Annotated in this window: 91 protein-coding genes, 7 pseudogenes and 4 CRISPR repeat arrays; of the genes and pseudogenes, 52 read left to right on the top strand and 46 right to left on the bottom strand. The window is 71.2% G+C overall.

Annotation, left to right across the window (positions count from 1 at the left end):
• The 5 genes and pseudogenes from ABD224_RS13175 to ABD224_RS13155 form a co-directional block, all read right to left on the bottom strand.
• A pseudogene (locus tag ABD224_RS13175) lies at positions 1 to 300 on the bottom strand (SWIM zinc finger family protein); the annotation flags it as partial.
• Positions 300 to 3,206 carry a DEAD/DEAH box helicase gene (locus ABD224_RS13170; RefSeq protein ID WP_344049677.1) on the bottom strand — a complete coding sequence of 969 codons (2,907 nt, stop codon included), beginning with the start codon at positions 3,204 to 3,206 and terminating at the stop codon, positions 300 to 302. The pseudogene ABD224_RS13175 and the gene ABD224_RS13170, both read right to left, overlap by 1 nt.
• 253 nt (positions 3,207 to 3,459) lie before the next feature.
• Positions 3,460 to 4,044, bottom strand: a complete 585-nt coding sequence (locus tag ABD224_RS13165) for a sugar kinase (protein ID WP_344049676.1) — start codon at positions 4,042 to 4,044, stop codon at positions 3,460 to 3,462.
• Positions 4,041 to 5,189 (bottom strand): ROK family glucokinase, encoded by a 1,149-nt coding sequence (locus tag ABD224_RS13160; RefSeq protein WP_344049675.1) that lies wholly within the window; start codon positions 5,187 to 5,189, stop codon positions 4,041 to 4,043. The genes ABD224_RS13165 and ABD224_RS13160 overlap by 4 nt, the downstream gene beginning before the upstream one ends.
• Before the next feature lie 662 nt (positions 5,190 to 5,851).
• A complete protein-coding gene (locus ABD224_RS13155; protein WP_344049681.1) occupies positions 5,852 to 6,601 on the bottom strand; it encodes a GntR family transcriptional regulator in 750 nt (249 codons plus the stop codon).
• 117 nt (positions 6,602 to 6,718) lie between these two features.
• Between ABD224_RS13155 and ABD224_RS13150 the strand changes: the two genes are divergently transcribed.
• The gene (locus ABD224_RS13150; RefSeq protein WP_344049674.1) at positions 6,719 to 7,750 is read left to right on the top strand and encodes a Gfo/Idh/MocA family protein; all 1,032 of its coding nucleotides are present in this window, start codon (positions 6,719 to 6,721) and stop codon (positions 7,748 to 7,750) included.
• Between the two features lie 297 nt (positions 7,751 to 8,047).
• Here the strand turns inward: ABD224_RS13150 and ABD224_RS13145 are convergent, their stop codons facing one another.
• Both ABD224_RS13145 and ABD224_RS13140 read right to left on the bottom strand, forming a co-directional pair.
• Positions 8,048 to 9,232 (bottom strand): cytochrome P450 family protein, encoded by a 1,185-nt coding sequence (locus tag ABD224_RS13145; protein ID WP_344049673.1) that lies wholly within the window; start codon positions 9,230 to 9,232, stop codon positions 8,048 to 8,050.
• A gap of 106 nt (positions 9,233 to 9,338) precedes the next feature.
• On the bottom strand, positions 9,339 to 10,010 hold the full coding sequence (locus ABD224_RS13140; RefSeq protein ID WP_344049672.1) for a response regulator transcription factor: 672 nt from the start codon (positions 10,008 to 10,010) through the stop codon (positions 9,339 to 9,341).
• A 240-nt stretch (positions 10,011 to 10,250) separates the two neighbouring features.
• On the opposite strand from ABD224_RS13140, the gene ABD224_RS13135 reads away from it, so the two are divergent.
• Positions 10,251 to 11,243 carry a hypothetical protein gene (locus ABD224_RS13135; RefSeq protein ID WP_344049671.1) on the top strand — a complete coding sequence of 331 codons (993 nt, stop codon included), beginning with the start codon at positions 10,251 to 10,253 and terminating at the stop codon, positions 11,241 to 11,243.
• A 216-nt stretch (positions 11,244 to 11,459) separates the two neighbouring features.
• The gene (locus tag ABD224_RS13130; protein WP_344049670.1) at positions 11,460 to 12,425 is read left to right on the top strand and encodes an NADPH:quinone reductase; all 966 of its coding nucleotides are present in this window, start codon (positions 11,460 to 11,462) and stop codon (positions 12,423 to 12,425) included.
• Positions 12,426 to 12,501: 76 nt separating this feature from the next.
• Here ABD224_RS13130 and ABD224_RS13125 read toward each other — a convergent pair whose 3' ends face one another.
• Positions 12,502 to 13,761 (bottom strand): sensor histidine kinase, encoded by a 1,260-nt coding sequence (locus ABD224_RS13125; RefSeq protein ID WP_344049669.1) that lies wholly within the window; start codon positions 13,759 to 13,761, stop codon positions 12,502 to 12,504.
• Positions 13,762 to 13,940: 179 nt separating this feature from the next.
• On the opposite strand from ABD224_RS13125, the gene ABD224_RS13120 reads away from it, so the two are divergent.
• A complete protein-coding gene (locus tag ABD224_RS13120; protein ID WP_067389164.1) occupies positions 13,941 to 14,141 on the top strand; it encodes a hypothetical protein in 201 nt (66 codons plus the stop codon).
• A 102-nt stretch (positions 14,142 to 14,243) separates the two neighbouring features.
• Here the strand turns inward: ABD224_RS13120 and ABD224_RS13115 are convergent, their stop codons facing one another.
• Positions 14,244 to 14,555, bottom strand: coding sequence for a DUF5955 family protein (locus ABD224_RS13115; RefSeq protein ID WP_344049668.1), 312 nt, complete (start codon positions 14,553 to 14,555; stop codon positions 14,244 to 14,246).
• Between the two features lie 172 nt (positions 14,556 to 14,727).
• Here ABD224_RS13115 and ABD224_RS13110 point away from each other — a divergent pair, with 172 nt between their 5' ends.
• Entirely contained in the window at positions 14,728 to 15,330 is a 603-nt protein-coding gene (locus ABD224_RS13110) for a nucleotidyltransferase family protein (RefSeq protein ID WP_344049667.1), read from the top strand.
• 170 nt (positions 15,331 to 15,500) lie between these two features.
• Complete coding sequence (gene aceB / locus ABD224_RS13105) at positions 15,501 to 17,126, top strand: malate synthase A (RefSeq protein ID WP_344049666.1); 1,626 nt, start codon at positions 15,501 to 15,503, stop codon at positions 17,124 to 17,126.
• 3 nt (positions 17,127 to 17,129) lie between these two features.
• Here the strand turns inward: aceB and ABD224_RS13100 are convergent, their stop codons facing one another.
• Positions 17,130 to 18,044: a HipA family kinase gene (locus ABD224_RS13100; protein WP_344049665.1), complete on the bottom strand. Its 915-nt coding sequence runs from the start codon at positions 18,042 to 18,044 to the stop codon at positions 17,130 to 17,132.
• A gap of 210 nt (positions 18,045 to 18,254) precedes the next feature.
• Positions 18,255 to 18,716 carry a GNAT family N-acetyltransferase gene (locus ABD224_RS13095; protein ID WP_344049663.1) on the bottom strand — a complete coding sequence of 154 codons (462 nt, stop codon included), beginning with the start codon at positions 18,714 to 18,716 and terminating at the stop codon, positions 18,255 to 18,257.
• Positions 18,717 to 19,239: 523 nt separating this feature from the next.
• Between ABD224_RS13095 and ABD224_RS13090 the strand changes: the two genes are divergently transcribed.
• The 3 genes from ABD224_RS13090 to ABD224_RS13080 all read left to right on the top strand — a co-directional run bounded on the left by ABD224_RS13090 (position 19,240) and on the right by ABD224_RS13080 (position 21,231).
• Positions 19,240 to 19,641: a DUF6153 family protein gene (locus ABD224_RS13090; protein WP_344049661.1), complete on the top strand. Its 402-nt coding sequence runs from the start codon at positions 19,240 to 19,242 to the stop codon at positions 19,639 to 19,641.
• Between the two features lie 141 nt (positions 19,642 to 19,782).
• A complete protein-coding gene (locus tag ABD224_RS13085) occupies positions 19,783 to 20,427 on the top strand; it encodes a DUF305 domain-containing protein (protein ID WP_344049660.1) in 645 nt (214 codons plus the stop codon).
• Between the two features lie 273 nt (positions 20,428 to 20,700).
• A complete protein-coding gene (locus ABD224_RS13080; RefSeq protein ID WP_344049659.1) occupies positions 20,701 to 21,231 on the top strand; it encodes a DUF4396 domain-containing protein in 531 nt (176 codons plus the stop codon).
• Between the two features lie 87 nt (positions 21,232 to 21,318).
• Here ABD224_RS13080 and ABD224_RS13075 read toward each other — a convergent pair whose 3' ends face one another.
• Entirely contained in the window at positions 21,319 to 21,831 is a 513-nt protein-coding gene (locus tag ABD224_RS13075; protein ID WP_344049657.1) for a hypothetical protein, read from the bottom strand.
• On the bottom strand, positions 21,828 to 21,992 hold the full coding sequence (locus ABD224_RS13070) for a hypothetical protein (RefSeq protein ID WP_344049656.1): 165 nt from the start codon (positions 21,990 to 21,992) through the stop codon (positions 21,828 to 21,830). Before ABD224_RS13070 ends, ABD224_RS13075 begins: the two co-directional genes overlap by 4 nt.
• A 111-nt stretch (positions 21,993 to 22,103) precedes the next feature.
• Here ABD224_RS13070 and ABD224_RS13065 point away from each other — a divergent pair, with 111 nt between their 5' ends.
• Positions 22,104 to 22,673 (top strand): TetR/AcrR family transcriptional regulator, encoded by a 570-nt coding sequence (locus ABD224_RS13065; RefSeq protein ID WP_344049655.1) that lies wholly within the window; start codon positions 22,104 to 22,106, stop codon positions 22,671 to 22,673.
• Positions 22,674 to 23,736: 1,063 nt separating this feature from the next.
• A pseudogene (locus ABD224_RS13060) lies at positions 23,737 to 24,453 on the top strand (phosphatase PAP2 family protein); the annotation flags it as partial.
• Here the strand turns inward: ABD224_RS13060 and ABD224_RS13055 are convergent.
• Both ABD224_RS13055 and ABD224_RS13050 read right to left on the bottom strand, forming a co-directional pair.
• A complete protein-coding gene (locus ABD224_RS13055) occupies positions 24,418 to 25,098 on the bottom strand; it encodes a response regulator (RefSeq protein WP_344049653.1) in 681 nt (226 codons plus the stop codon). The pseudogene ABD224_RS13060 and the gene ABD224_RS13055 overlap by 36 nt on opposite strands.
• A 7-nt stretch (positions 25,099 to 25,105) precedes the next feature.
• Positions 25,106 to 26,269, bottom strand: coding sequence for a sensor histidine kinase (locus ABD224_RS13050; RefSeq protein WP_425580969.1), 1,164 nt, complete (start codon positions 26,267 to 26,269; stop codon positions 25,106 to 25,108).
• 476 nt (positions 26,270 to 26,745) lie between these two features.
• On the opposite strand from ABD224_RS13050, the pseudogene ABD224_RS13045 reads away from it, so the two are divergent.
• Positions 26,746 to 26,871: pseudogene (locus tag ABD224_RS13045) on the top strand (IS5/IS1182 family transposase); the annotation flags it as partial.
• Positions 26,872 to 27,001: 130 nt separating this feature from the next.
• A CRISPR array of direct repeats spans positions 27,002 to 28,373; the repeat unit is 29 nt; unit sequence CGACTCACCTCCGCTCGCGCGGAGAAGAC.
• A gap of 18 nt (positions 28,374 to 28,391) precedes the next feature.
• On the opposite strand, the gene cas2e reads toward ABD224_RS13045, so the two are convergent.
• The 9 genes from cas2e to ABD224_RS13000 form a co-directional block, all read right to left on the bottom strand.
• Positions 28,392 to 28,703 (bottom strand): type I-E CRISPR-associated endoribonuclease Cas2e, encoded by a 312-nt coding sequence (gene cas2e / locus ABD224_RS13040; protein ID WP_344049652.1) that lies wholly within the window; start codon positions 28,701 to 28,703, stop codon positions 28,392 to 28,394.
• Between the two features lie 28 nt (positions 28,704 to 28,731).
• On the bottom strand, positions 28,732 to 29,706 hold the full coding sequence (gene cas1e / locus ABD224_RS13035) for a type I-E CRISPR-associated endonuclease Cas1e (protein ID WP_344049651.1): 975 nt from the start codon (positions 29,704 to 29,706) through the stop codon (positions 28,732 to 28,734).
• Positions 29,703 to 30,374, bottom strand: coding sequence for a type I-E CRISPR-associated protein Cas6/Cse3/CasE (gene cas6e, locus ABD224_RS13030; RefSeq protein WP_344049649.1), 672 nt, complete (start codon positions 30,372 to 30,374; stop codon positions 29,703 to 29,705). Before cas6e ends, cas1e begins: the two co-directional genes overlap by 4 nt.
• The gene (cas5e, locus tag ABD224_RS13025; RefSeq protein ID WP_344049680.1) at positions 30,371 to 31,213 is read right to left on the bottom strand and encodes a type I-E CRISPR-associated protein Cas5/CasD; all 843 of its coding nucleotides are present in this window, start codon (positions 31,211 to 31,213) and stop codon (positions 30,371 to 30,373) included. The genes cas6e and cas5e overlap by 4 nt, the downstream gene beginning before the upstream one ends.
• A gap of 59 nt (positions 31,214 to 31,272) precedes the next feature.
• Entirely contained in the window at positions 31,273 to 32,451 is a 1,179-nt protein-coding gene (gene cas7e / locus ABD224_RS13020) for a type I-E CRISPR-associated protein Cas7/Cse4/CasC (RefSeq protein WP_344049648.1), read from the bottom strand.
• Positions 32,452 to 32,543: 92 nt separating this feature from the next.
• A complete protein-coding gene (casB, locus tag ABD224_RS13015) occupies positions 32,544 to 33,308 on the bottom strand; it encodes a type I-E CRISPR-associated protein Cse2/CasB (RefSeq protein ID WP_344049647.1) in 765 nt (254 codons plus the stop codon).
• 28 nt (positions 33,309 to 33,336) lie between these two features.
• The gene (gene casA, locus ABD224_RS13010) at positions 33,337 to 34,926 is read right to left on the bottom strand and encodes a type I-E CRISPR-associated protein Cse1/CasA (protein WP_344049646.1); all 1,590 of its coding nucleotides are present in this window, start codon (positions 34,924 to 34,926) and stop codon (positions 33,337 to 33,339) included.
• A 199-nt stretch (positions 34,927 to 35,125) separates the two neighbouring features.
• Positions 35,126 to 38,020 (bottom strand): CRISPR-associated endonuclease Cas3'', encoded by a 2,895-nt coding sequence (locus tag ABD224_RS13005; RefSeq protein WP_344049645.1) that lies wholly within the window; start codon positions 38,018 to 38,020, stop codon positions 35,126 to 35,128.
• Positions 38,021 to 38,200: 180 nt separating this feature from the next.
• A CRISPR array of direct repeats spans positions 38,201 to 40,791; the repeat unit is 29 nt; unit sequence GTCCTCTCCGCGCGAGCGGAGGTGAGCCG.
• A gap of 154 nt (positions 40,792 to 40,945) precedes the next feature.
• Positions 40,946 to 41,683 (bottom strand): VOC family protein, encoded by a 738-nt coding sequence (locus ABD224_RS13000; RefSeq protein ID WP_344049644.1) that lies wholly within the window; start codon positions 41,681 to 41,683, stop codon positions 40,946 to 40,948.
• Positions 41,684 to 42,127: 444 nt separating this feature from the next.
• On the opposite strand from ABD224_RS13000, the gene ABD224_RS12995 reads away from it, so the two are divergent.
• A complete protein-coding gene (locus ABD224_RS12995; protein WP_344049643.1) occupies positions 42,128 to 43,537 on the top strand; it encodes a hypothetical protein in 1,410 nt (469 codons plus the stop codon).
• Positions 43,538 to 44,024: 487 nt separating this feature from the next.
• The gene (gene cutA / locus ABD224_RS12990) at positions 44,025 to 44,363 is read left to right on the top strand and encodes a divalent-cation tolerance protein CutA (protein WP_344049642.1); all 339 of its coding nucleotides are present in this window, start codon (positions 44,025 to 44,027) and stop codon (positions 44,361 to 44,363) included.
• A gap of 369 nt (positions 44,364 to 44,732) precedes the next feature.
• Here cutA and ABD224_RS12985 read toward each other — a convergent pair whose 3' ends face one another.
• Positions 44,733 to 45,851, bottom strand: coding sequence for a serine hydrolase domain-containing protein (locus ABD224_RS12985; RefSeq protein WP_344049641.1), 1,119 nt, complete (start codon positions 45,849 to 45,851; stop codon positions 44,733 to 44,735).
• A 182-nt stretch (positions 45,852 to 46,033) separates the two neighbouring features.
• Between ABD224_RS12985 and ABD224_RS12980 the strand changes: the two genes are divergently transcribed.
• Together ABD224_RS12980 and ABD224_RS12975 are read left to right on the top strand one after the other, a co-directional pair.
• Positions 46,034 to 46,756, top strand: coding sequence for a TetR/AcrR family transcriptional regulator (locus ABD224_RS12980; protein ID WP_344049640.1), 723 nt, complete (start codon positions 46,034 to 46,036; stop codon positions 46,754 to 46,756).
• An 83-nt stretch (positions 46,757 to 46,839) separates the two neighbouring features.
• Complete coding sequence (locus ABD224_RS12975; RefSeq protein ID WP_344049639.1) at positions 46,840 to 47,631, top strand: SMI1/KNR4 family protein; 792 nt, start codon at positions 46,840 to 46,842, stop codon at positions 47,629 to 47,631.
• Positions 47,632 to 47,989: 358 nt separating this feature from the next.
• Here the strand turns inward: ABD224_RS12975 and ABD224_RS12970 are convergent, their stop codons facing one another.
• Positions 47,990 to 48,664 (bottom strand): TetR/AcrR family transcriptional regulator, encoded by a 675-nt coding sequence (locus ABD224_RS12970; RefSeq protein WP_344049638.1) that lies wholly within the window; start codon positions 48,662 to 48,664, stop codon positions 47,990 to 47,992.
• Positions 48,665 to 48,726: 62 nt separating this feature from the next.
• On the opposite strand from ABD224_RS12970, the gene ABD224_RS12965 reads away from it, so the two are divergent.
• The 3 genes from ABD224_RS12965 to ABD224_RS12955 all read left to right on the top strand — a co-directional run bounded on the left by ABD224_RS12965 (position 48,727) and on the right by ABD224_RS12955 (position 51,404).
• Positions 48,727 to 49,701, top strand: coding sequence for a glycoside hydrolase 5 family protein (locus ABD224_RS12965; protein ID WP_344049637.1), 975 nt, complete (start codon positions 48,727 to 48,729; stop codon positions 49,699 to 49,701).
• Between the two features lie 226 nt (positions 49,702 to 49,927).
• Positions 49,928 to 50,638 (top strand): hypothetical protein, encoded by a 711-nt coding sequence (locus ABD224_RS12960; protein ID WP_344049636.1) that lies wholly within the window; start codon positions 49,928 to 49,930, stop codon positions 50,636 to 50,638.
• 430 nt (positions 50,639 to 51,068) lie between these two features.
• Positions 51,069 to 51,404 carry a hypothetical protein gene (locus ABD224_RS12955; RefSeq protein WP_344049635.1) on the top strand — a complete coding sequence of 112 codons (336 nt, stop codon included), beginning with the start codon at positions 51,069 to 51,071 and terminating at the stop codon, positions 51,402 to 51,404.
• On the opposite strand, the gene ABD224_RS12950 is transcribed toward ABD224_RS12955, so the two are convergent.
• Positions 51,384 to 52,094, bottom strand: a complete 711-nt coding sequence (locus tag ABD224_RS12950; protein ID WP_344049634.1) for a hypothetical protein — start codon at positions 52,092 to 52,094, stop codon at positions 51,384 to 51,386. The genes ABD224_RS12955 and ABD224_RS12950 overlap by 21 nt on opposite strands.
• Before the next feature lie 120 nt (positions 52,095 to 52,214).
• Here ABD224_RS12950 and ABD224_RS12945 point away from each other — a divergent pair.
• From ABD224_RS12945 to ABD224_RS12930, 4 genes and pseudogenes are all read left to right on the top strand, one after another.
• Positions 52,215 to 52,576 (top strand): annotated as a pseudogene (locus tag ABD224_RS12945) (transposase family protein); the annotation flags it as partial.
• Between the two features lie 318 nt (positions 52,577 to 52,894).
• Entirely contained in the window at positions 52,895 to 53,203 is a 309-nt protein-coding gene (locus tag ABD224_RS12940; RefSeq protein WP_067400320.1) for a hypothetical protein, read from the top strand.
• A 168-nt stretch (positions 53,204 to 53,371) separates the two neighbouring features.
• Complete coding sequence (locus ABD224_RS12935) at positions 53,372 to 53,635, top strand: hypothetical protein (protein WP_344049633.1); 264 nt, start codon at positions 53,372 to 53,374, stop codon at positions 53,633 to 53,635.
• Between the two features lie 308 nt (positions 53,636 to 53,943).
• On the top strand, positions 53,944 to 55,491 hold the full coding sequence (locus ABD224_RS12930) for an esterase (protein WP_344049632.1): 1,548 nt from the start codon (positions 53,944 to 53,946) through the stop codon (positions 55,489 to 55,491).
• 18 nt (positions 55,492 to 55,509) lie between these two features.
• Here ABD224_RS12930 and ABD224_RS12925 read toward each other — a convergent pair.
• From ABD224_RS12925 to ABD224_RS12875, 11 genes and pseudogenes are all read right to left on the bottom strand, one after another.
• Positions 55,510 to 56,356, bottom strand: a pseudogene (locus tag ABD224_RS12925) (IS5 family transposase); the annotation flags it as partial.
• A 200-nt stretch (positions 56,357 to 56,556) separates the two neighbouring features.
• Positions 56,557 to 57,385: a CRISPR direct-repeat array (repeat unit 30 nt; unit sequence GTTTCGATCCCTCCAGGGTTGATCAACGAC).
• An 89-nt stretch (positions 57,386 to 57,474) separates the two neighbouring features.
• A complete protein-coding gene (cas2, locus tag ABD224_RS12920; RefSeq protein WP_067400308.1) occupies positions 57,475 to 57,738 on the bottom strand; it encodes a CRISPR-associated endonuclease Cas2 in 264 nt (87 codons plus the stop codon).
• A 6-nt stretch (positions 57,739 to 57,744) separates the two neighbouring features.
• Positions 57,745 to 58,725: a type I-B CRISPR-associated endonuclease Cas1b gene (cas1b, locus tag ABD224_RS12915; protein WP_344049631.1), complete on the bottom strand. Its 981-nt coding sequence runs from the start codon at positions 58,723 to 58,725 to the stop codon at positions 57,745 to 57,747.
• On the bottom strand, positions 58,726 to 59,304 hold the full coding sequence (locus ABD224_RS12910; RefSeq protein WP_344049630.1) for a CRISPR-associated protein Cas4: 579 nt from the start codon (positions 59,302 to 59,304) through the stop codon (positions 58,726 to 58,728).
• A complete protein-coding gene (gene cas3, locus ABD224_RS12905; RefSeq protein WP_344049629.1) occupies positions 59,301 to 61,919 on the bottom strand; it encodes a CRISPR-associated helicase Cas3' in 2,619 nt (872 codons plus the stop codon). Before cas3 ends, ABD224_RS12910 begins: the two co-directional genes overlap by 4 nt.
• Complete coding sequence (gene cas5, locus ABD224_RS12900) at positions 61,901 to 62,545, bottom strand: CRISPR-associated protein Cas5 (RefSeq protein ID WP_344049679.1); 645 nt, start codon at positions 62,543 to 62,545, stop codon at positions 61,901 to 61,903. The genes cas3 and cas5 overlap by 19 nt, the downstream gene beginning before the upstream one ends.
• A gap of 53 nt (positions 62,546 to 62,598) precedes the next feature.
• Complete coding sequence (gene cas7i, locus ABD224_RS12895) at positions 62,599 to 63,675, bottom strand: type I-B CRISPR-associated protein Cas7/Cst2/DevR (protein WP_344049628.1); 1,077 nt, start codon at positions 63,673 to 63,675, stop codon at positions 62,599 to 62,601.
• Complete coding sequence (locus ABD224_RS12890) at positions 63,675 to 65,114, bottom strand: hypothetical protein (protein WP_344049627.1); 1,440 nt, start codon at positions 65,112 to 65,114, stop codon at positions 63,675 to 63,677. Before ABD224_RS12890 ends, cas7i begins: the two co-directional genes overlap by 1 nt.
• On the bottom strand, positions 65,111 to 65,599 hold the full coding sequence (gene cas6, locus ABD224_RS12885; RefSeq protein ID WP_344049626.1) for a CRISPR-associated endoribonuclease Cas6: 489 nt from the start codon (positions 65,597 to 65,599) through the stop codon (positions 65,111 to 65,113). Before cas6 ends, ABD224_RS12890 begins: the two co-directional genes overlap by 4 nt.
• A 466-nt stretch (positions 65,600 to 66,065) precedes the next feature.
• A CRISPR array of direct repeats spans positions 66,066 to 66,357; the repeat unit is 31 nt; unit sequence GTTTCGATCCCTCCAGGGTTGATCACCGACC.
• A 209-nt stretch (positions 66,358 to 66,566) separates the two neighbouring features.
• Positions 66,567 to 66,752, bottom strand: a complete 186-nt coding sequence (locus tag ABD224_RS12880) for a DUF397 domain-containing protein (RefSeq protein WP_344049625.1) — start codon at positions 66,750 to 66,752, stop codon at positions 66,567 to 66,569.
• Between the two features lie 5 nt (positions 66,753 to 66,757).
• Positions 66,758 to 67,600, bottom strand: coding sequence for a helix-turn-helix domain-containing protein (locus tag ABD224_RS12875; protein ID WP_344049624.1), 843 nt, complete (start codon positions 67,598 to 67,600; stop codon positions 66,758 to 66,760).
• 267 nt (positions 67,601 to 67,867) lie between these two features.
• Between ABD224_RS12875 and ABD224_RS12870 the strand changes: the two genes are divergently transcribed.
• Positions 67,868 to 68,170 (top strand): hypothetical protein, encoded by a 303-nt coding sequence (locus ABD224_RS12870; RefSeq protein WP_344049623.1) that lies wholly within the window; start codon positions 67,868 to 67,870, stop codon positions 68,168 to 68,170.
• A gap of 384 nt (positions 68,171 to 68,554) precedes the next feature.
• On the opposite strand, the gene ABD224_RS12865 is transcribed toward ABD224_RS12870, so the two are convergent.
• From ABD224_RS12865 to ABD224_RS12855, 3 genes are all read right to left on the bottom strand, one after another.
• Positions 68,555 to 69,511 (bottom strand): glutathione S-transferase C-terminal domain-containing protein, encoded by a 957-nt coding sequence (locus tag ABD224_RS12865; RefSeq protein ID WP_344049622.1) that lies wholly within the window; start codon positions 69,509 to 69,511, stop codon positions 68,555 to 68,557.
• A gap of 147 nt (positions 69,512 to 69,658) precedes the next feature.
• Positions 69,659 to 69,784, bottom strand: coding sequence for a putative leader peptide (locus tag ABD224_RS12860; RefSeq protein ID WP_344049621.1), 126 nt, complete (start codon positions 69,782 to 69,784; stop codon positions 69,659 to 69,661).
• 258 nt (positions 69,785 to 70,042) lie between these two features.
• On the bottom strand, positions 70,043 to 71,356 hold the full coding sequence (locus ABD224_RS12855; protein WP_344049620.1) for a sulfite oxidase: 1,314 nt from the start codon (positions 71,354 to 71,356) through the stop codon (positions 70,043 to 70,045).
• Positions 71,357 to 72,396: 1,040 nt separating this feature from the next.
• Between ABD224_RS12855 and ABD224_RS12850 the strand changes: the two genes are divergently transcribed.
• The 5 genes from ABD224_RS12850 (at position 72,397) to ABD224_RS12830 (ending at position 77,283) form a co-directional block, all read left to right on the top strand.
• The gene (locus ABD224_RS12850) at positions 72,397 to 73,626 is read left to right on the top strand and encodes an acyl-CoA dehydrogenase family protein (RefSeq protein ID WP_344049619.1); all 1,230 of its coding nucleotides are present in this window, start codon (positions 72,397 to 72,399) and stop codon (positions 73,624 to 73,626) included.
• A gap of 223 nt (positions 73,627 to 73,849) precedes the next feature.
• A complete protein-coding gene (locus ABD224_RS12845) occupies positions 73,850 to 74,308 on the top strand; it encodes an RrF2 family transcriptional regulator (protein ID WP_344049617.1) in 459 nt (152 codons plus the stop codon).
• 377 nt (positions 74,309 to 74,685) lie between these two features.
• Entirely contained in the window at positions 74,686 to 74,856 is a 171-nt protein-coding gene (locus tag ABD224_RS12840) for a thiazolylpeptide-type bacteriocin (protein ID WP_031128743.1), read from the top strand.
• Between the two features lie 397 nt (positions 74,857 to 75,253).
• On the top strand, positions 75,254 to 76,405 hold the full coding sequence (locus ABD224_RS12835; RefSeq protein ID WP_425580971.1) for an MFS transporter: 1,152 nt from the start codon (positions 75,254 to 75,256) through the stop codon (positions 76,403 to 76,405).
• 134 nt (positions 76,406 to 76,539) lie between these two features.
• Positions 76,540 to 77,283 (top strand): AraC family transcriptional regulator, encoded by a 744-nt coding sequence (locus ABD224_RS12830; protein WP_344049678.1) that lies wholly within the window; start codon positions 76,540 to 76,542, stop codon positions 77,281 to 77,283.
• Positions 77,284 to 77,491: 208 nt separating this feature from the next.
• On the opposite strand, the gene ABD224_RS12825 is transcribed toward ABD224_RS12830, so the two are convergent.
• Complete coding sequence (locus ABD224_RS12825) at positions 77,492 to 77,941, bottom strand: hypothetical protein (protein WP_344049615.1); 450 nt, start codon at positions 77,939 to 77,941, stop codon at positions 77,492 to 77,494.
• 951 nt (positions 77,942 to 78,892) lie between these two features.
• Here ABD224_RS12825 and ABD224_RS12820 point away from each other — a divergent pair.
• The 12 genes from ABD224_RS12820 to ABD224_RS12765 all read left to right on the top strand — a co-directional run bounded on the left by ABD224_RS12820 (position 78,893) and on the right by ABD224_RS12765 (position 98,561).
• A complete protein-coding gene (locus tag ABD224_RS12820) occupies positions 78,893 to 80,815 on the top strand; it encodes an AfsR/SARP family transcriptional regulator (protein WP_344049614.1) in 1,923 nt (640 codons plus the stop codon).
• 412 nt (positions 80,816 to 81,227) lie between these two features.
• A complete protein-coding gene (locus ABD224_RS12815; protein ID WP_344049613.1) occupies positions 81,228 to 83,540 on the top strand; it encodes a TOMM precursor leader peptide-binding protein in 2,313 nt (770 codons plus the stop codon).
• Positions 83,530 to 85,545: a TOMM precursor leader peptide-binding protein gene (locus ABD224_RS12810; protein ID WP_344049612.1), complete on the top strand. Its 2,016-nt coding sequence runs from the start codon at positions 83,530 to 83,532 to the stop codon at positions 85,543 to 85,545. Before ABD224_RS12815 ends, ABD224_RS12810 begins: the two co-directional genes overlap by 11 nt.
• A 212-nt stretch (positions 85,546 to 85,757) precedes the next feature.
• Positions 85,758 to 87,458, top strand: a complete 1,701-nt coding sequence (locus ABD224_RS12805) for a nitroreductase family protein (RefSeq protein WP_344049611.1) — start codon at positions 85,758 to 85,760, stop codon at positions 87,456 to 87,458.
• Between the two features lie 34 nt (positions 87,459 to 87,492).
• On the top strand, positions 87,493 to 90,405 hold the full coding sequence (locus ABD224_RS12800; protein ID WP_344049609.1) for a lantibiotic dehydratase: 2,913 nt from the start codon (positions 87,493 to 87,495) through the stop codon (positions 90,403 to 90,405).
• A complete protein-coding gene (locus tag ABD224_RS12795) occupies positions 90,393 to 91,526 on the top strand; it encodes a lantibiotic dehydratase C-terminal domain-containing protein (protein ID WP_344049608.1) in 1,134 nt (377 codons plus the stop codon). Before ABD224_RS12800 ends, ABD224_RS12795 begins: the two co-directional genes overlap by 13 nt.
• 284 nt (positions 91,527 to 91,810) lie before the next feature.
• Positions 91,811 to 92,860, top strand: a complete 1,050-nt coding sequence (locus ABD224_RS12790; protein ID WP_425580970.1) for a peptidase M50 — start codon at positions 91,811 to 91,813, stop codon at positions 92,858 to 92,860.
• 57 nt (positions 92,861 to 92,917) lie between these two features.
• Positions 92,918 to 93,931, top strand: a complete 1,014-nt coding sequence (locus tag ABD224_RS12785) for an ABC transporter ATP-binding protein (protein ID WP_344049606.1) — start codon at positions 92,918 to 92,920, stop codon at positions 93,929 to 93,931.
• Complete coding sequence (locus tag ABD224_RS12780; protein ID WP_344049605.1) at positions 93,928 to 94,683, top strand: ABC transporter permease; 756 nt, start codon at positions 93,928 to 93,930, stop codon at positions 94,681 to 94,683. Before ABD224_RS12785 ends, ABD224_RS12780 begins: the two co-directional genes overlap by 4 nt.
• Positions 94,680 to 96,644, top strand: a complete 1,965-nt coding sequence (locus ABD224_RS12775; protein WP_344049604.1) for a TOMM precursor leader peptide-binding protein — start codon at positions 94,680 to 94,682, stop codon at positions 96,642 to 96,644. Before ABD224_RS12780 ends, ABD224_RS12775 begins: the two co-directional genes overlap by 4 nt.
• A 76-nt stretch (positions 96,645 to 96,720) precedes the next feature.
• Positions 96,721 to 98,091 carry an amidohydrolase gene (locus ABD224_RS12770; protein ID WP_344049603.1) on the top strand — a complete coding sequence of 457 codons (1,371 nt, stop codon included), beginning with the start codon at positions 96,721 to 96,723 and terminating at the stop codon, positions 98,089 to 98,091.
• Between the two features lie 167 nt (positions 98,092 to 98,258).
• Positions 98,259 to 98,561 (top strand): DUF1540 domain-containing protein, encoded by a 303-nt coding sequence (locus ABD224_RS12765; RefSeq protein WP_344049602.1) that lies wholly within the window; start codon positions 98,259 to 98,261, stop codon positions 98,559 to 98,561.
• Between the two features lie 424 nt (positions 98,562 to 98,985).
• Here ABD224_RS12765 and ABD224_RS12760 read toward each other — a convergent pair whose 3' ends face one another.
• Positions 98,986 to 100,506: an IucA/IucC family protein gene (locus tag ABD224_RS12760; protein ID WP_344049601.1), complete on the bottom strand. Its 1,521-nt coding sequence runs from the start codon at positions 100,504 to 100,506 to the stop codon at positions 98,986 to 98,988.
• A gap of 93 nt (positions 100,507 to 100,599) precedes the next feature.
• Between ABD224_RS12760 and ABD224_RS12755 the strand changes: the two genes are divergently transcribed.
• The 5 genes and pseudogenes from ABD224_RS12755 to ABD224_RS12735 all read left to right on the top strand — a co-directional run bounded on the left by ABD224_RS12755 (position 100,600) and on the right by ABD224_RS12735 (position 107,156).
• Positions 100,600 to 102,138, top strand: coding sequence for an IucA/IucC family protein (locus ABD224_RS12755; protein ID WP_344049600.1), 1,539 nt, complete (start codon positions 100,600 to 100,602; stop codon positions 102,136 to 102,138).
• A gap of 9 nt (positions 102,139 to 102,147) precedes the next feature.
• Entirely contained in the window at positions 102,148 to 103,413 is a 1,266-nt protein-coding gene (locus ABD224_RS12750; RefSeq protein ID WP_344049599.1) for a VWA domain-containing protein, read from the top strand.
• Positions 103,413 to 104,249 (top strand): hypothetical protein, encoded by an 837-nt coding sequence (locus ABD224_RS12745; protein WP_344049598.1) that lies wholly within the window; start codon positions 103,413 to 103,415, stop codon positions 104,247 to 104,249. Before ABD224_RS12750 ends, ABD224_RS12745 begins: the two co-directional genes overlap by 1 nt.
• A gap of 294 nt (positions 104,250 to 104,543) precedes the next feature.
• Positions 104,544 to 105,975: pseudogene (locus tag ABD224_RS12740) on the top strand (hypothetical protein).
• Positions 105,972 to 107,156, top strand: a complete 1,185-nt coding sequence (locus tag ABD224_RS12735; RefSeq protein WP_344049597.1) for an ARPP-2 domain-containing protein — start codon at positions 105,972 to 105,974, stop codon at positions 107,154 to 107,156. Before ABD224_RS12740 ends, ABD224_RS12735 begins: the two are co-directional and overlap by 4 nt.
• Positions 107,157 to 107,251: 95 nt before the next feature.
• Here the strand turns inward: ABD224_RS12735 and ABD224_RS12730 are convergent, their stop codons facing one another.
• A complete protein-coding gene (locus ABD224_RS12730) occupies positions 107,252 to 107,746 on the bottom strand; it encodes an ATP-binding protein (protein ID WP_344049596.1) in 495 nt (164 codons plus the stop codon).
• Between the two features lie 202 nt (positions 107,747 to 107,948).
• Between ABD224_RS12730 and ABD224_RS12725 the strand changes: the two genes are divergently transcribed.
• From ABD224_RS12725 to ABD224_RS12700, 6 genes are all read left to right on the top strand, one after another.
• The gene (locus ABD224_RS12725; RefSeq protein WP_344049595.1) at positions 107,949 to 108,767 is read left to right on the top strand and encodes a helix-turn-helix domain-containing protein; all 819 of its coding nucleotides are present in this window, start codon (positions 107,949 to 107,951) and stop codon (positions 108,765 to 108,767) included.
• Positions 108,764 to 108,970, top strand: a complete 207-nt coding sequence (locus ABD224_RS12720) for a DUF397 domain-containing protein (RefSeq protein ID WP_344049594.1) — start codon at positions 108,764 to 108,766, stop codon at positions 108,968 to 108,970. The genes ABD224_RS12725 and ABD224_RS12720 overlap by 4 nt, the downstream gene beginning before the upstream one ends.
• Before the next feature lie 164 nt (positions 108,971 to 109,134).
• Positions 109,135 to 109,740, top strand: a complete 606-nt coding sequence (locus ABD224_RS12715; protein WP_344049593.1) for a histidine phosphatase family protein — start codon at positions 109,135 to 109,137, stop codon at positions 109,738 to 109,740.
• A 75-nt stretch (positions 109,741 to 109,815) separates the two neighbouring features.
• On the top strand, positions 109,816 to 110,472 hold the full coding sequence (locus tag ABD224_RS12710; RefSeq protein WP_344049592.1) for a hypothetical protein: 657 nt from the start codon (positions 109,816 to 109,818) through the stop codon (positions 110,470 to 110,472).
• 72 nt (positions 110,473 to 110,544) lie between these two features.
• Positions 110,545 to 110,967, top strand: a complete 423-nt coding sequence (locus ABD224_RS12705; RefSeq protein ID WP_344049591.1) for an acyl-CoA thioesterase — start codon at positions 110,545 to 110,547, stop codon at positions 110,965 to 110,967.
• Positions 110,968 to 111,094: 127 nt separating this feature from the next.
• A complete protein-coding gene (locus ABD224_RS12700; RefSeq protein WP_344049590.1) occupies positions 111,095 to 111,688 on the top strand; it encodes a 3'-5' exonuclease in 594 nt (197 codons plus the stop codon).
• A 231-nt stretch (positions 111,689 to 111,919) separates the two neighbouring features.
• Here the strand turns inward: ABD224_RS12700 and ABD224_RS12695 are convergent, their stop codons facing one another.
• A complete protein-coding gene (locus ABD224_RS12695; protein WP_344049589.1) occupies positions 111,920 to 112,993 on the bottom strand; it encodes an alkene reductase in 1,074 nt (357 codons plus the stop codon).
• A gap of 295 nt (positions 112,994 to 113,288) precedes the next feature.
• A pseudogene (locus tag ABD224_RS12690) lies at positions 113,289 to 113,406 on the bottom strand (shikimate kinase); the annotation flags it as partial.

Raw genomic sequence — 113,406 nt, 5'->3', positions numbered from 1 at the left:
GTCTGGAGGGTGCGGCGTCGAGGCGGCGGTGGCGACGGTGTCCGCCGGGGTCTCGGCCCTGGGCGGCACGCCCTCGGCCGCGCCGTCCGCGGTGCGGTCACCGTGCCGGGCGGACCGTGCGCGGCGCAGCGCGTCCCGTGCGGCGGCGCTCGGGCGGTTCGTCTCGTCCGGCCGGTCCGTCCCGCCCGGTGGTACGCGCTCGGGGCGGGTCGGCTTCCGGGAGCCTTCGGCCGCCGGGGGCTGCTGCCGGCGGGCGGCGCGCAGGGCTCGGCGGGCCGCGTCGGCGGGGCGTTCGTCCATCAGGTCTCCCTCCGCAGCGAGACCAGGTCGGACAGCTCGCGGTCGGTCAGTTCGGTGAGGGCCGGCTCGCCGGAGCCGAGGATCGCGTCGGCCAGGGCGCGCTTGGCGGCGAGCATCTCGGCGATGCGGTCCTCGACGGTGCCCTCGGTGATCAGGCGGTGGACCTGGACCGGCTGGGTCTGGCCGATGCGGTGGGCGCGGTCGGTGGCCTGTTCCTCCACCGCCGGGTTCCACCAGCGGTCGAAGTGGACGACATGGCCCGCGCGGGTGAGGTTCAGGCCGGTGCCGGCCGCCTTCAGGGAGAGGACGAGGACCGGGGTGGCGCCGCTCTGGAAGCGGTCCACCATGCGCTCGCGCTCCGGGACGGGCGTACCGCCGTGGAGGAGGTCGACGGGGATCGCGCGGGCGCCGAGGTGGGAGGTGATCAGGCGGGCCATGGCGACGTACTGGGTGAAGACCAGGGCCGAGCCGTCCTCGGCGAGCACGGTGTCCAGCAGCTCGTCCAGCAGGGCGAGTTTGCCGGAGCGGGCCGCCAGGCGGCCGTCGCCGCCCGGCGGGGGCTCCTCCTTGAGGTACAGGGCCGGGTGGTCGCAGATCTGCTTCAGCGAGGTCAGCAGTTTCAGGACCAGCCCGCGCCGGGCCATGCCCTCGGCCGCCCCGATGGCGTGCATCGACTCGCGCACCACCGCCTCGTACAGCGCGGCCTGTTCCCGGGTGAGCGGCACCGGGTGGTCGGTCTCGGTCCTGGGCGGGAGTTCGGGGACGATGCCGGGGTCGGACTTGCGGCGGCGCAGCAGGAAAGGGCGCACCAGCCGGGCCAGGCGCCGGGCGGCCTCGCCGTTCCCGGCGGCCGTGCCGTTCTCCACCGCGCGCGCGTGCCGGGCGCGGAAGGACTTCAGCGGGCCGAGGAGTCCGGGGGTGGTCCAGTCGAGGATGGCCCACAGCTCGGAGAGGTTGTTCTCCACGGGGGTGCCGGTGAGGGCCACGCGCGCGGGGGACGGGATCGTGCGCAGTGCCCTCGCGGTCGCCGAGCAGGGGTTCTTGATGTGCTGGGCCTCGTCGGCGACGACCATGCCCCAGGACTGCCCGGCCAGCAGGGGCGCCGTCGACCGCATGGTGCCGTACGTGGTGAGCACGAAGCCGCCGTCGAGACCGTCCAGGGTGCGGTCCGGTCCGTGGAAGCGGCGGACGGGGACACCGGGCGCGAACCGGTTGATCTCCCGCTGCCAGTTGCCCAGCAGGGAGGCGGGGCAGACCACCAGGGTCGGTTCGCCGCGCGCCCGCTTCAGGTGCAGGGCGATGACGGTGACCGTCTTGCCCAGGCCCATGTCGTCGGCGAGGCAGCCGCCGAGGCCGAGGGAGGTCATGAGGTCGAGCCAGGCCAGGCCGCGCAGCTGGTAGTCGCGCAGGGTGGCGGCGAGGCCCGGCGGCGGCTCGGCGGGCCGTACGCCGGCGGTGATCCGGTCCCGCAGGGCCGCCAGCGCGCCGACCGGCACCGCCTCCACCGTCTCGCCGTCGACCTCCGCGGTGCCGGTGAGAGCGACGGACAGCGCGTCGACCGGGTCGAGCAGCCCCAGGTCGCGTGCGCGGGCCTTGCGGACGAGGGCGGGGTCGACGAGCACCCAGCGGTCCCGTAGCCGCACCACCGGGCGGTGCGCCTCGGCGAGGGCGTCCATCTCGGCGTCGGTGAGCGGGTCGTCGCCGAGCGCCAGCTGCCACTGGAACCGCAGCAGGTTCTCGCTCGCGAGGAAGTCCGTGCCGTCGGCCGCGGAGCCGGGTGCGGGCCGCACCACCGCGGTCGCGGTGAGGTCCTGCGCCAGGTCGCGCGGCCAGTGCACGGCGACCCCGGCCGCGGCGAGCCGGGGCGCGGCCTCGCCGAGCAGTTCGCCCACCTCGTCCTCGGACAGGGCGAGTACGTCGGGCACGTCCTGTTCGCAGAGCCGGTTCAGCGGCGGCCAGACGCGGGCCGCGCGCCGCAGGGCCAGGGCGGCGTCCACGCGTGCGCGTGGGCCGAACGCCGCGTCGGCCTCCCCCGCCCACAGGGGTGCCGCGTCGGTCACGAGGGTGGGGTCGGCGAGGCTGTGCACCTGGAGGACCGCCGCTCCCGCCGCCCGCACCGCGCCGCCGTCGCCGTCACCGCCCTGGCCGCCCTGGCCGTCCCGGCTGTCGAAGAGGTCGTACGCCGACAGGTCCAGCCGCAGGGAGATCCGTACGCCCGCGTCCATGCCGGCGGCGACCTCGGCGGCCCAGTCGTGGGCGTGCGGCAGGTGCTGCGGCCGGCGGTCGGCAAAGGGTTTCCCGCAGGTGCGGGGTGCGGCCGGGGTGCGGGGCAGGGTGTCGGCGACCGCGTCGAGGAAGGCGCGCAGCAGTGCCTCCGGCTCGGGCAGCCGGAGAGGGCCCGGTCCGGGCAGCGGGACCGCGTGGCCCTCGTACGGCAGGGCGGCGGCGTTCGCGCGCAGGTGGGCGATGTCGTCCGGGTCGAGGGGGCCCGCCCGCCAGGCGTCGTGCGCGGTGGCGGTCAGGCCGAGCAGCAGCCGTCCGCCGGCGACGAGCCGCAGGGCGTGCAGGGCGGCGGCGCCCCAGCAGGCGGTGGCGGGATGGGCCGCCGGGTCGTGCCGGGCCCGCACGAGGTGGGGCAGCGCCTCCTCGACCGGCAGCGACAGCGCGGGGACGCTTCTGCGGCGCACGCCCGCCCCGTGGCGTCGTACGACGGTCAGCTCCGTGTGCGCGGGACGGCGGTGCCCGTGGTCCCCGGTGAGGCCGTCCGCCGGCCACACCTCGCCGTCCGGGTCCCAGAAGGCGAGGCGCCCCTCGCGCGGCAGGGGTGCGGGCAGGAAGACGGCGGCGAGCCGCACGGGCAGGCCGTCCGCCGTCCGGTCCGTCTCCGCCACGGCCGTGTCGCCCATCCGTCCTGTCACCTCCCGCCCATCGTCGCGTCCGTCGAGTCAGCCGTTCCCGACCATACGGGCGGGGTCCGACAACCGGTCCCGGCGACGGCCGGCCTTCCTCCTTCCTCCGTCCTCCGTCGGAGCACGGCCCGTCCGCCGGGGCGCGATCCGTCCGCCGGGACGCGGCCCGTCTGCCGGGACGCGGCCCGTCTGCCCAGGGCACGGCCCGTTGCTCCGAGCACGGTCCGTTGCCCCGAGCACGGTCCGTCCGTCAGGGCACGGTCTGGGAGACGACGTACACCATCGGCAGGTCCGGGTCGGACATGTTGACGACGACGTCCTGGGTGGGAGCGGGGTTCTCCTGTTTGTGCGTGAGCCCCCACCAGGGGCCCGGGCCGTTGAACGTCCAGCCGGTGATCCTCCGGTCACGGGCGTTGATGGTGATGTCGTCCTTCTCGAGGTCGCCCCGGTTGACCCCCATGGCCTCGAGGAAGGTGTCCAGGCCGGCCTGGGTGGTCCGGAACTGGACGTAGAGGCGGCTGGTCTTCCAGTTGTTCGTCTCGTACGAGGCGACCCGGTCGGCCGGGTGCGGTATCGGCACCTGGTAGAGGCGGCGCTGGACCTTGGCCGGATAGGTGGGGGTGAGGCCGGTCGCCGAGTACTTGGCCTCCTTGTCCTTGCCGCTGTCGCGGCTCTGGTTGGCCGAGATCACCAGGTAGCCGGCCGGGATGCCGATCAGCAGCACGATGATCAGCAGAGTGAGGGCCCTGCGGCGGATCCGGTGGAAGCGGTCCTCGACGCGCGGGGGCGGTGGTCCGGCCGGAGACGCCGTCTGACGTGGCAGCGACGTCGTCACAGGGCCTCCCGGGCCGCCCGTCGTGCCTCCGCGTACCGCTCGTAGCGCTCGTACCGCTCGACCCGGCGCCGCTTGGCGCGCCGGAAGCGGCGGGCGACCAGCCGGGCGAGATCGGCGGCGCCGACCATGCCGGCCTCGGGCCCCAGCTGGGCGCGGGTGATACGGGCCTCGGGCCGGTAGCCGCGGCCGGTGAGGTGGCGCTTGAAGGCGTCCCGGGCGGGAGCGATCAGCAGGTCGTCGGCCGCGGAGACACCGCCGCCGATGACGAAGCAGGACGGGTCGAGGGCGGCGGCGAGGTTGGCGATGCCGACACCGAGCCACTGGCCGATGTCCTCGAGCAGTTCGATGCACATGGCGTCGCCCTCGCGGGCCAGCTCGGTGATCACCGGACCGGTGATGGCGGAGATGTCCCCCTTGACGCGCTCGATGATCCCGTAGGCGACCGGGGAGTCGGCCGCGGCCAGCTCGCGTGCCTCGCGCACCAGGGCGTTGCCGGAGCTGTACTGCTCCCAGCAGCCCCGGTTGCCGCACGGGCAGCGGTGGCCGCCGGGCACGACCTGCATGTGCCCGAACTCACCGGCGACGCCGTACTTGCCCCGCTTGACCTGGCCGCCTTCCAGGATGGCTCCGCCGATGCCGGTACCCAGCGTGATCATGACGAGGTGGTCCTCGCCCCGGCCCGCGCCGAAGCGCCACTCGGCCCAGGCGGCGGCGTTGGCGTCGTTGTCGACCAGGACCGGCACGGACAGGCGCTCGGAGAGACGGTCGCGCAGCGGCTCGTTGCGCCAGGACAGGTGGGGGGCGAACAGGATGCGGTTGCGGTCGGCGTCGACCCAGCCGGCCGCACCGATGCCGACCGCGTGCACGTCGTGCCGGTCGGACAGGTCCAGGACCAGTTCGACGATGGTGTCCTCGACGACCTTCGGGCTCTTGGACTTGTCCGGGGTCTCCGTGCGGAGCCTCTCCAGGATGTTGCCGTCGGCGTCGACGACGCCCGCCATCACCTTGGTGCCGCCGATGTCGATGCCCACCGTGGGCACCCGGGGTGCGGTCAGGTGGGAGCGACGCTCTCGGGTGCCCACAGTCCGCAGTACGGGGGCACGACGGGAGCCGATGGGGGCGGTGAGGTCGCGATAGGTGCTCATCGGGGCAGATTCTGCCGCACGGCCGATAACGGTACTGTACGGGGGAGCGGAGGGGTGAGCACCGGTTCCCGGCACATGCGGGCCGCTCTCCCCTGTGGCCGGTGACGCGGGTCGCCGGGCACGTCACCGTCTGTCGTCTGCCGGATCGGCCCTTCCGGGGCACCCCGCCATGCACGGGTCCGCCGACCGCTGTGTCCCGCTTCCGGTGAGACGGAACCGGGACCGAACCGGGACTGAAGCAGGACGAAAACGAAACGAAAGCGCAACGAGAGCGCATGGGTGCGGGAGGGGACGGCCTCCCGTCCGGTCCGTGCGACGCGAGTGCAGGTCCGCGCACTGCGGGTCGTGGGTCCCCGCGATGCGGGCTGCGGGTGATCCGGACAACACCCGGACCGTGTCTCCGTGCCACCGCCGCACCCTCCGGGAACCGAGCACCTTCACAGCAGCATTTGAATGCACATTCGAGAGCGGTGAAGGTTCCGTCGGCCGGCGGTCACCCTGTCGCCGGACACCGGGACCCGCGGCTTCCACGACCGGGGACTCCCGGCGGGCCGAACCGTTCCGGACACGGCGAGCCCCTGGACGCGCCACGCCCGTCACGGACACGCGACACCCGTCATGGACATGCGACGGCCGGCCCCGGGCCCGACGCGATCAAGCGATCAGGACCGCACGAGCAACTGGAACTCGAAGGAGTAGCGCGACGGCCGGTAGGTGTGGGTGCCGTACTCCACCGCACGGCCGGTGTCGTCGAAGGTGACGCGCTGCATGGTGAGCAGCGGAGCGCCCTTCGCCTCGCCGAGCCGCTCGGCCTCGGCGGGGGTGGCGGCGCGGGCGCCGATGGACTGGCGGGCGCTGTGCAGGGTGATCCCGGCGGCGCGCATCAGCCGGTACAGACCGGTGGCCTCCAGTTGGCCGGTGTCCAGGTCGAGCAGGCCGAGCGGCAGATAGTTGGTGAGGTACGCCATCGGCTCGCCGTGCGCGAGACGCAGCCGCTCGATGTGGTGCACCTCCTCGTCCTCGGTCACCCCGAGGGCGGCGGCGACCTCGCCGGACGCGGGAACGACCGTGTTGACCAGGACCTTGGTCGTCGGACGCTGTCCCGCGGCCTCCAAGTCGTCGTAGAGACTGCTCAGTTCGAGCGGACGCCGGACCTTGCTGTGCACGACCTGTGTGCCGACGCCGCGGCGGCGCACCAGGAGTCCCTTGTCGACGAGCGACTGGATGGCCTGGCGGACGGTGGGCCGGGACAGGCCGAGCCGTGCGGCGAGCTCGATCTCGTTGCCCAGCAGGCTGCCGGGAGGAAGAGTGCCCTGCTCGATCGCGGACTCGAGCTGCTGGGACAGCTGGAAGTACAGCGGCACCGGGGAGCTCCGGTCCACACTGAGCTCGAGCGAGGCGGTGGGGTCCACGTCTGGTTTCGGCACGGCCCGAGCGTAATCCCACCACCGGTGGACGGGAAGCCATCTGGTTTGATTGTCCTGACATACTGATTGACAGCGTGCGGGCTCCACCTCCACTTTGTTTCCATGCGCATCGGGGTCATCGGTACGGGCCGCATCGGAACTGTTCATGCAATTACGCTCAGCCGCCATTACGAGGTCGGATCACTGATTCTCACGGACGCCGATACGGCGCGGGCGCAGGAGCTGGCCCACCGGCTGGGCGAGACGGTGGCGCCGAGCGTGGACGAGGTCTTCAAGTGGGGTGTGGACGCTGTGGTGATCACCACAGCGACCTCCGCCCACGCCGAACTGATCAGCCGGGCGGCACGGTCGGGGCTGCCGGTGTTCTGCGAGAAGCCGATCGCGCTGGACCTGCCGGGCACGGTGCACGCGATCGAAGAGGTGGAGGCGGCGGGGACGATCCTGCAGATGGGCTTCCAGCGCCGTTTCGACACCGGCTACACCGGCGCCCGCGAGGCGGTGCGCTCGGGGCGGCTCGGCCGTCTGCACACGGTCCGCGCCCTCACCTCCGACCAGGCGCCGCCGCCCGCGGAGTGGCTGCCGCTGTCCGGCGGGCTGTTCCGGGACACGATGATCCACGACTTCGACATCCTGCGCTGGGTGACGGGGCGTGAGGTCTCGCATGTGTACGCGGTCGGGTCCGACGCCGGTCCCGCGATGTTCCGCGAGGCCGGTGACATCGACACCGGTGCGGCACTGCTCACGCTGGACGACGGCACCCTCGCCACGGTCACCGCGACCCGGCTCAACGGCGCGGGGTACGACGTCCGCATGGAACTGGCCGGGGAGCTGGACCAGATCGTGGTCGGCCTCGACGACCGTACGCCGATCGCGTCCACCGAGCCGACCGGGCCGCCGGCCGCGGACAAGCCCTGGTCCGACTTCCTGGAGCGCTTCGGCCCCTCCTACGAGGCCGAACTGCGCGCCTTCGTCCAGGTCGTGCGCGGTGAGCGCCCCAACCCGTGCGACGGCCGCGAGGCCTTGCAGGCCCTGCGGATCGCCGAGGCCTGCGAGATGTCCCGCCGCGAGCGCCGCCCGGTGTACCTGGCGGAGATCCCGGGAATCCCGGGCGGGCCCCGGACGGCGTTCCGGTGACGGGCCCTCAGCCGCTCCGATGACGCCTGCACGCCCAGCTGCCTTGCGGGACAGTCGACTTGTGTCCAGGCGAAGTACGTCCGGACACAAGTCGACCAATCCGCACCCGGTTGCCAATCCGCACCCGGCGGCCGGTCCACACCCGGCGGCCGACCCGCATCCGCCACATCCGGCGGCCGGCCCTCACCGGACGTCCGGTGCGCACCAGGCAACCGGTGCGCACCGGACAATTGACCAGGCGACCGCTGCGCAGGGAGCGAACGCCCCTGCGTCGAGCCGGGGATGACCGGACCGGCGCTACCAGCGCACCGGCAGGCTTCGCCTGCCCCGGATCAGCATGCCCGGAAACCATTCGCCGGGCGGGCCGTCGAGTGCCAGGGCAGGAGCGCGCCGGAGAAGGGTACGCAGGGCCGTGCGGGTTTCCAGACGGGCCAGAGGGGCGCCCAGGCAGTAGTGGATGCCGTGGCCGAAGGCGAGGTGGCCGCGGGCGTCGCGATGGATGTCGAACCGGTCGGGGGCCGCGTAGCGTCCGGCGTCCCGGTTGGCGGCGGAGAGACCTATCAGCACCGGCTCGCCCCGCTCTATGACGATGCCCGCGATCTCCAGGGGCTGGGCGGCGTACCGGAACGTGGCGGTCTCCACGGGACCTTCGTACCGCAGCATCTCCTCGATGGCGTCGTCGATCAGATCCGGGTCCGCGCGCAGCTCCGCCAGCTGCTCCGGGTGGGTCAGCAGGGTGTGCACGCCGTTGACGATGAGGTTGACCGTCGTCTCATGGCCCGCGATGAGCAACAGGAAGGCCATGTCGCGCAGTTCCTCGGCGGAGAGCCGGTCGCCGTCCTCGGCCGTGGTGCGGATCAGGGCACTGAGCAGATCGTCGGCCGGTCCGGCGCGGCGCTTGTCCTCGATCAGCTCGGCGAGGTACACGAGGAGCCGGTCCACCGCCCGCTGCTGCGCCTCCTCGCTGGTGGGGGCGACCATCTCGTTGGACATCTCCCGGAACGCGGCCCGGTCGATCTCCGGCACGCCCAGCAGTTCGCAGATGACCGTGATCGGCAGCGGATACGCGAACGCCTCCACCAGGTCCGCGTGTCCGTGCGGCAGCATCGCGTCCAGCAGGTCGTCGGTGATCCGCTGGATCCGCGGCTCCAGTGCCTTCACACGGCGCGCGGTGAACGCCCGCGTGACCAGCGCGCGTAAGCGCGTGTGCTGCGGCGGGTCGACGGCCAGCAGATTCTTGTCGAACGCCGGTCGGCCGGCGAAGGGCGGCGTGTCGAGCGAGCTGACGTCCTTGGCCAGGCGGGGGTCGGCGAGCGCGGCGCGTGCCTCCTCGTATCCGACGACGAGCCAGCTGTCGTAGTTCTCGGGCGGTGGCAGCCGCACCCGGTGCACCGGGCCGAGTGCGCGCAGTTCGGCGTAGACGGAATGCGGGTCCTCCCGGAGCTTCGCCCCGTACTCGTTCAGGTCGATCGCGTCTGCCATCACCACTCCCCTCCGGAGTGCGGAAAGACTGCCGGTGCCCGGTCAACGCACGGCGCATCCGCGAAGTGCCGGACCGCCGAAAAGCGCCGCGCCGCCGGAACTCGCCTCAGGGCATGTCCTGCTCGAGGAGTCCCGCGTCATGGACGAGCAGGGCGATCTGTACGCGGTTGTTGAGGCCGAGCCGGGCGAGGATGCGGGAGACATGGGTCTTGACGGTGGCCACGCTCATGAACAGTTCGGCCGCTATCTGGGCATTGGCCAGTCCGCGGCCGACCCGGACGGCGACCTCGCGCTCGCGGTCGTTGAGCGGGGCGAGACGTTCCCGCGCGCGGGCACGCCGGTCGTCGGCGGCGCCACCGGCGGCGTGCCGTATCAGCTGGCGGGTCACGGCGGGCGAGAGCACCGGATCGCCGGCCGCGACCCGGCGTACCGCCTGCACGATCTCGGCCGGCGGAGTGTCCTTGAGGACGAACCCGGCGGCACCCGCGCGCAGGGCGCGCAGCACCTGCTCGTCGGCGTGGAAGGTGGTGAGAACGATGACCTGGGGTGCCTCGGGGTGTCCGCGCAGCTGTTCCGTCGCCGTCAGACCGTCCACGCCCGGCATCCGTACGTCCATCAGGACGACGTCCGGCCGGGTGCGGTCGACCAGGTCCCGCACCTCGCTGCCGTCGGCCGCCTCACCGACGATCTCGATGTCGTCGGCGCCGCCCAGCATGAGGGACAGACCCGCTCTCACCAGCGGGTCGTCGTCGACGAGAAGCAGTCGGATCGTGCTCATGGACCCCACCCAACCAAAGCCCGGGCCCCGTCGACCACCCCGGGTCGGTTGTGCAGGGGGAGGTGTACGGAAGGACCTGTCGATGCCCGTGGCCCCTCAGCCGCTGGTCGCGTTTTTCGGATTTTTCGGACGCAGAAAGGTATCTGCACGGTTACGCTGAATAGTTGTCCGTGGTGTGCTGACCGCCCGGTGCACGCAGCCGGATGCGGCACCGTCGGGTGAGGCGGGAGGGGGAGCAGCGTGACGTACCACAGGGTGAGACGGGACAAGGTCGAGTTCGACGTGCGGTGGCTCTGCCGGGATCGGTTCGTTCCGGCGGTCTCCGTCCAGTGCCCGGAGAGCATCGAGGTGTACCGGGTGGTGTCAAAGAACGAGTGGGGCGAAGTCCTCTCCTGTTCTCAGGCGGAGCTCGAGCAGTGGGACGCAGCCGTACGCACCTGCCTCGGCTCTCTCTCCCGCGCCTTGGAGGACCTGTACCGGGCCCATGGTGGCCAGGAGTGCAAGGTGAACCTGTACACCGGCAGGCGGAGCCGGACGGAGATCCCCCAACCGTTCCCCTGGCCGGGACGGCGAAAGCGGATGAGGAAACGGTCGGAGCAGGCCCAACGCGCTTTCGCCGCCGCCGTGCAGCGGGCGGAGGAGGAGTACCGGCCGGTCCGGGAGGAGATCGCACGGCGGCTGGCCGAGCACAAGGCGGAAGAAGAGGCGCGCGAGCGCGCACGCCGCGAGGAGGAGGCACGCAGGCTCTCCGTGCTGAACGCGGTTGCCGCCAAGCGGGTGTGGCTGTTCACGGTGGCCGAGGCCGGCTCACCCGTGTTCGTCCACCGGACCGACGTACCGGCTGCCCTCGCGCTGCCGGACTCCCCGGCCGAGTCCTCCCCCGAGGACGGTCTGACGGCAGGTCAGCTCGAAGAACGCCTTCTGGCGTTGGTGCGCGGCAGTGACCGTACCGTCGAGATCCAGTGGGACACGGCGGCCCAGGCCGAGGTGGAGCGCGAGTGCCGTGCGCAGGACGTCCCCGTTTCCTTCTGGAAGTGGTGGGACACGGTGACGAAGGACCTCTGGAAGGACAGCCGGCAGGGCCCTCAGCCCTTCTCGTTCTCTTCGTCCAGGTCGTCTCGGTCCTCCTTCGTCAGCGGAGTGTCGGGAGCAGGCCGCTACATCGGCGGCTACGACGGCGGCGGCTACGACGGCGGTGGCTTCAGCGGATTCAGCGGAATCGGCAGTTTCTGACCGGCGTCCGGCGCGCCGATGACGGGGGTACGACGGACAGCGCACCGACCCGCTCACCGCTGCCCCGGTGACGGGGCTGCCTCCGGCGTCACCGTTGTGCGGCAGCGTCGCCCCTGTGCGGCAGCCGGACCGCGCCCGGATTTCCGTCGGCAGGACCACCGAGGAACCACCGAGCGCACGCGCGCGGAGAGCGGTCCGGTGGGACACTTGCTGTGCATGCGCGCCGCTTATGTCGAACAGCTGGGTCCGCCCGACCTCATCCGCTACGGCGAACTGCCCGCTCCCGTGCCGGGTCCGGGCGAGGTGCTGGTGGATGTGCTGGCCACCGCGGTCGACCCGGTGGACACGCTGGTCCGCTCCGGGGTGTTCCGTACGCCGCTGCCGTTCCCGTTCGTGGTCGGACGCGACCTGGTGGGCACGGTGGCCGCCCCGGGGTCCGGTTTCACCGTGGGCGAGACGGTGTGGTGCGACAGCCTCGGCCACGACGGACGGCAGGGCGCCGCCGCCGAACAGGCCGTGGTGCCGGCCGACCGCCTCTACCGGCTGCCGCCGGGCGTCGCCCCGGGGGAGGCGGTGGCCGTGTTCCACCCGGCCGCGACCGCCCACCTGGCTCTCTTCACCCACGGCGGGCTGCGGCCCGGCGAGACGGTCCTGGTCTGCGGCGCGGGCGGCAACGTGGGCAGCGCGCTGGTGGAGTGCGCGGTCCACGCACACGCGCGCGTGCTCGCCACCGCCGCACCACGCGACCACGCCCATGTCCGCTCCCTGGGCGCGGCCCACGTCGTGGACTACCACGCCGACGCTCTCGCGGCGCGGCTGGCGGCCCTCGCCCCGGACGGTGTCGACGTGCACATCGACACCTCCGGCCACAACGACCTCGAAACCGCGGTCGGCCTCCTCGCCCACCGCGGCCGGATCGTCGTCATGTCCGGCGCCCGGGACGCGCCGGCCCTCCCGGTCGGTGCCCTCTACATGAAGGACGGCTCCGTGCGCGGCTTCGCCCTCTCCAACGCCACGACCGCGGAACTGGCCGACGCGGCCCGTGCCGTCAACGATCTCCTGGCGGCCGGCGCACTGCGTCCCCGCCTCGTCGAGTACCAGCCCCTGAGCGCGACGGCTCAGGTCCACCGCCGCATGGAGCAGGGGGAACTCCACGGTCGGCGCGTGGTGCTGCGCCCCTGAACCCGCCCGCCGCCCCATGGGCGCGCATGACACACCGATGGCATGAACCGCACGGACGGCACGGACCGCTCCGCGGTCACCCCCACGGAAGCCGCCCCCGCACCTCGAACCCCCCGTCGGGCGTCGGGCCGTGCTCCAGGGTGCCGCCGATCAGGGTGGCGCGTTCGGTCAGACCGATCAGGCCCTGGCCGGAGCCGGGAACGTGGGGGGCTTCGCGCTCGGGGGCGGAGTTGCGTATGCGGATGTCGAGGCCGTCGCCCGGAGCGCCGGCGACCGTCACCGTCACCCGTGTGCCCGGGGCGTGCTTGCGGGCGTTGGTCAGGGCCTCCTGGGCGATGCGGTAGGCGGTGCGGCCGACGGAGGCGGGGACGGCGGCCGGGTCGGTGACAGTGTCGGTCAGGGTGACCTCCATGCCGGCCTCACGGCACTCGGCGACCAGGGCCTCCAGCGCGGCGAGGGTGGGCTGGGGGCGGCCCGCGTCGTCGGAACCGTCGGCCCGCAGTACGCCGATGATCTCCCGCAGGTCCTGCAGGGCCTCGTGCGCGCTCTCCCGGATCACCCCGGCCGCCCGCGCGATCTCCTCGCGGGGTGCCTCGGGCCGGAACTCCAGGGCGCCCGCGTGCACGCTCAGCAGGCTGAGCCGGTGGGCGAGGACGTCGTGCATCTCGCGGGCGATGGCCTCGCGGGCGAGCCGCTGCGCCTGCTCGGCGCGCAGCCGCGCCTCCGTCTCGGCGCGCCGGGCCCGGTCGCGCAGGCTCAGCATGAGCTGCCGCTTGGCCCGTACGAACATGCCCCAGCCGATGGTCAGGAGAGTCAGCAGCACGGAGAAGACGACGGCGCCCGTGTACGACATCTCGGGGTCGGGGCGCCACCAGTAGAAGACCGGGACCAGGGCGATCATGGCACCGCCGATCCAGGCCACGTACCGGAAGGGCCGGTGCACGGTGAGCGTGAAGAGCGCGACGAGCTGGGCCCCGGCCGCGGAGGAGGCGACGAAGGAGACGGGGAGCATGACGACGGCCAGGGCGAGGGGCCAGCGGCGGCGCACCCAGACCGTCGCACAGGAGAGAGCGCCGAGCAGCAGATCGACGGCGACCAGGAGGCGCGGGGTGTGAGGGTCGCTGTGCAGGGTGCCCGCGACGCCCAGCCACAGCCCCACGGCCAGGAAGAAGCAGCCGAAGTCGACGATCCAGTCACGTGCGGTGCGCCGCGGCCGGCTCCGCCGTCCGGTGTCGGGGTCGAGCACCTCGGTCAGCTCGTCCGCCACGGCGGACGGCAGCCACCACCGCCGCGCCGTGAACACCGGCGGTTCCCACGTCGTTCCGTCGCTCGTCACAGTGCGCCAATCTACGCAAGCCGCCCCGCACCCCACCGCCCGGTACGGCGGATCGGCGACCGAAGTCGCACCGGCATGGACTTTGGTCGCACCCGCGGGCAGCGAGAGCAGACTTCCGACGGCGACGGCTCGCCCTGCGGCCGATGGACGAGAATGCTTCGCGAGGTGAGGGTCGTACCGTGAAGAACTTGCTGGGATTCCTCGGATTCATCGCCCTGGTGCAGGGTGCGTTCGGCCTGGTGCACGTGTTCACCGGCTGGCACGGAGGCCTGGTGCAGCGGATCGGCTTCCTCGACGGCTACGAGATCTACGCGAGCATCGCCCTGATCGTGCTGGCGTGCGCGCTGTTCGTCCTGTCCGACAAGCAGAAGACCGAGTGAGAGGCAGCGGGGCGCCGACACGGTCGCCCCGCCCGTCGTCCTCCGGACACGGTCGCCCCGCCCGGCCGCACCCGACCGGACCGGGACCGGGGCCGACGGTGCTCAGCGGCGCGGCGGCTCCCCGAACAGGTCCACCGCGGCCCGCACCCGCGACAGCCCGTCCCTCAGGGCGCTGACCGAGCCGATCGATCCGGCGATCAGCAGCAGGGAGCGGCGCAGCCGCGGTATCTCGAGACGGCCGTGGGCGGCCATCGCGGCGAGAGCGGCGAGCTCGTCCTCGGCTATCGCCCGATCGGGGAGCTCCGCGGGGTGCGCGGCGAGCTCCCGCCGCAACCTGGACACGGCGGCACGCAGCTCCGCCACCCTGGGATCCTCGCCCCTGCCCTCGCCCCTGCCCTCGTCGCTGCCGGTCACCGGCCTCTGCCCCAAGCTCCGCAACACAGCCCGTCCTCCCCCTGGCACTTCCTTGTGCACAGCTTCGGACGGATCAGTAAACGCCACCCGGAACGGGACACGCCACCGTGAAGACCGAAATTCAGCCCTACGAGCACCGTGCGGCCGGCGGCCCTCCGGGTAGGCAGGAGCCATGACGACACGCACGGAGCACGAGGTGGCCGGGCTGGTGCTGGCCGCCGGCGGCGGACGGCGGCTCGGAGGGCGCCCCAAGGCGCTGCTCGAGCACCGGGGCCGGCCCCTGGTGGAGCACGCGGCCGGGGCGCTGCGGGCGGCCGGCTGCGCACGCGTCCACGTGGTGCTGGGCGCACAGGCCCGTGACGTACGGGAGCGGGCGCGGCTGGCGGACTGTGTGCTCGTGGACAACCCGGAGTGGGAGCGGGGCATGGGCTCCTCACTGCGGGCGGGACTGGACTCGCTGGCCGGTACGGGGGTCCGGGCGGCCCTGGTCCTGCTGGTCGACCAGCCCGGTGTGGGCGCCGAGGCGGTGGCCCGGGTGCGTGCGGCGTACCGGGACGAGACATCGCTGGTCTCGGCGACGTACGAGGGGGTCCGCGGCCATCCCGTCCTGCTCGGCGCGGCCCACTGGGCGGGCGTCACGGCGAGTGCGACCGGCGACCGGGGGGCACGCGCCTATCTGAGGGCGCACGAGGAGTCGCTCACCCTCGTCGAGTGCGGCGACGTGGCACGGCCGTACGACATCGACACCGAGGCCGACCTGGGACACCTCGCGTGAGCAGGACGGCACCGGACGCCGAGTGACGCCCGGCCCCGCCCCCGGGGAGTCTCGACATCAGCACAGCACGGGCCTTCCGCCCCTCCCCCGGGGGAAACCCTCAGGAGAACCCCTCCGAGGCAACCACGGGGAGACGTGGAAGCGGCTCCCTTTGAAGGAAGTGACAGCTCATGTCCGCACCAGCGCCGTCCCCGCCGCTCACCGTCGACGCCGAGCCCCTGCCCCGGCAGGAGGAGGTCCTCACCGACGCGGCACTCGCCTTCGTGGCCGAGCTGCACCGGCGGTTCACACCGCGCCGCGACGAACTCCTCGCCCGCCGCGCACAGCGCCGCGCCGAGATCGCCCGCACCGCCACCCTGGACTTCCTCCCCGAGACGGCCGCGATCCGCGCGGACGACTCCTGGAAGGTCGCCCCGGCCCCCGAGGCCCTGAACGACCGCCGGGTCGAGATCACCGGGCCCACCGACCGCAGGATGACCGTCAACGCGCTCAACTCCGGCGCCCGGGTCTGGCTCGCCGACTTCGAGGACGCCTGCGCCCCCACCTGGGAGAACGTCGTCCTCGGCCAGCTCAATCTGGTCGACGCCCACACCAGGAACATCGACTTCACCGACGCCGCCTCCGGCAAGACCTACGCCCTGCGCCCGGACGAGGAGCTCGCCACGGTCGTCACCCGCCCGCGCGGCTGGCACCTGGACGAGCGTCACCTCGTCGACGCCGACGGCACCCGGGTGCCCGGCGCCTTCGTCGACTTCGGCCTGTACTTCTTCCACAACGCCCGGCGTCTGCTCGACCGCGGCAAGGGACCGTACTTCTACCTGCCGAAGCTGGAGTCCCACCTGGAGGCGCGCCTGTGGAACGACGTGTTCGTCTTCGCGCAGGACCATCTGGGCATCCCGCGGGGCACGATCCGCGCCACCGTCCTGATCGAGACGATCACAGCCGCGTACGAGATGGAGGAGATCCTCTACGAACTGCGCGACCACGCCTCGGGGTTGAACGCCGGCCGCTGGGACTATCTGTTCTCCCTCATCAAGAACTTCCGTGACTGCGGCGCGAAGTTCGTCCTGCCCGACCGCAACTCGGTCACGATGACGGCTCCGTTCATGCGCGCCTACACCGAACTCCTGGTGCGCACCTGCCACAAGCGCGGCGCGCACGCGATCGGCGGCATGGCGGCCTTCATCCCCTCCCGCCGGAATCCCGAGGTCAACAAGGTGGCCCTGGAGAAGGTCCGCGCCGACAAGGACCGCGAGGCCCACGACGGCTTCGACGGCTCCTGGGTCGCCCACCCCGACCTGGTGCCCGTCTGCCGGGAGTCCTTCGACAAGGTCCTCGGCGACCGGCCCCACCAGAAGGACCGGCTGCGCGAGGACGTCCATGTGAAGGCGGCCGACCTGATCGCCGTCGACTCCCTCGACGCCCGGCCGACGTACGCGGGCCTGGTCAACGCCGTCCAGGTCGGCCTCCGTTACATCGAGGCCTGGCTGCGCGGCCTGGGCGCGGTCGCGATCTTCAACCTCATGGAGGACGCGGCCACCGCCGAGATCTCCCGCTCGCAGATCTGGCAGTGGATCGACGCGGGCGTGGAGTTCGACAACGGCGAGAAGGCCACGCCGGAGCTGGTCCGCAGGATCGCCGCCGAGGAACTGGAGTCCATCCGCCGGGAGAGCGGCGACGAGGCCTTCGCCGCCGGCCGCTGGCAGCAGGCCCACGACCTGCTGCTGAAGGTCTCCCTGGACGAGGACTACGTCGACTTCCTGACGCTGCCGGCGTACGAGCGGCTGGAGGGCTGACCGTCACCCCAGGTGGACCGACCAGTCCTGCCGGGCGGCCGGTCTGCCGTGCAGGTCCGGGACCCGCTTGAGCCAGTCGGGCCGGCCCGCCTGGATCCTGGCGGCCCGCTGTGCCTCCTCGGCCGCCAGTTCCCGGCGGCTGGGGAAGTCGGTGGGCAGCCAGGCCGGGGACGCCTGGACGCGGGCGGCGAGATGGTCGACGTAGGCGCCGCGGGCCGCCTCCGGGGTGGCGAAGCCGGGCTCCTCGGTGAGCCAGTCGTCCGGCACCCGGGCAAGGATCTCGTGCAGCAGCTCACGGGTCACCTTGGGGGCCAGTTCGGCGTCGGCGGCGCGGACGTCGGGGGCGCAGGGGCCGAGGGCATGGTGACGGAGGTCGTAGGCCTTGCCCGGGTCCGAGGCGTCCCAGCGGTGGTGGAAGACGAGGGCCGCACCGTGGTCGATCAGCCACAGGCGCGGCGGCACGGTGCCGAACGTCGGCCAGATCATCAGGTTGGAGCTGTGGACGGTGCGGTCGACGTTCGCCGTCAGCGCGTCCAGCCAGACGATCCGCCCGGCCTCCAGCGGATCCACCCGGAAGGTCCGCGCCACCTCCGGGGTGAAGTCCCTCGCCCCCGGCAGATAGTCCATGCCGAGGTTGATCCCCGCACTGGCGTCGAGCAGGTCGCGCACCTCCTGGTGCGGCTCGTGCGCGGCGATCCTGGGATCGAAGTGCACGAGGACCAGCTCGGGGAACCGCAGTCCGAGCGCCCGCGCCAGCTCGCCCACGATCACCTCGGCGACCAGCGCCTTGCGGCCCTGCGCGGAGCCGGTGAACTTGACGACATACGTCCCGAGGTCGTCGGCCTCGACGACTCCGGGCACGGAACCACCGGACCGCAGGGGCTCGACGTAGCGAGTCGCGGTGACTTCTCTCAACATTTACCCAAGCCCCACAACTCTCTCTCGCCTTGCCTTCCCCGGCCGGCCCCTGTCCTTCGGCTCCCGGTCTCCGGTCTTCGTCCTTCAGTCTTCAGCGCGAAGCGGGCATCGTAACCGAGCGTAACAGCCGACGAGAACGGCCCGGTCCCCCGTACCGGCCGCGCCGAGGCCACCACGGGTGGTCCCCGGTCGCGCCGTCCGGGCGCTGTCTCAGTGCTGGATGGTGAAGGTCATCTGCGGCAGCACTCTGCCGGCGATGGAGCCCGAGGGGACGTTTCCCGTGCGGACCGCGCCCATCGCGCGGTAGAAGGGCTCGGCGTGCGGGTCCGCGTCGATCGTGAGCCGGGTGAACCCCAGGTCCCGTCCGGTGGCGACGGTGTGCTCGAACAGCAGGCGTCCGATCCCCCGGCCGATGGCCTGCGGATCGACGAACATCATGCCCAGAACGCCTGCGGGCGGTTCCCCCTCAAGGGTCGTGAAGCCCAGAATGCGGCCGTCCCGCTCGGCCACCATGGCTCGCCGGCGCGTGACCTCGTCCGCGGCAAGGGTGAGCTCGTCACGGCACGCTTCCATGAACTGGGCGTCATAACCCCAGTACGCCTTGGACCGCAGTGCCAAGTCGGTGAGTGTCCCGGCTTCCGCCGCCCGCGCGGGCCTGATCCGCACGTCCATCTGCATCCCCCCGCTCAGGTGTGACTCCCCCGATCTTCGCACCCCACGGTCGCACGGGAGAACGGCAGTACAGGAGAAGGGAGCGACGGCCCACGGCTGAGGAGGGCGGGCGTTCGGCAAGCCGGTGCCGGAGACCGCGTCGCCGGTGCGGGTCACGAAGCCGGGACGGAGGGAGGACGGGTGGAGGACGGGCGGGAAGGTGATCCCTGGACCCCTGAAACCGCGCCCGCTCTCCAGACGGCTTCCCGGACGCCGGCCGACGAGGACTCACGACCGGCTGCCGGGACGGTCGTTGGACGGAAGCGCTCGGACTCGCCATGCCGATGAAGGACACGGACAGGGCGACGAACAAGGTGAACAAGGTGAATAAGGTGACGAAATCGAGGCAGACCGGCCATGGTCCGGAAGGAGTCCGTGACCCCTGCGCTCTTCCGGCACCACTCATCGACGAGGGAGGGACCGACGGTGCACCTGCCGACGGGGGCTACGACTGCATCGCGACGCCTCCCCGTACGATGAGCCCATGACCTCCGCCGCGCAGCCGACGAGCCGCCCCGCCAGGTGCGGCTTTCTGCTGCTGATGCTGGCTGTGCTGGCCGGTCTGCTGGGCATGCACGCGCTGGGGCCCACCGGCGGGCTTTCCCCCCGGGCTCATCCCGGGCACGGCGTGGTCATGGCCCACACGGCGGACGTTTTTGTGGTGAGCGAGAACTGCTCGCCCGCCTCCGACGGAGCGGTTCATCTGACGCATGCGGACGGGACGTGTGCGGCCCCTGGTGTCGGCTCGTCGTACAGCCCGCCGGCACTGACCGTCGCGCTCACCGACACCCCCGCCGCCTCCACGCTGTCCGGCAGCATGCCGGAGCCGTCCGCGAGCACCCGGGCGCCACCGGATCTGTCCGAGCTGCAACTCCTGCGGATCTAGAGCAGCCCGCACGGCACCTCGCCTGCCCCGGAACCGTCCGGGGGCCGGTGCCGTGCTCCGCGCTGCCCTTTTCCGCTTTTCCGCTCTCTTTTCCACCCTCGCGCATGCCTTGAGGGCTGCGCGTGAAGGAGTTGCACCACCATGAACAGCAAGCGTTCCCTGATCCGCCGTGTCGTCGCCGTGGCCGCTGCCGGAGCAGCCGCTGTCGTGCTGGCCGCCTGCGGTGGAGGCGGCGACAGCGCGACCGGACACGACGGCCGCGCCTCGAAGTCCCCGTCCGCTTCCGCCTCCGCCACGCAGGGGCAGCACAACGCCACCGACGTCGCGTTCGCCCAGGGGATGATCCCCCATCACCGGCAGGCGGTGGAGATGGCCGACCTCGCGTCGTCCCGTGCCCAGTCGGCCGAGGTGAAGAAGCTCGCCGAGGCCATCAAGAAGGCACAGGACCCGGAGATCAAGACCATGTCCGGGTGGCTGACCTCGTGGGGTGAGGAGGTGCCCGCCGAGGGCGCCATGGATCACTCCATGCACTCCATGCATGGCATGAAGGGGATGAAGGGGATGATGAGCGCCGAGGAGATGGAGAGGCTGGAGAAGTCCTCGGGCAAGGCGTTCGACACGGCCTTCATGAAGCTGATGATCAAGCACCATGAGGGCGCGGTGGCCATGGCCGAGGATGAGCAGAAGAACGGCGCCTACCAGCCCGCGAAGGACATGGCCGACGCCATCATCACCTCCCAGACGGCCGAGATCCGCCAGATGAACAAGCTGCTCGGCAAGAACTGACCCGGTCCCCCGAAGCACGGGCGGGCGCCCCGCGCGGCGCCCGCCCGGCATCCCGACCGCCTCCTGGCCGCCTCCCCTGGTCGCCTCCTGGCCGCCGACAGCACCGTCGGCGTCTCCGCATCCACCGACGCCGGCCGGACCTGGACGGCGCTGCTCAGGCCGTCCGCGGCATGAAAGCCCACCGGAGAGGAATACCCGTAGGGGGTATCCGGTTGTTCCGAGCGTGAGCCGCGGGAACGGGGGCACACGGAACAGAACTGGGGGACGACAGCCATGGACCACACCGCTCACCACGCCGACACCGCTCATGACCACGGCGCCCACCACGGCCCCGCCGCCCCCACACAGGGACACGGACATGCACACGGCGGGGCGTCCTGGGGAACGGCGTCGAAGGCGACTCTGCACTGCCTGACCGGCTGCGCCATCGGCGAGATCCTCGGCATGGCCATCGGCACCGCCCTGCTGTGGGGCAATGTGCCCACGATGGTCCTCGCGATCGCGCTGGCGTTCGTCTTCGGTTACTCCTTCACCCTCTTCGCCGTGCGCCACGCGGGACTGGGCCTCAAGGGCGCGATCAAGGTCGCGCTGGCCGCGGACACCGTCTCGATCGCCGTGATGGAGCTGGTCGACAACGCCATCATCGCCCTCACCCCCGGCGCGATGGACGCCCACTTGTCCGACGGTCTGTTCTGGTCCACGCTGCTGGGCGGGTTCGCCGTCGCATTCCTCATCACCACTCCGGTGAACAAGTGGCTGATCGGCCGCGGCAAGGGCCACGCCGTCGTCCACGCCCACCACTGAGACCGTGCCGCACCGGCCGGTCTTCCGCCACTGCGCCCCGGCGGCCCTCCCCCTTGTCGACCGCTTCACGGTCCGGCGGAACCGCACTCACTGCTCACGCTGTCGACGACGGCCGTAGCGGGTGATCCCGCGGGGCTTGAACACCGACAGTCCGGCGGCCGTCAGCAGCGCGACAGCGGCCGCGGCTGCGTCCGCGAGCAACTGGATGCGTATGCCCTCCAGTTCTCCCCCATCCAGCGCGGCCCGGGCGGCGGCGTCGGCGAGGTGTCCGACCGGCTGCATGTGGACCAGCAGCAGCCCGGTGGCGAGCACGGTGATCAGCAGCTTTGCGATCACCCAGTAGTGCCGGAACAGCCCCCACGCCGTGCCCAGCGACTGCATCACACCGGTCAGCAGCGAGGCACCGGCCAGAGGCACGATCACGGCCCAGCCCACCAGCTCCATGGACACGTACGCACCCCGGACCGTCTGCGGGCTGCTGCCGGCCAGGCCGGTGATGGCCAGGGCAAGGAAGGCGACGACCGCACCGAACCAGCCGAGGGAGGCGGTGATGTGCGCGGTCAGCATGGTCTTGCGCAGCCGCGGCGAGTACGGCTTCACGGGGTGTGCCCGAACGGGTTGTGCCCGGCCATGCCGCCCCCAGCCAGGTGCACCACCACGAACACCACGACCAGGACGACAGCCACGGCCGCCGAAATCCTCACCCAGCGCGGCGCCCGCTCCTCGTCGGACGCCGGTGGGCGCGCGGGCGACTCCCCCATGACTCCTCCAGGGAACTACGTGCGGGCGGACCACCGCCCACAGTTTTACGAGACACAGTGTCTCACCCAAGGACGGAGTGTATCCACCGTGGACGTCCGTATGCTTGAGGGGTGCCGAAGCTGTGGAACGAGACGATCGACGCGCACCGCCAGGCGGTACGCGAGGCCATCCTGGACGCCACCACCGAGCTGGTGGAGGCCGCGGGACTGCGCTCGGTGACCATGTCCCAGCTCGCCGAGAAGGCCGGCATCGGCCGCGCCACTCTCTACAAGTACTTCTCCGACGTCGAGGCCGTGCTCCTGGCCTGGCACGAACGGCAGGTCGCCGGCCATCTCCAGCAACTCACCGAGGTCGCCCACCAGGGCGGCACCGCCCTGGAGCGCCTCGAGGCCGTCCTCGGCGCCTACGCGGACATCGCCCGTCGGCGCCACGGCGGCGAACTCGCCGCACTTCTCCATCACGGTGAGCACGTCACGCACGCCGAACGGCACCTGGAGCACCTGCTGGAAGCGCTGCTCACCGAGGGCGCCGAGAGCGGCGACCTGCGCAGCGACGTCCCGCCCGCCGAGCTGGCCCGATACTGCCTGCACGCCCTGACAGCGGCAGCCGGACTCCCCTCCCCGACCGCCGTCCACCGCCTCGTCACCGTCACCCTCAATGGCCTCCGCCCCGCTTCCTGACCCGTTCACCGCGGACGAACGGCGGACGGGAGTGCGCGAGGGGCGCCTCGGCGCGGCTGCGGGAATGGACCGAAAGCGTCCCCAACGCCCCTACGACACTGCCCGCATTCCGGGACCAAGGACGTGCACCACGCACGTGTCCGGCGACCCCGAGCACCTGCGGAGTCCCGGCCAGGTGCCCATCACGCCGAGGTCAAGCTCAGGTTGCAATGATTGTGGTGAGATTGCGCCTACTGCCTCGCCACGCAGCCTTCCTGAGTCGGAGACGATCCGGACTCCGTCTTCTCTTGAACGTGCTCCCCAGTCGGTTCCCTCACATCCAGGCCGCTGGAACCCGCATGAGGATGGGCTCCCCTGGCCCAGCAGGACCCGCGCTGCGATCCGTCTCCACCAGCCATGCGTCACCACCCATGCGTCCAGCGCGGCCATTCCCGGGAAAGGGAGACCCGCGCCGGGCGCGTCGGATGCCACGAGGTGGCTTCGGCGTTCGTGTGAGTGATCCGCGCACCAGGAATGTCCAGGGCCTGGACAATCCGCTCGGCAGCCTCCGGGGAGAAGAGCCCCTTGGTCACGCTGAGGACAAATCCGGCCACGGGAGCATGGTCCACCTGCCGCAGCAGGATGAACGTCTCCCCCCTCCGCCGGAGAGAAGGCGAAGCAGAACCACTCCGCGAAGTCGTCGTGGACGATCTCCGGCGCGCCCCAACGCTCCTCGAGTGCAGCACGCTCGACATCGACGTGGACGAGCCATCTGATGTCACGCGGGCTGACATCCTGTTCGCGGATCCGTTTCAGACTTGCCGGCTCCAGCTCCCGCAGGTCCATGCCTACCCCGCCTTCGTGATGATGATCGGGACGGAGGCCCATTCGTCGAGGCATCGCCGCCCGCCACGAGAAGCCCGCCACCATCTGCCTGGCCGGACTCCACTTCGCGGGCATCTTCCTCTGGTCCGCCCGTTGATCCAAACGAAACTGCCCGGCTGTCAACCCTGACGATCGTCAAGGTCTGATGTTGCCGTTCGACTCGGGTTCCTTGCTGTTCTCGCTTCTACGTTCGGGCCTCATGGAACGAGAACCGCAAAGGAAAGCCCGAACCGGTCGGCTGCTCGGCGCGTTGGCCATCCTGGGCATGGGAGCAGGAGCCGTCACTTGGCTGTCTCCCGGTGGGCTGGGCGAGGCCGGTGCCGTCAAGGTCACGGAAGGAGCTTCGGCGTCCGCGTACCAGTCGGTGACCGAGGCGGTGGCGGATGCGCCGCCGTGGCTGGGCTCTCTCCTGGAAGTGGCTACCGAAGGCACCCTTGTCATCCTTGGAATGCTGCTGGTCTGGATGTGGTGGACGGCCATTCGCCGCCAAGATGCACGGGGAGTCGGTGGATCCGTTCTGACCGGTCTCGGCACCGCCGCGGCTTATGCGGTGAGCGAGGCGGTGAAGCTCGTCGTGGACGAGGAGCGTCCCTGTCGTGCGTTACGCGCTGGGGCCGGCCTTGTCGCGGAGTGCCCCGAGGCGGGCGACTGGTCGTTTCCGAGCAACCACGCAACCCTGGCCGCCGGATTGGCAGTCGGCCTGGCCGTGCTGTGGCCCCGTCTCGCCGCAATCACGCTGCCGTTGGCCGGGGCCGCTGCGCTGCTGCGCGTGCTGGTGGGGGTCCATTACCCGCACAATGTGCTCGCCGACGCGCTCCTCGGTGGCACCACAGTGGCGGCCCTGCTGCTCGCGTTCATGCCCTTTGCCCCATGGGCGGCATCACGGCTGGGAAGACTGCGGAGGAACGATCCTGGCCTCATGGGCCACGACCGCGGCAGCGGCCCGGTTGTCCACGCCCAGCCTCGCCAGGATGGAACTCACGTGGGCTTTGACCGTTCCCTCCACCACATGCAGTCGCCGGGCGATCTGCCCGTTGGACAGGCCGCTCCCGAGGAAGGCCAGTACCTCCCGTTCCCGGGCCGTGAGGGCGGCGACCCGGTCGCGAGCGGCGGAGCGCCGGCCGGCCAGGGTGCCCACACCCGTCGCGACGAGGTGCGCGACGACCCGGGCCGCGACCTTCGGTAACAGATAGGCGGCGCCTTCGGCCACCGCCCGGACCCCGGTGATCAGTTCCTCGGGCTCGCCCGACTTGATCAGGAAGCCCGCCGCACCCCCGCCGAGCGCCTGAAGGATGTAGTCGTCCTCACCGAAGGTCGTCAGCATGATGACGCCCGTGGTCGGCACCGTGCTGCGGATTTCCGCAGCGGCGTCGATGCCGTTGATTCCCGGCATGCGGATATCGAGTACGGCCACCGTGGGGCGGTGGCGCCGGACCAGTTCCACGGCGGCATGTCCGTCGGCGGCCTCGGCGACGACTTCGATGTCCAAAGCCGTGGCGAGGATGGCGCGTACGCCTGCGCGGATCATCGGCTCGTCGTCGGCGATCAGTACTCGGATCATCGAGCGCTCACGAGGTGATCATGTCCAGGGACACCAGGGTGTCCTTCCGGAAGCAGAGTCGGTAGGCGTCCCCGGACCGGTCGTCGAACCGGTCGGCTGTCATCGCGTAGTACTCGCACGTGATGCCGTCTCCTGTCGGCTCGGCAGTCAGCGGCCGGTGGTTCGTCTGCCGGTCCGGCAGGAAACGCTCCGCCTCGGAACGATCTTGTCCCACATGCAGACGGGCATAGTCGCGTGGGTCCAGGACCGACTGTGACGCCGACAGCATCTCCCAGCCCATGAGAGCTCCGCTCAGCAAAGCTCCTGTCACGAGGGGCACCATGACCGCGGCAACCAGGGCCCGGCCGACCCGGCGCCAAGCGCGGCGATGCTCCTGCGGCAACTGGCGACTGGCCCAAGAGGCTGCGGGCACAGGAGACGGAGGCGATGGTGTGTGCGGGATCCGCGCGACGACTGCGTAGCCTCCGTCACGCGGACCGTGGTCGAACGAACCACCGATCAACCGCATACGTTCCTCGAGGCCGATGAGGCCACGCCCTCCGCTCCGAGGCCGGGGCTGCAGACTAGCCGTGGGCGATGGCGGGCCGTTCTCCACCACGATCCTTGTTTCTGCTGCCGTATGCGTCACGTGAACGGTCACGGTCGCGCCAGGCGCGTGCTTGGCAACGTTGGTCAGAGCTTCCTGCACGACCCGGTGAGCCGCCGCCTTGACCACCGGCGGCAGGTCGTCCGGCTCGCCGTCGATGCGCAGCTCCACCGCGAGCCCAGCCGCGGAAGCCTCGGAGGTCAGACTCGTCAGGCTGGAGCCGCCTGGATCCATCGGCGTGTGATCGGTCCCCTCACGCAGGACACCGATCACCTCACCGAGATGCTCCACTGCGGCCGCAGCCCTGGCTCTGATGTCGTCCGCGGCTTTCCGATGGTGTTCTTCGAGGTCCGGCGCGAGTTTGAGTGCACCGGCCGACAGCGCGATCAGGCTGAGATCATGGCCGAGTACGTCATGCATGTCCTGGGCGATACGCGCCCGCTCGCGCAGCCGAGCCTGATCAGCGATCAGCTGCTGCTCGCGTTGCAGCTGTTCGGCACGCTCCCACCCGGCCCGGACAAGCTGCTGATACTGACACCAGAACCGGCCCGCGAACCAAGGCAGCATCGTGGCTGCGACCAACACCGTCACAAAGCGGCCGGCCCGGGGGAAGCCAAGCAGGAACGAGGGACAGGGCCACCACACTGGCCGCGAGCACCGCTATCAGGGCGAGCGCTGTCGGTGCCGTCCGTCCAGGCCGTCGTCCTGCCAGGAACGCGGCGACGGCAGTCGGGACAGCCCACCAGAGGTTCATCACGCTCAGACCGGCGGTCACTGCGGTGGCCGCTGTGAGCATGACCCCAGGGTCAAGTGCCCGCTGTAAAAGAACGGTTCCGGTCGCAGACTTCCTGTTGATCACTGCGCGGTCCACGGAGGTGACGGTACGGACATCGAGCGCCGTCCGACCACTGCCGAAAGTCCAATCCACGCCAGTGACCGGCAAGCGCTGAGCTACTTCGAGCGAAGCCCCGATCCAGCGACGCCCACCAAGCACAACGAGCGAGACCCCGGGCTGTTGATCGAAACGTCTAACGTCTCAACTGTATTGATCGAGAGCCTCGTTGGTCATCCACTCCGCCTCACTCGATCTGCCGCATGCGCTCGCGGAGCAGGCCACCATGCTCATCCTCCCCTGTGAGGACGGCCGGCGCTGCAAGCTCCGCCCGTCTCAGCGCGCAATGGCGGCAACCCCACGCGATACACCAACAGCTGCTTTCAAAGGGGAAGTTGGCGCCAAAACGAGTGACTGGCTTGAAGCCTCCGCCGTGCTCGAGCTGTCCGTGCCAGTATCGATCGTTGCATCCGCATGTCCGCAGACGACTTACCTCCGCTCGCGCGGAGAAGACTCATACACAGCCTGAGTCGCCGGTACCATGCGCGACTCACTTCCGCTCGCGCGGAGAAGACTCGGACCGAGGGTGACGTTACGTCCGGGCCGGCGACTCACCTCCGCTCGCGCGGAGAAGACGTGGCGGCGTGGTCGCGCAGGACGTACCACGTCGACTCACCTCCGCTCGCGCGGAGAAGACGACCCGCTTGGCCGGGGAGAGGGGGATGTAGGCGACTCACCTCCGCTCGCGCGGAGAAGACTACGCCACGCCGGTACCGGTCTCGGCCGGGGCCGACTCACCTCCGCTCGCGCGGAGAAGACCGCGCGCCGGCCTCGTCGCCGTAGACCCACTTCGACTCACCTCCGCTCGCGCGGAGAAGACAGTTCGCTGAGCAGCCTGTCGGCCTCGCGGGCCGACTCACCTCCGCTCGCGCGGAGAAGACGTGCTCCAGCTCGTACCAGATCGCTTTGGAGACGACTCACCTCCGCTCGCGCGGAGAAGACTACGGCTGCGTGGGTGGCCGCGGGCATGGTTTCGACTCACCTCCGCTCGCGCGGAGAAGACGCCCGGGTGCGATCCATCTTCACTGTGCGGTCCGACTCACCTCCGCTCGCGCGGAGAAGACGAAGGGAGGTGAACCCAGTGAGCAACGACTTCCGACTCACCTCCGCTCGCGCGGAGAAGACGAACCCCGGTCCGCGTCGTCTCCGCGTGCGGCCGACTCACCTCCGCTCGCGCGGAGAAGACTAGGCGCGGGTGGCGAGCACGGGGCAGGTGTCCGACTCACCTCCGCTCGCGCGGAGAAGACTCCAGGTGATGCGGGCAGGAGTGCCCGTGGTGTCGACTCACCTCCGCTCGCGCGGAGAAGACGCCCGCTTGATCGCCATGCGCTTCCGGTACTCCGACTCACCTCCGCTCGCGCGGAGAAGACCCAAGAATCGCCTTGACCGAATCGCAGTAGCACGACTCACCTCCGCTCGCGCGGAGAAGACACGTCACGGATGGCCCGCCGGTAGATCTCCTGCGACTCACCTCCGCTCGCGCGGAGAAGACGCGCCACCGACGCCGAGCAGAACACCCTGCTGCGACTCACCTCCGCTCGCGCGGAGAAGACCGACAGGGAGATTGGCTCGTACATGACCTTTCCGACTCACCTCCGCTCGCGCGGAGAAGACTTACCACGGACCTGTCCGAGGTCAAGGAGCTGCGACTCACCTCCGCTCGCGCGGAGAAGACGGCTCAGGAACCGACGGACGGACCGCCGGAACCGACTCACCTCCGCTCGCGCGGAGAAGACTCGCGTCTCAACCCCTCCCCCAATCTTTCTTTCGACTCACCTCCGCTCGCGCGGAGAAGACCCTTTCTGACCTGCACCGTTAGAGCAGGTTTGCCATCTCTTTACTATTTCTCGTGAACGAGATGAGCGTGAGTCCGTCAAAGTCGACTGGGGTGCGGCGCTGGGTGCCAGCGGTGCGTAGCTCGAAGCCCTGCTCGTTGTTGCTGGGGTAGACCAGCACGGCGGTGCCGTTGCCGACGCAGGCGGTGACGGATTCCCAGAGTTCGTCGCGGACGCGAGCCGAGACCGTGCCGACGTACAGCTCGGGTGTGACCTCGAGGAGCCAGCGGGTGAGAGCGCCTCGCAGGTGGTCGGGGACCGCGGAGGCGGACAGGACGATCATCGAGGCCATGGGGGTTGTCCTTCCGGTCGGGGAGCGATCACGAGTCGACTCCGTGGTTGGTCCCGCCCGGCAGAGGTCCGGCCACTGGGTCCCAGAGGTCTACCAGTTGCTCCTCGGGATCGGGAGCCTCTCGGTTGCCGTCGGGGTCGAGGAGTTCCTGGATGTCGTGGACGATGCGTGGCAGGAGTCGGAACAGGCGCAGGCCGTCGCGAAAGGAACGGCGGGCTTCTGCTTCGGGGTTGGTGGAAGCGTAAAGGGAGAAGGCCAGGGGGATGGTGAGTTCTGCCTTGTAGAGGTCGGCGATGTCGTAGACGAAGGCCTGCTGGTTGCCACTGTGGACGAAGCCGAGACCGGGAGTGCAGCCGAGGGCGAGGACGGCGGCGTGAACGATGCCGTACAGGCAGGTGTTGGCTGAGGACAGGGCGAGGTTGACCGGGTCCTGGCTGTGCCATTGCGCGGGGTCGTAGGCGCGGCGGAATCGGCCGATCTTGTACTGCTGGGCCAGGATCCGGTAGTGGGCCTTGACGCGTTGGCCTTCCATGCCGCGCAGCTGTTCCAGTGTGGTGCCGGGCGGGACGGTGCCGGGGCCGAAGCGTTTTTCGTACATGGCGGTGGCCACCTTGAGGCGGTGGCTGTCGTCGGCCCAGGCGCGGGCTTGGCGTTCGAGCCAAGTGGTGCTCAGGGAGTCCGGCTGGGCTCCGGCGTAGCAGCGGACGCCGCCGGAGCCGGTGATGAGGACGGTGGTGCCGTGCCGGGCGAGGGTGGCCAGGGCGCGTGTCGTGATGGAGGCTCCCGGGCCGAGGAGGACACAGCTGAGTGCGGCGGTGGGCAGGTACACGGTTTGCCTGCCGTGCCGTTCGCTGGTCACCTCGGCGCAGACTCCGGTGTCGTCCTGGAGGACGCGGACGACGTCGAGGTAGAGGAAGGACAGGGAGTCGGCGATGCGGGGCAGCATGGCCACGGTGGGGGCTGCGAGTCTGCGGCGGGCGTCGGCGCCCGAGGGGGCGTTCATGCGGCACCGCCGCGGACGGGTGCGACGGTCAGCAGGCCGCACCCGTAGGCCTTGCCGCGTCCGATGCCGTCGGTGATCTTCGCGCGGAGCAGGTCGGGGTCGATGACGACGGCGGTGCCGTCGAAGCGTGTGCGGGCATGGCGGACACGTTGCTTTTCGCTGCTGCCGCGGTGGCCGCGGATGCCTGTGGCGCTGTCGAGGGGCTGAGCGTTGAGGGTGAGAACTTTCAGCCCGGCGGTGTCTGCTTGCCGTAGCCACCAGTCGTTGGCGTGGGCGCCGTGGAGGGGGACGACAGCGGGAAGGTTGTACAGGGCGCGGGTGGTGGCGCCTGGCTTGCGCACAGGGTTGGCGGTGCAGCGGAAGTGGATGTGTGCGCCGGAGCGCAGTGCTGCCAGGAGAGGGTCGAGTGGGCGGGTGCCGGCCTGGCCGTACTGCTGGGGCAGACGGGAAAGGTCGGGTCGGTGGCGGGACTGCAGAAGGACGTAGGGGCCGGTGGGGGCGTCGTCGACGCGGTGGAGGACCCCGAGGGCGGCGCGCGGGTTCTCTCCGGCGCCGTCGGGAAAGAGGGACATCAGCCGCCGGTGGAGTGCGACGGCGTCCGCCAGGTCGCGGCGCGCCTCCCGGGAGGCGGGGCTGGGAATGATGCGGGTCAGCCAGAGGGTGCTCATGGGCGGCTCCCTTCACTGCTGGACAGGGTCCGGCTCAGGTAGGTGGCCAGGCTGGTGAGGTAGTCGGCGCCGAGCCCGCCCCACTGATCGCGGGGCGGGGTGAAGGTGCGCCGGTACAGGGGCCTTGTCCGATAGGCGCGCAGGCGTGGGTGGAAGGTGACGGGCTGGTCGTTGATCCGTGCTGCCGGGTGGGCCGCGTCAGCCGGGTCGGAGACGCGGGTGCCCTCGGGCAAGGGGAGCTGATCGAGGGGCTGGTCGGCGAGGAACTCGACCACACCGGCGGGGCCGCCGGGACGGGGAGCGGGGGCGGCGATGGGCAGGCGCACCAGGTGGTGGAGGACGTCGTCGAAGGTGCCGAGCAGCAGCGGGCCTGCCGGGGGGCAGGCACGTCGGCCGAGGTGGAGCGGCCAGCGCGGAGCACGCAGTGCCTTGGCGCAGGCCTGGAGGAGTTCGGCGTGCGCGGGCATGTCCGGTGCGGGTGTGAGGGCGATGGTGAATGCGGCGTCGGCGAGGTAGTAGCGGTGGGACAGCAAGGTGGTGGTGTCCCCGGAGCGTTTCTTGCCCTCGGCCGTGGTCACGGTCTGGGCGGCCGGCAGGCCGCCGCCGACGGTGTGCAGGTCGCGCAGGAGTACGCCGGGGCGGTCCACGCGGACGGTGATCCGCAGGTGGGCGAGGTCGTCGATCGACTCGTCCCGGCCGCGGCCCAGGGCCGCGGCGAGGAGGCCGACGATGCCGGAGCGGGTCGGAAAGGCCGCGGTGTCGCGTTGGTTGAAGTGGCTGTGCGTGCCCCAGGACTGCAGCGGACCTGCGCAGTGGAGCAGCAGCCCCGTCCCCGGCACAGTGCCGGGGGACGCGGCGAAAGGCTCGGTGGTGGCAGTGGTGGCGGTGGTGGCGATGTTCACGCGGCGGCCCCGGAGCCGTCGGGAGTGAACGCCGTCTCGAGGGCGGCGGCGACCAGGCTGTCGAGGGAGGCGTGACGGTCGCCGAGGCCCTGGTGGTCCTTTGCGTCCAGGCCGGTCCAGCCGGCCTGGAGGATGCCCTCGTCGCCCATGAATGTGTTCACGGCGTCGGCGTACTGGGCGAGGGTGTCGCGGGAGGCGGCGGCGTACCCGCCGTCGGCAGCCGCCCGGACGGGCTTTTCGAAGGCCGCGGCCAGGGAGAGCGGCCGGTCGGCGCGGACGGTGAGATGGATGAGGTCCGGCACGGTGTGGGGGGCGGTGGAGTTCTTCTTCGCCTGTGGCAGGGACTTGATGAAGGAGTGCAGGAAGGCTTCGGCCAGCTCCCGGGCGGCTGCCCTGTCGCCGCCGAGGTTGGTGGTGAGTTCCTCGAGGTCGATGGTGGCGTAGCGGTAGAAGGTGCCGGCGCTGAACTCGGCGTGGCCCATGTGGCCGCTGCCGGTGGAGTCGTTCCAGTCGTCGGTGACGTCGTCGACGGCGGAGAAGTAGTCGATCTCGATGTCGGTGGGGTGGGTGGTCATGGCGTGGGCGACCTGGACGGCACCGTCGACGCCCGCGTCGTCGACCTCGGCGAGCATCCGGCCGAAGAGATTGATCACGCCGTTGCGGGTCCGCAGGACGGCGGTCACCCGGTCCTTGGGCAGGATGCTCTTGTCGCTGGGCTTTTTGATGTCCTTGGCCTTCTCCAGTTCCGCCCGGTGCTCCTCGGCCAGGTCGGCGAGCTCGGCGACAGCGGTCTGCGGTACGTACACCAGTGCGTTGCCGATGACCTTGTTGGGCTGGACCTGCTTGTTCTTCTCCTCGAGTTCGAACTTGATGCCGCTGGCGGCGGCCAGATGCGCGCCGGCCCGCGCGGCCAGTTCCTCGGGCCAGCCGCGCTCCTCGGCCAGCAGGCGGGAGACGCGTTCGCCGATCCGCCGGGTGCGCAGCGCGGTCTGTCCGATGCGCCGCTGGAACTCGATCCGCGTCGCCCGCTTCCAGCACTGACTGGAGACCCGGGTGCGCAGCACTCCCCCGTACTGGACGGTTTTGACCGAGTTGGTGTCGTCGCGGTTGAGGTTGGCGAACGGCACGGTCTGCAGGACGTGGACGCAGAGAAAACGGGCCGGTGTCGCGGTCATGAGTACTCCTTGCGCAGAGAATGCTGGGAATGCTGGTCGGTGTGGGGTGCGAGGTGGTATGGGCCGTGTGCCGTGCGGGCAGACGGGGTGGATCAGTCGCCGGCGACGTCCGCCGATTCGGGTGTGTCGTTCCTGTCGGCTTCGCGAAGGGCGTCCTCCTGGCAGCGGCGGTAGAAGTCCTGCAGCCAGCGGCGTGCGACGCGCCCGGAATGCCGGCGCCAGTCGACGAGGTCCTGCAGGAGCCGCGCCCAGTCCACGGGCACGTCCAGGGACCGCAGGTAGCGCACGGAAGCGGGCAGATGCCGGTGCAGGCCCGTGACGCCCTGCTTGCACAAGATGTTCAGGCGGCTTTCCGCCGTGCCGCGCCGCATCTGGCGCTCCCGGCCGGGGCTGTTGACGACGGCCAGAGCGAAAGCGGTTCCGAGGCTCGTGCCGTACTCCTGCCCGTCGCCGCTTTCCACCGCAGGTGCTGACGCCTCTGCCTGCGGCTCCTCGGCGCCGGGAGCGGCGGTTTCGCCGTCCGTGTTCTCGTCCGTGTCGTCGGTGCTTTCGCCCATGCCGTCCGCGGCGGTGCCCTGCCTTCGGGCCTGCTCGGCGATCATGGCGGCGACGGCGTAGTACGCCCTTTGCGTGTCCTCGGTGGCATCGGATGGGACGAGGTGGGCGATGATGCGGTGCATGCGCGGCACCGCGTCGAGGTCCTTGCGCACTCCGGAGCGCAAGGCGGCGCGGGCTCCCGGGTCCCTCTCGCACAAGTGCAGAACCGTGGTCGTGAATGTGCGGTAGCCGGCGAGCCGGGTCGTGCCGGCGGAGCGCTGGGCGGGAGCGGGTGCGGTCGGGTGTGAAACGGTGGTCACCGTTGCGTCTCCTTCAGGGGCGTGCGGCTCATGCGGCGTCGGGAGGAGCGGCTGGTTTGCCGCGGCGGTCGCCGAACAGTTCGATGCGGGCCTCTTCCACCGCTTTCGCACCGCGCTGGGTACGGGCCGCCGAAGCGGTGACCTCGTCGAAGGCACGCACGGCCAGCCGGAGGAACGCCTTTCGAGCAGCCACGGCGTCCAGACCGCCGTCCAGCGCGGTCCCCGTCCGGTCCAGCAGAGCGAACCGGTCCCAGAACTCCCGTTCCGCAGCGGGCCAGTACCGGACGGCACCCTCCTGGGCCCAGGCGTCCGCGCTGTCCTTCGGATCGTTCACATACGTGCGCCAGGCCCGGCGCAGAGCCCGGTCCAGCCGGTTGCCGAACCGCTCTCCCAGCACGCGCAGCCTGCCGACGGCGGGGTAGGTGCGTACCGAGCGCTTCTCCACGAAGCCGAGCACGGGCGGGGTGACGGCGTCCACGAACTGGATGTCCTTGGCCTGCCCGTCCTGCTCGAAGCCCAGCGCCCGTACACGCAGTTCGGACGAGACGTCGGCGGCCCATTCGAAGACGGCGGGCCGTCTCGGCCGGGCGACGCCGGGCGGGTCGATCAGCAGCAGCGCATCCAGGTCCCGCCACAGTGCCCGGTTCGAGGAGGCGGGCCGCGGGTAGGTGTTGCCCTGCTTGCTGACCTGCCAGATCAGATAGTCGTCATCGGGGCGGGTGCCGCGTCCTGTGCGGTAGGCCCAGGTGATGTAGGCGTCGCGCACCTTGTCGCCGTTCCCCTCGGGGATGAGCAGCAGGGCGTGCATGGAGCCGGCCGTCAGCCGCGAGCACGGGCCCGTCAGGGCGGGCGGCGGCCCGTCGGGGTCGGGCAGCTCGTCCCACTCCCACGGGCACAGGTCGCGCTCGGCGTCCACCTCTCGTGGCGGGGGGACGAGGCCGGCCAGGAGCGTCTCGAAGAGCGTGTCGCCCTCGGGGTGGTAGGAGAGGCTGGTGCGCAGCGGGCCGGCCTTGGCGCTGGCGGACTTGACGCCGCCCACCTCGCGGGCCGAGCAGCGGCCGGACGGGCCGTAGTAGTGCCAGGTCAGCAGGTTGAGAACCGCGTCCGATGCGGTCGGCAGGTCGGGGCGCGCGTCACTGGTGTGCCGGAACCAGGAGTGGTTGTTGCCCGCGGGCCGCGTCACCACCAGTTTGTTCACCCCGGCCGTGCTGGACGCGTCGCACTGCTCCTTCAGCCGTGGGTCCTGCATCCAGGGCCGCCCCTCCGGCCGAGGGTCGAACAGGAAGAAGCGCTCCCGGTAGCGGGCGAAGTAGTTCTCGATGCCTGTGCGGGGAAGGCGTCCTTCGGTCAGGATCTCTTCGCGCAGCAGCTGCCAGTCGTCCGGGCCGTTCTTCGCCTCGTCCAGACCGGTCACCCGTGCGGTCAGCGCATACAGGATGCGTAGCAGGGCGGAGTGCGCCGGCGCGTCCGGGACGGCGAGCGACTCGATCTCGTGACTGCGCACCAGCAGATCACGCAGTCCCACCCGGGCAGGCCGACTGCCACCGGAGTGTCCGGCGTCCGGTGACCAGCGCACGGGGAACAGGGGCTCGTCAAGGATGTTCACGGTCGCGGGCATGGGTCTCCCGAGGAGGTACAGAATAAGAACGGGGTCCCTGCGTGAGCGGGGGTGAGTCGGCCGTCGTTGTGCAACAGCTCCGGTCATCCACCCCCTTGCCTGCAAAAGCAGGCGTACTCCCCCAAGTCCCCCCGGGCCAGATGATGTTGAACACTACCAAAGGCCGTTGTTGTGCAGGTAGTGCTTTCGAGAAATTCGGTCAGAGTTGCTCAAGACCGACCTCGGACATGCTGATCGTCCGGTCACCGCAGTGGTAGCTCCACCTGCCGTCACCGCTCCTGGTCATCGGCAGCACAGTCAGATCCCTCAGTGCGGGCACCTTGCGCCAGGCGGCAGGAAGCTCGCCTGCCTGGCCGCTGTCCCTGACCCACGCGCCGGGAGCCGGGGTCACATGGGCGACGATCCGCGCCACCGCGTCCCGGTCCAAGGGGTGCCCTTCGGTACCGGGCAGAGGGAGGGAACCGGCCGCGTCGAGGGTCTGCCGTCCGTCGTGCTGGACGTAGACGCACACGACGCGTCCGGTGTCGGCGCCCAGCCGGGTGGTGAGCAGTTCCTCGGTCACTCCCTCGAACTGCCGGCTGATCAGGTGCAAGTTGCCCTGGATGTCACCGGGTCCCTTGATGCTGACCATGTCGGCCAGGCCTGTTTCCGCCATGGTCGACGCCAGACGCTCGCCGTCCAGCAGCCGCAGCTCCTGCTCGACGGCGGCATCGAGCCCGTCGACGAAGTCGGGAGCGTAGACGGCGTCCACGAGCTCCTGCACCCCGTCCGGCACGACGATCCCGTCCGTGGCGCGCTCGGCCAGCAGGAGCGAGGTACGGATCAGCAGGCCGGTGTCGTAGACCGACCCCCACGTGGGTGGCTTGTCCGTCTTCTGCGGGCGCCTGAACGGATCGAGGACGACCAGCCTCGGCCGGTCCTCCGCCCGGGCCCACGATGGACGTCCGCCGGGGCCCCTGCGGTGACGGCGGCCACGCCCCGCCCGCTGCAGCAGCTGCGCCAACGGTGCGAGATCACTGACGACCAGGTCGAAGTCCAGGTCGAGGGACTGTTCGACCACCTGAGTGGCGACCAGGACCGACGAGGGGCGTACCGCGACCGGCTCTCCGTCGCGGGGTTTTCCGTACGCGGCCTCGCACTCCGCTGTGATGCGTTGCCGGACATTGGCCGGGAAGCGTGAGTGCAGCAGCCGCACACCACCCTCCCGGGCCGCCAGTTCGGGAAACGCCGCGCGCAGATCACGGAACGTGCGCTGTGCCTCGGCGACCGTCGTGCAGCACACCAGCGCCGTCCCGCCTTCCTCGACGACCGGCCGCAACTCCTCCCTCAGCACGGCCCGTCGGCCCCCGGGGCGTACCGGCGCGCCAGGAGCGGCCGACAGCACGTCCCACTCCACGCGGCGCACCGCGATGTCCACGGTGCGGGGACGGCCGGTACTGGTCGCCCGCGGCCGCGCGACCTCACCACTCTTGGCGCTCGCGTACAGCCAGCCCGGGTAGCAGGGCGCGATGTCGACCGGTTCCACGAACCCGGCACCGCGTCGGTAGGCGTTGACCAGCGACGCCGCCGTACTGCCGGTCAGCGTGGCCGACAACAGCACCACCGGCGCCCCGAACGCGCCCAGCCACTCCAGCAGGGTCAGCAGAAGTTTGTGCATCCACGGCCCGTAGGCGTGGGCCTCGTCGACGACGAAGACCTTCTCGAACAAGCCGAACAGGCGCATCACGTTGTAGCGCAGCGGCAGAACGCCACTGAGCACCTGGTCGATCGTGCCCACCGACAGCGGGGCCAGGAAACCGCGCCTGTGCCCACGCAGCCAGACTCCCGCTTCCACGGCCGTCGCACCGTCCGCACTGACCATGTCACCGACGAACTGTTGCGGTCCGTCGTCCGAGGCACCGTCCGTGGGCGGGGCGTACAGGGGATTCAGCCACGCCATGGAGTGCAGCAAGGTCAGCGCACGTTCACCGCCCAGAGCCTCGGAGGCGAACGAACGGACCCGCCCGAACATCGCGTCCGCCGTCGCCATGGTCGGCAGCGCCACATACAGTCCCCGCGCACCGGCCGCACGGCCCAGCACCGACGCCGCGTACAGCGCGGCCTCCGTTTTCCCGTCCCCTGTCGGCGCAGTCACCAGCACCAGCCCCGGGCCGTGTCGCTCCACCAGCCCAGGAAGATGCGCCACCACATCCGCCTGCAACGGATTCGGAGCGAACGGAAACATCTCACCGAAGTCCCGGGCATCGAACCTGGCCCGTCCCAGCCGGGCCGCGGTCACCAGCCCCGGCGCCGCAGCCTGCGCACGCTTGAAGTGCGCCTCCACCTCGCCCGGGCTCGCCCGCCAGGAGGCAGCAGGGCGCACCGATTCGATGGCGTGCGTCTGGCTCGCCAGCCAGTCGGCCGTGATCACCAGACCCGTAAGAACCACCGCCAGCTCGGCAGACAGAGCAGACGCCGGCACCGCGTGCCCACCCGTCACCCGCCGCAGCTCCTCGAAGTGCAGCCGCCGCTGCCGTGCCCACCCTTCCTCTCCCAGCCCCGCCTGATACTGGCTGGGCAGACGCAGGCGAGATGCCTGCAACGCCGCCCCGAACAAGCCGTGATGACCGCCCAGAAGCTGCGCCACCCAGTGCGCCACAGGCGCACTCGAACCCCCCGTGACCGACTTGACCCGCCGGTCCGGATACCCGGCCTCGGCCAGCAGCCCGGCGAGAGCCCAGTGCGTCGCCATCTCATGCCGGAAGCCCCGGTCCCGCTCCGCCCCCGGTGCGAACACGTACTCCGGCTCGCCGCGCACCGCCTCGAACAGCTCGGGAACCTGCGCCTGGAACACCGGCGTGATCTTCCCCAGGTCGTGCAGTCCAGCCCACAAGGACAGGACCGACCGGCACTCCTCCGCTTCCAGGCCCAGCTGCTCGGCAAAACGCAGACGCGTCCGCTCGTCCAGCAGCTCGTCCCACAGCACGGCGAACACCGCCGCCACATCCAGCAGATGACACATCACCGGGTAGGGGCGGCTCAGCCCGTGCTCCTTCCCCCACAACCGGTAGTCCGGAAACGCACAGACGGACGGCTTGTCCTGAAGCTCTGTCATGACGCTATTTGCTACCAGCTGCCACTGACAACAGCGCTGAGCAGCAAAAACGCCAAACACAGCAAAACCGCCCGCCCTACACTGCCCCTTGAACGGACCACGCCGACAGAACACTGATCCCGGATGCGCTCTAAAGGTAAAGAAATGGCAATGCCACCATAACGCTGCAGGTCAGGAAGGGTCCTCTCCGCGCGAGCGGAGGTGAGCCGCGGCCCCCTTTTTTTGTGTGTCCGGGTTATTCGTCCTCTCCGCGCGAGCGGAGGTGAGCCGTATTTCACGACCGAGCAGCACTCATCCATGGGGTCCTCTCCGCGCGAGCGGAGGTGAGCCGCCGAGAAGGGGCTGCGCGACCGACACGAGCCCGTCCTCTCCGCGCGAGCGGAGGTGAGCCGAAGGGGCTCACATGGCACGACACCTTTTTGGCGTCCTCTCCGCGCGAGCGGAGGTGAGCCGCCGGGTAAGCGTCACCCCCAGGTGAAGGAGCTGTCCTCTCCGCGCGAGCGGAGGTGAGCCGAAGAAAGCCCCTTGGGCAAACCGATCCTTGGCGTCCTCTCCGCGCGAGCGGAGGTGAGCCGCTCACCCGCCACCTCCGCCGCCTTCGCCGCATGTCCTCTCCGCGCGAGCGGAGGTGAGCCGTGTTTGGGCGGCTGTGGCAGGTGGCTCACCTCGTCCTCTCCGCGCGAGCGGAGGTGAGCCGCTGACGGTGAACACCTCGGCGGCGATCTACTCGTCCTCTCCGCGCGAGCGGAGGTGAGCCGCGGTCACCGAGTTGACGGCTCTGACCCGCCCGGTCCTCTCCGCGCGAGCGGAGGTGAGCCGCCGAGGCCGAAGGGTGGCCACCTGCGGATAGTGTCCTCTCCGCGCGAGCGGAGGTGAGCCGCCGTCCTGCGCAAGGCCGCCCGCATGACCGACGTCCTCTCCGCGCGAGCGGAGGTGAGCCGGAGTTCACCCGCCTGACCCGGAAGGCCACCAGGTCCTCTCCGCGCGAGCGGAGGTGAGCCGGCGGGCAGGATGCCCAGCTCCCCGAGGGCCGCGTCCTCTCCGCGCGAGCGGAGGTGAGCCGGATCTGGGCAGCTTGTCGACCGCGACGATCAGGTCCTCTCCGCGCGAGCGGAGGTGAGCCGTCGTCCTCGGAGACGACGACGCACTTCCCGTTGTCCTCTCCGCGCGAGCGGAGGTGAGCCGACACGGCGGATGCGCTGCTGGGCTGCGGTGAGGTCCTCTCCGCGCGAGCGGAGGTGAGCCGCCTCCCTGGCGATCGTACTTAGCGGGTACTCCGTCCTCTCCGCGCGAGCGGAGGTGAGCCGATCACCTCCGACCCGTTCCCGCTGGTGGGGGAGTCCTCTCCGCGCGAGCGGAGGTGAGCCGACGTAGGCCCGTCCCTCCAGCGCGCTACCGCCGTCCTCTCCGCGCGAGCGGAGGTGAGCCGCCCGCCCAGACCTACCAGTACCGGACGGCTCCGTCCTCTCCGCGCGAGCGGAGGTGAGCCGCCCGCCGCTGGGCCGTCGTCGTCGGCCGCAACGTCCTCTCCGCGCGAGCGGAGGTGAGCCGCCACGCAGGTCTACGGGCCGAGCGCCACCATCGTCCTCTCCGCGCGAGCGGAGGTGAGCCGGTAGTGGAGCGGCTGGCGGACGGCAGCCCCGGGTCCTCTCCGCGCGAGCGGAGGTGAGCCGGCGATGAGCGCCCGGATGAGCTACCCGAAGGCGTCCTCTCCGCGCGAGCGGAGGTGAGCCGAGATGCGCACCCGCACCCCCAATGCACAGCAGGTCCTCTCCGCGCGAGCGGAGGTGAGCCGAACGCCGAGGAGGAGCGGCTGCTGGGTGTCTCGTCCTCTCCGCGCGAGCGGAGGTGAGCCGAAGAGCGCGTCCGCGTCGTGGGCGGGGGCGGGGTCCTCTCCGCGCGAGCGGAGGTGAGCCGAACCTGGGTTTCGGTGGCCTGGCCGCCGAGGAGTCCTCTCCGCGCGAGCGGAGGTGAGCCGGAGTGCTGCCTGATGTACCGCCACGACAACGAGTCCTCTCCGCGCGAGCGGAGGTGAGCCGGCGACACAAGGCCGTGCTGGCCGTCCTGGTCAGTCCTCTCCGCGCGAGCGGAGGTGAGCCGGCCAAGGCGTACGAGGACCCCGAGTACATCGCGTCCTCTCCGCGCGAGCGGAGGTGAGCCGCCATACGAAAGGCCAAGGAAGGCGACGACACCGTCCTCTCCGCGCGAGCGGAGGTGAGCCGGCCCCGCCTACCTGGCGTACCTGGCCGTCCTCGTCCTCTCCGCGCGAGCGGAGGTGAGCCGCAGCAGACGGAGAAGGCCACCGACGAACCGCGGTCCTCTCCGCGCGAGCGGAGGTGAGCCGTCCAAGACGCTCTTCGGCCTGCACACCTACGAGTCCTCTCCGCGCGAGCGGAGGTGAGCCGCGGCAGAGCCGTCTGCCCGGGGATCGGCTCCGGTCCTCTCCGCGCGAGCGGAGGTGAGCCGTACGTCTTCACCGACGTCCGCTTCGTCAACGAGTCCTCTCCGCGCGAGCGGAGGTGAGCCGGTGACGTGGCTGTACCAGCACGCGCCCGAGGAGTCCTCTCCGCGCGAGCGGAGGTGAGCCGCCTCGAGCAGGCGCGCCTGGCGCGGGAGCTCGGTCCTCTCCGCGCGAGCGGAGGTGAGCCGAGGACCAGGCCGACGATGCCTGCGATGCCGCCGTCCTCTCCGCGCGAGCGGAGGTGAGCCGCGTTAGAACTTTCCCCACCTAGGTCTCTGTGGGTCCTCTCCGCGCGAGCGGAGGTGAGCCGAGGGCTTCGGCGGCGTCGACGTAGACAGCGTTGCCCTCTCCACTACCTGTCCATCTGCCATGGTCCTGCGAGAACCAGGCTGTCCCCAGTGGCATTCGCCAACGCCACGCGGTCCCCGCTGCCGACCCGCAACCGCCGAAACCGTTGCTCGAGGTCAGCGAGGGGTGAGGAGGCAGAACTCGTTGCCCTCCGGGTCGACCAGAACCGTCCAGGGGAATGCGGACTGGTCGATGTCCGGGTCGGTGGCGCCCAGGGCGCGCAGTCGGGCTGCCTCTTCCTCCAGGTCATCGTCGGGGTAGGGGCTGATGTCGAGGTGGACGCGGTTCCACACGCTCTTGGTGTCGAGGGTTCGGATGAACTCCAGGTAGGGGCCGACTCCCTTGGAGGAGCGCAGGGCCGCGTAGGTGTCGGTGACCTCGTGCAGTGTCCAGTCCATCGCCTCGCCCCAGAACCGGGCCATTGCCCGCGGGTCGGTGCAGTCGACCACCACTGCGGCGACCGGCCCGGTGTCCTGGTAGATCGGACGGGGCTCCAGGACGCAGAACTCGTTGCCCTCCGGGTCGGCCATGACCGTCCAGGGGACATCCCCCTGCCCCACATCGGCGAGCGTCGCGCCGAGGTCCTTCAGTCGCTCGACCAGCTCCGTCTGATGGGCGGTCGAGGTGGTGGCCAGATCAAGGTGCACCCGGTTCTTCACCGTTTTCGGTTCCGGGTCGGCGACGATGTCGATGCAGACGGCCGCGGGATCGGGGTAGGTGAGGCCCACGGGCTCGAGGTTGGTCACACCGGGTGCCTCACTGTCGATGCCCCACCCGAGCGCCTCCGCCCAGAACCGACCGAGCGCGGAGTCGTCCCGGGCCTTCATGGTGATCTGCACGAGCCTCGTTGCCATGTCCGGATCCTAGAAGCTGCCACCGGTTCGGCCACCGCCATTAATCGTGTGCTCGAGCCGACGCCGACATGCCCGCTCTCGTCGAAACCCTGCGGGTCCTCGCGCACGCAGGGTGTACGCAGGAGGAGTGCGGCCAAGCCACCCCCGCTTCAGAGGCGGCCACCCGTCGCGCTTGCAGCCTGTTGCGGGCCATGCCGTTGGAGAAGGGACCGTCGGTGGCTGAGCATCGCCCTGCTAATGACCGTCCCGGGCGCGCATGGTCAGGACCTCGGACACCCTCGGACAGGGAGTCCCGGGGGATGAACAGGGGGTGAACGGGGGTGAACGGTCGTCACCCCGCCCAAGCGGAAAAGGGTTCGCGCACATCCCTGGTACCTTCATCGATCGATTTTGATCACCGACGGTCGGAGAGACCGTCACAGGGGGATAGGAGAAACACACGGCATGCGCGCAGGTGCAGTGGTGGGAACGGTGCTGCTGATGGCCGTCTCACTGACGGGCTGCAGCAGTGAAGACGCTCCCCCGGACTCCTCCCGCCAAGCCAAGCCTCTCATCGAGCTGGCCCTGCCGGCCGCCTACGACGCGAACAAGGGCTGGGACGAAACGTTGAGCTGGGTGCCCCAGTCGGCGGCAACCCTTCCGGTGGCAGTGGCACCCCGCGCGGGCGCGGTCGCCCTTCTGCACTCCGCCTCCAACGGCTACACGCTCAAGGTACGGGCCGCCGACACCGGCCGGGTCCGCTGGACGTCGGCGCCGTGGAAACCGCCGACGCCGCTGGAGGGCGCAGCCGGTGATCCGTCGGAGGGGGAGGCGGCGGAGATCCCGGGCGTGGCGGTCGTCGAGCAGGACGGGCGCGAGTACGTCGTCGCGTACGCCCACGGGTTGCAGGGCAAGGACTCCCTGCACAAGGGCACCGAGGTGATGCGCCTCCTGGTGTATTCCGTCGACGCGACGGGTACGTCGGTGAAGCCGCTGCGACAGATCGACGTACCCGTGACGGCACGCCCCGGGCAGGTGCGGCTGAACACGGAGGGCGGCCGGGTACTGGTCGGCTGGGGTGAACGGGGCAGGTACCCGACGCCGTCCGCCGCGGTGGACGTGGCCACGGGCGAGACCGTCGCCTATGACCAGACCGACGATCTCAAGCTCCCGTGCCCGGACGAGTACAGCTCATGCTCGGACATCCGGGTAATGGCGGCCACTGCCGACGGTCCGCTGGTGAGCATGGACGACGGAGGCTTCGGCATACCTGGCCGCTGGTTCAGCAACGACGTACGTCCGGACGGCACGAACGCGCAAACCGACTCCTTCGGCAACAACTGGAACGGCATGGTGTACGGCGTCGGCGGCGGGCATCTGATCGCCGGCTGGGACGCCCCCGGCTTCGACACCGATCCGGTGTGGTCCGTGCACGACGTCCGCACGGGACGCCTCCAGGCCTCCATGACCTGCGGGTACGACCTCAGCAACGGCGTCACCGGGAAAAACCGGGAGTCGGAGCGTGAGTACCCGGTGGTCGTCTCACCCGGAGGCCACTACCTCGCCGCCGGTCCCGTCGCCTTCGACCTGCAGCGGAAGAAGGGCATCTGCCTGGCGGGAGACGGCAACCGCAAGTCGATCGCAATCACCTCGATCCACGACGACGGCACGGCGTACGGCGAGGTTCAGGAGGACTCGGCCGCCAATGACACCGCTCTGGTCGTCACCCAGGTCGACCTCACCGCCGGCCCGGACTCGGCGAAGGCGCTGGAGGGGGTCGAGGCGCCCCATGTGACCAGTGTGAAAGGCGCGGGACTTTTCACGGGCCCTGACAACAACGGGCACTTCCGGGTGTCGCTGCGTCAGGAGCGCTGACGCCTGAGCCGGGCACCGTGCAGGCCGGCGCCAGTGGCGGACGGAACCACGAGGCGGGACGGCGCGCGGTGGGCAGCCGCCCCTGTGGCCGAGGCGGTCACGGTGCAGCAGCGCGGTGCATGTCCACGGGCCCGGTCGAGGAGTCCGGGCCCGGCGCGGGATTCACCGGGCCGGGCCCGGGTTTCCGGGTCCTCGGGATCCGCGACTCGTGCGGCAGCACTCCCCACCGGCCTGCCGCAGACGGCCTCGGCATGTGCGACGCCGGTACCGGCACTCGACCAGTACCGACTTCGATGCGCCGAATTCTGGCGGACTCCGGGCACGAGTTGGTTCAGCCGAGCCGGTGCGCCAAGCCTGTGCGGCTCATCGCCCACGGCACCGCGAACGGCTCCGTTCCTGACGGCACCGTGCCTTCAGGAGCCTTGAGACGCCGAACCCCGGGGCGGCTGGTTAGTGTCGTATGGCACCGACCTGGAAGGAGAACCGCATGGCCGGCAGCGAGATCGTGATCGCGCAGACGACCATTGACGACGAGGAGCAGGCGAAGGCCCTGGCGCGTGGCGCGATCGAGAACCGGTTGGCCGCCTGTGCGCACATCGACCAGCCGTTCACGGCGGTGTACCGCTGGAAGGGTGCCGTCGAGACGGCCACGGAATGGCGAATCTCCTACAAGACGACCGCGGAGCGCCTTCCGGAGCTGCAAGCATGGGTGACCAAGGAGCACAGCTACGAGGTTCCCGAGTGGATCGTCCTCCCGGTGACCGGGGGTTCGGACGCCTATCTGGCGTGGGTGGCCAAGGAGACGGCGCCGCAGTCCGCCGAGTAATGCCTCACGCTGGGCACCACTGGAGGCGTCACGCGTGCGCTTGCGCTCACAAAGCGGCAGCCGGGAGGCAGCGGTCTGAGCGCGGGCCCGGCCCACGGCGGCGGGCGGGCTTCGGCAGTTGCAACGAACCGGCGTGATGCGCAGACGCCTTGGTCGATGTCGCCGTCGCACAGCAGCGCAGCCCCCCATCGCCCAGGACGACGACGCCCGCTTCCGGTGGCTCCCCGCCCAGCCGCCCAGGCGTCACGGCCCCACTGGTGTGCGGTGGGCAGGTGACGCCGTTTCGGCGGCCAGGCGCAGCCGGTACGGGCAGGTGTGCGACACGGAACTCCCCCGTTGTGCCGCGCGCGTCCCGGCCCGGTCAGCCGGTCAGCCGTACATCGCCACGCGGTACAGAGCCGCAAGCGCGTCGTCGATGGGATGAGGCTGCGGCTTGCCGGAGGAGTCGAGCCTGTTCCACCTCTGCATGTTCACCGCGACCACCATCTGCCGCTTGCCGTCGGCACGGGTCATGGCCAGCGTCCCACCGCCCCAGACCGTGCCGCCGTGGCCCCAGAAGGTGCCCTGACCGGGTTCCTCCATCGGGTGCAGGCCGAGGCCGTAGTCGATGATCTCTCCTTGCTGGGAGACGATCGGGACAGTGCGCTGCATCTGCGCCAGTGACGACGGGCTGACGATCTTTCCGGCCAGCAGCATGCGGTAGAAGCGGTTGAGGTCCGCGAGGGTCGATATCAGCGAGGCCGACACCCCCACCCACGACATGTCGTAGACGCTGTAGTCGCGCGGCGGGTCGATCATGCCGAACCACGCCTCGTAGAGCCGCGAGTGCGGCCCCTTGATGTGCGGCCCGGTGGGGAATTCGGTGTCCCGGAGCCCGGCGCGCTCGATGACGTTCCGGGTGATGTACCGCTCGGCCGTGGTGCCGGTCACCTTTTCCAGGAGTTGGGCGAGGAGCAGGTAGTTGGTGTTGGAGTACATGCCCGGAGTGCCGCCCGGGGCGCCGACGGCAGGTGCATCGACCCCCATCCTGATCAGTTCGGTGTGGTCGAACCGCGTGAACCGGAGGTCGTCCAGGCTCTGGGGACTGGTGTCCGCGACGTTGGGGAGCGCCCTGAGGGAGGGGTAGGCGTAGGGGAGGTACTCGGCGAGGCCGCTGGTGTGGTTGATCAGCATCCGGACCGTGATCCTGTCACCGCGTTCTCCCGGAACCAGCTTCGGAAGGTAGTGGCCGACCGGCGTGTCGAGACCGATCTGGCCGCACTCGACCTGCTGTAAAACCGCCGCGGCGGTGAAGGTCTTGGTGATGCTGCCGACGCGGTGCCGCATGTCGGCGGTGACGGGGCGGCCGGTGGCGACATCGGCGACCCCGGCGGCGCCGCGCCAGACCTGGTCGCCGTCCCGTACCTCGGCGAACAGGCCCGGTATCCCGGCGCGGTGGACGTTTTCGAGGGCGGCGTCCAGCGCCGCGCGATCCAGTGGGTTCTCCATGTCATGCGTCCTTTCGTGTTCTCCGGGGTGAGCTCCGCCTCGGTCACCTGACCCGGACAACAGAGCACGAGTGGCATGCCGACCCTCCGGCACGCCCATGCACTCATTATGCACGCGGTGCGTGCATTGCCAAGTGCACAAGTAAGTGCACAGGTAGTCTGAGATCTGACGAAAGGAGCACAATGGCAGGCCGACGGCGTTGGACGACCGAAGAGATCCTGGATGCGGCGGCGAAGCTGCTGCGCACGAGCGACGCGGATTCGTTCAGCGTGCGCAAGCTGGCCGCGGTTCTCGGGACCGATTCCTCCAGCCTGTACCGGCACTTCCGCAGCAAGACCGAACTGCTGCGCGCGGTCGCCGACCGGGTCTTCGTGGCCGCGCTGGACGGCTACCGCCCCGAGGGCGACTGGAAGCAGCGCATCACGTCCCTGGCCCTGCGCGTGCGAGAGGCCTTCGGACAGCAGCCCGAACTCGCCGCGGTCTGGGGACGTTACGCATCAAGCGGCACCGGCTCCCGGCTGGTCATGGAGGAGGTGCTGCAAGCCCTGCGCGCGTCCGGGCTGCCCGACGAGGAGATCCCGGCGCACTACCACCGGCTCGCGGTCCTCCTCACCGCGTTGATCACCTCCGAGGCCGGCTTCAGCACCGTCACCTCCGAAGAGCACGAACAGAGCATGGAGCTGTTCCGCGTCGCGGTACTCGGCGCCGACCCCGAACGCTTCCCGGCCCTGGCCCACTTCGCCCGCGACATCCGCCCCCTCGAGGTGGACCGCCGTGCCGCGTTCGAGGAGATCCTCGCCGCCCACCTCGCCCACATCGAGGCATCCATCCGCTCGAGCCGGCCGACCGGCCCGGGAGTGTCGTCAAACGCCCGAACGACGACAGGCGCGGCGGACGGCCAATAGGCGACCAATAAATGAGGGGTGCCGGGCCTCGGGCCGTCCGCCCGCTGTGTTCCTGTCCGCCGGCGTGGTGCAGGGTGGACGTCATGCTTGCCGATCACCAGGAGTACGACGTGGTCGTCACGGCCGTGACCCGGGCGGGGATCGCCGTCCGCGCGGACGGACACGACGGTTTCATCGACCGGACCGAACACCCCTCATGGTGGTCGAACACGCCCCGCCCCGCGGTCGGCGACCGGATGCGTGCGGTGGTGCTGGACGCCACCAGGACCCCACCGCGGTTCAGCGCCTTGCCGAGCGACATACGAACGGCCCGGAGCCTGCGCCACACCGAACCGCTGACACGTCTCTGCCCGCCGCCCGGCCGTGGCCGGACCGTGGAGTGGGCCGCTGTGGAGGAGGCGTTGGGCACTGCCCTGCCGGCCGACTACAAGCGGCTCGTCGAGTGGTACGGCGGCGGGCTCTTCGCAGGGATTCTCTGGCTGCTGGAACCGGGCTGCCCGGACGCGCTGTACGACCTGGCCGCCCAGACCGCGGAACGCGAGGAGATCCTCACCGAGCTGTGGGAGGCCGGCGAGGACAAGCCGCCGGAGCTTCATGAGGACGACGTCAGGCTGGTGCCCTGGGGGTACGTGGAGGGTGCGGGACACTTCCTGTACTGGCTGGTGCGGCCCGATGCCGAGCCGGAGGAGTGGACCGTTCTCCTCAACGAGGGACGTGGCCCGCTCTGGGAGGCCCATCCGGTGTCGTGCAGCCAGTTCCTCCTCGAGGTGGTGGCCGGCACGACGACGTCGTTCTACTTCACCGGCATCGACGACATCGTCGACCCCGAGGACAGGAACCGGTTCATACCCAACTCGCAGATCCTCCATCGGTAAAAGGCATGTGGGGAGGCCAGGGCCATCCCTTACGGGCGTGTCCGCCCCACGGCCACCATGGCCGTCGAACCGGGCCCGCCCGTCTCACGCCATCCGGTCCGTGCAGGTCGGCGCGACCGCGGACAGCCGGCTTCGTGGCGACTGGACACCTGTGCCCGTGTGCGCGAGAACGGCAGCGCCTGTTCACTGGTTCAGAAAGCCGCGGGAAGCAGTCCCCGCTGAGAAGCGAGCCGACATGTTCACGGGCCTCGACAGCATCGATGCCGCCGCCTGCCCCCGTCGTGGGCACTCCCGCCGTCGGCCGAGGGTGACCTCGTCGGCTGATTCCGCTTCTGCGTGATGCCGTCGGCGGCCCGGGCTACTGAGGGGACTGTTGTTCCCGCGGTGCCGGTTCGCCGGTGTCCGCGTGCAGTCCGGCACACAGCAGGTCGAATGCCCGGAACGCCGCGGAGGCGACCGCGTCGCGTGCGCGTGCCGGCGGTTCGCCGGACATGATGCGCCGTCGGAGCTCGCGCAGGGCTGCCCGGTGCGTCCCGGCGATGGCGCCCGCGAGGAGTGCGGGCATCGAAAGGCCGGTGTCGTCCGGTGTCGTGGCGATGGTCGGCGGATGGTCGGCCAGAGCCGCCGCGAGTGCGGCCTCGGCGTGTTCGCCGATCTCGCGTTCGCGTGCACGCAGGGCCGGGCTGTCGTGGATGACCTGCCAGAACCTGAGTGCGCCGGGGTGGAGTCCGAGCATGGGTTCGTTCCGTCGCAGGGCGGTCAGCAGGTCGTCCCGGACGACCTCCACCGGGCAGGTTCCGGGTACCCGGTCGCGCACCAGCGTGGCGAGACGGCTTTCGGCCTCGGCCTGGCGGTCGAAGAAGAGGTCCTCCTTGGTGGGGAAGTAGTTGAAGACGGTGTTGGTGGACACGCCCGCGTGCCGCGCCACCTCGGCGACCGTGACCCGGTCGAAGCCGTGCTCCAGGAACAGTGCCAGTGCCGCGTCGGCGATCGCCGTGCGGGTCTGCTGCTTCTTGGTCTCTCGAAGGCCCATCCCCGAATGATAGTGTCACCACAATTTTGCAGTGACACCAAGTTTTGGGGAGCGCGACGGCCATGACCCTGACCTTTGGCATCTATCCGGGTGGGCTCCTGGGTGACGACAAGGGAATCGTCCACCCGGTCCGGCCGGACCTTCCGGACCGCATCACCGATGCACTCGACACGCTGCAGGGCGCCACGGCCGCGCTGTCGGTCCGCGCCTACCGCTCGTTCGCCGCCACCGTGACACCGCAGCCGCCCACGCCCGCCGACCCGCAGGTCTACCTCCGGCACGGGCGCAAACTCGACCTCGTGCTGCAGTTCCGCGAGCCGTCCGGACGACTGGACGGGTGGCTGGAGTTCGTCCGCGAAACCGTCCGGGCCCACGGACCGCACCTGGCGTCACTCCAGATCTGCGAGGAACCGAACGCCAACCTCCCCGTCGTCGACGGCAGCACCCCCAACGTCCTGGACGCGCTCGTCCAGGGAGTCATCGCGGCCAAGCAGGAGGCTCGCGCCCTGGGCCACACTCTGGCCGTCGGCTTCAACGCCGTGCCGACCTTCCATCCGGCCGACACCTTCTGGACCGAACTCGCCGCCCGGGCCGACGCACGCTTCCTGGCCAGCCTGGACTACGTCGGCCTGGACTTCTTCCCCGACGTCTTCCACCCCATTGCCGCCAGCCAGTTGGCCGGAGCGGTCACCGCGGTCCTCACCGCCTTCCGGCGCACCGACCTGCCGAAGGCCGGCATCCCGGACAGCGTCGCGATCCGCGTCTGCGAGAACGGCTGGCCCACCGGCCCCGGCCGCCCCGAGCAGCGACAGGCCACGACCCTCGAGACCGTCGTCCGGACCGTGGCCGCCCTCGCGACCGACCTCAACATCGACGGCTACTCGTTCTTCGCCCTGCGCGACGCCGACAGCAGCGCCGAAGGGCTCTTCCACCACTTCGGCCTCCTGCGCGACGACTACACCCCCAAGCCGGCCTTCGAGACCTACCGCCGCCTCATCGACGAGCTGGGCACCCCCTCGGCCGTCTTCGCCCGGTGATGCCTCCGCCCGCCCGTCGGAACCGAAGTGCCCTCGCTTCCCCGTGGAGATCGAACAGGATGCGGATGAAGCGTCTCCCGAACGCATGCACTACGCTCTCGGTTCTTCCGAGCCGGCGACGCCCCGCTGCCGGGCCCGGCGACAGCGGAGACGGACGCTTGACCCCTGGCCGAAAGCAACAGCAGGACCGAACGACCAGCAGGACTGAGGAGAGAGCGGACGGCAGATGAACGACGTGTACGCGCACCGGGCACCCGAGAAAGGCGAAGGCGGCGGCAAGAGCGGTCGTGACGGCCGCCGCCGGTGGCTTGCCGTGGGCGTGGCCGTCAGTGTGCTGGCTCTCGCGAGCGCCGTGATCGCGGCAGGGTGGCTTCTCGACCGAGCCGCCGACCGTGCGGTGGAGCAGGCGGCGGAGGCGAGGTGGGCCGAGGGGATCACGCCGGAGTGGATGAGCGAGCAGATGGGCCTCAACCTCCCGGACACGGCCCAGTCTCCTCAGGCGGCGTACCAGGTCACGTCCCGCTTCGACACGGGCCTGCTGACCTTCACGCTGACGAGGTCCGAGGCGGAGAGCTACCTGAAGAAGCATCCCCCGGAGGGCAACAAGTGGCTGGAGCCGCAGCCGCACTCCGGAAAGGCCAGCGTCGCTCCTCATGACTTCGCGCACCTCGGGCTTCCGGAACCGGAAACGCTCAAGGACGGCGTGCGCTATGGCGATGTCTGCCCCCGCGCTGCCAAGTCCACCGGGAATCCCGGCGTCTCCAAGACCCCTGACAGCCAGTACGGCGTGTCCGACCCCTATGGCATGTCCGACGAACGCTGCGTCGAAGTGTACGTACACGAGTTCTCGCCCCAGCGGACCCGTTTCTACATCCGCGCCCACTTCGAGCCGGGCATCAGCCCTCTTCCCGCAACACCGTCCTCATCGGCGGGCTGAGGACCTCGTCGCCGCCGGTCCTCCAGCGGCCCAGGCGCGCCGTCACCGGCAGACGGACTTCGGTGTCACCCGCAGCAGCACGGCGACCCCCCTGAGCACTGGCCCCGGCCACGAACAGCTCGGCGGTTTGCAGACCGGACGCAGCGCCTCGCGTCGCATGCGTTCCTGGGCGGTCATCCCGCCGTTGGAGACAAGCCGCATCCAGAGCATGAAGATCACGTCACGCTCTACAGCTGGAGCATCGGGCACAGGAGGTCACTGCCATGGAGGGTCTCACAAATCTCATGGATCTCACGGACGCCGAGCTGTTGATGCTGTGTTCCGCCGCGGCGGAACGAAGCACGGCATTCTGCAGGGTCTTCGGTTCCGCAGAACAGCAACAGTGGCTTGACTCCGCTCTGGAAGCGGTCTGGTCAGCAGCGGCCGGCCAGTGGCAGACAAGTGTGCAGACCTGCTCGACACCTTCGTGCTGGACGACGAGGACGGGGTCGTAGTCGCCGTCGGTGATGTGCACGCCGAGGCCGTGGTCGAAGGTGGCTTTGAACTGCTTGAGCCGGCGGTAGCGCAGCGGGATGAGAAGTCGTGCGGCAAGGAGCGGGTCGCCCTCGGGGCCTTTGACGAAGCTGCGGTAGGCGTCTTCGTCGGCCCGGCCGAACATCTGTTGCCTGAGCATCTTGCTTTTGTTGTTGTGGACATCGCCGCAGCCCCTCCCTCCTCGGCGATCACCCGGCAGCGTCGGGATCCTTCAGTCCGCCGATACCGATGAGGACGGAGTCGCAGGAAGAGGGCTGATGCCGGGTTCGAAGTAGGCGCGGAGGTAGATCCGAGTGCGCTTCGGTGAGTACTCGTGTGCGTACAGACGGACGCAGCTCTTGCGGGACGTGCCGTAGGGAGCGGACGTGCCATACGGGTTGTCAGGGGTGCCGGAGGCACCTGGGGCCTCGGTGGACTCGGCAGCGCGGGGGCAGACGTAGCCATAGCGCATGCCGTCCTTGAGCGTTTCCGGTTCCGGAAGCCCGAAGTGCGCGAAGTCATGCGGAGTGACGTCGGTCTGCGCGGAGGACGGCTTCAGCCACGTGTTGCCCTCCGGGTGCTGCTCCTTCAGGTAGGTCTCCGCCTCGGACCTCGTCAGTGTGAAGGTGAGCAGGCCCGTGTCGAAGCGGGACGTGACCTGGTACGCCGCCTGAGGAGACTGGGCCGTGTCCGGGAAGTCGAGGCCCATCTGCTCGCTCATCCACTCCGGCGTGATCCCCTCGGCCCACCTCGCCTCCGCCGCCTGCTCCACCGCACGGTCGGCGGCTCGGTCGAGAAGCCACCCTGCCGCGATCACGGCACTCGTGAGAGCCAGCACACCGACGGCCACACCTGCGATGAGCCGCCAACGGCGGCCACCACGACCGCTCTTGCCGCCACCTTCACCCTCCTCGGGTGCCCGGTACACGTACACGTTGTTCATTGGCTGTCCACCTTCCCCCTCACCCTGCCGGCCGTACGGTCCTGCTGCTGCTCTCGGCCAGGGTCCAAGCATCCGTCCCCGCTATCGCCAGGCCCCGGCAAGGGCGTCGCTGGGTTTCGAGGAGCCAAGATCGTAGTGCTTGACGCTGCTGCTGTCCGACATGCCGAACTCCTGGACGAGGCTCACCCGATGTTGCCCGGCTCAACTCATGGCCTGACCACCGCCCTCACCCACGGCATCGTCGACGCGCTGACCGTGCGCATGCCGTTCAAGCGGCGCCCTTACAGGGGGCGCTGTCACATCGGCAGAAGGCGGTCAACCGCACCCATGTGAAGATCCACGCCCGCGCTGAATGAACGATCGCCACGCTCAAGCCCTGGAAGATCCTGGTCAAGCCGCGCTGCTGCCCACGCCGTGCCGCCGCGATCGTGCAAGCCGTCCTCGTCCTGAACCACGTCGGGACCAACTACCGCAGAGGATGAAAATGACTCATCGTTCAGTAGGGGGTGTTGACGATCGGATCATGTGCGCCACACTCGTGATCCATATGTGGGGCGCGCCGACTCCCCGTGCCTGTCGAGAAGGGGGAGAGCGTGAAGAACGCGCCGAAGATCGAGCGACAGTACCGGGTGGGGCTCAGTTGCCTCATCGACGCCAAGGTCTACGGGGACCTCATCACCTCGAAGTGACAGCTCCACAGCAATGCGTCACCCGACTTCATACGCCCTGAGACAGGCCAGACCTCGATCAAGGTCGAGTGTCCGCGGTGCAGGCGCGTCTTGTCCGTGACAGTGGAGAGTGTGCGGAAGGCGCGAACGAAACAGCGCGCATACCGGTACGTAGGCGCGCTGCTGCTGTGGTCGCTGGTCGTGTGGCTGCCGATGCTGTTCCACTACGGCAGCAAGCCGGTCGACGAAGGGAAACCGGAGCAGTCACCGAGCATGCTGCTGATCGGCGGTCTTTTCGCCGCCGTCTTCGTGTCGTTCGTGGTCGGGCTGGCGTTCTTCCGGACCGGACGCAATTACGACGGCATCAGGAAACTGCGCTGGGTGAGGCCCGACGGCTCCTTGTCAGTCCTGGTGAAGGGCCACAAGCTCCAGATGTATTGACCTAGACCGTTTTGGTGTACGCGTTGTGGGCAGTGCAGCCCCAGCGGTCCGCGTACGCCTCGACGAGCAGGAGGCCGCGGCCCGATGTCGCGTCGGCGGACGGGGGCGGGGCGGTGGGGTGCGGGGCAGATGCTCGGGGCGGGTGTCCGTCACCTCGATCCGCGGGCCGTGCAGCAGAAGAAGCAGCATCAGCCGGACGTCGCGGCCGGGAAGGCTGCGGTGACGGATTGCGTTGGACGCCAGCTCGGCCGTGACGGGGGCGACGGTCCGGGCGGGTTCGGCGTCGTGCGGGAGGCCGGTCCGCTCGGTGGGCTGCTGGACGGCGAGGCGCCGGGCCGGCCGGGCGCTGTGTCCGGTGCTGCTGGATCGCAGGGTCAGTTGGCGGGCAGCGGGGTGCGGGGTGGCTTCGGCTTCGCCTCGTCGGTGAACTGATGTGGTGTCACGGGGTCGGCGTGAGCGGGTGAGTGTGCCGCTGACCAGGTACGTCGGCCGTACGCCGGGCTTGCCGTACGGCCGGGGCGGTTCGCCGGCGCCCTTGTTGTACGGGGGCTTGTACGGGCGTTGCACGGGCCGCACACCGCGCCCTGAAAAGGTGATCTTCTTCAGCAAAAGAGACATGCCTCCTGTACAACCCTTCCTCCTGATGCGGTGTCAAACACGGCACCAGACAGAGGAACGGGACCTGTACGGACACCTCGCGCCCCGAGCCAGCCGGTCGTATCCGAGCCAAGGAGCCTCTCATGCGCAAGCACCGCTCGGCCGCCGTCGCGGCGGCAACGTTTCTCCTCGTGACGGGCGCGGTCATCGCGACCGCCCCGAGCGTCCACGCCGGAACACCCGGCGGAACACACGCCAACGACCGCAACACCGATTTCAACGGCGACGGATACGACGACGTGCTCATCGGCAGCCCCGGGGCGACGGTCGGCGGGCACAAGGGCGCCGGCATGGTGACCGTGCAGTACGGCGGGCCCAAGGGCATCGGCACGACCAGGGTCAAGGCCTTCAGCCAGAACTCCACGGGCGTCCCCGGCGCCGCCGAGACCGGTGACGGCTTCGGCACGTCGCTGGCCACCGGCGACCTCGACGGCGACGGCTACGACGACGCGATCATCGGCATCCCCGGCGAGGACATCGGCGCCGTCGCCGACGCGGGCGGCGCGGTCGTCCTGTGGGGCACGCCGAAGGGCCTCACCGGATCGGCCGGCACCTGGCTGCAGTCCGATCGCGTCACCGCGGGCGGCCGGTTCGGCACCTCGCTCGCCGCGGCCCGCTTCGGAGACAGCACTCCGGGCGACTCCCTCGCCGTCATGGACTCGGTCGGGCTGACGATCCACACCTTCGAGCCCGCCCCCCAGCCCGCCAGGAGCGCGGACGCGCGGGCGCGGCGGCCGGTGCAGAAGTCGCGCACCACGCTCACCTCGCCTCCGCAAAAAACACTCGGCCAGGCCTCCGCCGACGACGCGCCGGGCATCCAGCCCAAGTCGATGACCACGGGCGACTACGACAACAACGGCTTCGCCGACCTGGTCGTCTCCGGCACCAGCGTGGGCGACGAGCCGGGCCACGGCTGGTCGTACATCCTGCCCGGCACCGCGTCGGACGAAAAGCCGCTGCCGATCACCGCGGTGCGCGGCGGCCCGGTCGTCGCGTCCGGCGACATCAACCGCGACGGCTATGACGACCTGGTCACCGGCGAGCCGCACAGCCCGGACGACGGCGGCGAGAACATGACCGGCGGCGTGGTCGGCGTCTACTACGGCAGTGCGGACGGCCCCGCCGGCCGGGAGGGGCCGGGCACCCCTCCCGTGTGGTGGACCCAGAACTCGGCGGGCGTGCCGGGCACGAACGAGCAGGGCGACGGCTTCGGCACCGACCTCTCCGTCGGCGACAGCAACGGCGACGGATACGCGGACGTGGCGATCGGCGTCGCGGGCGAGGACATCGGCACCGTCACCGACGCCGGCGCCGTCACGGTCCTGCGCGGCTCGGCCAAGGGCCTGACGTCCACCGGCGCACTGTCCGTGCACCAGGGCACCAAGAACGTCCCGGGCACCGTCGAGAAGGGCGACAAGTTCGGCGGCCAGGTCTCCTTCACCGACCCGAACCGCGACGGCCGCTTCGGCCTGCTCGTCTCGGCACCCGGTGAGAACACGAACGACGGCTGCGTCTGGGTGTTCTCCGCGGGCAGCGCGGGCCTGACCACCTCCGGCTCCTGGACCTACAGCCTGAGCGCGTCCGGCGGCCTGCCGACGGACGCACTGTACGGGGCGGCAATCGACGACTAGGTTCTGTCTCTTTGGCCGGCGTCGGGTCCGGATGAGGATGCCGGCGAGGTGGAGGGCGGCCTGGTGGGCGATGGCGAGTTTGTCGGTTCGTGTGGCCGGGCCGCGCCACTGCTTGAGGTGGTTGATGCACCGCTCGGGCGGTGTTGCGCTGCTCGGGCGGTGTTCCGCTGCTTGTGGGCCTCGCGGTCGAAGCCGGGCGGACGGCCGCCGAGCCGGCCGCGCCGCAGGCGGTGGCCGATCCGGTCGGACGGCTGTGGGATGACCGCGCGGATGCCCCGGCGCCGCAGATGGCCGCGGATGGCGCGGGAGGAGCAGGCGCGGTCGGCCAGAACGGCCAGGGGCCTCGTCCGGGGCCTGCCCGGGCCGGTGCGGGGCACACGGATGCGGGACATCACCGTCTCAAAGGCGGGTGCGTCACCGGCCTGGCCTGCGGTGACGGTGAAGGCGAGGGGGCGTGCGCGGCCATCTGCGGCCAGGTGGACCTTGGTACTCAGCCCGCCGCGGGACCGTCCGAGCGCGTGATCGGCGGGCTCGCCGACGCGGACCGCCCCCTTTTGCGTGCTCCGGCGGCATGCCGGTGGGCCCGCACGACGGTGGAGTCGACCGACACCGTCCAGTCGATGTCGTCGTCAGCATCCGCCGCCGCCAGGACCGCGGCCAGGATCCTCTCCCAGGTGCCGTCGACGGCCCATCCGATCAGCCGTTTGTGAGCGATCTGGAACGAGCCGAGCTCGTCGGGAAGGTCCCGCCAGGGCGAGTTGGTGCGGTACTTCCATGCGATGGCCTCGAGAGTGCGGCGATGATCGGCCCATCGCCGCCCGCGGACCGGATCGGCCGGCATCAGCGGCTCGATCCGGTCCCACATGGCATCGGTGATCACTCATCGGACAGACACACCCGACCAACCGACCAACCATCAAAGAGACACGCTCCAGTCGGCCTCGTTCACCGGGAAGGCTTCGCTCGTACTGAAACCCGCTGTTCCGGTGCCTTGGGGTTCGGGGCGCCAGAAGGCTCAACCGCCAGCTGCCCTGTTTTCCTCGGCGGCTGAACTCCTGCCACGGAGTTCCGATCCCTCCAGGGTTGATCAACGACGCCCCCGGCACCGGAAAAAGGTCAAGCGCGCGCCCATGTTCCGATCCCTCCAGGGTTGATCAACGACCGCGGGCGGCGCGCTGCCTGGTCTGCCGGGCGGTTTGTTCCGATCCCTCCAGGGTTGATCAACGACCCTACCAGGCATCGCGCGGCGGCTGGCTGAAGACCCGTTCCGATCCCTCCAGGGTTGATCAACGACCCGTCGGCACGGTCCGGGGGTGTGGTCAACGCTGGTTCCGATCCCTCCAGGGTTGATCAACGACTCGCTCATGTCCCACATCACCGCGTGCTGCCCGTGCCCGTTCCGATCCCTCCAGGGTTGATCAACGACCTCGAGTTCCCGCACGGCTACGTGGTGCGCGTGCCGCTCTCGTTCCGATCCCTCCAGGGTTGATCAACGACCCCGAGATCGTCGCCGACGTCCCGCCCGAGGAGCGCGCGTTTCGATCCCTCCAGGGTTGATCAACGACGAGAACGTCTACGGAGGGTTCGCCGATATCGCTCGTGTTTCGATCCCTCCAGGGTTGATCAACGACAGGACACAGAGAGGAGGTGAGCACGATGCAGACCCGGTTTCGATCCCTCCAGGGTTGATCAACGACCTACGCGGCCTGGCCGCCGGGCCGGGTGCGGGACGCGTTTCGATCCCTCCAGGGTTGATCAACGACCGGCGGGCCATGTCACGCCTCCTGGTTGGGGAGTTGTTTCGATCCCTCCAGGGTTGATCAACGACTGCAAGGAGAGAGATGCTTCAGCTCCGCGGATTCAAGTTTCGATCCCTCCAGGGTTGATCAACGACCCGAGGGTAAAGCCGCAGGTCGCAGAGATGGGGCGAGAAGCTCTTGCCGCCCGAGTTGCAGCGGTCCGGCGGTAGTGCATCTCCCCAGGTCAGAGGATGTCCCCAGGGCCTCCGAGCTCGACGCCGAGCGTGTGGGAGTCGATCAGCTCCGGGGATCTCGCGGTGTACGTGACGATGCTGTCGTGGTCGGCGTCGATGACGGTGGTGAGGGCGGCCATGAGGGAACGGTACTGGGCTGCGGAGAGCTGGCCCTGGAAGACGCTGCGCTGGGTCCAGTGAAGGTACTTGCGGCAGGTCTTGAGGACTTTCGGGTTCCGCTCGGCCGCGGTGTCGTAGACGAGGATGACGAACATGGGGGTTCACCACCATGGCCGGAAGGGTTTGTAGGGCTTGCCCTCGAGGCACAGCCGGACGAGTTTGAGCGCTTCCAGGTGGATGAGCTCCTCGTAGGAGACCTTCCGTTTGAGGGAGCGGTGGAAGACGGTGGTGGCGAGTTCCTCCTTGACCATGCCGGCGACCTTCTTGCGGCCGTTCCGGCTGAGGGAGGCACGGCCCACCTCGGTTTCGAAGTCGCTGGGCTTGAGGGTTTTCTGGGCTGCGGCGCGACGCAGCAGGCGTTCGGTGAAAAGGGGTTTGAAGGGTTCGGCGAGGTAGAGGGCGAGGGTGTTGCGTCGTCGGTCGGTGTCGGCGTGGAGGAAGCCGATGGCGGGGTGGAGAGGGGTGCTGCGCAGTGCGGTGAGGACCTGTGCGTAGACGATGCTGTCGAGGTAGCTGACGAAGGCGTTGCCCGCGTTGGTGGGAGGGCGTCGGGTGCGTCCGTCAAGGCGGAGCCAGGCGGGGAGCTGGGTGTCGAGGACTGCCCAGGCGGTCCGGCGGAAGTTGCCTTCCTGTCCCATGACGGCGTCGGGATCGCCGCAGTCGGGCAGTTTGGCGTTCAGGGTTTCCAGGGCGGGGTTCAGGAGGTCGGTGTCGAGGGCCCAGCGGAGGTTGTGCGCTGTGGCCTGGACGAGGGCTCGTGCGATGGTCATGCGCTGGGTGGTGTCGGCGGTGATCTCGACCTGGCGGCGGACGACTGCGGCGGAGGCCATGGATTCGGCCGGGGCGAAGTGTCCGGCGTGGTTGCCGTAGTGGTCGAGGACGTGAAGGGTGATGCCATTGCGGCTGAGGAGGGACATGGCGGAGGTGTTGACGTCCACGTGGTCGAAGGCGACGAGGTCCTGGATGTCGGTCACGGGGATGCGGACCGGTGTTCCGTCGGCTCGTTCGACGCGGATGCTGTTGTCCTCTCTGCGGATGCGGCAGGGTTCGGTGAGCCAGTAGGTGCGGGTGGCGGCGGGCACTCAGTCTCCCCAGCAGTAGTCGCGGTACGAGCAGCCCCGGCAGGCTGAACGTGTGAGGCGCTCCGGTGGTTCGGCGGCTGCGATGACGTCCCGGGCTCGGTTTTCCGAGGCGAGGGACTCGGAGCGGGCGTCGGCGTTCCAGGGCACGTCCGTGGTCCGCCGGATCAGGGGGTAGTGGACCGTGCCGCCGCGCACACCGATCCCGCGGCGTTCCAGGAGCAGGCAGTAGTGGCGGACCTGGGCGGCGTGGGCGGGAGAGGGGGTGCGGGAGGATTTCGTCTCATGGACGACGGCACCGGCGGTGACCCAGTCGATTCTGGCTTCGCCGAGGTCCACGTCGCGGCGGCGGGTAAAGGTCGTCTCGTCGACCGTCTCCCCGAAGGCGACCAGATCGCTGCGGTGTTCGGGCCGGTAGCCGCGGGTGTAGAGCCAGAGCTGCCGGGGGCAGTGGTGAAGGTACTTGATGTGGACTCCCCCGATGGGGGCGGTCTCTTCGGGTTTGTCGTCGCTGTGTCCCAAGGGAGTGTCTTCGCTGCTGGTGGAGGGGGCGGCCGGTTCTGTGGGGTGGGCGTGGGTCATAGGACGGTCTCCGGTTCGGCGGGGCGGCGGAGGCCGAGAACGGGGTCGTAGTCGCCGTCGGTGATGTGCACGCCGAGGCCGGGGTCGAAGGTGGCTTTGAACTGTTTGAGCTGGCGGTAGCGCAGCGGGATGAGAAGCCGTGCGGCAAGGAGCGGGTCGCCGTCGGGGCCTTTGACGAGGCTGCGGTAGGCGCCTTCGTCTGCCCGCCACAGAACCTCGGCTCCGTCGAACTGCTCGCTGAGCGCCTCTTCGAAGTCGCTGTGGTCGTGGAAGGGGTCCTGGAAGGCGAGGAAGGACCGGGTGAAGTCGTCGCGGCAGCGTCGCGCTTCGTCGGCCCAGGCAGTGCCCCACTCGGTGGCGTAGGCGAGTTGGAGGAGGCGGTCGATGTCCTGTTCGCCGAAGGTGGTGGTGCCTTCCGTGACGAGGGTGGTCAGGGCGTGCCATGCGGCGTTGACCGCGCCTTCGTCGTAGGGCAGATGTCCTTCGGCCTGGTGCACGCGGAACTCGACGGGTCCATCGGGGTGACGGCCTCGCCGGTTGACGCGTCCGGCGCGCTGGGCGACTGCTTCGATCGGTGCGTTCTCCACCGCGCCCCGGTCGAAGTCGAGTTGGAGGGACACTTCCACTGCCTGGGTGGCGACGACGAGTCCGCCGCGGCGGGCGGTGTCGTGCGCGGTGCGTTCGGGATGGCGTTGCAGCAGCCGGTGTTCCAGTGCGTCCCGGTCCTGGTGGCGGAAACGGGAGTGGAGCAGCAGGGCGGCGTCCGGGTCGCCGGGGCAGGCCTGCCGTGCGTCGTCGGCGAGTTCTTCGTAGAGGGTGCGGGCGCGGTCGACGGTGTTGGCGACGACGAGCACGCTGTGGCCTTCGTGCAGCCAGCCGCGGATCCTGTCGAGGGAGGCGGGGGCGGTGAGGGGTTCGGGGTCCAGGGCCAGGCGGTGGCGGTCGGGGGCGGTGCCGGGTGCGGCGCGTACGAGGGTCACGGGAGCGGTGAGGCTTTCCCGCACGAGGTGGAGCAGGGGTGGGGCGAGCGTGGCGGACAGGACGGCGATGCGGCTGCCCAGGTCTTTCCACAGGCGCATGGCGGCGCACAGGCGGCCGAAGGTCTGGGGGTCGTAGGCGTGCAGTTCGTCGAGGACGAACAGGGAGTTGGCCTGTTCCAGCAGCGCGGAGGAGTGGCTGGGGCCGGCGAGTGCGGCCGTGAGCAGTTGGTGGGGGGTGGCCACTCTCATGCGCTGGGCGAACAGGCGCATGGCGTTGACCCGCGCGCGGGCCTGGCGGGCCATGGTCTTGGTCGGTTCGGTCCTGCCCGGCCGCCGCGTTCCGCGGGGGCCGTCGTCGAGGGGGCCGGTGGGGCATTCGTCGTCGGCGGCTTCTCTCAGGAGCGTGTGGGCGGCGGTGCCGTGGAGAAGGCCGATGTCGGGGAGGTCTTCGCCGGGTGCGGGGGTCAGATCGCGGCGGAAGCGGTCGCGGGCGGCGTTCAGTGAGGCCCGGTAGGGCAGGGTCCACACGATGCGGGGCAGGCCGGGCATGGAGCGGATCTGGTGTGCGGCCCAGCCCAGGGCGGCTTCGGTCTTGCCGCTGCCGGTGGGCGAGGTCAGCACCAGGTGCCCGTTGACTCGGGCGGCGTGCTGCTGGTGCGGGTACGGGGGGTGCGGCGGGTGGATGTCGTAGTCGGCGGGCAGCGGCAGGTGGGTCTGCAGGGAGATGTGGGCGGAGCCGGCGTGGTCGGCCAGGGTCAGGGCTCCTTGGCCGAGGGCGGCCAGCAGCCCGGTCTCGCTCCGGACGCAGTCGTGGTCCGCGTCCGCCGGGTCCGGGGGTGGCGCTCCGTTCCAGTGGTCGAGGAGGTCGTCGAGGAGGTTTCTGGCCCGGTCGGCGAGAGTGAGCCCGTCGGAGGGGTGGGCCGGAGGGTCGAAGCCCAGCATGCCGGCGAGCCAGGCAACCAGCTCGTGGTGGACTCCGGAGGTGACCTGGGGGACGGTGGTGCCGTCCGGTGCCTGGACGCGGGTGAAGGCTTTCTGCCAGTCGGTGTGCTCGTTGTAGAGGGACGCCAGGCCGGGGCGCCGGTCGTCGGCACCGTGGAGCGGGCGGTGGTGGGTGGCCACCAGGGTGGCGATCATGAGCCGGTCGTCCGCGCTCCAGGAGGCAGCGCGTGCGAGGAGATCCACATAGGCCAGGGACAGCACCTCGTGGCGCTCGCCCCAGTACGGGCCGCCCGGAAGGAGCTGCCGCTGGAAGCCCTCCGCGATTTTCCCGGTGTCGTGGAGCAGGGCGGCTGCGGCCACCCGTGTCCAGAAGGCGGGCTCGTGGGCGATCACCCCCGCGTCGCCGATCCGGGCACGGATGCCGTCCACGGTCTCCCTGACGACACGGGAGTGCGTGGTCAGACGTTCCGGATCGTGCACCGGCATCGACTTCGCCCGTACGTCGGCCAGACGGCGCGGCCGAGGCCGGAGCGACCGGACGGTGCGACGCACGGCGGCGGACCGCCCGGCGCCCGGGGACACCGGCGGCCTGCTCACGACAGCAGGAGCACGGAGCGGGGAGATGTCCCCTCCCGGTTCCTCTCCCGGCTTCCCCCCGGACTCGGCGCCGCCGCTCAGACGGTCAGCAGCCATACGGCCTGCTCCTGATCGTCCGTCCACGCGTTGCGGACGGGCCCTTTCCCGGTGGGTGCGCCGCACCAGAGGTAGTCGTCCCACCGGGTGGTGAGACGGTCGAGGGAGATGTACGTGGCGAGCCGGTGCACGGTGGCGAAGGGAATGGTGTGTCCGCCGGCCGGTGCGAGAGCGTGGTCGACGGCCGCCTCCTCGGCCGGTTCCAACACGGTCCGCGTGCTCTCCTCGAGGTGGACGACGTCCTGGGAACGGCCGAGCCGCAGGGGCCAGCGGGGCCGGCGCAGGGCCGCGGCGACCCGCTCCCCCTCGGCGCCGGGAAGCCACAGGGTGAGGTGGAGGTGGGCGAGGAAGGGCCGGTCCTTGATCGTCATGCCTCCCTTGACGGCACGGACGCGCCCGGCGACGGCCGGGTTGCGGCCGTCCGCGGCAATGGGGTGGTAGGTCTCGGCATCCACGCCACCGCCCTCCGCCCACGCGGCCATGCCGAACGGCAGGGTCTCCTCACGCTCCCCCGTGGCAGCCGCCAGCAGCCCGCGCACCGTGGACGGCGGCGGCAGAGGAAGCCCATGTGCCATACCGGGGAACAAGGGATCCCGGAACGACGCCACCGGCGCCCAGAAACGCACCCGATGGGCCGTCACCGGCTCCCCATGTCCCCGGAGCGCGTGCCCGGTCGCCGTCACGCCGCTTCCCGTGCTTCCCGCACCGGATCGTCGAACCAGCCGTCGTGCCGGCCCTCCCGCAGCTCGGCGGCCAGGTTCCGCAGGAGCGTACGAGGGTGATCGATCACGATCCGGCCCGCGGCGAGTTCCTCCGCACACTCCTTCTCGAACACAAGCCGCTGCTCGTCATGGAAGCCGGGCCGCCAGCCGATCCGTACCGGAGGCTCCCACTCCCCCTCCCACGCCCGCAGCTCCTGACGCAGGACATCACCCCGCAGGCGTGCGCCGACGCCCGGCTCGCTGTCGATGCAGTGGGCAAGCGGGTTCACCCCTCCCTGGAAGGGCACCACGACGAGCAGCGCGGGGACCCGGTCCCCGTAGTGCAGGGCCTGCTTGGCGCCCCCGCTGAGGTGTGCGAGGGCCTCCAGCAGCAGCGCGGCCCGGTTCCGGCGCTCCTCCAGGGGAAGCCGGACGGCCGGCTGGTGGCGGAAGGTGACCGGTGTCGCTCCCGCGGCGGCGGCCTCGGCGACGGCGAGCGCGGCTTCCTGGCTGAGGTAGTTCGGCCGGCCGACACCCTCGCTGGTGGGCACGGTGAACGTGCCGATCCGGGGAACGTCGAGGAGGAACGGCGCGGCCAGGTCCGCCGTGTAGAACTCGTGGCCGTGCAGCACCGGTTCGATCACGCCGCGGGACATCACCCCGAAGTCCTCGGTGACCTGCACCGGTTCCACCGACAGCAGGGTGCCCAGCATGAAGGGGCTGTCGCGCAAAGTGGTGGCGGCGTCGTCCTTCTTCGCCCCGGCACGCATGTAGCCGAACAGGTCGTCGTCCGCGTAACGGACCGGATCCGCCTCGGTGTTGGCCTTCTGCGCCTTGCCCTGCGCCTTGCCCACCCGGGTCACGGGCGAGGGAACCGACCCCAGCTCCACCATGCCGTCACGGATCCAGCGCCGTACGGCCTGGGCGGACACGTACGGATAGGACTGCCCCCGGATACGCGCGTACTTGACGCGTGCCCTGGTCTCCTCGCCCTTGCCGTTGTTGGGCGCTCCCGCCTCCACGGCGATGACCATCCTGCCCGCGAGGTACGCCATTACATCTCCCCCATCTCGTCACCGAAGTCCCCGTCGGCGGGCTCCAGAATGGGCTGCTCCACCAGGCGCTCGGTCTCCTCGTCGGCACTGCCCGCCGCATCGCTCACCTTGACGTCCCGCTCCTGCAGGAGCTGGATGACCCGAGCGGCCAGCAGCATGCGGTGTTCCCAGGCACGCGGGCGTCGCTCGATGAACGGACGCCAGTCCTCCGGTCCGGCCGCCACCGGCCTTCCGTCCAGCATGAGGCGGAACTGCGCCCTGTTCAGGAGGTGGCCGAGGTGGTAGTCGTTCAACGCGACCCGCCGGTACTCCGCCAGCCGGCCCCGCGGCTCACCGCTGCCGTGCTCGATCCAGTCCGCGACCAGCGTCGCCACCGGCTCCAGGTGCGGATTCATCCCCAGAATCTCCTCGGCGTAGGTGAAGGCGAGCCGGGTCAGCGCGGCCCGGTCCCGCTCATTCCACGAGTCCTCGCGCGGGTGCAGCAGGTGGTGGAGGTGCCGGAGCAGGGAACGGCCGCGCCCGTCATCGGACTCGAAGAGCAACCGCGCCGCCTCGTCCGGACCGCTCGTCTCCACCCGGCCGTCACGTCCCCGTTTCGTCAGGGACAGTTCGAGCAGCCGCCAGCCGCGCCGTGGCTCGGCGTTGCCGTCCACAACGGCCAGAAAACGCGCCAGGGACTGCCGTGTCCTGACCACGCGCAGCCACGGATCCTGGTTGTCGTTCTTGAACGTCCACAAGGTCGCGGCAGCCGGCACAGCGGAACGCAGCGCTCGCACGGCCCGCACGGCACTCAGCTCGGGCCGAGCACCACTCCTGCGCGCCCCGAACCCCAACTGCATGATCCGCCGCGCCTCACGAACGTTCCGCGCGACGAACTCCCGCTCCACACCCGGTGCTTCACAGATCAGCACCGTGACGGACCCCGCCGTCACCCACGCCCCGTACGGCAGCGCCCACGCGGCGACACGGCATCCCCGGCACACCGGCCACCCCGGCACATTCGGCGGCAGCGTGTTCAGCGCCATGTTCGTGTCGAACATCGGCAACGTCGACTTCGTCCACACCGCGCCGGCCCGTGCCCCGCAGAAAGTGCACGGCCACCCGCCCGCCGATGAGCCCACCGCGTCAGGCGCGAAGAGAGCGGTCAGCGCCTCGCGCAGCACGGCGGCATCACGCGGTCGCTTGCTGTGCGTGGCTTTCGAGTTCGGGTAGAGGGCGAAGAGAACCTTCCACCAGTCGTACGCGGCCGTGCCCTTCTCCGCGATCGCCGCCCGTACGGCGTCCTCAACCACGACCGCGACAACACGGTCCAGATCGGCAGCGGTCACCTCCTCCGGACGCGAACGCCGGGCCAGCACCGCCACCGCCCAGGCACCCGCGCACTGCAACGGATGCCCCGTCGCAGTCACCACACTCGGCACGACCGCGGTCGCGCTCACCGTATCCACCCAAAACCCTGGACCGTGTCCAGCCCCAGCCCCCACGACCGCAACGCGTCCACGAACCGCGGATCCGCCACCAGCCCGATCCGCACCCGCGCACCGATCCGCGGCGCGCCCCGCACACTGAACCGGCGCCGAGGCCCCGCCTCCAGCAGCCGCACCTCTCGCGGCGCCGGCAGACCGAGCACATCCGCCTTGTGCGCAAGGTTGTGCCTGAGACGGTCCAGGTACGGGCCGTCCCCCGGCAGCACATACCGGTCCTCGTGCTTGAGCACCACCGGCGTACGAGTCTCCAGCTCGACCAACGCGCTCTCGTCCGCCACCACCGGTTCGGGGACCTCCAGCTCGAAGCCCCGGATACGCAGCCTCGCGGCCCCCCACACGATCTCGGAGCGCTTGGCCAACGCCGCGATGAGAGTCGAGGCGATCTGCGGTACCGGCGACCCGAACCAGATCGACCCGTCCGGCGACGTCGGATACACGTCCTTCTTCCGCGGCGTTCCTCTGAACTGCGGACTCGTCATCCCCAGCGGGCGCAGCGACTGCCCCTGCCATCCCTCGTCATGCAACGAGCGAGCCAGCTGCGGATCCTGGTCTTCCAGCAACCCGTACAGCACGGCACGTGCTGGACCGTGTACATCCCTCCAGTCCAGAAAGGGCACGTCCGCCGCGACGTCAACCCTGACCCGCAAGAGCCCCTCGCATCCGTATGTCCATCCCGAGGTCGGCTGCATCCGGGAGCACTCGGCCTGCTGCAGTCGCAATGCATGGCACGGTACTGAGACTTGATGCCGGGTAGGGCAGAAAGTAGGAAACCTCGATAGAAAGCCAGGTGTTGTGGTAGGGGGGCCTGGCTGGGCCTGAACAAGCTTCACGAAGTCGCGTTCAAGCTCTCCGAGATCGATCACGGGCTTCAGGCCATGGACTTGACTGTGGCCTGGAGCCCGTATTCCGATCCCTCCAGGGTTGATCACCGACGCCGGGCCCGCAGCCGGCCGCGGGCGGCCTGTTCACGTTTCGATCCCTCTAGGGTTGATCACCGACGGCACGTCACCCCCGAATCCCGTGCAAGGGCCGTGTTTCGATCCCTCCAGGGTTGATCACCGACCTGCCCGGCGTGTGAGGCCAGAGTGCCACTGCAATCGTTTCGATCCCTCCAGGGTTGATCACCGACCACGGCAACCGTGACCTGCACACCGTCGTCCGCCAGTTTCGATCCCTCCAGGGTTGATCACCGACCCGAGGGTAAAGCCGCAGGTCACACAAGCCTCCGCAGCCCTTGCAGCGAAGCGAACTGCAGCAACCCGTCGGTCATGCAACTGCGCAGGTCAGAGCACTTCATCGCCATCGCTGCCGGTCTTCCTGCTGATCGCAGCGCGGAGCCGCCTCGCACAAGCCACCGATGCGCCAACGCAGTCGACCTGGGGGTGCTGTAGCCCTGTACGCGGGTCAGGTACCCAACTCGCCGCGCTTTATGGCGTTCACGAACGAGGTCCAGCCATCGGCCGCGAACGTGAGCACAGGGCCGTGTTCTATCTTGCTGTCGCGTACAGGAACGATGGTGAACAAGTCGCTGGAGATCTCTACGCATGCGCCACCATTGGAATTGCTGTAGCTGCTCTTGCGCCAGGTCACGGTCTTCAGGGCAAGGGGTCGCACGACACTTCCTCCAACATGCGCAGGATGAACTTGCGCGACTCGGCGGGGGACATAGCCATGTCGCGTACCGCATCGTAGGCGCGTTGCAGGCGCTCAACAGCACCATATTCCTCAATCAGTTCGCCACGGTACGCATTCTCGGTGTAGGCCACCGTACGTCCATCAGGCATCCTCAGGAACCAGACGTCCGTGCTGTCCAGTCCGTACGGCCCCGCGCTGAAAGGCAGCACATGAATGGTCAGGCCCGGCCGCTCACTGACTTCCGCCAGGTGCTCCAACTGCTCCCGCCAAGCGCCGGCGTCCCGCAGTCGCGTCCGGAGGACGGCTTCTGACAGGATCGTCCGGAACTGAGGGGCGTCATCGCCCTCAAGCAGATCACGGCTCCCCATTCGCGCGTCAACCTGCTGCTGCAACTCGTCGCCTCTGAGGCCGCCTGCTGCCAAGATCTCCCGCGCGTACTCAGGCGTCTGCAACAACCCCGGCAGCACGCTCACCGCGAAATGCCACAAGCTGACCGCTTCGGCTTCCAGCGCCATGTACTGCCGATATTGCTCCCGGAACTGTGTGCGGTCCGCTCGTGCCAGTTCCCACAGCGCCAGCAGCAGCCCCGGTGTCCCGTAGTACTGGTCGAGTGCCTGGACGACCTCGGGGCCGCCCAGGGTCTCCCCGTTCTCCATCTTTCCGAACAGCGACCAGTCCCACCCCAGCCGTTCCCCGAGCTGCCGCAGGCTGTCGCCCTTGGCGAGGCGCAGTTGTCGTAACTCCTCGGCGAACCGTCGGCGCGGTTCCTGGCTGCGTCCCGTGACGAGGCGTCGCTGCGGCAAGGTGACTCCCCTCCGGCGCTTCCTGGTCGTCGGCCGTTCAGGAAGCCCTTCGTGCCTGTACTGACACAGTGCCCACGCTCCCACGCGCTCTTTGTGGAAGTTGTGGCACGTGTGCCCGGGGGCGGGGAACGGCGCCGCGTCGACGGCGTGCCCCGGTCCACCCCGGCGTCATTCTCGTGATGCGCCGACTACACACGGTAATTCACCGGACGTCAGCGCGGTGCCCGAATCGCACATCCGACCCCTCGTCTCACTGGAGGGACGCCCGTGTCACACCAGAACCCGCTCCCCAAGCGCCCCAGGCCCCGCACTCCCGTCCCCAGGCTGCAAGAGGCCCTTGCCGCCCGTGACGCCCTCGCCGCCGCTCTCACCAGTGCCGGGATCCAGCTCCCCGCGATGGACGTCCGCACTCCTTGGAACGACTCCGTCCCCGCCGGCGAAGGGCGGTCCGCGCACGACGACATCGGGGTGCCCGACAGTGCGCGGTACGCCCTTGTCCATCTCGGCGTCTGTTCGGCCCCCGTCGCCTTCGCGCTGGCCGCCGTCATCGCGAAGGGTGCCGCTCGATGACCGCCTCCGGGGCCGGGCCCACCGGTCCCCACCCCGTTCCTCCGCCCGGTACGGCCGTTCGCGACACCGCCCGTGACCGCGTCGGTGTCGTCGTGGGTCACGAGGGCCCGGACCTCCGGCTCCGTCCCCTGTCCGGCGGCCGGGAGTGGAACGCCGGCCCCGAGCACGTCCGGCCGCTCAGCCCGGCGGAACTGCTCCGCGCCCGCGTGGCCGAGGCCAACGCGCGCAGTCGGCAGGAGCCGGCCGCTGCGGAGCGTTCCGGGACGGGGAGAGGAACGGGGAGGTCTCCGGGGGACGGCACGTTCTCCGGGCAGGGGTAGTGCCGTGGGCGGGGGCCGGGGTCCGGTCCGTGCTCCCGGCCCGGCGGGCCCGTGCCGGCGTGGGTCAGGCGGAGCCGGAGGGGCGGAGGTGAAGGGCGTCCTGCGGTTCCGTGGGGCGGTCCGGCTCCTCCTGGGAGGGGTGGGCGGATCCGTCCGTGCGGTGGGCCGTCCAGTCCAGGATCCGCACCGCCGCCCCCGCGGCCTCCAGTCCCCGGCAGTGGGCGTGGTGCCTGCGGGCGATGCCGTCCAGGTCGAGGTGCGGGCCGAAGGCGGGGTGGGCGGCCAGGCGCCGTGCGTAGGCCCACAGGTGCGGGTGGTCGGCGACGTGGTGGACCGCGGCGGCGTCCAGGTGCAGGCGGTGCACGGTGTCGAGCTGGACCAGGGTGACCCACACCTGCACGTCGGCGGCGGTCAGTGCGTCGCCGAGGAGGAAGTCCTGGTGGGCGAGCCGCCCCTCCAGGGAGTCCAGGGCGCTGAGCAGGCGGCCGAGGGCGGTGCGGCGCGCCGTGGCGTCGGCGTCGGCGCGCCCCGCCTGCTGTGCGGCGTGGTTGATGCTGTGCTCGCAGAGGTGTTCGACGGCTTCGATCTCCGCCCCCGCGCCGTGGGGATACAGCGTGATCCGGTCGGGGCCGTCGCCGCCGAAACGCCGGTCCAGGTCCCGGAGGATGTCCGGGGTGTGCGTGCTGACGATCCGTCCCGTCCAGGTGTCGCTCAGCACCGGTGCGAGTGCCGGTCCGGGATGCCGGTGCGAACTGGCCTCGTACAGCGGGCGCAGAGCGGAGTGTCCGCCGTCGGGCCTGTCGGGGACCGCCGGCAGCAGGACCACCGGGAGGGTCTCCTCCAGGCCGAGCAGGCTGTGGGCGACGGCGATCCGCAGACAGTAGGGGCAGGACAGCGAGAGGTGGAGGCGGTAGCGACGCGGTGCGGGGTAGTAGCCGCTGCTCGCGTCGCTGCCGACCCTGCCCCGGAACGACGGCGGGGCGGGGAAGGACGGCACGGTGGTCAGGGGTGCGGCGGACATGAGTCTCCCTGGGTCCGGGTCCGGCGTGTGGTTCTCACAAGGTGCGGCGTACGGCGCACGTGGAGGGGTGGGCACGCGGCGGCGTCGGCGCGTACCCGTGCACGGCGGGATGCGGATGCGGATGCGGTGCCGGTGGGTACCGCCGGTTCAGCGCGGAAGGCCGGTCGCGCTGCAGACGCGCTGGAGGTCGATGTGACGGCGGGAGGTCAGCAGAAGAGACGACCGGCCCACGCGCGGGGCGTGGCCGGCGGACGACTCCAGACGCTCCATCATTTCTGCCCCTCCACGAGGGATCTCTGCTCCGGCAGAGTCCGGCGGCCTTTGTGCCGCGTCAAGAGGGCCTTACCCCGTTCCGTCCGGCGTCTCACCTGACGGGCGGAAAGCTGTGCCGTCCGGCCTGTCATGGGGGGAGGCGGGCAGGCCCGGACGGCGGACCCGGACGCGGATGCGGATGCCGGGGCCCGTGCGGTCCGGGCGCTGTGCGGATCGCCGCCGTCTCTCCCTCCCTCGTGATCGTCCTCGTGATCGTCGTCAGACCACGGTCACCGGATGGCGTACCACCGCGTCGAACAGGTAGCCCTGGGTGTTGGGCACGGTGGTGTCCGGCTGGGTGCGGGCGGCGGTGTCGGTGGCGCGGGCCAGGAGGTGGGTGGTGCCGGGTGTCCTGGGTGTCCAGGTGAGGGACCAGCGGGTCCAGGTGTCCGGGCGGGGGCGGTCGTGGAGCCGGGCCGGCCGCCAGCTCGTTCCGCCGTCGGTGCTGACGTCGACCCGTGCGATGGCTCCCGCGCCCGACCAGGAGCGGCCGTGCAGCACGTGGCGTTCTCCCGCCCGGAAGGTGGCGCCGTTCGCCAGTTCGAAGGCGCTTTTGATCGTCTGCCGGGTCAGCGGTGCGCTGCCGTCCTTCGGGTGGGAGGGGCCGAACAGCCGGTAGAAGGTGGTGTTCCAGGGTGAGAACAGCGGCTGTGCGGACACCTCGATGTCGCCGACCCACTTGATCGACGCGATCCCCACCCATGAGGGCACCAGGACCCGCACCGGGTACCCGTGGTCGTGCGGCAGGGGCTCGCCGTTCATCTCGTAGGCGAGCAGGACGTCGTGCAGTGCCTTGGACAGCGGCAGCGGGCGGCGCACCCGGCCGAGGTTCTCCCCGCCGCTGATGTACTCGGCGTCCAGGCCGCGGGGCTGGACGTCCACGGCGCGGGAGGACAGTCCCGCCCGGCGCAGGACGTCGGCCAGGGGCACTCCGCGCCAGCGGGCGACGCCGATCGCGCCCAGGGTCCACGGGGTGCCGCTGACCGTTTCGCCCTGCTGGGTCGTGTAGTACGCGCGGCCGTTCCCGGCGCACTCGACGAACGCGGTCCGGGTGACGGAGGGCAGGGCGCGCAGGTCGTCGTACCCGAACTCCACCGGCTTGTCCTCGCCGGGTGAGCCTCGCAGCCCGCTGCCCCACAGCCGCAGCCGCCAGTCGTGCGCCGTCAGGACGGGGGTGGCGGTGTGGTTGCGTACGAAGAACAGCTCGTTGGGGGTGTGGTGGCCGGTTCCGCGCAGGGCCTCCCAGCGGGTCTCGGCGTTGGTGCCGTGCTGGATGAACCACTCGGGCGGCAGCGGTTTGACGATCGCCGGGGTGTCGGCGGCGCGGGCCGGGAGTGGCGCGGGGAGTGCGGTCGCGGCGGCCGTGGCGGCGAGCAGGGTGAGCAGGTGGCGGCGGCTGACCCCGTCCGCCTTGGCTTCTCCGGCGAGCCACTGACGCAGTCTGCGTCGGTCGTAGGCGGTTTCGAGGCGGGTCTCGGGGCGGGTCTCGGGGCGAGTCCCGGGGCGGGGCGGGGGTACGGCGGATGGGGGCATGGCGGGTCCTCGTCGTCGATGGGGAGACCGGGCACGGGGTGGGCGTGCCGACGCCGGGCGTCGGGGGAGGCGTCAGGAGCGGCACGGCGCGAGAGGGTGCGGCAGCGTACGGAGGAGCCTTGGGCCCGCGACGGGTGTGCCGAGGGAGGGAGAGGCCGGTCGGACGGCTCGCTGCCGCGTCAGATGCGACACGAGGCGGACCACACCCGGCCGAAGTCGATGTGGTCACGGGTGACCAGGTGCTGCTCGGCATGCATGCGACCAATTGAGCAGAACATCTGATGTTCCGTCAACCATGTTCATTTGCCGTGGCGTTGGTGAGTGGTTCCGTGTGTGGTGGGCGCAGGGGCGTAGTGCGCCCGCGTGGATCGGGTGCGGGTCGGCTTCCGTCCGTGCGCTGCCGTCGGCGCTCCGCGCTTTTGCGGCAGGGGCCCGGGATCCGTCCGGCCGTCCTCCGTGCCCGGTCCGGGAGGGCGGTCTCGTCCGGGTCCGTCCGGTGGCCGGCGGTGATCGGTGAGCCCGTCCGCGGCGCTGCATTCCCCATGTTTCCTATCGATTTACTGGGAAAGTGTTGACGGTCCTCTCGCCGGGTGCGCAGGATGATGCGCATGCCCCCCACGCAGCAGCGGCTCGTTCGTCGCCGGCATGTCGACTTCGGTCATGTCGCCAGTGCCGCCTGTTGTCGTGCGTAGGTACGCGGCTCGCACGGTGCGTGGGGCGTTCCGCTCCTTCTCCGCATCCCAGGTGATCAGGCGCTCCCTGCGCATCGCGTCTGACGGCCCGGCATCCCCTGAAGGACGGCCGTCATGGGCATTGGGCATGGCGCTTCCGGCCCGGGCCGCTCCACCGGACTCATGACTTCTCGCCCTGCGCCGCCTTCGCCTCGTGAGCGGCGCCGGTCCTGTGCACCGTGCGGCAGAGGTGGACGGACGGGAACCCGGTCCCGTCCGCCCTGTGCGTCCGTACCGCGGGCCGGGCGCGGCCCCACCGGCAGGAGAACCCCGACACCACGCCTTGTCACCGATCCCGAGGAGACCACCATGGGCGTTGCCGCCGTGTCGTCCGGCTCCGTCTCGGAGTCCGACCCGGTCGGGCCCGGCCGTGCGCACTGGCTGCGCGTGGCCCGCGAGACGGCGGACGATCTGGCCACGGACGCGGTGGCCCGGGAGCAGGCGGGCAAGACCCCGTTCGACGAGGTGTCCCGGTTGCGTGAGGCGGGACTGCTGACCCTCCTCATACCGGCCGAGTCCGGAGGAGGGGGCGCGGACTGGCCCACGGCCTACGCCGTCGTCCGGGAGATCGCCGCGGCCGACGGTGCGATCGGTCAACTGCTCGGCTGTCACTTCTTCCTGTCGTGGAGCGCCCGGTTCTTCGCCGAGCCCTCCCTCGCCGAGCGCATCGAGCGGCGGTCCGCGGCCGAGCAGTGGTGCTGGGGCGGTGGTCTGGCCCGTCAGGAACCGCCGCTGACGCTGACCGAGACAGCCGGCGGCCTGATGCTCGACGGCCGGCAGAGCTACGCCACCGGGGTCCTGGTCGCCGACCGCCTGGCGGTGCGGGCCGTACGGGCCGACACCGGCGAACCGCTCGCCGTCGTCGTCGATCCTTCCTGTCCCGGCGTGGGGATCGACGGCGACGCCGACACCTTCGGGCAACGGCTCGCGGCCGGCGGAAGCGTGGAGTTCGACGCCGTACCGGTCGCCGCCGACGCCGTGCTCGGCTCCCTGTCCGTGGACGAGGACGTCCTGTCGCCCCTGATCGCCCTGGCATCGCCGGTCGGGCGTCTCCTCTCCGTCCACCTCCGGCTCGGCATGGCCGAGGGGGTGCTCGCCGAGGTCCGCGAGTACAGCCGGGCGGGCCATCTGATCGGGCGCCCCGCCCGGCCGGCCGCCTCTCCCGAGGACCCGCAGGTGCTGTCCGCCTACGGGGAGCTCACCGTCCTCACCCGTGCCGCGTCCGCGCTCACCGATCAGGCGCGGGAGGCCGTGCACGGCGGGCTGACCCGTGGCGAGGAGCTCACCTACGACGAGTACGCGGAGATCTCCGTCCTCGTGTCCATGGCCGAAGCCGCCACCGCCAGGGCCGTGCGGGAGTCCGCCGACCGCGCCCTCGACGTCATCGGCGCCCGCTCGGCGTCCTCGCATCTGGGCCTTGACCGCTTCTGGCGCAATGCCCGGACCCACACCCTGTACGAGCCCGTCACCCACCGGCTCCGCGATGTCGGGGACTACTTCCTCAACGGTGTGCATCCTCCGTTCGTCCTGCCGGTCTGACCATGCGGTGCCGCCCGGTTCTCCCGCCCCGGCCGGGCATGAGCGGGGTGCGCCAGGCGGCCCCGCGTCCGGGTGGGTGGTCGACGGCGTTCCGGCCGGTCTCGCCGAGGGGGACGGCCGTCTCGTCGAGAGCAGTGACGACGTGTCCTCCGCCCCCGTCACGGCCCGAATCCGCCGTCGTCTGCGGCGGACACCGGCCGAAACCGTACGGGATAATGCGCACATGCGGATTTCGGCCAGGGCGGACTATGCCATACGTGCCGCACTGCAGCTCGCCGCGTCGCAGGATGGCGGCCCCCTGAAGGCCGAGGCCATCGCCGACGCGCAGGATATCCCGCACAAATTCCTCGAAAGCATTCTGAACGACATGCGCCGGGGCGGTCTCGTCCTCAGCCGGCGCGGCGGCAACGGCGGCTACCGGCTGGCCAAGCCCGCCGAGTCCATCAGCATCGCCGATGTCATCCGCGTCGTGGACGGACCGCTGGTCTCGGTGCGCGGTGTCCGCCCTCCGGAGCTGTCCTACACCGGCCCCGCCGAGTCGTTGCTGCCCCTGTGGATCGCCCTGCGCTCCAATGTGCGCGAGATCCTCGAGGGCGTGTCGCTCGCCGATGTCGCATCGGCCCGGCTGCCCGCCCGTGTGTCCGCGTTGACCAGCACCCCGGACGCCTGGACCAACCCCTGACGTGCCAGCGCCGGGCCGTTCACGGCCGGTCCCACGGAGGCGTCATGGCCGTGTCGCGTGTACGGGTGCCTTCTTGGGGTGGTCGTGGGATGAGCCCTGGGGTGGACGCCCGCCTTCTGTCGTCGTCCCTGGCAACCAGGCAGGAGAACCGCTGATCCCTCTGCCGTCCGGGCGCCCCCTGGTGGTGGATCCGTGGTGGTCGCCGCGTCCCGGGGCGTCCGCCGGTGCCGTGTGTCAGCGGAATGACAGCGGGATGCCAGCGGAAGACGTGCCGAACGGTGAGCGGGGGCCGGTGCAATGGTCCCGTACCCCACACGGCGGAGGCCGTCAAAGGCCCGTCGGCCACGACGGTCCGCCCCGATTCACCGGGAGGCATCATGAACAAGGACCTGAGCACCCTCGCGGACGAGATCCTCGAGCTCGAGGCCGAGACCTTCGAGATCTCCGACTACTCGGACGCCAGCGAGGTCGTGCTGGCCGGCTGCACCAGCACCAGCTCCACCTCGACCTCCAGCTCCACCTGCAGCACCACCTCCTGCTCCGCCTGACCCGACCGTCCGGCGCGGCAGTGCCCGGCCGGCTCCCCCTCCCTCAGGAGGCGGGCGCCGGCCGGGCCTTTGCCATGCCCTGAACCGGCCGACGCGGAAGAACGCCCCGTAGTACATCGCACTCCGCGAGGCCGGACGCGATCCGTACTGTGCAGGGGAGGGACGTACTGGTCGTCACCCGTCGACAGGCGTGGGCAATGCCGGTGGTGGCGCTCCATGCCGTCACTGCCCTCGCGGGAGACGGTCGGCGTCATCCGCGCGTGGCGGGTTTCAGGCATGAGCGGGCCGATTATTGGAAGCACGCCTGGTTCGGATCGCTCATCGTGAATGCGTGACTTCGATCCAGGAAACGGCAGATTTTCGCGGCGTCGCCGACCCGCCCGGGCACTGGCGCCGGATGCGCGTGTGGGCCACCGCGCACGCAGTCGACGACTTCTACCAGGGCCTCGTACCCGCCGCCGTCCCCTACTTCGTGCTGGAGCGGCACTTCACCTACGTCGAGGCATCGGGGCTCGCTCTGGCCGCGACGCTGGGCAGTGCGCTGCCCCAGGTGCCGATCGGCCTGCTGGCCGACCGGTACCGGCTGCGGTGGATGGCGCCGCTCGGCGTCGGCCTGGCGGGCGTCGGGGCGGGCCTGTCCGGGCTCGCGCCCACCTATCCGCTGGTGTTCGCGCTGCTGCTGCTCGCCGGTTTCGGCATCGCGATGTTCCATCCGCCCGCCGGACGGGACGCCCGCCGCGCGGCCGGGGGCAGCGCCACGGCGATGAGCTACTTCGCCGCCGGCGGCAGAGTCGGCTTCTTCATCGGCCCGGCGCTGGTGACGCCGGCCCTGGACAACCTCGGGATCGGCGCGACCGCACTGTTCATCCCGCCGGCCGTGCTCATGGGCTTCGTTCTGCTGCGCCACCATGAGCGGGCCTCGAGCGCCGCGGCGAAGCAGGTCCGGTCTCACGGCAAGGACCGAGTCGGGTTGTTCGCCACCCTGACCGGCGTCGAGGTCGTGCGGTCCACGATCTCGACCGGGCTGAACACGTTCGTCTCGCTGTACTGGATCCGGCACCTGGGAGCGAGCAGCGCGCTCGGCGGTCTGGCGCTGACCCTCGAACTGGGCGGCGGTGTGCTCGGCACCCTGCTGGGCGGGCGGATCGCCGACCGTGTCGGGATGGTCCGCACCGTGCGGATCGGGAACGCCGCGATGCTGCCCGCTCTGTGGCTCTTCCTGGCCTGCGGGGACAAGTACGCCGCGCTGCCCCTGGTCCTGCTCGTCGGCGTGATCTCGAGCCTGCCGTTCGCCGTGCTCGTCAAACTCGGCCAGGACTATCTGCCCAGCCGGCCCGGCACCGCGGCCGGTGTCACTCTCGGGCTCGCGCTCAGCGCCGGCGGGCTGTTCATGCCGCCGCTGGGTCTCGTCGCCGACCACTACGGTCCGCGGGGCGCACTCGTCGTCCTCGCGTCCGTCACGGTGATCGCGATCGTGGTGTCCATGGCCCTGCGCGAACCGGCCAGTGCCCCGGAACCGCCCAAGTCCCCGACAGCCACGGCAGCTTGACCGGTTCCTCGGCGATCGGGTACGGCAGACCGGCAGCCGGTGAGCACTGCCGGTCATGTCCGCCGCAGTCCGCGACTCCCGCGCACCGGCAAGCCCCTCTGTCCCGCATGACCGCCTGCCTGAACTGCCGCACGATGACGCACATCCGCCATGAGCCGGTCGCTCCGACGTGCACCCAGCGGCTGGCGTCCGGCGGCACGATCGACGCCCACCGGCACGACGACCACCAGATCGTCTACGCCGGCCGGGGCGTCCTGGTCGTCACCACCGGCGCGGGCTCCTGGGTCGCCCCGGGCAATCGCGCCATCTGGGTACCGGCCGGCACCGTCCACGCCCACCAGGCCCACGGGGAACTCGACCTGCACCTGGTGGGCCTGCCCGCGACCGACAACCCGCTCGGGCTGGACACCCCGACCGTGCTCGCCGTGAGCCCGCTGCTGCGTGAGCTGATCATCGCCTACACCCACGCTCCCGACGACGACAGCCCCGAGCGCGCCCGGTTGCGCGCGGTGCTGCTCGACCAGCTGCGCGCCTCCCCTCAGCAGCCGCTGCACCTGCCCACACCTGCCTCGCCCCCGCTGCGGGCGCTGTACGAGATCCTGCGAGCCGATCCGGCCGACAAACGCACCCTCGCCGAGCTGGGCCGCCAGGTCGGCGCGAGCGACCGCACGCTGTCCCGGCTCTTCCGCAGCGAGCTCGGCATGACCTTCCCCCAGTGGCGCACCCAACTGCGGCTCCAGCACGCACTGGTCCTCCTGGCGGAGAAGGAATCGGTGACCGCGGTGGCACACCGGTGCGGCTGGTCCTCGGCCAGTGCCTTCATCGACGTCTTCCGGCGCACCTTCGGCCATACACCGGGCTCCCACCCGGCCGATTGACCGGTTTGCGGTGCACTGACGGAACAGGTGCACTAACGGAACACAGGTGCCATCACGCTTTGCACTCGCAGAAATGAGTAGTTCCAAGAGACCGGAGTACCCCACCGGACTGCGTCCGGTTTGTCTCTGTTCTTCGTTCTCACCACCTCCCGCAGAACGGCTTTCGTACGCCGTGTGAAGAAAAACCGTGGAATCCCAGTCCGGCCAATCAGGCGGCCTTTGGGTCGATTTCGTTCCGGGTGAGGACGATGTCGAGACGGCGGGCCCGGTAGAAGATCAAAAGCCACGCGGAAGGAAGCTGGAGCGAGAGCAGGGCGAGGCTCGCCATGAAAAATGCCTCGTCGACCGGCGCGTCCGAGCCGGAGGCCCATGAGGCGACGCCGGCGCAGAGCAGCAGCACACCGAGATAGGCGCCCCCGTCGACCAGCGGGACCCGCCATAGCGGCATCGGGTCGGTGAGGCGGCGGATCAGAGTGAGGGTGAGAACGGCTGCCGCTGCGAAGACCAGCTGCCACGGGTTCTTGATCCAGAACGATGTCCAGGAGCCGAGGTTTCCCGCCCATGCGGACCAGAAGAGGTTGACCGCAGCTCCGGTCAGCCAGGACCCGATGGTGACGGTCAGCGCATAGGAGGCGGCACTTCGCCAGGTGACGGTCATGTCAAGCTCCCCGTGGTGAACGGCGGGCCCCGGGCAGGGGCTCGCCCTCTGCGGCCAGTCTCCTCTCCGTCCCGGAGGAGCGGGGAGGCGGGGTCGACAGAAAGGCGATCGTGACGTGCAGGCAACTCGCCGACTTTCAAGGTGAGTTGATCTATCGTTTCCTCCGACAGGCGAGCACGACCCGCGTCCCGAGCGGCTGCGGGACCGGCTCGAGGGCGTGATCCCGCAGTTCAGAACAGGCGCGCCAGGGCTTGAGCTGCCAGGTGAGTTCGGGCCCTGGCCGGTCCGGCCTCCACGACCGCTCATGCTCATCCTGACGCCGTCAAGATGCTTGTCGGTCAGGACATCATGGAGGTTCCGGCGAAAGTCGCGCCGAGCAGGAGCAGGCCCGGCGCGGTCGTTGCCGGCCTTCACCGTGACCGCGACGCTGTCGAGTAACTGATCAACACCGGCTGGAGGACTGGCGTGACATCGCCGCACGCCGAGCCCAGGGGCCTGCGCGCCACCTCGCCGACCTCGAACTCCGCGCTTCGATGATCTGGGCGGAGATCTCCTGCAAACAGCCGTTTGATCCTGCGTCACACAGCTCCTGGCGCCCTCTCGGACACGTCCGCTCGGCACGGATGACGACGGGTGGCTTTTACCTGTAACGATGCTTTCTGGCCAGCTATTTGATGAACTATCAGTGTCTGAAACCTGTCCCTCAGGGATTTCACAGCATTCCTCTTGACCCGCCATCTACGCCGGTAGAAACTCACCACTGCTGCAAGACCGAATGTTTTCGCGCAGAAAGCCTTCACACGTGCTCCGTCCTGCCCATACCAGGGGAGGGCAGGGTCCTGTGTGAGCCACCGCCCCCACCAGGGGCAGCCACGGCAACAGGACACTGCGTCCCAAAGGTGCCGGGTGGGCCGGTCCGGCAGGTGTTCGACCGTCAACGGGGGAACTTCGGTGCGTTTTCAGTTGCTCGGCCCGCTCAGCATCACCGACGGGCGTGACGTGGTCGTCCTGCCACCGTCCAAACCGACGTCGTTGCTGGCGGCCCTGCTGGTCCGCCCCGGCGAGGTGGTCTCGACCGACCGTCTCCTGCAGGCCGTCTGGGGGGAGAAGCAGCCGGCGACGGCGAAGGCGGCTCTGCAGAGCTGCGTCCTGCGGTTGCGCCGTCTCTTCGCGAAGTACGACATCGAGGAGCAGGCGGTGGTCGCGGTCGCCGGGGGCTACCGTCTCCCGGCCGACGCCGACACCCTGGACCTGCTGCACTTCCGCCGTCTGGTGTCCGAGGCGGCCGGGGCCGGAGAGTCCGAACTCCCCCTGCTGCGCGCGGCACTCGACCTGTGGCAGGGGCCGCTTCTCACCAACGTCCCCTCCGAGCTCCTGCACCGCGACGAGGTGCCCCGGCTGGTCGAGGAGCGTCTGCGCGTGCTGGAACGTATCTGCGAGATCCAGCTGGCCCAAGGACGATGTCGCGAGGTCCTGGTGGACCTCTGGGAGGCCACCCGGACCCATCCCCAGCACGAAGGATTCGCCGCCCAGTTGATGCGGGCGCTCTACCGGACGGGACGGCAGATCGAGGCGCTGGCCGAGTACCGGAGGATCAGAACCTACCTGCGGGAGGAGCTCGGCGTCGACCCGGGCGCGGAGCTGCAACGTCTGGAACTGGCCATCCTGCGCGGCGACGAACCCCGTGGCCCGGTCCTCGAGACCACGTCGCTCGCACCGGCACCGCAGGCACCGCACAGGGCACCCGCGGCGGACGGCACCCCGGCCGACGACGGCGCGGGGCGGCACGAGCGCACAGCGCCGGCCGGAGCCGCTCCGGCCGGCGGTACCCATCCGTCCCCGGATCCGGCCCGCCCTCCGGGACCCCGGCTGCCCCGCGTCCCCGGCTTCACCGGGCGCACCCGCGAGACCGCCGACCTGGTGAGCCGCCTGGAGAGCGGCAGCCGGGAGGACGGGCGGGCGGACACCGCCCCGGTGATCGCGGTGATCTCCGGAGGCCCCGGGATGGGCAAGACCGCGCTGGCCCTGCACGCCGCGCGGCTGGTGGCGGACCGGTATCCCGCGGGCGGTGTGCTGCTGCCGCTGACCAGGGCCGACGGTACGCCACGCCCCCTCGACGAGGCTGCCGCCGAGCTGCGCTCCGCGCTCCCCTCCGGCGCTTCCCGCGGAGCGTGCCTGGTGATCCTCGACGACGTCGTGCACCCGGACCAGGTGCGCGGACTGCTCGGCCTGACCGGCTGCGGCGCCGTCGTCGTCACCAGCCGTATGGGACTGGCCGCCCTGGTCGCCACGCACGGCCCCGCGGTGCTGCAACTGGGCGCCCTGTCGCCGCAGGAGTCCCACGCGCTGCTCACCTCCGTCCTGGGGCAGGAGCGGGTGGCGGCCGAGGACACGGCCGCACGTGCCCTCGCGGATCTGTGCGGGCACGTTCCGCTGGCCCTGCGGATCGTCGCGGCCCGGCTGCTGACCCGGCCGAAGCTGCGCCTGGCGGACTACGCCGCGTGGCTGCGACGGGACCTGCCCGCCCGGCTGGCCCTGCCCGACGACCCCCGGATGTCCGTGCCCCTGGCCCTCGACGGAGCCCTGGACCGGCTGCCCGCCCCGCTGGCCGACGCACATCTGCGCCTGGCGCGGCTGGACGGGCGGATCACCGTACCGGAGGCGGCCGCCGCCCTCCGGGTCCCCGAAGCACAGGCCGAGGAGGTGCTCGAGCGGCTTCTCGACTCCGGGCTCCTCGACGAGGAGCATCCCGGGACCCTCCGTATGAACCCCCTGTTCCGCGCCCACGCCCTTCACAGGGCAGCCCGGACCGACGACTTCCCGCAGGCCGTCGTCACCGGGGCCCGGCGCGCACTTCCCTCCGGAGCCACTTGAGACCCCACACCCGAACCACCTGAGACCACCCCCGAATCGCTGTCAGCCCGGCGCCGCCACGCGGAGCACGGCCCGGCCGACCCCAACCACGACCACCGCACACCACAAGCACCACACATCACGAACCCCCTGAATCCCCGAACCCCCACCAACGTCCCCAAGCACCCCAACCGCCAGCACTCCCCACCACCCGCACTCCCCCACCACCCGCACTCCCCCGTCACGACCACTCCCCCGCCACGACCACTCCCCCGCCACCCCCACCACGAACGCCCCCCTGGCCCAAACACTCCCCAGCCCGAACACCCCACCCCTTTCCCCCGTTCAGATCCCTCGTCCAGATCCCCCGTTCAGATTCCCCCGTTCAGACCCGAGCGGCCGACAGGCCCCGACCCGGAGGTGTGATCCCCGCATGCCCACGACGCCGTACGAGGAGACCGCGGACACCCGGCCCCGGGTGCGCCGTGACGTGCTGTACACCGAGACGCCGGGCGGCGTGATCTTCCACAACGCCGACGGGGGCTTCCAGCTCAAGTCCCCGTCCGCCTACCGGTTCGCCACCCTCCTCGTCCCGCACCTGGACGGGAGCCGGACCGTGGCGGAGATCTGCGCGGGCTTCAAGGAGCCGCAGAAGGCGATGGTGGGCAGCCTGGTCAAGGCGCTCTACGCCCGTGGGTTCGCCCGGCCGGTGCCGGACCCCACGGAGGGAGCGGGCGCGTCCGTGGAGCCGGCGGTCGCCGCCCGCTTCGGGCAGCAGATCGCGTACATCGACCACTACGTCGACGGCGCCGAGAGCAGGTTCGCCGCGTTCCGTGGCACCCGCGTCGCCGTGCTCGGCGACGGCCAGGTCGCCCGCTGGTGCGCGCTCTCCCTGATCCGCAACGGCTGCGCCTCCGTCGGCGTGGAGGCCGCTCTGGCCGAAGGCCCGGCCACCGCCGCGGACTTCGCCGCGCTCCGGGCCGAGGCGGCGGAGCTCACCGCACAAGGCAGCCCGGCCGAGGTGGCGGTGCTGCCCGGTGCCGGGTCCGGTTCGGCGGGCGACTGGAGCGCGTACGAGGGGTACGACGTGGTGGTCGCCGCCTGTGGCCGCGACGCGTTCCGGACCGCGGTCTCCCTGCTCGGCCAGGGTGTTCCGGAGGGCCGTTTCCTGCTGCCCGCCTGGACCTTCGGCAACCGGGCGGTGGTCGGACCGGTCAGCGCCCCGGACGGCGACGGCTGCCTGGCCTGTGCGGCGCTGCGGCTCGGTGCGACGGGGGACGACGCGGCGGTCGCGGCCGAGCTGTGGAGCGGTCTGGCCCTGGGCGGTGCGTCCGGGCCCGGGCCGCGCGGCCCGCTCGCCGCGATGCTCGGCAATCTGCTCGGCTACGAGGTGTTCCGGCTGATCACCAAGGCGCTGCCGGCCGAGACCCGGGGGCAGGTGCTGCTCCAGGACATGGCCTCCTTCGACGTGCTGGCGGAGCGGCTGCTGCCCCATCCGCGCTGCCCGTTCTGCCGGGCCGGGTCCGCCGCCTCCGGATCCACTGCCTCCGGGTCCACCGCCTCCGGGTTTGTCGCCCCCGAGCCCGTCGACCTTTCCGCGGCCCCCGAGCGGCCCGCCTACCACCCGGCCGTCTCCGCCGCCCCGGACGACGCCGCGACCGAGGGGCCGCTCGCCGCGCTCGACCGCCGCGCTGTCGCGCTCCGGCCGTCCGTCGGGGTCTTCACCCGGTACGCGGACGAACCGGTCACCCAGACCCCGCTGAAGGTCGGCGCCGTGGAGGTCGGGCTGGGCGCGGCCGGTACCCGGACCGTCGTCGCGTTCGACGTCCATCACACCGCGGGCGCCCGGCTGCGGGCCCTCAACGCCGCCGCCGAGATCTACGCCGAGTACGTGGTGCCCGCGTCCCCGGCCCCGGACGGCGTCCTTCGCGCGGACCGCTCGGGCACGCCGCCGAAGGTGGACCCGGACGCACTGACCACGGCCACCGGTGCCGGGGGCGATCCGGTCGCCTCCTGGGCCCTGGCCACGTCGCTGCTGACCAAGGAGCCGGTCCTGGTGCCGGCCGGTGCCGTACGGCCCTTCGGGCCGGACAACCAGGACCGCCGGTTCGAGCCGTCCCGCGCCGGGGCCGGCGCGGGCGACGGTCTGCCGGAGGCCACGGCGGCCGGTCTGCTGTCCGCGCTCGCCCATGACGCGTTGCAGCGGTCCGTACGTGGGGCCGGGCGGACCGCGGTGATCCCCCGGGCCGTGTTTGACGACGATCCCGAGGCCACCTTCCTGCTGCGTTCCGCCGGGCATCTGGAGCTGGACGTCGAGCTGCTCGACCTCGGGGAGGCGGAGCGCACCGGGGTGTCCGTGGTGCTGGCCAGGACCCGGCCGGCGGGGTCGGGCGGGCCGTGCCGCTGGGCCGTCGGCGCCGCCCTGGACCGGACGGCCGCGGCCACCGACGCCCTGCGCGACCTGCTCGGCACGGTCCAGCTCGCCGCGGAGGGCGTGCTGGGCGACCCCGACACCGGTGACCCGCTGCTGGCCGACCTGGACGCCGCCCTGATACCGGTCACGGCGCAGGAGGAGGACGAGGCCTCCTCCGGCCGGCCCGCGGTGACCTGGACGGACGTCCTGGAGCGTCTGGCCGCCGCGGGACGGGACGCCCTCGTCGTGCCCACGCACGCCGCCGACCTGCCCGCCGCCGGAATCCACACCGTCCGGGTCCTGCTCACCAAGGCGGCCGGCGATGACCGCTGATCTCGTCGAGGCCGCCGTCGGCGGGGCCGAGGAGCCGCGGCGCGAGGCGTGCCGTCTCTTCGCGGAGGAGCTCCGCCGTGCCCTGGCGGAGCTGCCGTCCGCGCCGGGCCGTGAGGTCCCCGGCGTCACGGTCTTCGCCCTCGGTGTGCGGGACGCCTTCACCGCCCCCGCTCCTGCCTCCGCCCCCGCCCCTGCCTCCATCCCCGCCCGTGGATCCGCCCCTGCCTCCGCCTCCGTCGAGGGTGCCTCGCAGGACACGCTCCCCGTGCACCTGTACGGCCGGCAGGTGATGGTCGGCCCCTGGCCCGCGCGGGGGCGGGCCGGCTGCGGCACGTGTCTGCGGCGCCGCTGGCAGGCGGTGCGCTCGGTCGCCCTGCGGGAGGGCCTCGAACTGCGCGGCGGCACCCGGGAGGCGGGGCCCTGGCCCTACCGGGTGCTGTTCGCCGCCCAGGCCGTCGCCGCGCTGATCGCCCGGCTCGCCGCGGCTCCCCCGGACGCCGGGCGGCCGTTCCCCGACGTGTGGCTGGTGGACCTGGAGCAGCTGACGGTCCGTCACCATCCGCTGGTGCCCGAGCCGGACTGCCCCGACTGCGGCACCCCGCGGCCGATGACCGCCGAGTCGGCCGCTCTCGTCCTGCGGCCCGCGCCCAAGTACCGGCCGGGTGCCGGCAGGGTCCGGCCGCTGGAGGCGTACGGCCTTCCGGTGGACGCGTTCGCCAACCCCCACTGGGGTGCCGTCGGGCCGTCGGTGGTGTGCGACGTCACCTCGCCGACCACCTCGGCCACCGTGGGCTGCTTCTCCAGCCGCTCCGGCGAGTATCTGCGGGAGACGTTCTGGGGCGGTCACGCCGATTCGTACCGTGCCAGCACCCTGATCGGTCTGCTGGAGGGGCTCGAGCGCTTCGCCGGGATGCGTGCCCGGGGCCGCTCCCTCACCCTGACCGCCTCCCTGAACGACCTCGGGCCGGACGCCGTCGACCCGCGTGAGACCGGCCTGTACACGGACGACTTCCACCGGGCCAACCCCTGGGTGCCGCCGTTCACCCCGGACCGTCCGATTCCCTGGGTGTGGGGCTGGTCGCTGCGGGACGCGCGTCCCCGGCCCGTCCCGGAGGTCCTCGCCTACTACCACAAGCCCGGGATCGAGCACCGGTTCGTCCAGGAGAGCTCCAACGGCTGCGCCTCCGGGGGCAGTCTGGAGGAGGCCGTGCTCGGCGGCCTGATGGAGGTCCTGGAACGGGACGCCTTCCTGCTCGCCTGGCACGGGATGCAGCCGCTGCCCGAGATCGACCCGATGACCAGCGCGGATCCGCACACCCGGGTCATGGTGGAGCGGCTGGCCATGTACGGGTACCGGGCCCGGTTCTTCGACACCCGGATCACCTTCCCCGTGCCCGTGGTCACCGCGGTCGCCGAGCGGTTCGACGGCGGTCTGGCCCGGATGTGCTTCGGGGCGGGGGCCGCCCTCGACCCCGAGGCCGCGCTCGCCGCGGCCCTGTGCGAGATCGCCACCGACTCGGTGCAGCTTCTGCAGCGGTTCCGGCGCAACGAGGCCGCATACCGCGCCATGGCCGAGGACTTCGAGAAGATCACCAGCCTGCACGACCACCCGCTGGTCTACGCGGTGCCGGAGATGGGCCGCCACGCCGACTTCCTGCTCCGCCGGCCCTCGCCCCCCGAGCCGGTGAGCGTGGCCGATCTGCGCTGGGACCGTGCGGACGGCTCCGGTCCGGACGTACGGGACGATCTGCTCGCCGCGGTGGACGCCGTGACCTCCGCCGGGTTCGACGTGGTCGTCGTCGACCAGACCGCGCCCGAGCAGCGCGCGCTCGGTCTGCACACCGTGAAGGTGCTGGTGCCCGGGCTGCTTCCGCTCGACTTCGGCTGGACGCGGCAGCGTGCCCGGCACATGCCCCGGATGCGCACCGCGCTGCGCGAGGCGGGCCTGCGGCAGAACGACCTGACCGAGGCCGACCTCAACCCCGGCCCGCATCCGTTCCCATGACCGACCACCCGTGACGACCACCCATGACGACCACCCATGACCAGTCACCCATGACCAGTCACCCATGACCGGCCGCCCATGACCGCCCGTCAGCCCGTGCGCGCGTTCCCGGCGCGGGCGCGCCGCAGGCCGAGCCGGCCGAAGACCGGGACAACCACAGACCGAGAACAACCGAAGACCGAGGAACCGAGGACCGAGGAAAGGGGGATCGTGTGGGGTACGCCCATGAGTACGCGCATGCCGTCCTGCACCGCGGCCGTGTCCCGATGGAGCCCACCGACCACGTCGTGAACTGGGCCGACGGCCCGCGCAAGGGCAAGTACTACCCGAACGCCGAGGCGTTCGCCCTGCCCGGCACCGAGGACCTCGCCGATGTCCCCATGGCGCCGGGCCTGCTGCCCGGCGCCGCCGGGGAGCGGGCCGCCGACGGCCCGGCCGGGTTCAGCCTTCCGCTGCTGGCGGCGATGCTCAAGGACTCCTACGGGCTGACCGGGCGCCGTCTCGGCATCCAGGCCAACACCGACCTGCCCGGGCTGCCGTTCTACACCCATGCGAACTGGTCGCGGGGCACGGCGGGCGGCGGCGGGCTCTACCCGGTGAGCATCCACTGGGCGTCCGGCCCCTCCGGCCCCCTCACCCCGGGGCTCCACTACTACGACGTCCACCGGCACGCCCTGCAGCGGCTGCTGGCCGGCGACGTCACGGACCGGGTCCGCGACGCGCTGGGCCCGGACGCGCCCTCCGAGGCCCTCGACACCGACCAGTACCTGCTCCTCGGCATCAAGTACTGGCAGAACTCCTTCAAGTACAACAGCTTCTCGTTCCACGTGGTCTGCACCGACCTCGGCACCCTGGTGCAGACCTGGCGGATCTGGGCCGCCGCCCGGGGCCTGCGGATCTCCCCCGTGCTGTGGTTCGACGAGCCCCGGCTGAACGAGCTGCTCGGTGTGACGGGCGAGGAGGAGACCGTGTTCGCCGTCGTGCCGCTGCACTGGGACACGCCGGCGCCCGGCCGGGACACCGGCCGCCAGGACCCCCCGCGCACGGACCCGCGTCACCGGCCCGCCGTCCGGCACCGGGACGTCGAACGCTCCCGCACCCTGCTGGAGTTCGCCGCACTGCGCGCCATGCACCAGGCGACCCTGGAGGGTGCCACGAACCGGCCCGCCCCCGGTGCACTGGCGGCCGCCGCGGCCCTCCCCTTCGACACCGACGACGACGCCGACAGCGCCGACAGCGACGCCCATGACGACACCGGCGGCGGCACCGGCAAGGGCACCGGTGTCCGGATGGCCCTGCCCGCGCCGGTCCTCCCGGACACCGGTGTCCGCCGGGCCCTGCGCGACCGCCGCTCCAGCTTCGGCAGGTTCGACGCCCGGCGCCGGCTCGACAGCGCACACCTGTCGGCGGTCCTGGCGGCCTGCGCCGAGACCCGGCTGGCCGGTGACACCGATCCCTCCGGCGAGCTCCGGCTCACCCGGCTGTACGCCTTCGTCAACCATGTGGAGGGCGTGGAGCAGGGGGCGTACGCCTACGACCCCGACCGCGGCGAGCTGCGGCTGGTCACCGCCGGCCCGCAGGGCTCGTTCCTTCAGCGGAACTACTTCCTGGCCAACTACAACCTGGAGCAGGCCGGCGCGGTCCTGGTGCCCACCGTGCGGACCACCGCCGTCCTGGACGCCCTCGGCGACCGCGGCTACCGGCTCGCGCTGGGCACCGTCGGGGCCGTCTCGCAGAGCTTCTATCTGGCGGCCTCCGCCCTGGGCCTGGGCGCCGGTGTGGCGCTGGGCTTCGACAACGTCTCGTTCGTCGAGCGGCTCGGGCTGGAGGACTGCGACGAGGCCCCGCTGCTGATCATGGCCCTCGGTCACGAGCGGCCCGATCCCGCCGACTTCCGCCACGAGATCGCCTGACCACGAGACCGCCCGACGCCGCGAAGGATCCCCCATGACACCCACAGAGTCCGGCGCCACGGCCACCGGCCCGGGCGCCCTCACGGACACCGGGGCGGACACCGGCGCCGCCACGGAGCCCGGCCCCGCCCCGGAGCCCGGCATCGCTTCGGAGTCCGGCACTCGCTGGGAGCCCGGCAGGCGCTTCGTGCTCCGTGTGGCCGGTCTGCCCGTCGAGACCGTGCACGGCCTGCGCTGCCCCGGCACCCGCCGCTGGGCCGACGCCGTACTGGAGGAGGAGGAACGCCTGACGGCCGCCGGAGCGGCCCTCAGCGATCCGCTGCACGCCCTGGTCAAGTCGACCACCGGCCCCGACGAGAAGTCCGGCGACACCGCCGTGCGCCGTGCCCTGCTCACTCTGCGGCGGCAGGTCTTCAACAACCGGCTGCCGGCCGACCCCGAGGCCGCCGTCCGCCTGGTGACGGAGCTGGACCCGGACACCGGCCGGCGCGTCGCCCAGTGGCTGCGGGACCGGGCCCGTCTGGAAGAGCTCCGGGCCGGGGGAGCGGACCTGCTCGCCGGTGAACTCGCGGAAAGCCGCCGTGCGTTGCGCGAGGCACTGGCCGACGACCGGCTGCGCCGCGGCCTGCTGCTCGCCTCGCCCGCCCTCGACGGCCGGCTGGACACCTATCTGCGCGACACCAGCCCGCGGCCGGGCAACCGGCTGCGCAAGATCGAGCGTTCCGCGCTGACCTATCTGTACCGCACGGCCTGCAAGACCAGCCCCTTCAGCACCTTCACCGGCATCGGCCTCGGCACCTTCGCGGGCGACCCGGAGGACGACGGGGCCGCGTTGCGCACCGGCGAGGACTGGGTGAGCCATGTACGGCTCAACGTGGTGGTGCTCGCCCGGCTGACCGAACTGATCATGGCCGATCCCGGGCGGCGCCAGGACCTGCCGGTGGTCCTCTCCCCGGGCTGGGGACGCGACGCCGACCGCATCCGCTACGTACGCCATGTGACGACCGCGGGCGACGACAGCGCCGCCGTCACCTTCGACGCGGTCCGCGACCGGCTGTTCTTCCTGCGCAGCAGCGGCACCCTGGAACGGCTCCTGGAATGGCTCGGCGGCCACGACACCCCTGTGCGCCACCGGGATTTGGTGGACTGGCTGCACGGCGAGCACGGCGCCGGGCGCGAGGAGTGCGAGCGGTACGCGTCGGCCCTGATGGACCTCGGCATGGTGCAGGTGCCGGTGCTCCGCACGGACGTGCACAGCCGCGACCCGCTGCGCTCCTACCAGGACGCCCTGCGCTCCCTGGGGGTGCCGTGGGCCGACCGGCTGGCCCGTCTGCTGGACGGCCCGGCCGACTGCCTCGCCCGCTACCCCGGGGCCGGTGTCGCCGAACGCCGCACCCTGCTGCGCACCCTGCGCGGTCAACTCCTCGACGTCCAGCGGGACCTGGGGGCGACCGAGCCGACCCTTCCGCAGACCCTGGTGTACGAGGACGTCAGCACGGGCGACGACCTGGTCTGCGGTCCCGCCGTGCTGGGCGGGGAGACCGGCCGGGCCCTGCGGGCCGTGGAGGGCATCCTGCCGCTGTTCGACCTGACGCTCCCCCAGCGCATCACCCTGCTCGGCTTCTTCATCGCCCGCTACGGCCGGGGCGGACGCTGCGACGACCTGCTCGGTCTGATCCACGACTTCCACGAGGACTTCTTCGACCAGTACATCTCCTTCACCTCCAAGCGGGCCTCCTTCGACGACGACGGCACCTATCGGCCGGAGGAGAACTGGCTCGGACAGAGCGAGATGAAGGCCCTCGACCGGGCCCGCATCCGCTTCCACGAGGGCATGAAGGCCCTGTGGCGGCAGTACGGCGAGACGGGTGGGGCCACCGGGGCCGACGGGGCCGAGGAGATCGAGCTGCCGGAGGAGCTGCTGGCCGAAACCGCCGGGGAACTCGCGCCGCTCGTCGGCCACTTCGTCCCGCAGAGCCACCATGTGCAGCTGTCCCGGCCCCCCGGCGGCCGGCCTCTGGTCGTCCTCAACAAGTCCTACGGCGGACTGGCCTTCCCGTTCAGCCGGTTCACCCACCTCTACGACGGCACCGGGCCGGCCGCGGACCCGGCGGCACCCGGTCTCAGCGACGCCCTGCGCGAGGAGATGGCGGCCCGCCGGCCGGACGGAGCCGTGTTCGCGGAGGTCACCGGAGGGCCGGTCAGCAGCAATCTGAACCTGCACGGCCGGCTGACCGACCACCAGATCGTCTGCCCGGGCGAGACCAGCTCCGTGCCCGAAGAGGCCCGGATCCACCTCGACGACCTCTATGTCGTGCACGACGAGCGGGCCGGCCGCCTGGTGCTCCGCTCCCGCCGCCTCGACCGTGAGGTCGTGCCGGTCTACTTCGGTTATCTCGTGCCGATCGCGCTCCCCGAGATCCCGCGCACCCTGCTCCTCCTCTCCCCCAGCACCATGGCCCCCTTCGACGTGTGGGCGGGGGTGCCCGAGGGCGAGGCCGTGAACGGGGTCACCCGCAGGCCCCGGGTCCGGTGCGGAAACGTGGTGGTCAGCCGCCGCAGCTGGACCATGGACGCAAAGGCCCTGCCGGTCCACCGCCCCGGGGCCGGGGAGGAGGAGCTCTACCTGGAGTGGCAGCGGCTGCGGCGCGCCCACGGCCTGCCCGACCGCTGCTTCGCCACGGTCTTCCACCCCGACCAGGGCCCGATCGGGGCCAAGCCCGTCCACGTCGACTTCGACAGCCCGCTCTGTCTGGCCGCGTTCGACGCCCTGGTGGAGCGCAGACCGGGCACCCGGGTGACCTTCCGGGAGATGCTCCCCGCCGAGGACGGGCTCCACCTCACCTCCCGGCGCGGCCGGCATGTGGCCGAGCTCGCCGTGGAGACCTTCACCACCCGCCCCCTGCCGCCGTCCGGACCGGAGGTTGCACCCTCATGCCCGAACTGACCGAACCCGCGTCCTTCCGGCCGGCCCCCGAGGGCGCCCCGCCCTCGCCCTGGCTGGCGCTGCACATCTTCTACGCCGCCAACCCCCAGCCGCTGCTGGTCCACTGCGTCCGCCCGCTGGTCGACGGGCTCACCGAGGACGGACTGCTGTCCGGCTACTTCTTCATCAACTACTGGCTGGAGGGGCCGCATGTGAGGCTGCGTCTGCGCCCGAGCGGTCCCGACGCCGAGCCCGAGGTGCGCCGCCGCGCCGAGGAGGCGATCAGCGCCTTCCTCAAGGCCCGTCCCGCCCTCTACGAGGTGGACTCGGGCTTCCTCAAGGACTTCTACAACGCCCTGTTCGACATCGAGTTCCCCGGCGAGGACCGCACCAGGTACATGGGCCCGGACGGCCGGATGAACCTCCGGCCGAACAACTCCTTCTCCTACGAGGTCTACGCCCCCGAGTACGCCAAGTACGGCGGACCGGCCGGAGTGGAGCTCGCCGAGTGGCACTTCCGGCACTCCAGCGACCTGGTCCTGGAGGCGTACCGGAGCATGAACCTGCATCTGCGGACGGTGCTGCTGGGCACCTCCGCCCAGCTGATGATGGTGATGGCGAGCTGCTTCCTTCCCGAGGAGGAGCGGCTCGCGGACTACCTGGACGCCTACTACGCCTTCTGGCACCGGCTGTTCCCCGGGACCGGCTTCATCGGCTCCACCGAGTACGAACAGGCCTACACGCGCATGGCGCCCTCCCTCGGCGCCCGGTTCGCCCAGCTCAGACATGCCGTGTCGAGCGGCGACCTGAGCCGGCTGCCGGCGTTCCTGCGCCGCTGGGCCGAGCACTGCCTGGAGCTGCGCGCGAAGGTGGTGGACCTCACCGAGCGCGGTGAACTCGCCTTCCCCGCCTGGGACGGCCCGGCCCGCGAGGACAGCGGCCAGGAGCGCCCCGAGGATCCCGACGCGGCTCCCCTGGTGACCGTCACCCATGTGCCGGCGGTGCTGCCCCGTCTGCTGTCACCCTATATGCACATGACCAACAACCGGCTGCATGTGACGATCCGGGACGAGGCGTATCTGGCCTTCCTCCTGGGCCGGGTCCTGCGCGAGCCGGCCGGCGGACGGCAGGGCGCCTCATGAGCACGACCGACCACTCCGCCACCGGCCGGTCCGCCTCCGACCGGCCCGCTTCCGGCCGCCCCGTCGCGGACCGGTCCGCGGCAGACCACTCCGCCATCGGCCGTCCCTCCACGGACCGGTCCGCGGCAGACCACTCCGCCATCGGCCGTCCCTCCCCGGACCGTTCCGCCACCGACCGGTCCACCACCGGCCGGTCCACCGCGGACCACTCCGCGGCCGACCGGTCCGCCGCGGACCGTTCCGCCGCCGTCCGCGCCTACCGGCCCGCCCTGCGCCCGGGGGTGATGATCAGCCCGCCCCTGCTGCGCGGCCCGCGCACGGTCCACCTCATCAAGCACCCGGTCAGTGGCGCCGCGTTCGAGGTCGGCCCCAAGGAGCACTTCGTCATCAGCCGGCTCGACGGCACCCGGACCTTCGACGACCTCGTGTCCGAGTACGCGGCCCGGTTCCGCCGCAGGCTCCCCGAGGAGCAGTGGACCCGGCTGCTCGGCCTGCTCGGCACCCGCGGACTGCTCGCCGGTTCCCCGGACCCCGCGCCGCCCGAGCCGCCCCCGGCCCGCACCGGCACCTTCTGGAAGGGCAGCCGGCGGACCGTCGCCGACGCGCACGCGACCACCGGGCGCCTCCACCGCCTGCTGCGCCCGCTGCTGCGCCCCTGGGTGCAGCTTCCGCTGGTGGCCGCCGTCCTGGTGATGACCGTCGCGGTGCTCGCGGACCCGGCGGCGTTCCTCGACGGGACATGGGCCCTGCTGACCCGCCCGGCGGTGCTGGTCCCGTTCGCGGTCTTCCTCTGGTTCAGCATCTGTCTGCACGAACTCGCCCACGGCATCGCCGCCCGGCACTACGGCGGTGTGGTCTCCGACATCGGGCTGCGCTGGCGGTTCCCGGCCGTGATGATGTACTGCACGGTCGACAACTACCTGTTCCTGCCCGGTCTGCGGGCGAAGCTGGTGGTCGCCGCCGCGGGCGCGTACGTCAACCTGGTGCTCCTGCTGCCCTTCGCGCTCTGGTGGGCGCTGCTGGACCCGGCCGACCCGAGCCGTCCGCCGCTCACCGGGATGCTCTTCGTCGGCATCGTGCAGGCCCTGAGCAACCTGGTCCCGCTGCCGCCGCTGGACGGGTACCGGATGCTCGGTCACGCCCTGGGCACCGCCAACCTCGCCCCGGAGACCCGGACCTATCTGGTCCTGCGCCGGCGCGGACGGGACGCCGTGGCCGCCTACCCGCGGCGCGCCCGCCGTCTCTACGCCTCCTACGCCGTCACCGCGGTCGCCCTGGTGCTGCTCGCGGCGACCGGAACCTGCACCGCCGTCGTCCTGCTGCTGCTTCGATGACGGCCCGACCCGAAAGATCACGCAACTGATGAACCCACTCGTGAATGAGGTACCCGCATGAGCTCCACCTCCCCCACCCCGGACCGCACCGGCCAACCGGCCGTCGTGGTCAGCGACGTGACCAAGAGTTACGGCGACCGGCGGGCCGTCGACGGCGTCTCCCTGGAGGTCCGGCGCGGCGAGTTCTTCGGGCTTCTCGGTCCCAACGGGGCCGGGAAGTCCACCCTGGTGGAGATCATGGAGGGGCTGCGCAAGGCCGACTCCGGCTCGGTCACGGTGCTCGGCGAGTCGCCCTGGCCGCGCAACACCAAGCTGCTGCCGCGCATGGGCGTGCAGACCCAGTCCTCGGCCTTCTTCGTGCGGCAGACCGTCCACGAGCATCTGCGCACCGTCGCGGCGCTGTTCGGCGCGGACAGCAAGGCCGTCGACACCACCCTCGAGGCCGTGGGGCTCGGCGGGCTGCGCGACGTCCGGGTCGACAGCCTCTCCGGCGGTCAGCGGCAGCGGCTCGCCATCGCCTCCGCGCTGGTCCACGGCCCCGAGCTGATCTTCCTCGACGAGCCGACCGCCGCGCTGGACACCGAGGGCCGCCGCGATCTGTGGGGGGTGCTGCGGGGCCTGAAGGCGGAGGGCCGGACCATCGTGTACACCACGCACCACCTGGACGAGGCGGAGGCGCTCTGCGACCGCGTGGGCATCCTGGTGTCCGGCCGGCTCGTCGTCACCGACGAGCCGCAGAACCTCATCGGCGCCTTCGGCGCCGCCAGCCGGCTGCTGGTCCCGCTCGGCCGGATCGACGAGCAGCAGGCCGCGGCCCTTCCCGGCGTGGACGGCGTCACCGTGCAGGGCGGACACCTCGTCCTGGAGACCCGTGCCACCGGCCGGGTGCTCGCCGCCCTCGACCCCCTCACCGGCCTGGACGGTGTGCAGACCCGCAGCCCCAGCCTCGAGGACGTCTACCTCGAGATCACCTCCCGGCAGACCCGGCCCTCCCTCGCCGCGAACACCGCGCGCGACACGAACAGCACGCACGACACAGACAGCACGAACAGGCAGGAGCAGCAGGCATGAGCGCCTACACCGCGCTGACCGCGGCGGGCTACCGCGCCCAGGTCCGGGACAAGACGACCGTCTTCTTCACCTTCGCCTTCCCGCTGATCTTCCTCGTCGTCTTCGGGCTGATCTTCCGCGGCCGGAACGTCGAGCAGAGCGGCTTCTCCTACCTCTCCTACACCGCCTCCGGAGTGCTCTCCTGGGGCGTGGCCAACGCCGCCGTCTTCGGCATCGGGTTCACGCTGATGCAGTGGCGCGCGGACGACATCCTCCGGATGATCCGCATGTCGCCCGCCCCGCTGTCCGCCGTCATCTGGTCCCGTTATGTCCTCGCCCTGGGTGTGGGGTTCGTCCAGTCGGTCCTGTTCGTCGGAGTGGCGATGCTTCCCGGCTTCGGCCTGGTGCCCTCGTCCCGGTGGCCCCTGCTGATTCCCGTCATGGTGCTGGGCATCACCACCTTCCTGCTGCTCGGGGTGATCATCGGCAGCATCGCCGACACCCCGGAGTCGGTCGCCGGCATCGCCAACTTCCTGATGCTGCCCATGGCCTTCCTGTCCGGGTCGTTCTTCCCGCTGGACGCCATGCCCGACTGGCTGCAGAAGATCTCGCTGGTCATGCCGCTGCGCTATCTCAACGACGCGGTGTCGGCCGCCCTGACCGGCCGCGGCGACCTGTCCGACATCGGCGTGGGATGCGCCGGACTCGTCGTGTTCGCCGTGATCTTCGGGGCCGTCGCGGCGCGCACCTTCCGCTGGACGAAGAGCTCATGAGCACCGCGACCCGGCTGCTTCCGCAGCCGCTTCCGCAGCCGATGGAGGAGGCCCGCGACACGCTCCAGGCGTTCCTGGACGACCGCTTCGGCGCCGACGCCCCGCGGGTCGTGCCGGTCGGCGCCGTCGACGCGGGGGGCCGGGGCTCCGGGGCCCCGGACCCCTGGGCCGCGGACCGGCCGGCGGCGCTGGTCCACCTCAGTGCCTCGGCGGTCCTGCTCGGCCCCTGGGGAGGCGACGGCAGCGCCCCCGCCTGCGGCCGCTGTCTCGCCGTGCGGTGGCAGCGGCTGCGCAGCCGCAGCGAGCGCAACGCCCTGGAGACCGGCGGCCCCGACGGTCCTCGCCCGGTCGGTGCCTGGCCGCTGCTCACCGACCACGTCCGCGACACCGTGGCCGCGCTGTGCGAGGCCCTGCTGCACGGGCCCCGCCCGGTGCCTCCCGCCGCGCATCCGGCGGACCGCGCCCTGCCCCAGGTGACCCGGCTGGACCTGACGAACCTCCTGGTCAGGACGTTCCCGCTGCTCGCCGATCCGCTCTGCCCCGACTGCGGTCCGCGCGCCCGGGCGGCGGACGGCGCCCGGCCGCTCACCCTCTCCTCGCGTCCCAAACCGGACCCCGGCACCTACCGGCTGCGCTCGGCCTTCGCCTACCCGCTGCCCACCGACGCCCTGGCCAACCCGGTCTGCGGCGCCCTGGGGGCCGGCACCTGGACCGACGTCACCTCGTCCACCACCGCCCCGGTGGCCGGCAGTGTGTTCGTCCGGGGGTACGCGGGGCTCCACGACGTCACCTGGAGCGGGCAGGAGAACTCCTTCGCCACCAGCCGCCGCCTCGCGTTCCTGGAGGGCCTGGAACGGTACGCGGGCACCCACCGGCGCGGCGGCTCCGCACCGGTCGTCGGCTCCTACGGCGAGTTGAGGGCCGACGCGATCGACCCCGCGGTGTGCGGCCTGTACAGCGACGAGACCTACCGTGACGACCCCTTCGTCGAGCCGTTCGACCCGAGCCGGCCCATCCCCTGGGAGTGGGGCTGGTCGCTGCGGGACGAGCGTCCCGTCCTGGTGCCGTCGCGGCTGGTCTACTACAGCATCCCGGTGGCCGGCGACAACTTCGTCTTCGAGTGCTCCAACGGCTGCGCCATCGGCGGCTGCCTGGAGGAGGCGGTCCTGGGCGGCCTGCTCGAACTCGTCGAGCGCGACTCCTTCCTCAACGGCTGGTACGGCGCGGCCCGGCTGCCCCGCATCGATCTGGAGACGGTCGGCAGTCCCATGGCCGTCGCCATGGCCGAGCGGGCCGCCCTCCAGGGCTACGACGTGCATGTCTTCGACAACCGAATCGACCTGGCGATCCCGGCCGTCACCGCGGTCGGCGTCCGCCGGGACGGGGGCCCGGGCACCCTGTCCTTCGCGGCCGCGGCCTCGCTGGACCCGAGGGCCGCGGTCGAGGGGGCCCTGTCCGAGGTGCTGAGCTACATCCCGCACCTGGCCCGGGAGACCACCGAACGCCGGGCCGAACTGGAGGCCATGGCCGACGACTTCTCCCTGGTGCGCCATCTGAAGGACCACCCCCAGCTCTACGGGCTGCCCCGCATGGCCGTGTACGCGCGCGAGTACCTGGAGCCGTCCGAGGCCCGCCCCTTCGACGAGGTGTACCGGGACTGGGAGAGCCACGGCCGGCCCCGTACCGGCGACCTGCTCGACGACGTGGCCGTGGTCCGGGACGAACTGGTCCGGGCGGGCCATGACGTCATCGTCGTCGACCAGACCTCGCCCGAGCAGGAGCGGATGGGGCTGCGGACGATCAGTGCGGTGGTGCCGGGACTGCTGCCGATCGACTTCGGCTGGAACCGGCAGCGGGCCCTGCTGATGCCCCGGCTGCGCACCGCGCTGCGCCGCGGCGGGCACCGGGACCGCGACCTCACCGACGCGGAGATCCGCCGGGCTCCGCATCCCTTCCCGTGACCCCCTTTCCCGTGGTCCCCGCCCCGGGCCTCCTCCGCGCCGCGGCGGGGGCCCGGCCGTCCCCCGGAGTCCACCGATGAACCCGCCGTCCCACCCCACCCCGCCCCCGGCACCAGCCGACCACGACACCCCGCCCACGGCACCGGCCGAGCCTCATGCCCCGTCCGCGACCGCGCACGGCTCGCCGCCGCCGGGCGCGGAGAACAACCTCCTCGTCCGCGCCGGGGACGTCCTGCGGCCCGCCCTCGCCCTCTATCTGGACCTGCACGCGCATCCGGAACCGTCCGGGCAGGAGGCCCGCACCGCGGACCGCTTCGGCCGGTGCCTGGCGGCAGCGGGCTGCGAGGTCACCCACGGGGTGGGCGGCCACGGCGTGGTCGGCGTGCTCCGCAACGGGGACGGCCCCCGCGTCTGGCTGCGGGCGGAGCTCGACGCGCTCCCGATGCGCGAGCAGACCGGGCTGCCGTACGCCAGCCGCACCGACGCCATGCACGCGTGCGGCCACGACCTGCACTTGGCCGCGGCGGCCGGTGCGGCGGAGCTGCTCGCCCGTCTGTCCGACCGGTGGCGGGGCACCCTGCTGGTGGTGGGGCAGCCGGCCGAGGAGACGCTCGACGGGGCCGAGGCCATGCTGCGCGACGGGCTGTACGAACGCTTCGGCAGACCCGATGTCGTCCTCGCCCAGCACGCCGCGCCCCTGCCCTCCGGCACAGTCGCGCACGCACCGGACGGAGCACCGATGGCGGCGGCCGGCGCGGTGCTCGACGTGGTGCTGCACGGACGGGGCGGTCACGCCGCCACCCCGCACCTGGCGGTGGACCCGGTCGTCACCGCGGCCACCGTCGTCACCCGCCTCCAGACCGTCGTTGCCCGCGAGACCGCGCCCGCCGATCAGGTGACGCTGACCGTGGGCACCCTGCGGGCCGGAACGGCCGCCAACGTCATACCGGACCGCGCCGAACTCGGCATCGGGGTCCGCGCCTCGAGCGAGGCGTCCCTCGACCGGGCGCTAGCCGCCGTGCGCCGTATCGTCCTCGCCGAGAGCGCCGCCGCGGGCGCCCCGCGGGAACCCGAGGTGACCGTCACCTCCCGCTCGGCGGTCCTGCGCTGCGATCCGGACGCCACCGACTCGGTGCGGCGCGCCCACATCGGGCTTCTGGGGTCCGGGCGGGTCCTGTCCTGGCCGGGTTCGATGGCCACGGAGGACTTCCCGCTCTTCGGCGACGCCGGAGCCGGTGTCCACGGGCAGCACGGAATCCCGCTGGTGTACTGGATGCTGGGCGTGGTGGGCGCGGACGCCTGGCGCCGGGCGACGGCCGACGGTCCGGACGCCTCCCCGCCGCCCCCGAACCACTCCCCGCACTTCGCCCCCCACATCGGCAGCGCCCTGCGCCCCGCGATCGCCGCGCTGACGAGCGCGGCACTCGACAGGTTCGCCGCAGGGTGAAAAACCGCTGGTCAGGACGGCGGGCAGTGGGCTCGTGGCGTCCGACGTGCGGCGGCGGCCGAAGTCCCGGACAGTGGTCAAGAGGGAAGAAACCGCGCAGGCTCCCACCGGTGCAGAGCCCGGCAGGTGCCCCGCCGCGGCAGACCGGGACGTGCAGGAGGACGCACATGTCAAGCGCACCCGTCATGCAGCTGCCCGTCATCAACAACTGCGCGGCCGAGAGCTGTGCCTACAACACCAATCACACCTGTCACGCCGCCGCCATCACCATCGGAGGCGAGCTCGGCGCCGCCTGCGAGACGTACACGAGCGTGGACATGCAGGGCGGGGAGCCGTCGGCCACCGGCCGGGTCGGCGCCTGCAAGATGGCCGACTGCCGGCACAACGTCGGTCTCGAGTGCCACGCGCCGGCGATCACCGTCGGATACCAGCAGAACGAGATCGACTGCCTCACCTACACCTCGTCCTGACCGGATCCCCGCGCGGCGCGCGCGGCAGGGATCATCCGGGTCCGGGGGCGTGCGGGCCGGTCGTGGGCGTCCCGGCCGTCCGGTCCCGCCTGTCGTGCCCGGACACGACCACGCCGACGAGCTCGGCGACAGGTCCGGTGAGAGCCGCGGCAGCCACCACCCGGCCCGTGCCCCGCGGCACCCGGTCCGGCAGGGACCCGCCTGAGCGCCGGCCGGGCCGAATCGTTCTCCCCTCTCCACAGCCACAGCGCGCGGACGACGTGTGTCTCCACGGCGTGCGGACGGCGTACAGCACACCACCGCAGCCGCTCCCCGTCCGGAGGAGTCCCTCCGGGACATCTCCGGGCACGGTCGTGCAACGGCCGGGTCGTGCAACGGCCGGGTCGTGCAACGGTCGCGCACCGGACGACGGCGTCCGTGGGACTCAGCCGCCCGCCAGCGGGTTCGGCAGGGGCTGGTAGCGGGCGGCGGCGCCGTCGGCGCCCGTCCAGCGCAGCAGGAGGTTGGTCTTGCCGGGCAGGGTGGGCGAGGTGAGCAGGGCGGGGATCTCGGGCAGGTCGTGGCGGGCCAGTTCGCGGCGGACGGCGGGCCAGGGGTCCAGCTCCGGCCAGCGTTCGGCGAGGGCGGCGGCGATCTCGCCGAGGTGGTTGACGACCAGGCAGTACACCAGTCGCTCCCATCCGGCGGCCCGGGAGACGTCCGACAGCAGCTTGACGCCCTCGGCGTCCCGGAACAGCGCCTGGACGGGGAGGCCGGCGGCGTCCACGGCGACCAGGGAGTTCTGCAGGTGGGCCTCCAGGACGACGCCGTGCTGGGCGAAGACCTGGAGGGCCGGGGGCACGACCTGGCGCAGATACGCCTCCCACCACACCGTCAAGTCCGCCGGGCCGTCGAGCGGGTTGCCGTCGAAGTCCTCAACGAGGGCCGCCGCGAGCAGCGGGGTCGCGCCGGGCAGGACATGCCGGCCCAGCCCGTCGCGGACGACGACGGCCAGCTCCTCGAAGGCGAAGGCGGCGGTGCGGTAGCCGTGGTCGCTCAGCCAGGCCGCCGGGCCGCCCAGCGCGGCGAAGGCGGTGGCCACCGCCGTGTCCGTGCGGCGCAGCCTCAGCAGGTCGTGCCGCCACAGCCGGCGTACGTCGTTGGTGATGCGCACGTCCAGGCTGAACTTCAGGAACAGGTCGGCCCCGTCCGCGCCGTCCGGTCCGGGCACGTGGACGGTGCGGACCGCCGCCGTGGGCCGCACCTCGACGGCGGTCGTGCCGAGCCGCAGCAGCCGGCCGTCGGCGAAGGCGTCGGCGAGGTCGCGGCCGACCAGGTCGAGCTGCCAGGGGTGGGCGGGCAGCAGCCGGTAGCCGGGCGGGGCCTGGCCGAGAGTGTCCAGCGCCGAGGTGTCGCCCTCCTCGGCGACCAGGTCCTCGCGCACGGCGAGCAGCACCAGCGGAAAGCGGGCGTGCGCCTCGGGTGCGTACGGCAGCCAGGAGGCGACCGGGCCGCCGCCGCGCGCCTTGGGCGCCGGGTGGTACGGGTGGCCGGTGACGAGGGCCTGCTCGGAGCGGATGTACGGGTCGGCGGGCACCGCCGCCCGGTAGCGGGCGGCGAGCACGGCGGCAGCCGCCGCCCGGCTGTCGAGCATCTCGGCGGGCAGTTCGTCGTTGGACAGGCCCGTGTGCCGGCGCAGTTCCTCGGCCACGAGTTTGACCAGCTCCGTGTGGCCGATGCGGCGCCAGCCGCCCGCCGTGTACACCTCCGGTCCGGTGGGCCGCCGCCCGCCGGCGACCCGCAGCAGCCGGCCTCCGCCCGGCAGCCGGTACACCCGCCGCCCGTCCGGGTCCGGACACGGCTGCGCCACCTCGCGGATCAGGCAGTTCAGCAGGGGGGCGGTCGCGTGGGCGTCGGCGCGCTCGGCGACGTCGTTCGTGGAGGGTGTGGGCTCCATGCGCTTCATCCGGTCCCTATGTCCGCGTGGTGCAGAAGGGATCAGTATGTCTGCCCGGTACGCGTTACCGTGACGCCTGCCCCGCAGCGGAGGAGCCCGATCGTGGACCGTTTCCCGACCGCCGAGACCGAGGTCGCCGAGGAGCTGGCCGCCCTGCGTCCCGGTCTCGTCCCCCTGTACGAGGCACATCTGGGCGGTGCGCGGGCCGCCGTGCTGACCCGGCTGTGGCGGGCCCTCGCCTTCGAGCCGCTGCCGTGGATCACCGGCCGGGAGCACAACCGGGACGGGCTGGTCCTGCGGCTGGCCGACGGCCGCCGGTTGCAGGGCCCGCCGGCGGACCCGTACGCCACGGCCGCCTATGTCACGGTCGTGTCCCTGGACGGGACGGCCTACGACGATCCGGCGCGTCTGATGACGGATCTCGCGGTGCCGCACGGCAGCTCTCTTGCCGCCGAGCTGGGGCACAGCGTGGCCTCGCTGGCGCTGTCGCGGGCCGGTCAGCCGGCCCCCGCCGGGACCTTGCCGTCCATGAAGGAGTGGCCGGCGGAGGACTGGGAGTGGGAGCAGAGGGTGGTCGACGGTCACCCCTTCCACCCCACCTGCCGTTCCCGGCCGGGCTTCTCGGTGGCCGAGCAGCTGGCGTACGGGCCCGAGCACCGGCCGTCGGTCGGGCTGGGACTGCTGCCGGTGCGGGCGTCCGAGTGCCTGGTGCGCGGGGTGTGGCCCGAGGAACTGCGGGACGGCGGGCGGCTGCTGATGCCCGTGCACCCCTGGCAGGCGGCGCATGTGCTCAAGCGGCGGTGCGAGGGCGGGGTGCTCGAGGCGCGCCCGCTGATGTCCCTGCGCACCCTGGCCGTTCCCGGCGGGCCGCACGTCAAGACGTCGCTCAGCGCCCGGCTGACGTCGTCGGTGCGGGACATCTCGATGGGGTCGATCGCCGCGTCGGCGGACCTGTCGGCGTTCGCGGCGGGTCTGGCGGCCCGCTCGGACGGCCTGCTGCACATCACCCGCACGCTGGGCGCGGCCGGTGCGGGGTCCGCCGATCTGGCGGCGCTGTGGCGCGAGTCGCCGCGGACGTACGCCCATGCGGGGGAACACGTCCTGCCCGTGGCCGCGCTCCCCGTCACGGGTCTGCCCGACTCGCCTTCCTGGCTGGGCGACTTCACCCGTCTGGCCCTCACCGTGGGCCTGCGTCTGCTGGAGTGGGGCGTGGCCCTGGAGGCGCACGGCCAGAACCTGCTCGTCGTGCTGTCCCGGTCGGGGGCTCCCCTGCGGCTCGTCTACCGGGACCTGGCCGACATCCGGGTGAGCCCCGTCCGGCTGGCCCGGCACGGCATCCCCGTACCGGAGCTGCCGGCCCGGAACGTCACCGACGACCCGGTCGCGCTGCGCCGCAAGCTGTTCGGTTCGCTGGTGGCGGGCGCGCTGGCCGGGACGGCCGGGTCGTGGACCGCGCTGCGGGCGGCGCTGGAGACGGCCGTACGGGATCTGCCGCGCACTCCGGACCGGGCGGCGCTGTGCGCACAGCCGTTGCCCGCCAAGGCGTTGACGCTGATGCGTCTGTCCCCTGAAGCGCCCGGCGACCAGTGGACCGGGCTGCCCAACCCGCTCGTTTTGGCCCCCGGCGCATCCGGTCAATAGGATCCGCCGATGATCACAAGACAACGGCTGGCGGCGGGAGTCTGTGCTCTGCTCGCCGCCCTGACAGCAGGATTGGCCTTCCCCGCGGGCGCGGTGGCCGACGAGACCGACGACCGGGACGCCCCGAAGGTCGAACTCGTCCTGGACGTCAGCGGTTCGATGCGGACCCGGGACATGGACGGCGGGTCGCGGATGGCCGCGGCCAAGCAGGCGTTCAACGAGGTGCTCGACGCGACACCGAAGGAGGTCCGGCTCGGTATCCGCACCCTGGGGGCCAACTACTCGGGCGACGACCGGAAGGAGGGCTGCAAGGACACCGCGCAGCTCTATCCGGTCGGCCCGCTGGACCGCACCGAGGCCAAGGCGGCGGTGGCGACGCTGGTGCCGACCGGCTGGACCCCGATCGGGCCGGCGCTGCTGAAGGCGGCCGACGACCTGGAGGGCGGCAACGGCCTGCGCCGGATCGTCCTGATCACCGACGGCGAGGACACCTGTCAGCCGCTGGACCCGTGCGAGGTGGCCCGTGAGATCGCGGCCAAGGGCATCGGCCTGACCATCGACACCCTCGGTCTGGTGCCGGACGCCAAGACCCGCGACCAGCTCATCTGCATCGCGGAGGCGACCGGCGGCACCTACACCTCCGTACGGCACAAGAAGGAACTCAGCCATCGCGTCGGCCAGTTGGTGGACCGCGCCGCCGACCCGGTGGTGACGCCGGTGGCCGTGGAGGGCGCGACCGAGTGCGCGAAGGCGCCGACGCTCAAGTCCGGTCTCTACACCGACCGTCAGGGGTTCGGACAGCAGCGCTGGTACCGAGTGGACGTCAACCCCGGTCAGGAGCTGCGGGCCTCGGTGAGCGTGGCCGCCGACCGGGCCGTCGCTCCCGGCTACGGGCTGCTGGTGCGTGCCGTGACCGAGAGCGGACGGGAGATCGTGCGCGGTGAGGCGGCGGGCCACGGCCGTACGGACGTGATCTCCACGGGTCTGCGCTACCCGAAGCCCGAGAGCGACGAGGAGGACGCACCGGCCGAGACGGTGTGCCTGCAGGTCGTCCACTCCTTCTCGCCGGCCGCCGGGGTGAAGACCACGCCGGGTCTGCCGCTGGAGCTGACCGTCGACGTGGTGGACGGTCCGGGCACGTCGCGCGACGTGGCCTCCTTCGGCCTCGGACGCGGCTGGTGGCTGCTCGGCGCGCTGGTGCTGACCGGCTTCCTCGCGGGTCTGCTGTGGGGCTGGTTGTCGCGCTGGCGGATCGCGGTCTGGAGGACGAACTGATGCGTATCACACGGGTCACACGGGTCACACGGGTACTGGGCACGGCTCTGCTGGCGCTCGGGCTGGCCGCGGGTCCCGCGGCGGCCGACTCCTCGCCGTCCGCGAGCCCGTCGGACGACGCGCCCACCGAGGCGGGCACGTCGTTCCGTACGGCGACGGAGATCGAGCAGGGGCAGCGGGCCACCGCCACCGGATCCACCGGTGACTACCTGTACTGGTCGTTCGCCGCGGACGCCGGGCAGCGCCCCACCGTCAGGGCGAAGGTGAAGCTCCCCGCGTCGCATGCCCGGCAGACCTGGCAGATCGACGTCTACGACGGGCTGCGGCGCCGCCAGGCCTGCCAGTACGGCGCCCAGACGCGCACCGTCGCGCGGGGCGCGGCGTCCGTGGAGCTGGCCTGTGTGCTGCGCACGGTCCGCGCCTGGTCGGAGCCGTGGGCCAACGACCCGCTGCCGGGCACGTACTACATCCGGCTCACGGCGGTCGGCCTGCCGGTGTCCGACCTGGGTCTGCCGATCGGCGCCGAGGTACGGGTCGACTCCAAGGACATCGGCGGCGCGGCGGCGGTCGACGGCTCGCTCGCGCAGCCGCTGACCCCGGGAATCGCGGTCACGTCCGGGAAGTCGGACGACGGCAGCGACGACGGTGACGGGGACGGGAAGAAGTCGGCCGTCCTGTCGGGCATCGAGCCGGACGGCGGCTGGTCCTCCGGCTGGTGGTCCGACCGCTGGGTGTGGACCGGTGCGGGCGGCGTCCTGGCCGCGCTGGCGGGCATAGGCGGCTACGCCCTGACCCGCGGCTCGGGCCGTCCGTCCCGGGTGCCGCCGGGCGCCTGACGTCGTGGTGCGGGACCCGCCCCGCTCTTCGGGGCGGGTCCCGCCGTACATCTGCGCGTCCATGCGTCCATGCGTCCGTGCGTCCGCGTATTCGCGCGTCTGTACGTCTGCGCATCCCTATATCGTTCGAATCCGTGATCGGCTCCGTGTTACCGTCCCGGTGCCGGCCGCGGGACTCCGGTGCGACTTCCGGACCATGCCTCTGAAGCACTGTTTCGCAGTTCGTGCCCCCATTCCCCGGCCGGCTCCAGCAGGGGCGGCCGGGGAAGTGAACGGGCGGGGGACGCGGGGGACGTGGAGTCGTTCGGGGATCTGATCGCGGTCGACGACGTGCTGCTCTTCGTCAACGCGGCGATCACCGCGACCGGCCAGCGCGAGTTCCACTCCGACGAGGACGCCCAGCGGCTCTCCCTCGACTTCCTGCACGCCTACATGCTGGGCAACTACCGCGACCTCTACGCGGGTGTCCTCGCGCTCGACATCAACGACCACAACGCCGTCCTGATCATCCGTCGGCTGCTGGAGACTGCCGCCGACGCCACCGCGGAGCAGCGCCGGCGCGAGGGCCGTCTGATCGCCGCGCGGCTGGCCCTGCTGCCCCCGCAGCGCGTCTACGGGCTCTTCCGCACGCTGCGCCGCTCCCGGGTGAACAACCGCCGCACCCGTGCCCTGCTGCGCGATTGGCTGTCCACGCGGCCCGATCCGGCCCTCGACGCCGTCAAGTACCGCAACGGCCTCAAGCAGGCGCTGCGGCACACGCATCTGACGCTCGGCGACGAGGAGCTCGGCGCCTTCCTCTTCGCGCCGCACAGCCGTGCCCACTACGACACGCCGATCCTGGAGGCCTGGCGCCGTGCGCACTACGAGCAGGAGGCGCTCTACGAACTCCCGTACACCGTCGCCGAGGGCTTCGCGGCCAAGCACGGCATTCCGCGCGGCGCGTTCCTGGAGCGCATCGCCCCTCGGTTGACGCGTCTGGAGACGCTGCGGCTCCAGGAGGCCGCGGAGCGGCACGGTCCCGCGGCGGCGCGGGCGGTGACGGCCGACCTGTCCCGGATGCCGCTCACCCGGCTCGCCGGGCATGTGCTCTCCCTGCCGGCCGCGGAGCGGGCCGACCGGCTCGAGGAGCTGACCGGCGTGCTGCGCGCCGCGGACCGGCGGCTGCCGGGTCACCGCCGTCCTGGACGACAGCTTCTCCTCCTACGGTTCGGGCGTGAAGCGGCGCAGGCCGCTCGCCGTCGCCCTGGCCTGCCACTACCTGCTCGAAGCGCTGGCCGGCCACTACACCGGGCTGTGGACCTCCGGCCGCGACGACGCGCTGCTGGCCCACCCCGTCGGGCCGACCCCGCTGGGCGAGCGGATCCTCGACGCGCTGGAGACGGCCCCGGAACGCCTGGTGATCGTCTCCGACGGCTGGGACAACGCCCCTCCCGGACTGGCCGGCGAGGTGCTCCGCGTCTGGCGCACCCGTCTCGACCCGGCCCGCCGCACCGGCGTGGTGCACCTCAACCCGGTCTACGACGCCGCGGACTTCGACGTCCGCCGGCTGTCCCCGGGCGTTCCGACCGCGGGTATCCGCAACGCGGAGGACCTGCCCGCGCTCGTCGAGATCGCGCAGTTCGCCGAGGGCCGTACGGGACTGACCGACCTGACGGCCTATCTGGACGCCCGTGCGGCACGGCTCGCCGCCGCCTCGCACCGGCGGGCTGAAAGGGTTTCCCGATGACCTCGCATCACTCGAACGACCTGCCGTCCGCGCTGCCCTCCGGGCTGCTCGACGGACTGGAGACACGCCCCTCGCAGGTGTGGGGCGCCGTGCGGCTGGTACCGCTCGTGAGGACGGAGGCGGTCCAGGACCTGCGCCTGCACCCGCGGATCCTCGGCGGGCCGGGCGTGGTCGACCTGGGCCGGGGGGAGAGCTACTGGTCCTACATTCCCCACGGGTTCGTCGCCGAGTGGACCGGGGACGGCTCGCCCGCCGCCGCCTACGGCACGCAGCTGACCGACGGGGCGCAGGACCAGGCGGTCGCGGCCGCACCGCTGCACGTCCAGCGCCGGATGGTGCGCCGGGAGGCCACGCACCGGCTGCGTTTCCTGCCGCTCCACCTGGCCCTGGAGGGCTATCTCTCCCTGCACTTCGGCGGCCCCTCCGTCGCGTGGGAGCAGTGGTCGCAGCAGGCCCTGCGCCGGGGGCTCTCCCCTCGTGTCGAGGCCGCCTACCTGGGGGCGGACGTCCCCGGACTGGCCGACGCGCTGCGCGTCTTCGAGATCCACCCGGGGCAGTGCGGTGTCCTGGTCCACCTGGCCGACACACCGGCCACGGCGTTCGTGGTGCCGCACCCGGAGGACTACCGCGTCCTGCACCCGACCCTGCTGCAGGACCTCTACGGCGACCTGGTGCACCACTACGCGACGTTGATGCCGCCCGTGCCGGACTTCCGGTCCCGCATCGACGACACACGGATCCGGTCGCTCGCCGATCTGCGGAAGGCCGCGCGGGAGCAGGTCGCGCGGTGGGCGGACTTCCACGACACGACCATGGTGTCCGGGCTGCTGGAGCAGGAGCGCACCTGGCAGCAAGTGCAGCGCATGGGCCGCTTCACGCTCTTCCGTTTCCTGCCGCCGTTCCGCCTCCGGCAGGACAACCACATCGGCGAAGTGATCACCGACGAGCACGGCCGGACCGTCTACCTCAAGACCTTCCGGCTCTCGGAGAACCAGGTGCGCCGCGGACATCTGCTCAGCCGTCTCGCCGCCCACGACTGGCACCTCGCCGACACCGCCGCCGCGCTCGGCCTGACCGAGTCCCAGCTCGGCCTCCGCCTGGAGGCGGCCGGCTTCGGCCACCTGCTCCGGCAGGACGTGCTGGACCGCTACCGCAGCCAGACGCGGACCGGGCATCACTGACCCGGCGCCGTGCACCCGCCGGTGGTCCGGGTCGGCCGTCCGGGGTGTTTCGGCGGGTATCGGCAGGGGCCGCTCGTCCATGCCTCCGCCGCCCCTCAACTCGACGGCTCGCCCTGCCGGAGGGTCATCTCGCACCACACGGTCTTGGTGTACGGGTCTCCGCACATCGTGCCCCAGTGATCGGCCAGCGCCTCGACCAGCAGCAGCCCGCGCCCCGCCTCCTCTTCGGGCGAGGGCACCCGGAGCAGACCGGGAGCGGGCGGCCGGCGGTCGGGGCGCGGGTCCGTCACCTCGATACGGAGCGCGGGGTCCTCCGAGTAGAGGGTGAGGCGCAGCCGGAAGTCACGCCCCCTCTCCCGGCCGTGCAGGGCCGCGTTGGCCGTCAACTCCCCCACGAGCAGGGCGGCGGTGCGGTTGGCGTCGGAGCCGTACGGCCAGCCCCAGGTATCGAGTTGTTCGCAGGCCAGTCGGCGGGCGAGTCGTGCGCCTCTGCGGGTGCAGGACAGGCGGATCGTGAAGTGCCGCGGGGGCGGGGCGGCTTCCGCTCGGCGGCCATGGGGCGCCTTCATGGGTGAGATCTCGGCATTCATGTCACTCAGCGTGGCCATCTCTCCCTACGCTGAACACCACCGCTGACAGTACGCATCGTCGCTGTCCGGTCACTGTCCGGGACTGTCCGGGTCGCGCCGTGTGACGTGCCGCATCGACCGGCGGTTGAGCACGGACGTACACGGGAGGTGGTCGGGCGTGGGTGCGGCGGGGCAGGGGCAGCGGATCACGGACGGAGCGGAGATGTTCGACGATGACGACGAGTCGACCGCCGTGCTGCGGATGGTCGGCAAGATCATCAAGGGGTACCGGGAACGAGCGGGGCTCACCCAGGCCGAGTTGGGCGCGGCGATCGGGTACAGCGAGGAGCAGGTGTCCTCGGTGGAACGGGGCCGGCGGGCGCCGAAAGAGCCGTTCCTGGACGGGGCGGATCGGGTGCTCGGGGCGAACGGGCTCATCTCGGGGCTGAAGAAGGACGTGGAGGAGGCCCGATACCCGAAGAAGGTACGGGACTTGGCGAAGCTGGAGCGGGAGGCGGTGGAGATCTGCGCCTATGACAACTCCGTCGTCAACGGGCTTCTTCAGACGGAGGAGTACCTGCGGGCCATGTTCGGGTTGCGGCGGCCTGCCTTCTCGGAGGAGGAAGTGGAACAACTTGTCGCCGCCCGGCTGGCTCGTCAATCGATCATGGACGATAAGCAGATGGTCCCAGCCTTCAACTTCGTGCACGACGAAGCGACGCTGCGTCGACCAGTCGGGGGCAGAATGGTCTTGCGCCGACAGCTTGAACGGCTGCTGGAAGTCGGGCAGATGCGGAATGTTGAGGTCCAGGTACTGCCTCTGCGGTGCGAGGATAACGCCGGGCTCGACGGTTCCTTCCATCTGCTGCGGCTGAAGGAGGGCACCACAGTGGGATACAGGGACGTCCAACTCGCAAGCCGGTTGATCTCGGACCGCAAGGAGGTCCAGATTCTCGAACTCCGCTACGGGATCATCCGGGCGCAAGCCCTCACTCCGCGAGAGTCGTCGACCTTCATCGAGAAGCTCCTTGGAGAGACATGAGCCTGAAGCCCTCGGCCGGTAACGGCACCGAACTGACCTGGATCAAGAGCAGTCACAGCACCCCCGACGGCGCTGCGTGCGTCGAGGTGGCTTCCGCACCGGCCTCTGTCCGTGTACGGGACTCGAAGCAGCCGGAGGGCCCCCAGCTCGCCTTCGGTGCTCAGGAGTGGGCCGCCTTCGTCTCCTACGCGGCCGACCACTGACATAGGCCACGCGCCCGTGCTCGGTTCCGTACCGGGCGCGAGTCCGGACTTCCTGCTGATCAGGACGCGTGCGCCCTTCCTACCCCCGAACGGCCGAGTCTGCCGCAGGCGTCCCGGCACGGTGTGTGACACCGTGGTGACGAATGCCGCGGGAAGGGCACGACGTGAGTGATCTTTTGCTGGTCCGGCACGGGGAGACCGAGTGGTCGCGGTCCGGGCGGCACACCGGATGGACCGATGTGCCGCTGACCGAGCACGGCCGGGAGGAGGCACGACGGCTGGCGCCCTTGATCCGGGAGCACCGGATCGGGGCGGCGTTCGTCAGCCCGTTGCGGCGGGCGCGGGAGACGGCCGAGCTGATCGGAGTCCACGACGCCCGGGTCGACGCCGATCTGCGCGAGTGGGACTACGGCGCCTACGAGGGCATCACGACGCCCGAGATCCAGCGCACCCGGCCCGGCTGGTTCCTGTTCACCGACGGGGTGGCACCGGGTCCGCCGGAGCATCCCGGGGAGACCGTGGAGCAGGTCGGGGAGCGGGCCGACCGGATGCTGGCCAAGGTGGACGCCGCGTCCGCCGACGCCGAGGGTGCCGTGCTCCTGGTGGCGCACGGGCACATTCTGCGGGTGCTCACGGCCCGCCGCCTCGGACTGGCCCCGTCGGCGGGGGCGCTGTTCCAGCTGGCCACGGGGACACTGTGCCGGCTGGGCACCGAGCACGGGCGACCGGTGATCACGGCGTGGAACATCCGGCCGACGCCCTCGCCGTGAGCGGTACCGGCTCACTGTCGGACCCGGACCGTACCCTGCGAAGGGGCTGATCGACGACTCGGGGAGGGGCACGCCGTGACACGACCGCCGACCGCCGCGCAGCGCCGCCTCATCGAGGCCGCCGACCCCGTGACCGGACGGCTCAAGGGGACGCAGGCGCAGCTCGCGGCGCTGGTGAAGCGGGGGCTCGCCTTCCGGCACCCACGCCCGCCGCACGACCACTTCCTCACCCCGGCGGGGCATCGGATACGGAAGGGCGAGGAGACGCCCGAAGCCCCCGCGCCGCAGGAGACAGGCAAGACCTCCGCGCCCGAGAACACCTCCTCGGACAGCGGTGTGTTCTCCGCTCGCGTCGGCGGGGAGAAGGAGACGTACGACCGCTCCGCGCGGATGCGCGAGGTGCGCAGCGCTTGGCAGGGGCTGCTGGAACTGCGCCGGATGACCAACCCGGACGGCGCCACCGACCGGCCGTGCGGCTGGGAGCGGACGCATCTGGTGCGGGCGGCCGCGCTCGCCCTCGAGGCGGCGGGACAGCAGCCGGAAGGACCGGACACGGACGGCTACCGGGTGCGGGCGACCCCGCAGCCGGAGGCGGTCGCCGTGTACGGGCCGGACGGCGCGGCGCTGCGGGCATACGTGACCGCCCTCGAGCGAGCGGGCTGGCAGACCGGGGAGCACACGGAGCCACGGACGAGAATCCGGTACCTGCTGGCGTCACCGCGCAGGGTGTAAGGCACTGTGGGGGCTGTGAGCAACAGGGTCGCGGCAGTGGCCCGAGCGAGTGAACGCCGAGAAGAGGATGCCGTGAGCGAGCTGTTTTCCGTCCGGGTGACCGTCCGCGGGTACGAGACCGATGTGCAGGGACACCTCAACCAGGCCGTGTACCTGAACTACGCGGAGCACGCCCGCTGGTCGTTGCTCCAGGCGGCCGGGATCCGCCAGAAGGACTTGCTCGCCCGGGGCGTGGGGCCGGTGGCACTGGAGACGACCATCCAGTACCGGCGGGAGCTGCTGGCCGGTGACGAGGTCGATGTGACCTGTGCCTTCGAGTGGGGCGATGGGAAGACGTTCCGGATCCGGCAGACCCTGCGCAAGACCGACGGCACCGTGGCGGCCGAGCTCACCGGGGTCGGCGGGCTGATGGACCTCACGAAGCGGAAGCTGGTCGCGAACCCCGCGGAGCACTTCAAGGAGCTGGCCTCGGACCCCAGCCTCTTCGGTCTCTGATCCGGACGGCCGGACGGCGGTCGTGCCGCACTCCCAGCAGGCCGCGGCCGACGGTGCGCGGTCACCGGGAATGATCACCGGGAATTCGGTCGCGCGCCGTCCCGGCCACCTGCGATGCTGCGGCCCCATGGCCAGACGACGCAGCAAGCCCAGCCTCTACATCTCCGTCGACATCGAGGCCGACGGCCCGATTCCCGGCCCGTACTCCCTGCTGAGCCTCGGCGCCGCGGTCGCCGGGGTGCAGGACGCCGACGGTTTCACGGCCATCGACCCCGAGCAGCACACCTTCTACCGCGAACTTCGGCCCATCAGCGAGGAGTTCGTGCCCGAGGCGCTGGCCGTGAGCGGACTCGACCGGGAGCGGCTGAGCCGGGAGGGCGTCGAACCGGCCGTCGCCATGGCCGAGTTCACCGACTGGGTGCGGGAGGTCAGTGCGGGTGCGCAGCCGGTGATGTGCGGCTACCCGGCCCCGTACGACTGGACGTTCCTGTACTGGTACTTGATCCGCTTCACCGGTTCGAGCCCCTTCGGGCACTCGGGCTGCATGGACATGAAGACGCTGTACGCGACAAAGGCCGGGGTGCCGTTGCGGGCGGTGGCGAAGGGCACAATGCCCCGCCACCTGCTCTCCGGGCGCCGGCACACCCACCACGCCCTCGACGACGCCATCGAACAGGCCGATCTGTTCGCCCGTCTCATGGCCTGGACGGGGCCGTCCTGACCAGCACCAACACCGGCACCGGCACTGGTACTCGCAGCTGTCGGCTCCGCACGGTGATCCGGGCCAGGTGCTGTGCCTGGGACCGAGGGGAGCGGACGACGGCGTTCCCGACGCCTGCCCGCCGCACAGGAGCGCGGCGGGCAGGCCGACACGGTGGGGTCACGGAACTCTTGCGCGGGATGGACCTCGGTGTGCGGGTGCCTCGGTGAGGACACCCGCGCCACAGCGGTGTCAGCCGAGGGTGGGGTAGTCGGTGTAGCCGCGGTGGTCGCCCCCGTAGTAGGTGGCGCGGTCCGGGGTGTTGAAGGGGCCGCCCGCGGCGAGGCGGGCGGGAAGGTCGGGGTTGGCCAGGAAGAGGGCGCCGTAGGCGATCAGGTCGGCGGTACCGTCCTCGATCAGCTTCAGGGCGTCGGGGCCGGTGGGCTCCGCCCCGGTGGAGGGGTTGAGGATGAAGGTGCTCGGCCACGCCTTGCGCAGTCGCACCCCCAGGTCGCGCATCTCGGCTGCCTCCATGTGGTGCAGGTAGACCAGCCCCAGCGGGGCGAGGGCCTCCACGAGCATCGTGTAGGTGGCCTCCATGTCCGCCCGGTCGCTCTCGTCGATGTCGTTGACCGGGTTGCCGGGTGAGATGCGGAAGCCGACCTTGTCACCGCCGATGGCCTCGACCACCTTCTGTGCGGTCTCGACGGCGAAGCGGATCCTCCGCTCGGGGCTGCCGCCCCAGGCGTCGGTGCGCCGGTTGGCGTTCGGGGCGAGGAACTGGTGGATCAGATAGCCGTTCGCTCCGTGCAGTTCCACACCGTCGAAGCCGGCCTCCATGGCGTTGCGCGCGGCGGCGACGAAGTCCGCCATCGTCTCCTCGATCTCCGCCTCGGTCAGTTCATGCGGCGTGACGAAGTCCTGCGGTCCCTCGTGCGTGTACACCTGGCCCGCGGCCCTGACCGCGGAAGGACCGGCGGGCGTAAGACCCGTGATGCTCGGGTGACCGATCCGTCCGGTGTGCAGCACCTGAAGGAAGATCTTGCCGCCCTCGGCGTGCACGGCGTCGGTGACCTTGCGCCAGGCCGCGACCTGCTCGGCGGAATGGATGCCGGGAGTGTCCGGGTAGCCCTGGCCGATGACCGACGGCTGGGTGCCCTCGGTGATGATCAGTCCGGCGCTCGCACGCTGCGCGTAGTAGACCGCCATCAGATCGGTGGGACTCTGCCCGGGGCCGTAGGCACGGCTGCGGGTCATGGGAGCCATCACGATGCGGTTGGCCAGCCGGATGCCACCGAGGTCGTAGGGCTCGAAGGGTGTGCTCATGGTCGGGTTCCTTTCGAATCGATGACGCGGAACTGTGTGATGCCGTTGTTCGCTCGAGCAGGTACATGCGCACCACCCGTTCCCGCGGGAGCACGGCCCGCCATTTCTCCCGGAAGTGGCGCGTGCTTACCGCCGATGACTCGGCCGGCGGGAGAGGGAGCAGGAGGAAAGCGACGGGTTTCGTGGTGGTGTTGGACAAGGCGCTGGATCAGCCGAATAGTTGATGGGTGATCAGCACGTCGTGGGGTTCGCTGCATCGCGGTGCTGTCGACGTGGATCCGGACGACCGCCTCGCTCATGCCGCCCCCAACCCCGCTGCGTTCAGGACGGCTTGGGCGACCTCGCCGGGACTGCGGTGGTCGGTGGCGACCTCGACCGTGGCCACCTCCTCGTACAGATGCCGGCGGGCCTGC

The organism is Streptomyces thermoalcalitolerans, from assembly GCF_039525155.1.
GTDB classification, from domain to species: domain Bacteria; phylum Actinomycetota; class Actinomycetes; order Streptomycetales; family Streptomycetaceae; genus Streptomyces; species Streptomyces thermovulgaris.
This window is presented reverse-complemented; position numbering and strand designations above follow the sequence as displayed.

What these genes read in the sequence shown, in the direction of transcription:
- ABD224_RS12795 (WP_344049608.1), top strand. Translation starts at nt 90,393, where the DNA reads ATGCCCGAACTGACCGAACCCGCGTCCTTCCGGCCGGCCCCCGAGGGC.
- ABD224_RS12975 (WP_344049639.1), top strand. Translation starts at nt 46,840, where the DNA reads ATGCTTGCCGATCACCAGGAGTACGACGTGGTCGTCACGGCCGTGACC.
- ABD224_RS12750 (WP_344049599.1), top strand. Translation starts at nt 102,148, where the DNA reads ATGATCACAAGACAACGGCTGGCGGCGGGAGTCTGTGCTCTGCTCGCC.
- cas7e (WP_344049648.1), bottom strand. Translation starts at nt 32,451, where the DNA reads ATGACCGCGACACCGGCCCGTTTTCTCTGCGTCCACGTCCTGCAGACC.
- ABD224_RS12930 (WP_344049632.1), top strand. Translation starts at nt 53,944, where the DNA reads ATGCGCAAGCACCGCTCGGCCGCCGTCGCGGCGGCAACGTTTCTCCTC.
- ABD224_RS13055 (WP_344049653.1), bottom strand. Translation starts at nt 25,098, where the DNA reads ATGATCCGAGTACTGATCGCCGACGACGAGCCGATGATCCGCGCAGGC.
- ABD224_RS12770 (WP_344049603.1), top strand. Translation starts at nt 96,721, where the DNA reads ATGAACCCGCCGTCCCACCCCACCCCGCCCCCGGCACCAGCCGACCAC.
- cutA (WP_344049642.1), top strand. Translation starts at nt 44,025, where the DNA reads ATGGCCGGCAGCGAGATCGTGATCGCGCAGACGACCATTGACGACGAG.
- cas2 (WP_067400308.1), bottom strand. Translation starts at nt 57,738, where the DNA reads ATGTTCGTCATCCTCGTCTACGACACCGCGGCCGAGCGGAACCCGAAA.
- ABD224_RS13070 (WP_344049656.1), bottom strand. Translation starts at nt 21,992, where the DNA reads ATGGGGGAGTCGCCCGCGCGCCCACCGGCGTCCGACGAGGAGCGGGCG.
- cas3 (WP_344049629.1), bottom strand. Translation starts at nt 61,919, where the DNA reads ATGGCTGCTGACCGTCTGAGCGGCGGCGCCGAGTCCGGGGGGAAGCCG.
- ABD224_RS13095 (WP_344049663.1), bottom strand. Translation starts at nt 18,716, where the DNA reads ATGGACGTGCGGATCAGGCCCGCGCGGGCGGCGGAAGCCGGGACACTC.
- ABD224_RS12860 (WP_344049621.1), bottom strand. Translation starts at nt 69,784, where the DNA reads ATGATGGAGCGTCTGGAGTCGTCCGCCGGCCACGCCCCGCGCGTGGGC.
- ABD224_RS13145 (WP_344049673.1), bottom strand. Translation starts at nt 9,232, where the DNA reads ATGGCAGACGCGATCGACCTGAACGAGTACGGGGCGAAGCTCCGGGAG.
- ABD224_RS13150 (WP_344049674.1), top strand. Translation starts at nt 6,719, where the DNA reads ATGCGCATCGGGGTCATCGGTACGGGCCGCATCGGAACTGTTCATGCA.
- ABD224_RS12760 (WP_344049601.1), bottom strand. Translation starts at nt 100,506, where the DNA reads ATGAAGCGCATGGAGCCCACACCCTCCACGAACGACGTCGCCGAGCGC.
- ABD224_RS12830 (WP_344049678.1), top strand. Translation starts at nt 76,540, where the DNA reads ATGACGCACATCCGCCATGAGCCGGTCGCTCCGACGTGCACCCAGCGG.
- ABD224_RS12840 (WP_031128743.1), top strand. Translation starts at nt 74,686, where the DNA reads ATGAACAAGGACCTGAGCACCCTCGCGGACGAGATCCTCGAGCTCGAG.
- ABD224_RS13110 (WP_344049667.1), top strand. Translation starts at nt 14,728, where the DNA reads ATGACGACACGCACGGAGCACGAGGTGGCCGGGCTGGTGCTGGCCGCC.
- ABD224_RS12960 (WP_344049636.1), top strand. Translation starts at nt 49,928, where the DNA reads ATGAACGACGTGTACGCGCACCGGGCACCCGAGAAAGGCGAAGGCGGC.
- ABD224_RS12970 (WP_344049638.1), bottom strand. Translation starts at nt 48,664, where the DNA reads ATGGGCCTTCGAGAGACCAAGAAGCAGCAGACCCGCACGGCGATCGCC.
- ABD224_RS12790 (WP_425580970.1), top strand. Translation starts at nt 91,811, where the DNA reads ATGATCAGCCCGCCCCTGCTGCGCGGCCCGCGCACGGTCCACCTCATC.
- ABD224_RS13130 (WP_344049670.1), top strand. Translation starts at nt 11,460, where the DNA reads ATGCGCGCCGCTTATGTCGAACAGCTGGGTCCGCCCGACCTCATCCGC.
- ABD224_RS12730 (WP_344049596.1), bottom strand. Translation starts at nt 107,746, where the DNA reads ATGAATGCCGAGATCTCACCCATGAAGGCGCCCCATGGCCGCCGAGCG.
- casA (WP_344049646.1), bottom strand. Translation starts at nt 34,926, where the DNA reads ATGCCCGCGACCGTGAACATCCTTGACGAGCCCCTGTTCCCCGTGCGC.
- ABD224_RS12910 (WP_344049630.1), bottom strand. Translation starts at nt 59,304, where the DNA reads ATGACCCACGCCCACCCCACAGAACCGGCCGCCCCCTCCACCAGCAGC.
- ABD224_RS12780 (WP_344049605.1), top strand. Translation starts at nt 93,928, where the DNA reads ATGAGCGCCTACACCGCGCTGACCGCGGCGGGCTACCGCGCCCAGGTC.
- ABD224_RS12725 (WP_344049595.1), top strand. Translation starts at nt 107,949, where the DNA reads ATGTTCGACGATGACGACGAGTCGACCGCCGTGCTGCGGATGGTCGGC.
- ABD224_RS12980 (WP_344049640.1), top strand. Translation starts at nt 46,034, where the DNA reads ATGGCAGGCCGACGGCGTTGGACGACCGAAGAGATCCTGGATGCGGCG.
- ABD224_RS12735 (WP_344049597.1), top strand. Translation starts at nt 105,972, where the DNA reads ATGACCTCGCATCACTCGAACGACCTGCCGTCCGCGCTGCCCTCCGGG.
- ABD224_RS12950 (WP_344049634.1), bottom strand. Translation starts at nt 52,094, where the DNA reads ATGAACAACGTGTACGTGTACCGGGCACCCGAGGAGGGTGAAGGTGGC.
- ABD224_RS12810 (WP_344049612.1), top strand. Translation starts at nt 83,530, where the DNA reads ATGACCGCTGATCTCGTCGAGGCCGCCGTCGGCGGGGCCGAGGAGCCG.
- ABD224_RS12865 (WP_344049622.1), bottom strand. Translation starts at nt 69,511, where the DNA reads ATGTCCGCCGCACCCCTGACCACCGTGCCGTCCTTCCCCGCCCCGCCG.
- ABD224_RS12720 (WP_344049594.1), top strand. Translation starts at nt 108,764, where the DNA reads ATGAGCCTGAAGCCCTCGGCCGGTAACGGCACCGAACTGACCTGGATC.
- ABD224_RS12745 (WP_344049598.1), top strand. Translation starts at nt 103,413, where the DNA reads ATGCGTATCACACGGGTCACACGGGTCACACGGGTACTGGGCACGGCT.
- ABD224_RS12695 (WP_344049589.1), bottom strand. Translation starts at nt 112,993, where the DNA reads ATGAGCACACCCTTCGAGCCCTACGACCTCGGTGGCATCCGGCTGGCC.
- ABD224_RS13140 (WP_344049672.1), bottom strand. Translation starts at nt 10,010, where the DNA reads ATGAGCACGATCCGACTGCTTCTCGTCGACGACGACCCGCTGGTGAGA.
- ABD224_RS12845 (WP_344049617.1), top strand. Translation starts at nt 73,850, where the DNA reads ATGCGGATTTCGGCCAGGGCGGACTATGCCATACGTGCCGCACTGCAG.
- ABD224_RS13100 (WP_344049665.1), bottom strand. Translation starts at nt 18,044, where the DNA reads ATGTTGAGAGAAGTCACCGCGACTCGCTACGTCGAGCCCCTGCGGTCC.
- ABD224_RS13090 (WP_344049661.1), top strand. Translation starts at nt 19,240, where the DNA reads ATGACCTCCGCCGCGCAGCCGACGAGCCGCCCCGCCAGGTGCGGCTTT.
- ABD224_RS12825 (WP_344049615.1), bottom strand. Translation starts at nt 77,941, where the DNA reads ATGACCGTCACCTGGCGAAGTGCCGCCTCCTATGCGCTGACCGTCACC.
- cas2e (WP_344049652.1), bottom strand. Translation starts at nt 28,703, where the DNA reads ATGGCCTCGATGATCGTCCTGTCCGCCTCCGCGGTCCCCGACCACCTG.
- ABD224_RS12700 (WP_344049590.1), top strand. Translation starts at nt 111,095, where the DNA reads ATGGCCAGACGACGCAGCAAGCCCAGCCTCTACATCTCCGTCGACATC.
- cas6e (WP_344049649.1), bottom strand. Translation starts at nt 30,374, where the DNA reads ATGAGCACCCTCTGGCTGACCCGCATCATTCCCAGCCCCGCCTCCCGG.
- ABD224_RS12800 (WP_344049609.1), top strand. Translation starts at nt 87,493, where the DNA reads ATGACACCCACAGAGTCCGGCGCCACGGCCACCGGCCCGGGCGCCCTC.
- ABD224_RS13005 (WP_344049645.1), bottom strand. Translation starts at nt 38,020, where the DNA reads ATGACAGAGCTTCAGGACAAGCCGTCCGTCTGTGCGTTTCCGGACTAC.
- ABD224_RS12775 (WP_344049604.1), top strand. Translation starts at nt 94,680, where the DNA reads ATGAGCACCGCGACCCGGCTGCTTCCGCAGCCGCTTCCGCAGCCGATG.
- ABD224_RS12965 (WP_344049637.1), top strand. Translation starts at nt 48,727, where the DNA reads ATGACCCTGACCTTTGGCATCTATCCGGGTGGGCTCCTGGGTGACGAC.
- ABD224_RS12995 (WP_344049643.1), top strand. Translation starts at nt 42,128, where the DNA reads ATGCGCGCAGGTGCAGTGGTGGGAACGGTGCTGCTGATGGCCGTCTCA.
- ABD224_RS12835 (WP_425580971.1), top strand. Translation starts at nt 75,254, where the DNA reads ATGCGCGTGTGGGCCACCGCGCACGCAGTCGACGACTTCTACCAGGGC.
- ABD224_RS13170 (WP_344049677.1), bottom strand. Translation starts at nt 3,206, where the DNA reads ATGGGCGACACGGCCGTGGCGGAGACGGACCGGACGGCGGACGGCCTG.
- cas7i (WP_344049628.1), bottom strand. Translation starts at nt 63,675, where the DNA reads ATGGCGTACCTCGCGGGCAGGATGGTCATCGCCGTGGAGGCGGGAGCG.
- aceB (WP_344049666.1), top strand. Translation starts at nt 15,501, where the DNA reads ATGTCCGCACCAGCGCCGTCCCCGCCGCTCACCGTCGACGCCGAGCCC.
- ABD224_RS12815 (WP_344049613.1), top strand. Translation starts at nt 81,228, where the DNA reads ATGCCCACGACGCCGTACGAGGAGACCGCGGACACCCGGCCCCGGGTG.
- ABD224_RS12850 (WP_344049619.1), top strand. Translation starts at nt 72,397, where the DNA reads ATGGGCGTTGCCGCCGTGTCGTCCGGCTCCGTCTCGGAGTCCGACCCG.
- ABD224_RS13085 (WP_344049660.1), top strand. Translation starts at nt 19,783, where the DNA reads ATGAACAGCAAGCGTTCCCTGATCCGCCGTGTCGTCGCCGTGGCCGCT.
- ABD224_RS12785 (WP_344049606.1), top strand. Translation starts at nt 92,918, where the DNA reads ATGAGCTCCACCTCCCCCACCCCGGACCGCACCGGCCAACCGGCCGTC.
- ABD224_RS12855 (WP_344049620.1), bottom strand. Translation starts at nt 71,356, where the DNA reads ATGCCCCCATCCGCCGTACCCCCGCCCCGCCCCGGGACTCGCCCCGAG.
- ABD224_RS13000 (WP_344049644.1), bottom strand. Translation starts at nt 41,683, where the DNA reads ATGGCAACGAGGCTCGTGCAGATCACCATGAAGGCCCGGGACGACTCC.
- ABD224_RS12765 (WP_344049602.1), top strand. Translation starts at nt 98,259, where the DNA reads ATGTCAAGCGCACCCGTCATGCAGCTGCCCGTCATCAACAACTGCGCG.
- cas1e (WP_344049651.1), bottom strand. Translation starts at nt 29,706, where the DNA reads ATGAACGCCCCCTCGGGCGCCGACGCCCGCCGCAGACTCGCAGCCCCC.
- ABD224_RS13160 (WP_344049675.1), bottom strand. Translation starts at nt 5,189, where the DNA reads ATGAGCACCTATCGCGACCTCACCGCCCCCATCGGCTCCCGTCGTGCC.
- ABD224_RS13080 (WP_344049659.1), top strand. Translation starts at nt 20,701, where the DNA reads ATGGACCACACCGCTCACCACGCCGACACCGCTCATGACCACGGCGCC.
- ABD224_RS12985 (WP_344049641.1), bottom strand. Translation starts at nt 45,851, where the DNA reads ATGGAGAACCCACTGGATCGCGCGGCGCTGGACGCCGCCCTCGAAAAC.